The sequence below is a fragment of the Stenotrophomonas sp. STEN020 genome (assembly GCF_056760195.1).
In genome coordinates this window covers 1-115,343 of the sequence record NZ_JBRREI010000001.1, presented here as the reverse complement: position 1 = coordinate 115,343, position 115,343 = coordinate 1, and the positions used below count along the sequence as shown (strand labels likewise).

The 115,343-nt window shown below is 61.5% G+C and carries 90 protein-coding genes and 1 tRNA gene (1 of these 91 running past the window's edge); 73 read left to right on the top strand and 18 right to left on the bottom strand.

The genetic code is table 11. The annotated features are described in order from the left end of the window. The 13 genes from ACVOLZ_RS00455 to ACVOLZ_RS00395 form a co-directional block, all read left to right on the top strand. Positions 1–853, top strand: the 3' portion of a protein-coding gene (locus tag ACVOLZ_RS00455) for a putative bifunctional diguanylate cyclase/phosphodiesterase (RefSeq protein ID WP_481514654.1). The gene continues 1,271 nt to the left of window position 1, outside the view; only the last 853 of its 2,124 coding nucleotides appear in the window; its start codon lies off the left edge, out of view; its stop codon occupies positions 851–853. A 230-nt stretch (positions 854–1,083) separates the two neighbouring features. Further along, positions 1,084–2,214, top strand: coding sequence for a flagellar biosynthesis protein FlhB (gene flhB / locus ACVOLZ_RS00450; protein ID WP_481514653.1), 1,131 nt, complete (start codon positions 1,084–1,086; stop codon positions 2,212–2,214). Continuing rightward, the gene (gene flhA / locus ACVOLZ_RS00445; RefSeq protein ID WP_481514652.1) at positions 2,211–4,319 is read left to right on the top strand and encodes a flagellar biosynthesis protein FlhA; all 2,109 of its coding nucleotides are present in this window, start codon (positions 2,211–2,213) and stop codon (positions 4,317–4,319) included. The genes flhB and flhA overlap by 4 nt, the downstream gene beginning before the upstream one ends. A gap of 152 nt (positions 4,320–4,471) precedes the next feature. Then, positions 4,472–6,304, top strand: coding sequence for a flagellar biosynthesis GTPase FlhF (gene flhF, locus ACVOLZ_RS00440; protein WP_481514651.1), 1,833 nt, complete (start codon positions 4,472–4,474; stop codon positions 6,302–6,304). Then, on the top strand, positions 6,291–7,175 hold the full coding sequence (locus ACVOLZ_RS00435; RefSeq protein ID WP_282271271.1) for a MinD/ParA family ATP-binding protein: 885 nt from the start codon (positions 6,291–6,293) through the stop codon (positions 7,173–7,175). Before flhF ends, ACVOLZ_RS00435 begins: the two co-directional genes overlap by 14 nt. Then, positions 7,172–7,921, top strand: coding sequence for an RNA polymerase sigma factor FliA (locus ACVOLZ_RS00430; protein ID WP_481514650.1), 750 nt, complete (start codon positions 7,172–7,174; stop codon positions 7,919–7,921). Before ACVOLZ_RS00435 ends, ACVOLZ_RS00430 begins: the two co-directional genes overlap by 4 nt. A 13-nt stretch (positions 7,922–7,934) precedes the next feature. After that, positions 7,935–8,327 (top strand): chemotaxis response regulator CheY, encoded by a 393-nt coding sequence (gene cheY, locus ACVOLZ_RS00425; RefSeq protein WP_303749801.1) that lies wholly within the window; start codon positions 7,935–7,937, stop codon positions 8,325–8,327. Continuing rightward, positions 8,327–8,947 carry a protein phosphatase CheZ gene (locus ACVOLZ_RS00420; protein ID WP_481514649.1) on the top strand — a complete coding sequence of 207 codons (621 nt, stop codon included), beginning with the start codon at positions 8,327–8,329 and terminating at the stop codon, positions 8,945–8,947. The genes cheY and ACVOLZ_RS00420 overlap by 1 nt, the downstream gene beginning before the upstream one ends. A gap of 3 nt (positions 8,948–8,950) precedes the next feature. Then, positions 8,951–10,813 carry a chemotaxis protein CheA gene (locus tag ACVOLZ_RS00415; RefSeq protein WP_481514648.1) on the top strand — a complete coding sequence of 621 codons (1,863 nt, stop codon included), beginning with the start codon at positions 8,951–8,953 and terminating at the stop codon, positions 10,811–10,813. A 231-nt stretch (positions 10,814–11,044) separates the two neighbouring features. After that, entirely contained in the window at positions 11,045–11,785 is a 741-nt protein-coding gene (locus tag ACVOLZ_RS00410; RefSeq protein ID WP_057628677.1) for a flagellar motor protein, read from the top strand. A gap of 3 nt (positions 11,786–11,788) precedes the next feature. Next, a complete protein-coding gene (gene motD, locus ACVOLZ_RS00405) occupies positions 11,789–12,736 on the top strand; it encodes a flagellar motor protein MotD (RefSeq protein ID WP_481514647.1) in 948 nt (315 codons plus the stop codon). Continuing rightward, positions 12,736–13,518, top strand: coding sequence for a ParA family protein (locus tag ACVOLZ_RS00400; protein ID WP_481514646.1), 783 nt, complete (start codon positions 12,736–12,738; stop codon positions 13,516–13,518). Before motD ends, ACVOLZ_RS00400 begins: the two co-directional genes overlap by 1 nt. Beyond that, on the top strand, positions 13,515–14,504 hold the full coding sequence (locus ACVOLZ_RS00395; protein ID WP_481514645.1) for a chemotaxis protein CheW: 990 nt from the start codon (positions 13,515–13,517) through the stop codon (positions 14,502–14,504). Before ACVOLZ_RS00400 ends, ACVOLZ_RS00395 begins: the two co-directional genes overlap by 4 nt. 339 nt (positions 14,505–14,843) lie before the next feature. Here ACVOLZ_RS00395 and ACVOLZ_RS00390 read toward each other — a convergent pair whose 3' ends face one another. Both ACVOLZ_RS00390 and ACVOLZ_RS00385 read right to left on the bottom strand, forming a co-directional pair. Further along, entirely contained in the window at positions 14,844–15,158 is a 315-nt protein-coding gene (locus tag ACVOLZ_RS00390) for a hypothetical protein (protein WP_481514644.1), read from the bottom strand. Next, on the bottom strand, positions 15,148–15,636 hold the full coding sequence (locus ACVOLZ_RS00385; protein WP_481514643.1) for a helix-turn-helix domain-containing protein: 489 nt from the start codon (positions 15,634–15,636) through the stop codon (positions 15,148–15,150). Before ACVOLZ_RS00385 ends, ACVOLZ_RS00390 begins: the two co-directional genes overlap by 11 nt. A gap of 213 nt (positions 15,637–15,849) precedes the next feature. On the opposite strand from ACVOLZ_RS00385, the gene ACVOLZ_RS00380 reads away from it, so the two are divergent. The 12 genes from ACVOLZ_RS00380 to ACVOLZ_RS00325 all read left to right on the top strand — a co-directional run bounded on the left by ACVOLZ_RS00380 (position 15,850) and on the right by ACVOLZ_RS00325 (position 23,318). Beyond that, the gene (locus ACVOLZ_RS00380; RefSeq protein ID WP_481514642.1) at positions 15,850–16,197 is read left to right on the top strand and encodes a helix-turn-helix domain-containing protein; all 348 of its coding nucleotides are present in this window, start codon (positions 15,850–15,852) and stop codon (positions 16,195–16,197) included. Positions 16,198–16,495: 298 nt separating this feature from the next. Continuing rightward, positions 16,496–16,882, top strand: coding sequence for a hypothetical protein (locus tag ACVOLZ_RS00375; protein WP_481514641.1), 387 nt, complete (start codon positions 16,496–16,498; stop codon positions 16,880–16,882). Next, positions 16,882–18,897, top strand: coding sequence for a transposase domain-containing protein (locus ACVOLZ_RS00370; protein ID WP_481514640.1), 2,016 nt, complete (start codon positions 16,882–16,884; stop codon positions 18,895–18,897). Before ACVOLZ_RS00375 ends, ACVOLZ_RS00370 begins: the two co-directional genes overlap by 1 nt. A gap of 47 nt (positions 18,898–18,944) precedes the next feature. Then, on the top strand, positions 18,945–19,925 hold the full coding sequence (locus ACVOLZ_RS00365) for an AAA family ATPase (RefSeq protein ID WP_481514639.1): 981 nt from the start codon (positions 18,945–18,947) through the stop codon (positions 19,923–19,925). Continuing rightward, positions 19,922–20,350: a hypothetical protein gene (locus ACVOLZ_RS00360; protein WP_481514638.1), complete on the top strand. Its 429-nt coding sequence runs from the start codon at positions 19,922–19,924 to the stop codon at positions 20,348–20,350. Before ACVOLZ_RS00365 ends, ACVOLZ_RS00360 begins: the two co-directional genes overlap by 4 nt. Next, positions 20,347–20,631 carry a hypothetical protein gene (locus ACVOLZ_RS00355; protein ID WP_481514637.1) on the top strand — a complete coding sequence of 95 codons (285 nt, stop codon included), beginning with the start codon at positions 20,347–20,349 and terminating at the stop codon, positions 20,629–20,631. Before ACVOLZ_RS00360 ends, ACVOLZ_RS00355 begins: the two co-directional genes overlap by 4 nt. Beyond that, positions 20,621–20,779: a hypothetical protein gene (locus tag ACVOLZ_RS00350; protein WP_481514636.1), complete on the top strand. Its 159-nt coding sequence runs from the start codon at positions 20,621–20,623 to the stop codon at positions 20,777–20,779. The genes ACVOLZ_RS00355 and ACVOLZ_RS00350 overlap by 11 nt, the downstream gene beginning before the upstream one ends. After that, positions 20,772–21,383 (top strand): DUF3164 family protein, encoded by a 612-nt coding sequence (locus tag ACVOLZ_RS00345; protein WP_481514635.1) that lies wholly within the window; start codon positions 20,772–20,774, stop codon positions 21,381–21,383. Before ACVOLZ_RS00350 ends, ACVOLZ_RS00345 begins: the two co-directional genes overlap by 8 nt. A gap of 2 nt (positions 21,384–21,385) precedes the next feature. Next, positions 21,386–21,721, top strand: coding sequence for a hypothetical protein (locus ACVOLZ_RS00340; RefSeq protein WP_481514634.1), 336 nt, complete (start codon positions 21,386–21,388; stop codon positions 21,719–21,721). Then, on the top strand, positions 21,718–21,978 hold the full coding sequence (locus ACVOLZ_RS00335; protein WP_481514633.1) for a hypothetical protein: 261 nt from the start codon (positions 21,718–21,720) through the stop codon (positions 21,976–21,978). The genes ACVOLZ_RS00340 and ACVOLZ_RS00335 overlap by 4 nt, the downstream gene beginning before the upstream one ends. A 2-nt stretch (positions 21,979–21,980) precedes the next feature. Next, positions 21,981–22,889 carry a recombination-associated protein RdgC gene (locus ACVOLZ_RS00330; protein ID WP_481514632.1) on the top strand — a complete coding sequence of 303 codons (909 nt, stop codon included), beginning with the start codon at positions 21,981–21,983 and terminating at the stop codon, positions 22,887–22,889. Next, positions 22,890–23,318 carry a gp16 family protein gene (locus ACVOLZ_RS00325; protein ID WP_481514631.1) on the top strand — a complete coding sequence of 143 codons (429 nt, stop codon included), beginning with the start codon at positions 22,890–22,892 and terminating at the stop codon, positions 23,316–23,318. A 1-nt stretch (position 23,319) separates the two neighbouring features. On the opposite strand, the gene ACVOLZ_RS00320 is transcribed toward ACVOLZ_RS00325, so the two are convergent. Next, positions 23,320–24,087: a hypothetical protein gene (locus tag ACVOLZ_RS00320; protein ID WP_481514630.1), complete on the bottom strand. Its 768-nt coding sequence runs from the start codon at positions 24,085–24,087 to the stop codon at positions 23,320–23,322. A gap of 53 nt (positions 24,088–24,140) precedes the next feature. Between ACVOLZ_RS00320 and ACVOLZ_RS00315 the strand changes: the two genes are divergently transcribed. From ACVOLZ_RS00315 to ACVOLZ_RS00260, 12 genes are all read left to right on the top strand, one after another. Beyond that, positions 24,141–24,740 (top strand): hypothetical protein, encoded by a 600-nt coding sequence (locus ACVOLZ_RS00315; RefSeq protein ID WP_481514629.1) that lies wholly within the window; start codon positions 24,141–24,143, stop codon positions 24,738–24,740. Next, positions 24,733–25,158, top strand: coding sequence for a Mor transcription activator family protein (locus ACVOLZ_RS00310; RefSeq protein WP_481514628.1), 426 nt, complete (start codon positions 24,733–24,735; stop codon positions 25,156–25,158). The genes ACVOLZ_RS00315 and ACVOLZ_RS00310 overlap by 8 nt, the downstream gene beginning before the upstream one ends. After that, a complete protein-coding gene (locus tag ACVOLZ_RS00305) occupies positions 25,155–25,466 on the top strand; it encodes a hypothetical protein (protein WP_481514627.1) in 312 nt (103 codons plus the stop codon). Before ACVOLZ_RS00310 ends, ACVOLZ_RS00305 begins: the two co-directional genes overlap by 4 nt. Before the next feature lie 203 nt (positions 25,467–25,669). Next, complete coding sequence (locus tag ACVOLZ_RS00300) at positions 25,670–25,996, top strand: hypothetical protein (RefSeq protein ID WP_481514626.1); 327 nt, start codon at positions 25,670–25,672, stop codon at positions 25,994–25,996. Beyond that, on the top strand, positions 25,993–26,748 hold the full coding sequence (locus tag ACVOLZ_RS00295; RefSeq protein ID WP_481514625.1) for a transglycosylase SLT domain-containing protein: 756 nt from the start codon (positions 25,993–25,995) through the stop codon (positions 26,746–26,748). The genes ACVOLZ_RS00300 and ACVOLZ_RS00295 overlap by 4 nt, the downstream gene beginning before the upstream one ends. Continuing rightward, positions 26,739–27,404 carry a hypothetical protein gene (locus ACVOLZ_RS00290; protein WP_481514624.1) on the top strand — a complete coding sequence of 222 codons (666 nt, stop codon included), beginning with the start codon at positions 26,739–26,741 and terminating at the stop codon, positions 27,402–27,404. The genes ACVOLZ_RS00295 and ACVOLZ_RS00290 overlap by 10 nt, the downstream gene beginning before the upstream one ends. A gap of 15 nt (positions 27,405–27,419) precedes the next feature. Then, positions 27,420–27,686: a hypothetical protein gene (locus ACVOLZ_RS00285; RefSeq protein WP_481514623.1), complete on the top strand. Its 267-nt coding sequence runs from the start codon at positions 27,420–27,422 to the stop codon at positions 27,684–27,686. Continuing rightward, positions 27,683–27,994: a VpaChn25_0724 family phage protein gene (locus ACVOLZ_RS00280; RefSeq protein ID WP_481514622.1), complete on the top strand. Its 312-nt coding sequence runs from the start codon at positions 27,683–27,685 to the stop codon at positions 27,992–27,994. The genes ACVOLZ_RS00285 and ACVOLZ_RS00280 overlap by 4 nt, the downstream gene beginning before the upstream one ends. 4 nt (positions 27,995–27,998) lie before the next feature. Further along, positions 27,999–28,553: a phage protein Gp27 family protein gene (locus ACVOLZ_RS00275; protein WP_481514621.1), complete on the top strand. Its 555-nt coding sequence runs from the start codon at positions 27,999–28,001 to the stop codon at positions 28,551–28,553. Beyond that, positions 28,553–30,202, top strand: a complete 1,650-nt coding sequence (locus ACVOLZ_RS00270; protein WP_481514620.1) for a hypothetical protein — start codon at positions 28,553–28,555, stop codon at positions 30,200–30,202. Before ACVOLZ_RS00275 ends, ACVOLZ_RS00270 begins: the two co-directional genes overlap by 1 nt. Beyond that, on the top strand, positions 30,202–31,779 hold the full coding sequence (locus tag ACVOLZ_RS00265) for a DUF935 domain-containing protein (protein ID WP_481514619.1): 1,578 nt from the start codon (positions 30,202–30,204) through the stop codon (positions 31,777–31,779). Before ACVOLZ_RS00270 ends, ACVOLZ_RS00265 begins: the two co-directional genes overlap by 1 nt. Beyond that, a complete protein-coding gene (locus ACVOLZ_RS00260; protein WP_481514618.1) occupies positions 31,754–32,974 on the top strand; it encodes a phage head morphogenesis protein in 1,221 nt (406 codons plus the stop codon). The genes ACVOLZ_RS00265 and ACVOLZ_RS00260 overlap by 26 nt, the downstream gene beginning before the upstream one ends. A 38-nt stretch (positions 32,975–33,012) precedes the next feature. Here ACVOLZ_RS00260 and ACVOLZ_RS00255 read toward each other — a convergent pair. Then, positions 33,013–33,096, bottom strand: a tRNA-Thr gene (locus ACVOLZ_RS00255). Between the two features lie 16 nt (positions 33,097–33,112). On the opposite strand from ACVOLZ_RS00255, the gene ACVOLZ_RS00250 reads away from it, so the two are divergent. The 31 genes from ACVOLZ_RS00250 (at position 33,113) to ACVOLZ_RS00100 (ending at position 72,146) form a co-directional block, all read left to right on the top strand. Continuing rightward, positions 33,113–33,652 carry a phage virion morphogenesis protein gene (locus ACVOLZ_RS00250; RefSeq protein WP_481514617.1) on the top strand — a complete coding sequence of 180 codons (540 nt, stop codon included), beginning with the start codon at positions 33,113–33,115 and terminating at the stop codon, positions 33,650–33,652. A gap of 298 nt (positions 33,653–33,950) precedes the next feature. Beyond that, entirely contained in the window at positions 33,951–34,958 is a 1,008-nt protein-coding gene (locus ACVOLZ_RS00245; RefSeq protein ID WP_481514616.1) for a phage protease, read from the top strand. A gap of 41 nt (positions 34,959–34,999) precedes the next feature. Then, positions 35,000–35,911 carry a Mu-like prophage major head subunit gpT family protein gene (locus tag ACVOLZ_RS00240; RefSeq protein WP_481514615.1) on the top strand — a complete coding sequence of 304 codons (912 nt, stop codon included), beginning with the start codon at positions 35,000–35,002 and terminating at the stop codon, positions 35,909–35,911. A 65-nt stretch (positions 35,912–35,976) separates the two neighbouring features. Then, the gene (locus tag ACVOLZ_RS00235; protein ID WP_481514614.1) at positions 35,977–36,570 is read left to right on the top strand and encodes a hypothetical protein; all 594 of its coding nucleotides are present in this window, start codon (positions 35,977–35,979) and stop codon (positions 36,568–36,570) included. Positions 36,571–36,572: 2 nt separating this feature from the next. After that, positions 36,573–37,088, top strand: a complete 516-nt coding sequence (locus tag ACVOLZ_RS00230; RefSeq protein WP_481514613.1) for a phage protein Gp36 family protein — start codon at positions 36,573–36,575, stop codon at positions 37,086–37,088. Continuing rightward, the gene (locus tag ACVOLZ_RS00225; protein ID WP_481514612.1) at positions 37,085–37,537 is read left to right on the top strand and encodes a phage tail terminator protein; all 453 of its coding nucleotides are present in this window, start codon (positions 37,085–37,087) and stop codon (positions 37,535–37,537) included. The genes ACVOLZ_RS00230 and ACVOLZ_RS00225 overlap by 4 nt, the downstream gene beginning before the upstream one ends. After that, complete coding sequence (locus ACVOLZ_RS00220; RefSeq protein WP_481514611.1) at positions 37,534–37,725, top strand: hypothetical protein; 192 nt, start codon at positions 37,534–37,536, stop codon at positions 37,723–37,725. The genes ACVOLZ_RS00225 and ACVOLZ_RS00220 overlap by 4 nt, the downstream gene beginning before the upstream one ends. 11 nt (positions 37,726–37,736) lie before the next feature. Next, positions 37,737–38,711: a phage tail tube protein gene (locus ACVOLZ_RS00215; protein WP_481514610.1), complete on the top strand. Its 975-nt coding sequence runs from the start codon at positions 37,737–37,739 to the stop codon at positions 38,709–38,711. Between the two features lie 149 nt (positions 38,712–38,860). Beyond that, on the top strand, positions 38,861–39,220 hold the full coding sequence (locus ACVOLZ_RS00210; protein WP_481514609.1) for a hypothetical protein: 360 nt from the start codon (positions 38,861–38,863) through the stop codon (positions 39,218–39,220). Positions 39,221–39,306: 86 nt separating this feature from the next. After that, positions 39,307–39,582 (top strand): DUF1799 domain-containing protein, encoded by a 276-nt coding sequence (locus ACVOLZ_RS00205; RefSeq protein WP_481514608.1) that lies wholly within the window; start codon positions 39,307–39,309, stop codon positions 39,580–39,582. Continuing rightward, complete coding sequence (locus ACVOLZ_RS00200; protein ID WP_481514607.1) at positions 39,579–44,600, top strand: tape measure protein; 5,022 nt, start codon at positions 39,579–39,581, stop codon at positions 44,598–44,600. Before ACVOLZ_RS00205 ends, ACVOLZ_RS00200 begins: the two co-directional genes overlap by 4 nt. Next, positions 44,597–46,099 carry a fibronectin type III domain-containing protein gene (locus ACVOLZ_RS00195; RefSeq protein WP_481514606.1) on the top strand — a complete coding sequence of 501 codons (1,503 nt, stop codon included), beginning with the start codon at positions 44,597–44,599 and terminating at the stop codon, positions 46,097–46,099. The genes ACVOLZ_RS00200 and ACVOLZ_RS00195 overlap by 4 nt, the downstream gene beginning before the upstream one ends. Positions 46,100–46,343: 244 nt before the next feature. Further along, positions 46,344–47,144 (top strand): hypothetical protein, encoded by an 801-nt coding sequence (locus ACVOLZ_RS00190; protein ID WP_481514605.1) that lies wholly within the window; start codon positions 46,344–46,346, stop codon positions 47,142–47,144. A gap of 5 nt (positions 47,145–47,149) precedes the next feature. Then, on the top strand, positions 47,150–47,500 hold the full coding sequence (locus tag ACVOLZ_RS00185; protein ID WP_481514604.1) for a hypothetical protein: 351 nt from the start codon (positions 47,150–47,152) through the stop codon (positions 47,498–47,500). Beyond that, entirely contained in the window at positions 47,497–49,473 is a 1,977-nt protein-coding gene (locus tag ACVOLZ_RS00180; protein ID WP_481514603.1) for a hypothetical protein, read from the top strand. The genes ACVOLZ_RS00185 and ACVOLZ_RS00180 overlap by 4 nt, the downstream gene beginning before the upstream one ends. A 1-nt stretch (position 49,474) precedes the next feature. Next, on the top strand, positions 49,475–50,272 hold the full coding sequence (locus tag ACVOLZ_RS00175; protein WP_481514602.1) for a hypothetical protein: 798 nt from the start codon (positions 49,475–49,477) through the stop codon (positions 50,270–50,272). Positions 50,273–50,415: 143 nt separating this feature from the next. Next, the gene (locus ACVOLZ_RS00170) at positions 50,416–51,201 is read left to right on the top strand and encodes a DNA adenine methylase (protein WP_282265902.1); all 786 of its coding nucleotides are present in this window, start codon (positions 50,416–50,418) and stop codon (positions 51,199–51,201) included. Between the two features lie 345 nt (positions 51,202–51,546). Then, complete coding sequence (locus ACVOLZ_RS00165; protein ID WP_481514601.1) at positions 51,547–51,855, top strand: STAS domain-containing protein; 309 nt, start codon at positions 51,547–51,549, stop codon at positions 51,853–51,855. Further along, positions 51,852–52,217, top strand: a complete 366-nt coding sequence (locus ACVOLZ_RS00160) for a response regulator (protein WP_038688521.1) — start codon at positions 51,852–51,854, stop codon at positions 52,215–52,217. Before ACVOLZ_RS00165 ends, ACVOLZ_RS00160 begins: the two co-directional genes overlap by 4 nt. Positions 52,218–52,253: 36 nt before the next feature. Continuing rightward, positions 52,254–54,215: a chemotaxis protein CheA gene (locus ACVOLZ_RS00155; protein ID WP_481514600.1), complete on the top strand. Its 1,962-nt coding sequence runs from the start codon at positions 52,254–52,256 to the stop codon at positions 54,213–54,215. Positions 54,216–54,513: 298 nt separating this feature from the next. Continuing rightward, positions 54,514–56,766: a methyl-accepting chemotaxis protein gene (locus ACVOLZ_RS00150; protein WP_481514599.1), complete on the top strand. Its 2,253-nt coding sequence runs from the start codon at positions 54,514–54,516 to the stop codon at positions 56,764–56,766. A 133-nt stretch (positions 56,767–56,899) separates the two neighbouring features. Next, positions 56,900–59,533, top strand: a complete 2,634-nt coding sequence (locus tag ACVOLZ_RS00145; RefSeq protein WP_481514598.1) for a methyl-accepting chemotaxis protein — start codon at positions 56,900–56,902, stop codon at positions 59,531–59,533. Positions 59,534–59,942: 409 nt separating this feature from the next. Then, the gene (locus tag ACVOLZ_RS00140; RefSeq protein ID WP_481514597.1) at positions 59,943–62,174 is read left to right on the top strand and encodes a methyl-accepting chemotaxis protein; all 2,232 of its coding nucleotides are present in this window, start codon (positions 59,943–59,945) and stop codon (positions 62,172–62,174) included. A gap of 397 nt (positions 62,175–62,571) precedes the next feature. Next, positions 62,572–63,339 carry a flagellar brake protein gene (locus ACVOLZ_RS00135; RefSeq protein ID WP_481514596.1) on the top strand — a complete coding sequence of 256 codons (768 nt, stop codon included), beginning with the start codon at positions 62,572–62,574 and terminating at the stop codon, positions 63,337–63,339. A 326-nt stretch (positions 63,340–63,665) separates the two neighbouring features. Next, positions 63,666–64,157 carry a chemotaxis protein CheW gene (locus ACVOLZ_RS00130; RefSeq protein ID WP_481514595.1) on the top strand — a complete coding sequence of 164 codons (492 nt, stop codon included), beginning with the start codon at positions 63,666–63,668 and terminating at the stop codon, positions 64,155–64,157. Between the two features lie 124 nt (positions 64,158–64,281). Next, entirely contained in the window at positions 64,282–64,665 is a 384-nt protein-coding gene (locus tag ACVOLZ_RS00125; protein WP_481514594.1) for a hypothetical protein, read from the top strand. Between the two features lie 83 nt (positions 64,666–64,748). Continuing rightward, complete coding sequence (locus ACVOLZ_RS00120) at positions 64,749–67,121, top strand: methyl-accepting chemotaxis protein (RefSeq protein WP_481514593.1); 2,373 nt, start codon at positions 64,749–64,751, stop codon at positions 67,119–67,121. A 358-nt stretch (positions 67,122–67,479) separates the two neighbouring features. Next, a complete protein-coding gene (locus tag ACVOLZ_RS00115) occupies positions 67,480–69,639 on the top strand; it encodes a methyl-accepting chemotaxis protein (protein WP_481514592.1) in 2,160 nt (719 codons plus the stop codon). A 13-nt stretch (positions 69,640–69,652) separates the two neighbouring features. Continuing rightward, positions 69,653–70,498 (top strand): CheR family methyltransferase, encoded by an 846-nt coding sequence (locus tag ACVOLZ_RS00110; RefSeq protein ID WP_481514591.1) that lies wholly within the window; start codon positions 69,653–69,655, stop codon positions 70,496–70,498. Further along, positions 70,495–71,094, top strand: coding sequence for a chemoreceptor glutamine deamidase CheD (gene cheD, locus ACVOLZ_RS00105; protein ID WP_481514590.1), 600 nt, complete (start codon positions 70,495–70,497; stop codon positions 71,092–71,094). The genes ACVOLZ_RS00110 and cheD overlap by 4 nt, the downstream gene beginning before the upstream one ends. After that, positions 71,091–72,146 carry a protein-glutamate methylesterase/protein-glutamine glutaminase gene (locus ACVOLZ_RS00100; protein WP_481514589.1) on the top strand — a complete coding sequence of 352 codons (1,056 nt, stop codon included), beginning with the start codon at positions 71,091–71,093 and terminating at the stop codon, positions 72,144–72,146. The genes cheD and ACVOLZ_RS00100 overlap by 4 nt, the downstream gene beginning before the upstream one ends. 30 nt (positions 72,147–72,176) lie before the next feature. On the opposite strand, the gene ACVOLZ_RS00095 is transcribed toward ACVOLZ_RS00100, so the two are convergent. The 8 genes from ACVOLZ_RS00095 to ACVOLZ_RS00060 all read right to left on the bottom strand — a co-directional run bounded on the left by ACVOLZ_RS00095 (position 72,177) and on the right by ACVOLZ_RS00060 (position 98,409). Next, positions 72,177–75,653: a transporter substrate-binding domain-containing protein gene (locus ACVOLZ_RS00095; protein WP_481514588.1), complete on the bottom strand. Its 3,477-nt coding sequence runs from the start codon at positions 75,651–75,653 to the stop codon at positions 72,177–72,179. Positions 75,654–75,856: 203 nt separating this feature from the next. Beyond that, positions 75,857–76,543, bottom strand: coding sequence for a response regulator (locus ACVOLZ_RS00090; protein WP_481514587.1), 687 nt, complete (start codon positions 76,541–76,543; stop codon positions 75,857–75,859). 164 nt (positions 76,544–76,707) lie between these two features. Then, a complete protein-coding gene (locus ACVOLZ_RS00085; RefSeq protein WP_481514586.1) occupies positions 76,708–77,775 on the bottom strand; it encodes an OmpA family protein in 1,068 nt (355 codons plus the stop codon). Continuing rightward, positions 77,726–78,634 carry an OmpA family protein gene (locus ACVOLZ_RS00080; RefSeq protein ID WP_481514585.1) on the bottom strand — a complete coding sequence of 303 codons (909 nt, stop codon included), beginning with the start codon at positions 78,632–78,634 and terminating at the stop codon, positions 77,726–77,728. Before ACVOLZ_RS00080 ends, ACVOLZ_RS00085 begins: the two co-directional genes overlap by 50 nt. 314 nt (positions 78,635–78,948) lie before the next feature. Beyond that, entirely contained in the window at positions 78,949–80,649 is a 1,701-nt protein-coding gene (locus ACVOLZ_RS00075; RefSeq protein ID WP_481514584.1) for a TolC family protein, read from the bottom strand. 725 nt (positions 80,650–81,374) lie between these two features. Further along, positions 81,375–86,168 (bottom strand): Ig-like domain-containing protein, encoded by a 4,794-nt coding sequence (locus tag ACVOLZ_RS00070; RefSeq protein WP_481514583.1) that lies wholly within the window; start codon positions 86,166–86,168, stop codon positions 81,375–81,377. 548 nt (positions 86,169–86,716) lie between these two features. Further along, positions 86,717–92,497, bottom strand: coding sequence for an Ig-like domain-containing protein (locus ACVOLZ_RS00065; RefSeq protein ID WP_481514582.1), 5,781 nt, complete (start codon positions 92,495–92,497; stop codon positions 86,717–86,719). 1,076 nt (positions 92,498–93,573) lie between these two features. After that, complete coding sequence (locus ACVOLZ_RS00060; protein ID WP_481514581.1) at positions 93,574–98,409, bottom strand: Ig-like domain-containing protein; 4,836 nt, start codon at positions 98,407–98,409, stop codon at positions 93,574–93,576. On the opposite strand from ACVOLZ_RS00060, the gene ACVOLZ_RS00055 reads away from it, so the two are divergent. The 3 genes from ACVOLZ_RS00055 to ACVOLZ_RS00045 all read left to right on the top strand — a co-directional run bounded on the left by ACVOLZ_RS00055 (position 98,389) and on the right by ACVOLZ_RS00045 (position 102,950). After that, a complete protein-coding gene (locus ACVOLZ_RS00055) occupies positions 98,389–98,736 on the top strand; it encodes a hypothetical protein (RefSeq protein ID WP_481514580.1) in 348 nt (115 codons plus the stop codon). The genes ACVOLZ_RS00060 and ACVOLZ_RS00055 overlap by 21 nt on opposite strands. Positions 98,737–99,327: 591 nt before the next feature. Beyond that, positions 99,328–101,709, top strand: a complete 2,382-nt coding sequence (locus ACVOLZ_RS00050) for a type I secretion system permease/ATPase (RefSeq protein WP_481514579.1) — start codon at positions 99,328–99,330, stop codon at positions 101,707–101,709. Next, complete coding sequence (locus ACVOLZ_RS00045) at positions 101,709–102,950, top strand: HlyD family type I secretion periplasmic adaptor subunit (RefSeq protein WP_481514578.1); 1,242 nt, start codon at positions 101,709–101,711, stop codon at positions 102,948–102,950. The genes ACVOLZ_RS00050 and ACVOLZ_RS00045 overlap by 1 nt, the downstream gene beginning before the upstream one ends. Before the next feature lie 440 nt (positions 102,951–103,390). On the opposite strand, the gene acnB is transcribed toward ACVOLZ_RS00045, so the two are convergent. From acnB to ACVOLZ_RS00030, 3 genes are read right to left on the bottom strand one after another with little or no spacing between them, the layout of a single operon-like run. Further along, on the bottom strand, positions 103,391–105,982 hold the full coding sequence (gene acnB / locus ACVOLZ_RS00040) for a bifunctional aconitate hydratase 2/2-methylisocitrate dehydratase (RefSeq protein ID WP_481514577.1): 2,592 nt from the start codon (positions 105,980–105,982) through the stop codon (positions 103,391–103,393). A 38-nt stretch (positions 105,983–106,020) separates the two neighbouring features. Further along, positions 106,021–106,419, bottom strand: a complete 399-nt coding sequence (locus ACVOLZ_RS00035; protein WP_481508759.1) for a type II toxin-antitoxin system VapC family toxin — start codon at positions 106,417–106,419, stop codon at positions 106,021–106,023. Next, positions 106,419–106,652 (bottom strand): AbrB/MazE/SpoVT family DNA-binding domain-containing protein, encoded by a 234-nt coding sequence (locus tag ACVOLZ_RS00030; protein ID WP_481514576.1) that lies wholly within the window; start codon positions 106,650–106,652, stop codon positions 106,419–106,421. Before ACVOLZ_RS00030 ends, ACVOLZ_RS00035 begins: the two co-directional genes overlap by 1 nt. 544 nt (positions 106,653–107,196) lie before the next feature. On the opposite strand from ACVOLZ_RS00030, the gene acnA reads away from it, so the two are divergent. Then, on the top strand, positions 107,197–109,959 hold the full coding sequence (gene acnA / locus ACVOLZ_RS00025) for an aconitate hydratase AcnA (RefSeq protein WP_481514575.1): 2,763 nt from the start codon (positions 107,197–107,199) through the stop codon (positions 109,957–109,959). 248 nt (positions 109,960–110,207) lie between these two features. On the opposite strand, the gene ACVOLZ_RS00020 is transcribed toward acnA, so the two are convergent. Continuing rightward, complete coding sequence (locus ACVOLZ_RS00020) at positions 110,208–110,546, bottom strand: hypothetical protein (RefSeq protein ID WP_481514574.1); 339 nt, start codon at positions 110,544–110,546, stop codon at positions 110,208–110,210. Between the two features lie 213 nt (positions 110,547–110,759). Between ACVOLZ_RS00020 and ACVOLZ_RS00015 the strand changes: the two genes are divergently transcribed. Next, positions 110,760–112,442, top strand: a complete 1,683-nt coding sequence (locus ACVOLZ_RS00015; RefSeq protein WP_481514573.1) for a long-chain fatty acid--CoA ligase — start codon at positions 110,760–110,762, stop codon at positions 112,440–112,442. Positions 112,443–112,625: 183 nt separating this feature from the next. On the opposite strand, the gene ACVOLZ_RS00010 is transcribed toward ACVOLZ_RS00015, so the two are convergent. Both ACVOLZ_RS00010 and ACVOLZ_RS00005 read right to left on the bottom strand, forming a co-directional pair. Further along, positions 112,626–113,246, bottom strand: coding sequence for a single stranded DNA-binding domain-containing protein (locus ACVOLZ_RS00010; RefSeq protein ID WP_481514572.1), 621 nt, complete (start codon positions 113,244–113,246; stop codon positions 112,626–112,628). A 311-nt stretch (positions 113,247–113,557) separates the two neighbouring features. Further along, positions 113,558–115,081 (bottom strand): calcineurin-like phosphoesterase C-terminal domain-containing protein, encoded by a 1,524-nt coding sequence (locus ACVOLZ_RS00005; protein WP_481514571.1) that lies wholly within the window; start codon positions 115,079–115,081, stop codon positions 113,558–113,560. Between the last annotated feature and the right edge of the window lie 262 nt (positions 115,082–115,343).

Genomic DNA, 115,343 nt, shown 5'->3' with positions numbered 1-115,343 from the left:
GTTCGCCGACTGGATGAACGACAACGTCGAGCAGGACCGGCGCCTGCTGGAAGACCTGCGCAAGGCCTTGGGCACGCCGCAGCTGTCGCTGCATTACCAACCGCGGGTGCACGCCGACAGCGGCCGCATCAGCGGTGCCGAGGCGCTGATCCGCTGGCGCCATCCCGAGCACGGTTATGTACCGGCCGAGCGCATCATCCGGCTTACCGAGCAGAGCGGCCTGATGGACGTGATCGGCAACTGGGTATTGGACGAAGCCTGCCGACAAATGCGTTGCTGGCAGGATGCCGGCAATAGCGAGTGGCGGGTTGCGGTCAACCTGTCGGGTCGCCAGCTTGGCTCGCCCAAACTGATTGAGGATGTACGTAACGCGTTGGAACGCAACGATCTTGAACCCTCACGACTGATACTGGAGATCAGCGAAGGCGCAGTGATGCGTGACACCGACAACGCCATTTCAGTACTGCGCAGCGTCGCTGCACTGGGCGTTGGCATATCGATTGACGATTTCGGCATCGGCGTGTCCAGCCTGCTGCACCTGAAGCGCCTGCCCGCCACCGAGATCAAGATCGACCGCGCCTTTGTGCTGGCGCTGGAGGAAAGCGACGAGGACGTGGTGATCGTCTCGGCCATCGTCGCGCTTGGTCACGCGCTCAACATGGAGATCGTCGCTGAAGGCATCGAGACCCAGGGACAACGCTCCTACGTGGAGCGGCTGGGTTGCGACCATCTGCAGGGCTACCTGCTGGGCCGCCCGGTCAGCGCGGAAAACTTCATGCGTCTGCATGGCGGCGACGCCCAGCATGCAGCACTGGAAGCACGACTGGCCTCGTTCCAGCCCAGCCCGGAGTAACGCCGTAGTGCCGAGCCATGCTCGGCAGAGGCATTACCGATAAACCCAAACCTGTAGTGCCGAGCCATGCTCGGCAGAAGCTTTACCGGGAAAGCCCCTGCCGAGCATGGCTCGGCACTACCTTTGGATTGCTTGTAATACCCTTGCCGAGCATGGCTCGGCACTACCAAAACCCCGTTCTGGAATGATTTTTGCACGGCCATGGAAGAACCCTTCTTCCATGCCGAGCAATGTCCGAGAACGAACAGGCCGGGGAAAAAACCGAACTCCCCACCGAAAAACGCCTGCGCGAAGCCCGCGAGCAAGGCAATATTCCGCGCTCACGCGAGCTGGCGACCGCCGCGGTGTTCGTCGCCGCGGTATTGGCGCTGTACGCCATGGGCGGCTCGATGGGCAGTTCAGCCAAGCAATGGATGAAGGCCGCGCTGTCGCCAGAGGTCGGCCTGTTGGATACCCCCAACGCTTTGTTCGGCCACGCCGGTTGGATGCTGCTCAAGCTGATGCTGGCCTTCAGCCCCTTGCTGCTGATTTGCCTGGCCGCCGGCATGATCGCGCCGGTGATGATGGGCGGGCTTGGTTTTTCCAGCAAGGCGATGACCCCGGATCTGAAGCGGATGAACCCGCTGACCGGGATCAAGCGTTTGGTCGGTCCCGAGGCCTTGGCCGAACTGGTCAAGTCGATGCTGCGCGTGGCCTTCGTCGGCACCGCCGCCGGCCTGTGCATCTGGCACGGCGCCGATGCCCTGCGCGGCCTGCTGCATCTGCCGCTGGAAGCCGCCATCGGTCGCGGACTGGCTTTCACCCTCAAATTGCTGCTGGCCACGGCCGGAGCCATGGCCCTGCTCGCTGCCATCGATGCGCCGTACCAGAAATGGAACTGGCTGCGGAAGCTGAAGATGACCCGCGAAGAGCTGCGCCGCGAGATGAAGGAAAGCGAGGGCAGCCCTGAGGTCAAGGGCCGCATCCGGCAGATGCAGATGCAGCTGTCACAACGCCGGATGATGGAAGCAGTGCCCACCGCCGACGTGGTGCTGGTCAACCCGACCCACTACGCAGTCGCCCTCAAGTACGAAAGTGGGCGCATGAACGCCCCCACCGTGGTCGCCCGCGGCGTCGATGAACTGGCCCTGCGCATCCGCCAGGTAGCCGACGGCAACAAGGTCGCCATCGTCTCGTCGCCGCCTTTGGCACGGGCCTTGTATCGGGAAAGCCAACTCGGCAAGGAAATCCCCGTGAGACTGTATTCGGCTGTCGCCCTGGTCCTGTCCTACGTCTACCAGCTGCGCCAATGGCGCACCGGTCCAATGCCGCAGATGGCATCCATCGATATTGATGAGTTCGGCAAGGGAGCAACCCGATGAGCAGCCAGACCTCAGGCCTGTCCGCCCGCCGCGTACTGGACATGTTGCGTCATGGGCTGGGCGCGCCACTGATCGTGCTGGCCTTGCTGGCAATGGTGGTCGTGCCCTTGGCCGCACCAGTGCTGGATGCCCTGTTCACCCTCAACATCGCCATCTCCATGCTGGTGCTGCTGGCCGTGGTGTACGTGAAGCGGCCGCTGGACTTCACGATCTTCCCGATCGTGCTGCTGGTCACCACCATGCTGCGGTTGGCACTGAACGTGGCCTCCACCCGCGTGATCCTGCTCAATGGCCAGGACGGCCATGAGGCCGCCGGCAAGGTGATTGCCGCGTTCGGTGAATTCGTCATCGGCGGCAACTACGCGGTCGGCATCGTGGTGTTCGCGATCCTGACCATCATCAACTTCGTGGTCATCACCAAGGGTGCCGGGCGCGTGTCGGAAGTGACCGCGCGCTTCATCCTGGACGCCATGCCCGGCAAGCAGATGGCCATCGACGCCGACCTCAATGCCGGTTTGCTGACGCGTGAGGAAGCCAAGCTGCGCCGCGAGGAAGTCCGCGAGGAAGCTGACTTCTACGGCGCAATGGACGGTGCCAGCAAGTTCATCCGTGGCGACGCCATTGCCGGCATCCTGATTCTCTTCATCAACATGCTCGGCGGCTTGGCTGTGGGCGTGCTGCAGCACGACATGGCCTTCGGCGACGCCGCGGCCACTTACACGCTGTTGTCGATCGGTGACGGCCTGGTGGCACAGCTGCCTGCTCTGCTGGTCTCCAGCGCCGTGGCCATGCTGGTCACCCGCGCCTCGCGCTCGCAGGACATGAGCGAAGCGATGATGGGCCAGGTGTTCGGCCAGTACCGCGCGCTGGCCATCACCGCCGGCATCATCGGTCTGGTCGGTCTGGTACCAGGCATGCCGAACCTGGCCTTCCTCAGCCTGGCCGCGATCCTTGGCTTCATCGCCTGGAAACTGTGGAAGCGCGAGACCAGCGCTGCCGCCAAGACCTCCGCCAACGACACCAGCGCCAACGAAGGTGGCTTGAACGCCCTCGGCCAGCCGCAACCCGCCCCCACCGCTGAATTGACCTGGGACGAGTTGCGCCCGGTCGATCCGCTGGGCCTGGAAGTCGGCTACCGGCTGATTCCGCTGGTCGACAAGGCCCAGGGCGGCGAGTTGATGACACGCATCAAGGGCGTGCGCCGCAAGCTCACCCAGGACCTGGGCTTCCTGATCCCACCGGTGCATATCCGCGACAACCTGGAACTGCCGGCCACGCACTATCGCCTGCTGATCCACGGGGTGCCGGTCAGCACCGCCGACATCCATCCGGATCGCGAACTGGCGTTGGACCCGGGTAGCGCCATGGGCACGCTGGAAGGCATTGCCGGCAAAGATCCGGCGTTCGGCCTGGACGCCACCTGGATCCAACCGCATCAGCGCGCCCATGCCGAGTCACTGGGTTACACCGTGGTCGATCCCGCCACCGTGGTCGCCACCCATCTGTCGCACCTGATCCGCGAGCACGCACCGGAACTGCTCGGCCATGAAGAAGTCCAGCAGCTGCTGGCGACCCTGGCCAAGAGCGCACCCAAGCTGGCCGAAGACCTCTCGCCCAAGGCGCTGCCGCTGTCCACCGTGGCCCGCGTGCTGCAGAACCTGCTGATCGAGCGCATTCCGATCCGCCAGCTGCGCAAGATCGCCGAAGCGCTGGTCGAAGCCGCACCGGTCACCCAGGACCCCGCCGCGCTTACGGCCTCGGTACGCGGAGCGCTGGGCCGCTTCATCGTGCAGGAAATCGCCGGCTCCTCGCCGGAGCTGCCGGTGTTCACCCTCAACCCGCAATTGGAACGCGTCTTGCAGGAGTCAACACAAGGCAATGGCGCCGCACTGGAACCTGGTCTCGCCGAACGCCTCCATCAAAGCCTTGCCGACTGCGTCGGCAAGCAGGAGGCCCGCAACGAGCCAGCTGTAGTGCTGGTACCGGCCCCGGTCCGCGCCGCGCTGGCGCGCCTGGTCCGCCACAGCGTTCCCTCGCTGTCGGTCCTGGCCTACAGCGAAGTGCCGGAAGACAAACGCCTGAAGCTGGTCGGCACGATCAGCTGAGGCAGCCCGAAAACCGACACCGTCAGCAATGCCGGTGACGGAAACCAGACACCTGCTGCACCGCACCCATTCCGCAAGAAGGAGCCCGCCACGCCATGTTCGACATCGCCAACGCCACTCCTTCGCCGCAGCCTCACTCCCGGTACCAAAGCATGAAGATCAAACGTTTCGTCGCCGCTGACATGCGCACCGCCATGAACCTCGTGCGCAAGGAACACGGCCCCGATGCCGTGATCCTGTCCAACCGCCGGATCGAGGAAGGTGTGGAGATCGTGGCGGCCGCGCACTACGACGAGACCGCAGTTAAGCAGGCGCTGGAAGCCAGCCGCCCGGCACCGCCGGCCCCGGCCAAGCCGCGCAGCGCCGCCGAAGCCATCATGGCCGCGATGACCCGCCGCAAGGCACCGGAACCAGAACCAGTCACCGCCACCACCTCGGCCGTCGCCGCCCTGGCACGTTCGGCGGTTGGCGCCACCGGTCGCTCCATCGACAACAGCATCGAGCTGGCACCGGGCAGCCGCTTCGCCGGCCTGCTCAAGTCCGCCGAAGTCGAACCGGTTGCTCCGCGCGCACCGGTCTCGCAGACGTTCTTCGCCACCCAGCCGGCCAGTGCCGACGAACTGCCGGTGGTGCCGGCTTTCCGTCCGGCCGGCAGCGCCGCTGCGGTCGCTCCGCTGGCCGCCGCACCCGCGGTCACCCAGCAGGCCAGCTTTGCCGACGCCATCGCCGCCGTCACCATCGAGCCGCCTGCTCCGATCGCGCGTGCACGCTTTGTCATCGATCCGCCGATGCCGGAGCCGGAGCTGCTGCAGCCGACCATTGCCGCAGCCATCCCCGCGATTCCTGTCGCACCGGTGTTCAACCCTGTTCCGGTCGCCGTGGCACCCGTCGCAGTCGCGCCCGCAATCGAGGCAATCGCAGCCCCGGTCGCTGCGGTAGCAGCCATCGCCGCCGTCGCTAGCCCGCAGCCAGCGGAAGCGCCGGTCACCCGCGCTGTTGAAACCACCGAAACTGCGGCCGTTGCGGCCAGCTCCCCGGTGAGCGCAGTGACCAGCGCCCCGGTGATCATCGCCCGCGACGACGAACAGCTCAGCCAGCTGCGTCAGGAAGTAGCCGGCATGCGTCATCTGATCGAGCGCGAGATGAACCGCTTCACCGATGAACGCCTGCGCGGCAGCGCGGTGCGCGCCAATGCGCTGGACCTGATGGACGAATACGGCTTCGACGCTGGCCTGGCCCGCGACGTCGCCACCCAGATTCCGGCCGACATCGACCCCAGCCGCGCCCGCGGTCTGATGCTGGGGCTGATTTCCAAGAAGCTGCCGATCGCCCCCGTCGACCCGATGGAAACCGGCGGCGTGATCGCTCTGGTCGGCCCCACCGGTGCTGGCAAGACCACCACCATCGCCAAGCTGGCCTCGCGCTTCGCCGAAGCCCACGCCGCCCGCGACGTGGCCCTGGTCACCACCGATACCCAGCGCATCGGCGCCCGCGAGCAGCTGTACGGCTTCGGCCGCCAGCTCGGCATCGCCGTGCACGAGGCCAATAGCGGCACCGACCTCAACCAGCTGCTGCAGAAGCTGGCCGACTACAAGCTGGTGCTGATCGACACCGCCGGTCTGGGCCAGCGCGACCGCGCCCTCACCGCCCAGCTGCAGTGGCTGCGCGCCGCCGGCCAGATCCGCACCCTGCTGGTGCTGCCGGCCAATACCGCCTTCCAGGACATGGACGAAGTGGTGCGCCGCTTCAGCGCCGCCAACCCGCAGGGCGTGGTGCTGACAAAGCTGGACGAGACCGGCCGCTTCGGTTCGGCCCTGTCGGTGGCAGTCGATCACCGACTGCCGATCACCTGGGTGACCGACGGCCAGGACGTTCCGGAAGACCTTTATCGGGCCTCTGCCGCAAATCTCGTACTTCGCCTTGAAGATTTGCGCCGCGCGGCCGATATGCCCTGCAACACGGAGTTGAACAATGCAGTCGCGTGAGTACGCCAAGCTGACCAACACCTTCCCACTGTCGGCAACCCGGCACGAACCAGCCGGCCCGGTACGCACCATCGCGGTCACTGGCGGCAAGGGCGGTGTAGGTAAAACCAATGTCTCGGCCAACCTGGCCGTGGCACTGGCAGGCATGGGCAAACGTACCCTGCTGCTCGATGCCGACCTGGGCCTGGCCAATATCGACGTGGTGCTGGGCCTGCAGCCCAAGCACACCCTGGCCGACCTGGTCGCCGGGCGCGCCACGCTGGAAGAAGTGATCATCGAAGGCCCGAACGGCGTGCTGGTCGTGCCCGCCGCCTCCGGCCGCCGGCACATGGCCGAGCTGCAGCCGGCAGAGCACGTCGGCCTGGTCAACGTGTTCTCCGAGCTCGAGCGCGAGCTCGATGTGATGATCATCGACACCGCTGCCGGCATCACCGACAGCGTGCTGACCTTCTGCCAGGCCGCCCAGGACACCGTGGTGGTGGTCTGCGACGAGCCGGCCTCGATCACCGACGCCTACGCGCTGATCAAGGTGCTCTCGCGCGAGCGCGGCGTGGACCGCATCCAGGTCGTCGCCAACATGGTCCGCGACCCGAACGAAGGCCGCGCCCTGTACGAAAAGCTGGTGCGGGTCTGCGAGAAGTTCCTGATCGATGTCTCGCTGAACTACCTGGGCTGCGTGCCGCAGGACGACTGGCTGCGCCTTTCGGTGCAGCGCCAGCAGCCGGTGGTCAAGCTCTATCCTTCCGCGCCAGCCTCGCTGGCGATCAACGAAATCGCCCGTCGCACCGCGCGCTGGCAAGCCCCAACCGCCCCGCGCGGCGGCGTTGAGTTCTTCCTGGAACGCATCATCCAGCAGAAGGTGAAGGCATGAACAATGCAGCCGCTCAATACCGTGAAGTCCAGCGCAGCGCGGCCAATGACTGCATCGCCCGCCACGCCGATCTGGTCCGCCGCATCGCCCACCATCTGGCCGCGCGCTTGCCCGCAAGCGTCGAGGTCGATGATCTGATCCAGGCCGGCATGATGGGGCTTATCGAGGCCTCGCGCAGCTATGACGCCGAACAGGGCGCCTCGTTCGAAACCTATGCATCGATCCGCATCCGCGGCTCGATGATCGACGAAATCCGTCGCGGCGACTGGGTACCGCGCTCGGTACACCGCCGCGCCCGCGATGCCGCCGCCACCATCCGTCGCCTCGAACAAAGCACCGGCCGTTCGGCCAGCGCCAGCGAAGTGGCCGAAGCGATGGAGCTGCCGCTGCCCGAATACATGCGCCTGGTCGAAGACGCTTCACGTGGCCAGGTACTTAGCCTGGAATCGCGGATCGAAGACCAGGGCGAGCTGGACACCCCGACCACCGGCGGCCCCAACCCGCAGCAGGTGCTGGAGCGCAGCCAGTTCGGCGCCGAGCTGGGCAAGGCCATCGGCCAACTGCCCGAGCGCGAGCAGCTTGTGCTGTCGCTGTACTACGAGCAGGAATTGAACCTGAAAGAAATTGGCGCGGTATTGGGCGTAAGCGAATCCCGCGTCTGTCAGATCCACGGCCAGGCCACACTGCGTCTGCGTGGCCGACTGAAGATTTTCGAGGCGGCTGACGCCGGCCTCGAAGAACCATGAAGAGGAAAGCCTTTTGAACAAGAACATGCGCATCCTGATTGTTGACGACTTCTCGACGATGCGCCGCATCGTCAAGAACCTGCTCGGCGATCTGGGCTTCACCAACACCGCCGAAGCCGAGGACGGGCATGCCGCGCTGTCACTGCTGCAGAGCCAGCCGTTCGATTTCGTCGTCACCGACTGGAACATGCCGGTGATGACCGGTATCGAGCTGCTCAAGGCGATCCGCAACGACGCCAAGCTCAAGACCCTGCCCGTTCTGATGGTCACCGCCGAAGCCAAGCGCGAGCAGATCATCGAGGCCGCGCAGAGCGGCGTGAACGGCTACATCATCAAGCCGTTCACCGCGCAGACGCTGGAAGAGAAACTCGGCAAGATTTTCGAACGCCTGGCAGCGAGCGCCTGATGAACCAGCTCGGCGAAGCATTGAGCGACAAATCGGCCCTGGTGCAGCGCCTGCAGGACGCACTGGCAGCATTGGAAAGTGGCGACGAAGCTGGTTGGCGCCGGGAAATCGACGCGCTGGCCGCCTTGCGCGCACAGCCGATGATGTCCGGCCTGGGCCGGCTTGCCCGCGAACTGGGCCAGGCACTGGGCGAACTGCCCAGCGTACCCAGCGAAGCTGGCGAGCTGGATGATGCCTGCGCGCGCCTTGACCATGTGGTACAGATGACCGAGCAGGCCACCCATCGCACGCTCGATCTGGCCGAGGAATGCCGCGCGCTGACCGAACGCCTGCGTGCGGACGGGCTGAATGCCGAACAGGGTGAAATCCTTGAACGCATTCGCCACAACCTCACCGAAGTCGCCCTGACCCAGAGCTACCAGGACCTGACCGGGCAGATCATCCGCCGCGTAGTCGGCATCGTCCGTCGGGTGCATGAAGGTTTCGGTGCGCTTGGTCTGCCGCCGCCGGAAGAAGAAGCACGCAACCAGGGCTTGGCTGGGCCGGCCGTCAATGGCCTGGACCGCCATGCCGTGTCGCAGGTGGACGCAGACGATCTGCTCTCGGACCTGGGGCTGTAAGTCATGAGTGCTTTTGCCGACGACATCGCCGCCGACTTCATCCTCGAAGCGCAGGAGATCCTGGATCGCCTCGGCGAACAGCTGGTGACGCTGGAACAGGCACCGCAAGACAGCGAGCAGCTGAACGCCGTATTCCGCGGCTTCCACACCCTCAAAGGCGGTGCCGGTTTTCTGGCGATCCACCCAATGGTGGAACTGTGCCACGCCGCAGAGGAAACCCTCGGCATGGCCCGCGCCGGCAAAGCCGACCTGCTGGCGCACCATTTCGACGCCGCCCAGCAATCGCTGGACTGGCTGCAGGCCATGCTCGACGCAGTGTCATCAGGCACCGAACCGGAGCACGCACCTGCTGCGCTGATCGCACAGTTCGATGTTGGCGCCGCACCAGTGGTCGCAGTCGTGCAAGCGGTCGCTGCACCTGCGGCTGACAGCGACCTGATCAGCGAAGACGAGTTCGAAGCCCTGCTCAACGAACTGCACGGCAGCGGCACCCCCGGTGCCCAGCCGATCGCTGCGGCAAAGCCCGGCGACGACCTGATCGACGAAGACGAATTCGAAGCACTGCTGGACAAGCTGCACGGCGGCGCCGCACCTGGCGCTGTCGCCGTGCAGGCCGTTCCTGCTGCGCCCAAGCCCAAGCCGGCCCCAGCACCCGTCGCACCCGCGCGCCCTGCCGCAGGCGCAGCCAAACCAGCTGCCGCAAAAGCCGCCGAGCCCGAGCACACCGTGCGCGTGGACACCAAGCGACTGGATGCCATCGTCAATCTGATCGGCGAACTGGTACTGGCCCGTAACCGGCTCAAAACTTTGCGCATGCGCCTCAAGGACGAAGAACTTGACCGCGCAGTCTCCACCCTGGATATCGCCACCGCACGCCTGCAATCAGCGGTGATGCGTACCCGCATGCAGCCCGTCGGCAAGGTGTTCTCGCGCTTCCCGAAGGTTGCCCGCGATGTTGCCCGCTCACTGCAGAAGGAAGTCGACCTGGAGTTGATCGGCGCCGATACCGAACTGGACCGCAACCTGGTCGAAGCACTGGCGGATCCGCTGGTGCATCTGGTCCGCAACGCCATCGACCATGGCGTCGAATCGCCAGACCTGCGCGAAGCCCAAGGCAAACCGCGGATGGGCCGCGTACGCCTGTCCGCACAGCAAGAAGGCGACTACGTCAGCATCGAAGTGCAGGACGACGGCGCCGGCATCGACCCGGAGCGCCTGCGTGCCAAGGCCCGCGACAAGGGTTTGCTCGATCCGGAAGCGGCCGCCCGCCTGACCAGCGAGGAGTGCCTGCACCTGGTGTTCCTGCCCGGTTTTTCGACCAAGCAGGAAGTCACCGACATCTCCGGCCGTGGCGTCGGCATGGACGTGGTGCAGTCACGCATCCGCGAACTCAGTGGCCAGATCCAGATCCAATCCGAACTGGGCCGTGGCAGCCGCTTCCTGATCCGCGTACCACTGACCCTGGCGATCCTGCCGACTCTGCTGGTACAGGCCGGCGAAGACGTCTACGCCCTGCCCTTGGCACGGGTGATGGAAGTGCTGCACGCACCGGCCACCTCGCTGGGCTGGTTTGACGGCCGGGCCGTGCTGGATCGCAAGTCGCACACCTTGGCCTTGCTTGATCTGCGCCAATGGCTGGGAGTTACCCCGGCGCCATCGACCTTGTTGACCATCGTCGTGCTGCAGATGGGCGAAGCCCGTTTCGGCCTGGTGGTGGACCAGGTTCGTGGCCGCGAGGAAGTGGTGATCAAGCCGCTACCGCGTGCCCTGCGCGGCCTGAACGGCTATGCCGGCGCCACTTTGATTGGTGATGGACGTATGGCACTGATTCTGGATGTGGATGGGTTGCGTGGAGGCCACGACTAAAGCCAGCAACCGCGCGAAACCTTCCGCACTCGCGATCCCGACCATCCCCTCTCCCGCCTGCGGGAGAGGGTGCCCTGCGAAGTCAGGGCGGGTGAGGGGAGCTTTTTGCTTTTAGCTCTTAAAGCAAAAGCGCCCTCACCCCAACCCCTCTCCCGCGCGCGGGAGAGGGGCTAAAAGAAGCAACGCCGCTCGCCGATTCAAGACCGCTACAACGAGGCCGATATACGCACCATGGACCGACTCAGCATCATTGGACTATTCCTCGCCCTCGCCTCCCTGGTGGGTGGCAGCATCCTCAAAGGCGCTGGCCTGTCCTCGCTGTGGTCACCTGCTGCCTTCGTAATCGTCATTGTCGGCACCCTGGCGGCAATCCTGCTGCACACTTCGCCGGCCGTGTTCAAACACGCGTTCAAGATCGTGCGCTGGGTAATTCGCCCGCCGGCCAGCGACCGCCGCGCGCTGGTCCAGCAGATCGTCGACTGGAGCAATATCGCCCGCCGCCAAGGCCTGCTCGGCCTTGAGCCACAGGTTGAAATGCAGGACGACCCGTTCATCCGCAAAGGCCTGCAGCTGGTGGTCGACGGCGTCGAGCCGGACACCATCCGCCACATGCTGGAAATCGAACTCGGCAGCCAGGAGCAACAGGACCTGGCCGCGACCAAGGTGTTCGAGGGCATGGGCATCTATGCCCCCACCTTGGGCATCATCGGCGCCGTGCTCGGCCTGATCGCGGTGATGAAAAACCTTGCCGACCCGAGCAAGCTCGGCCACGGCATCGCCGCTGCATTCACCGCCACCATCTACGGCATCGCCTCGGCCAACCTGCTGTTCCTGCCGGTGTCGGCCAAGCTCAAGGGCGTGATCGCCAGCAGCTGCCGCGAGCGCGAAATGATCATCGAAGGCTTGATCGCCATTGCCCAGGGCGAGAACCCGCGCAATATCGAAAACAGCCTGGCCGGCTTCGTGAACTGAACCATGGCCCGTCGCAAGCACCACGAAGAGCACGCCAACCATGAAGCATGGGCCATTCCCTATGCCGACCTGATGACGCTGCTGCTCGCCTTCTTCGTGGTCATGTACGCGATCTCCTCCTTGAACGAAGGCAAGTACCGGGTCATGGCCGATGCCTTGACCACGGCATTTGGCGGCGCCCCGCGCACCATCAGCCAGGTGCAGGTGGGTAACAAGCAGTTGCAGGGCGGCGGATATGACTCGCCCTCGGTGATCAGTGCGCCGAGCATGACCGGCGGCGCGCTGGCAGACCCAACCCAGTTGCCATCGATGGCATCACATATGCGCATGCCGGTCTCGGCACACAATCAGGAACAGCTGCAGCGCGCCGAGCGCCAGCTCAACCAGATTGCTGATCGCCTCAGCCAAACGCTGGCTCCGCTGGTCAAGCAGGGCGTCATCACCGTGCGCCGCACCGAGCTGTGGATCGAGGTCGAGATCAACAGCGACATTCTGTTCACCACTGGTTCGGCAGCGCTGGACGCCAGCGCTCGCACCACGCTCGGCACACTGGCCGATGTATTGCTGGACGCACCCAACGGCGTGCGCGTGGAAGGCCATACCGACAACCTGCCGATCGCTACCGCGCAGTTCCCGTCCAACTGGGAACTGTCGGCGGCGCGCGCAGCCAGCGTGGTGCACCTGTTCGCCGATCATGGCGTGCAGCCACAGCGCCTGGCGATGGTGGGTTACGGCCAGTTCCGTCCACGCGAAAGCAACGATGCGCCCGAAGGGCGCAACCGCAACCGGCGGGTGATGGTGATCATCCTCGCCGACTCGGCAGCGGCAGCCGATCTGCCTGCTTCCGGTAACACCACAGCCAGTACCAGCGACGACGACGGCAACGGCGGCACCTCTGCCGCAGGCGTCATTCGCAGCGCGGTACCGGCGGTCATAGAAGGAGTCCAATGATGCGCATCTGGGCCATAGCCAATCAAAAAGGCGGCGTCGGCAAAACCACCACCACGTTGTCGCTGGGTCGCGGCCTGGCCGCTCGCGGGCACAAGGTGCTGCTGATCGACCTGGACCCCCATTCCTCCTTGACCCGCGCCTTCGGCGTACCGGTTGAGCCGGTACCACAGGGCGTGCAGGAGCTGTTCGCCGCCCCACCGCATGAGATCGCCGCGCTGGCCCGCCACAGCGATATTCCCGGGCTGGATTACCTGTGCGCCCAAGCCTCGCTGGCAACCCTGGAACGGCGCAGTGCCAACCAGCCCGGTCTGGGCCTTGCCCTGCAGCATGCCCTGGCTCGCCACGGCGAACAGCACGACTACATCCTGCTCGACTGCGCGCCGACACTCGGCCTGCTGATGATCAATGCATTGGCTGCGGCCGACCGCCTTATCATCCCAACCCAGGCCGAACCGCTGGCCCTGCACGGTTTGGACGGCATGGTCCGCACCGGCGAAATGGTCGAGCGCTCGCGCAAACGCGCGCTACCGATCTCGGTGCTACCGACCCTGTTCGACCGCCGCACCCGCGCCGGCAACGAGACCTTGAAACTGATGCAGGAACGTCACGGTGAACGCGTCTGGGAAGACGCGATTCCAGTGGACACCCGCATCTGCAATCCCGCCGCACTGACTGTGCCGGTGCTTGGCGACGATTATCCGGGGCGCGGCATGGCCGCTTACCGTCACGCGCTGGATTGGCTGCTGCTCAGCGAGGCCGCGCAGCTGGAGCGCGCCGCATGAGCAACGACGTACTCGACGACTACCTTGGCGAGCTGCTGCTGGAAGCGGTACCCACACCGGTGGTCGCAGCACCTGCTGCACCTGCCGCGCCTGCCAGACCGCCTGCCATCGAAGTGCCGGGCGACAGCGCCGAACTTGAAGCGGTGTTCGAAGCCGCGCTGGCCGAGGCACAGGCCAAGCCCGCGGCCGCCCCTACTCCTGTTCCGGCCGCCATTGCGCCCGGCGACACCGCCGCCTTGCAGGCCGCGTTCGACGACGCGATGGCAGCCACCAGTGCCGCCAATGCCGGCCGCCCACCAACCTGGGATGATCTGCCGGACGAAGTGATCTACGAGACCGGTCCAGCCGAAAGTCGCAAGCTCGCCCATAGCGACAGCGCCAATCTTCAGGCTGCGTTTGAAACTGCGGCAGGTTTGCCGGCGAGCCCGGTTGCACCACCGCGCAGCACGTCGAATGTACGCACCCTGCCTGAGCCGCCAGCAGACGCGCGCCCCAGCACCTGGCAGGAACTGCAGGCGCAGGCACGGCGTCCGGCCGACGGCCCGCAGCAGCGCCGTGCCGCCGAGCGAAGCTCGCGCTGGCTGCGCCTGCGCTGCGGCCAACAGACCTACGCACTGGAGCTATTGAAGGTGCAGGAAGTAGTCCTGCCGGTACCGCTGCTGGCGCTACGCGGCACCGGCCCGGCAATGCTCGGCATCATGAACCTGCGTGGCCAGGTCGTCCCGGTGATGGACCTGTGCCGCCATCTCGACGTGCACAGCGCACCGGAAGACTCGCAGACCCGCATCGTCGTACTGGAAGAGAACGGCGAAACCCTGGGCCTGCGCGTATCGGCGGTGGAAGACGTCGCCAACCTCAACGATTCGCAGATCGAGCCGCCGGACACCGCGCGCATCTGCCAGATATCCAACGAACTGTTCCGTGGCATCGCCCGCGTCGGCCAACAGCCGATGATCCTGCTGGACGCCGGCCGCCTGCTGCGCTGAGCGAAGCCTTGCTTCCTCCCTTTTTGCGGAACAAAGGAGAGGATGCAAAGGTAGTGCCGAGCCATGCTCGGCAGAGGCTTTACCGGTGAGTCCCCAGCCGAGCATGGCTCGGCTCTACCCTGTGGGCAGTCATCTAGATTGATAAGAGAGACAAAGCGGGAAAAACGGGACGAAATGGGATGAAATGGCCCGTCCTCCCAAGGGTTTGACAGTTTTCGCGCTCCGCCCTGGTCATCATCGGTGGTTTGAGAAATAACCACCATTCCCGCATTTATCGACAGCCAAAATGCAAAACGGCCACCCAAGCGGATGGCCGTTCAATGGCCGTTTTAAGCCCCTTTACCTGGCGGGTAAATCGTCCGGAAGGTCGCAGGCCACCATCGCGTTCTCGACCAGGCTCTGCAGGTGCTCGGCCAAGACCTCCAGCTGCGCCGTTTCCAAATGGCGCAGTGACGGTACGTGAGCCCGATCCAGGGCCACTTCTACCGCCGCCCACCAACCGTATCGCATCGAAATACGGCTGATCTCTCGCAGGGCGCGCGCCCTAACACCTTGATTCAAAGGCCTGCACAGCACTTCGCCACCACCGTTACTCGCGTCGCGCGATGCATCAGGCACCGCCTCGCTCATCAGCAACGCCAATTTAGCGACCAACTGCCGCTGTCCCCCTGTTGGCATCTATAGCCCCTCCTTCTGCTAAACCCACGGCACGCCGGGCAAATGGGATTACATCGGCTTCCGGCAGGCCGCTTCCCAGCAGCTCGTAGACAAGCATCGCCGCCTCGGCCCTCTTGGGCGTTGGCAGGAGTGCGTTTTTAGCCGCCAAGGCGTCTTCAACGAGCTGCAGCGCGAGAGTAAGGCGCTCCTGATTCAGATTGTGAGACTGGGGCGCATCGCCCCCGGAGCCCTTGTGCTGCAAGGCTCCCAGCTGTTCAGGGCCTTCGCCCATGAGCACCCAGTTGAGGTTCCAGCCACGCCCATGCAGAGCCGACAGGGTGCGCAGGTCGGGCTCACGCTTGTCTTGTTCGTAGTTCTGATAGGTCCGCAACGGTACGCCGAGGGCTTCGGCAAACTGCCGCTGGGACTCTGATGCACGTATGTGCGTTATTCGCTGCCCAATGGACGTGGTCATGCGCGTCGCACTTCAGCGGAAGAAAGCGCGACATGAAGTGCGACAACCGCCATGCACGTCGCACTTCCGCTAACCAATTGATTTATATCCACTTAATGCGCTCCGCATGTTTGTGCGTCGATTCTCGGAAGTGCGACGCACGAAATAGCTTGACGCACGTACAAACGTGCGTAGTATCTGCGCTGTAGACACCGCCAACGGAACCCATCCAACGTGACGGCAAAACAGCCCACAAAAAAAACCAGTCAAGACGACTGGCACCCTGCCGAGGTAGGGGCTCAACTGCGCATGAAGGGCATCTCCTTGCGCCAGTTGAGCCTGCTCAACGGCTATAGAAATTCGAACAGCCTGGCCAAAGCCCTGCATAAGCCGTATCCCACGGCTGAAGCCATCATTGCCGAAGCGCTGGGCATCAGCGCTATGGAAATCTGGCCCAGCCGATACGACTCGGACGGCAAACCCAACCGGGGTAAGCCTGGCCAACCTGCCCTTATTCCTGCTGGGTTAAAGCCTAGCAGGCTGCGCGCAGCTCGCAATCCACAAACGGCGGTGGCTCGATGAACACCGCCGATATCTACAGCCTGGCCCAGGTAAATGGGCGGGGATCAGCCGGCAGTGCCCCAGTGACGGGCCAGTGCCCCGCGTCCATGCGCGCGAAAACCCCGGCAACGCAGCAGCTGGTCCACCGCCTTGCGGCCAGTGGCAGGTCCCGACGGACACCTGTCACTGGAACCTCCGCCAGCGGGCTGCGCGCGGCAGTTGGTGGGGGTGTCGGATGAGTCGCCGTGTGCGCCCCGACGCCCTCACCGGGGACCTGTTCGCCCAAATTCCGCAGCCCTGGCGTACGGACGCAGGGGCGATGGATTTCCGTACACAGGTGGCCACCCTCACCGGCCACCTGCTGACTGGCGCTCAAGGTCACGACCCCAAGCAGGACCGTTTCTATGTGGCCGGTCAGGTTTCGCGCCTGGTGGGTAAAGAAGTGTCCAAAAGCATGTTGGACGGCTATACGGCCGAGTCGCGCGACAAGTTCAACCTGCCGTTCTATCTGGTTGCGCCGCTGGAAAGCGTTTGCGGCAGTACGTTGCTGACCGATTGGCTGGCAGGCGTTCGCGGCGGGCGATTCCTGCCCGGCGTTGAAGCCATTGATGCCGAAATCGGTCGCCGCAAACGCGAAGCGGCCGATGCCCTGGCCGAAATCAAACAGCTGGAGCGTATCCAGCGCATGCACCGGAGCCACCGCTAATGGCTGATGGATGCCGCACACCTGAAGCCTTCGACCTGTCGCTGATCGCCACAGCCTTGAACGTCGCAAAGCGTTCGGTTGAAAGGCGCGCCAGCAAGGAGAACTGGTCCTTCTCCACACGCACCGGGCGAGGTGGTGAAAAGCGCTATTACCCCCTCGCCAGCCTGCCGACAGAGGTTCAAGCCGCCATCCTGTTGCGAACCGCTCCAGCTGCCCCGGCAGCGCCCAGAAAGAGCACCGGGAAGGTCCAAGGTGCCGATCAGATCGCCAGTGCCTGGAAGCGCTGGGAAGCTGCAACCGAACTGCTGCAGGCCCGCGCCAATCGCATGGCTGCGGCACTGGACGCCGTCGCCAAGCTGGTCGACCAAGGTCAGCCACTGATGGTTGCGCGCCAGGACGTAGCTGCTGCTCTGCAGCGCGACAACGTTCCCGGCAGCAGCGTCGCCAGCCTCTCCCGCTGGGCGGCGGCCACAGCAGGCGCCCCCCGTTCCGACTGGGCTGCATTGCTCCTGCCCGGCTACGCCGGCAGCAACAACGTGGCTGAGTGCGATCCGCAGGCCTGGGATTGGTACAAGGGCCACTACCTGACCCGCGCCAAGCCCACGCACGCGAACACCTACCAACAAACAAAGGACATGGCCGCCGCACAGGGCTGGGCGCTGCCCAGCGCCCGGACCATGGAGCGCCGCTTCAATGCCGAGGTGAGCCGCGTGAAGCAGATCGTGCTGCGCGAAGGCACCGTGGCCGCTGCGCGCCTGCTGCCGACCCAGCCGCGCGACGCTCTGGCATTCGCCGTTGGCGAAGCGGTCAATGGCGATGGCCTGAAGTTCGACCGGTTGTGGGTGAAGTTTGAAGACGGCGAAATCATCAACACGGCCACCGCGTGGGTTTGGCAGGACATTCACAGCCGCAAGCTGGTTGCCTGGCGCTTGGCGAAGACCGAGAACACCGACGTCTTTCGCCTAGCTACCTACGACCTGACGGGCGTTTGTGCGCCAACGCACGTATGGATGGACAACACCCGCGTTGCCGCCAACAAGCTGATGACAGCCGGTGCCAAGGGCCGACATCGTTTCAAGTCTGATCCAGAAGACGGCCTGGGTCTGCTGCTCATGCTGGGCATGGAGCCGCACTTCACCAATCCGGACAAGCAAAGCGGCAATCCCGGTGCAAAGCCCATCGAACGCGCCTTCGGCGTGGGCGGTCTGCATGAACTCGTGGCAACAAACCCGCGCATCGTCGCTGCAGGAGGCTTCAGTAAAGCCACCGCTATCGACGTGGCACTGCTGCGCGAGGTGATCGCCGAAGAGGTTGCACGCTTCAATGCGAAGACGATGCGACGGACGCAGGCCTGCCGCAACGTGCTGAGCTTCGACCAGGCTTGGGAAGCTGGAATGCAGCAACGCCCGCCGCGCGTGCTTGCCGATGTGCAGCGCCGCCTGCTGTTGATGGCCCGCGAAGTAATCCGGGCAGATCACAACAGCGGGGAGCTGCGAATCGAAGCCGGTCGCGGCCCCTGGGGCAAGAACGCTTACTGGTGCGAGCACCTGCCCCAGTACGCAGGCCGGAAAGTTGCCGTGCACTACGACCCGGACAACCTGCATGCCGGCGTCCACGTGTACAGCCTGGACGGTCGCTACCTGTTCGCAGCTGACCACATTCCGCGTGCCGCCTTCGGCGACACGCAGAGTGGCCGCGAGTGGAGCAAGTTCCGGCGCCGCCGTGCAAAGGCCAACAAGGAAGCCGCAGACAACGAAGTCCGTATGGATGCCTTGGAACGCGCAGCGCTGTACCAGGCGGCGAAATCAACACCGCCATCTGAACCGGCCGCAGCCCCTGACTCAACCGTGGTGCAAGGCCACTTCCAGCGCACGCCAGATCCGCAGCGGGATGCACTGCAACGCACCGGCACGGATGACAACCGTCTCCAAAGCAGCCTGTCGAGCTTCCTTGAAGCCCAGCAGGCCAGACAGCTGAAGGAAAGCGGCTGGGAGCCGCCAGAAATCGACCCATGAACCAAACCACCGCCGCCAATACACCGATTCAAAGGGGAAGCACCACCATGCTCGACAACACCGCCGCCAACACCGCAACCCTTCCCACCGCCGCCGAGGCCGAAGCCGCCATTGATGTGCGCGCCCTGGTCCGCTCGCTGATCGAGAGTGACAAACGTCTCTCCCAAGCGAAGGTTGCTACTGAGACGGGAATCAGCAGCACGACGTTGAGCCAGTATCTCAACGCAAGCTATGGCGGGGACAACGCCGCTATCGAATCGAAGCTGCTGCGATGGGCTGAGACGACGCAAGCCGCCCGCGCCCAAGCCGCTGCCATGCCCACTGCCCCCAGCTTTGTCGAAACGCCCACCAGCGCCCGCGTCATCAGTGCGCTGCGTTACGCCCAGATTGCCGGCGACATGGCAGTCATCTACGGCAGCGCAGGGGTGGGCAAATCCGAGTCCATCAAGCGCTACAAACTGACCGCGCCGAACGTTTTCCACGCAACGATGACGCGCGCCAGCGCCAACGTAGTTACCGCGCTGGAAGTCATCGCCGATGCGCTGGGCCTGTCCGTCTCCGGTGGCGCGAACAAGCTGCACAAAGCGATCTGCAAGAAGCTGGCCAACACAGGGGGCCTTCTCGTCATCGATGAGGCCCAGCACTTGGCCGAAGCCGCCCTGGATCAGGTGCGCGGCATCCACGACGAAACCGGTATCGGCGTGGCTTTCGTCGGTAACGAGCAGGTTTACACGCGCATGACTGGCGGCAACCGCGCTGCCTATCTGGACCGCCTGTTCTCGCGGATCGGCAAGAAGGTCCGACTGACGAGATCGACCCAGGAAGACGTTGCAGCTCTCATCGACGGTTGGGCAGTCCGCGATGCGAAGACGCGCGCCTTGCTCCTGGATATCGCAAGCAAGCCGGGAGCCCTGCGCGGCATTACTAAGGTCCTGCGTCTGGCGAGCATGTTCGCAGCAGCCGAGCAGCGCCCGCTGAGCCATGACGATGTGCGCGCGGCATGGCGTGAACTGGGGGGCGTGGAATGAGCGTCCAACTGATCACCGCCGACATGCTCACCGCCGCCCGCGTTATCAGCAATCTGGCAACGGCGTCTGTGCAGCAGAAGTGCATAGCCGTTGAGGCAATTGCTGCCAAAGGCACTCCCGTTGACGAGCTGACTGTCAGGGAATTGATGGATATCGCCATGCGCTCGGCCCCGCCTCGCAATGGCACCGCCTCAATGGTTGCCACCACTACCGCCCCGCAGCGGGCCCGGATCGCCCGGTTGTTGGAAGAGGCCGGGATCGATGCTGCAACCGTCCATGACGGTTTGTCGGAAATCCTGGAACACGCTCGGGTGCGTTTGCCGCGAGGCATACGCCTTGAGCAAGCCCTGCGCGGTATCAGCCACGCGGCCGGCGCTCGCCTGATTCAGGCAATCCGCGCCATCACAGCAAAGGAACTGGAATGAATCAGTCACCCAACCCAGCACTGGACCCGTTCAAGAGCCACTTGGGCGAGTTGGCCATCGCCATGTATCACCTTGGCCTGAGCGCCTGCACGCCGCGTCAGATGGTCATTACCGAACGCAGGGCGACCATCGTCATTGAACGGCCGGACGGTGCTTCTTTCATCCAGGGCGCCATGCGTCGCCGGCAAACCACCGATGGCGTGACCAGGACGGTGTTCACCACCCCGTTTCACGGCTGCCTTCTGGAATGGGAAGTGGAGAGCGAAGCCAATGCGGGATAGCCCGGCCGACCTGGACGACGAGGAGCTACCGCCCTTCCTGGGCGGCCGACTCGCCCAGTCCCTGCAGCATCACTTCGAAGAATTCTTCGGCCCTGGCTACATCCGCAAGCCCGCGCCGAGCCAACACAAGGAAACCCCAAATGAATGACACGGTGCCGGAAGGCTATCGAAAGGACCCGCAGGGTCGATTGGTGTCGGAAGAATTGATTCTTCCCATCGATCAAGAACGCGACCGCCTTGTGATGGAGATCGTAAACAAGGCAATCGGCTTGCATCGCCTCTTGGCTGACTTCAAGAAGGGAACCTTCGGCGATATCGACGCCTTCGTTGATCTGAGCATGGAACAGTACCGCGCCCGAGTCGGCGGCATTAAGGGCAATGTGACCCTGCGCTCATTCGATGGCGAGTACCAGGTTATCAGGGCGATTCAGGAGGCCATCCGCTTTGATGAACGTCTCCAAGCGGCCAAGAGCCTCATCGACGAATGCCTGACGGAATGGGTAGAGGGCGCTAGGGATGAGCTGAAGGCCATCATCAACGATGCCTTCGCCGTCGATAAGGCCGGCAACATCCGTACTGCCCAAGTCCTGGGTTTGCGCCGGCTGGCAATCACTGATGAGCGCTGGCAACGGGCTATGCAGGCAATTGGCGAAGCCGTGCAGGTCATCGGCTCCAAGAGCTATGTGCGCATCTACAAGCGCGATGCTGACGGCAAGTACCAAGCCATCCCCCTCGACCTCGCGGCGGTCTGACCATGAAAAAAACCCTGATGATCGCAGCAGCAAGCGCCGCCGAGGTTGCGCAGATCCTGTTCGCTGATTCCCTGGTTACCCAGGCAATGGAGATCGCGGACGCCACCGTGCGCGCCGATATCGAGATTTACGCGAAGGAGGTCCACATCGAGGACGCGACCTATTACGACACCTCCACCACTGCCCAGGAGGACAGCCAGCAAGGCTTCGACGCGATCCAGCGCGCCCTGCGCTACATCGACAAACGCGGTGACGCCCTGCCTTTCGTCATGAAGCGTCACATCGGCTGCAAGACGCTGGTTTGGTTCGAGGGCAAGGCTTCGGGGGCGCTGGCATGAGCTGCAGATGCTACGACGAAGTGAACGGCAAGCTGGGCGAGCACAACACGAAGATCGCCAGCTACTTCAGTCTGGACGACAACCGCATTGGCCGGCCTTGGCCAGTTGAAACGCGGCAGGTCGAGACCGGAAGGGGTAAGCCAAAGGCAGTGGGCCTGTTCGCCAGCTATTGCCCCATCTGCGGCGCATCGCTGCGGACCCAGAAGTGCCAGGGCGAAGCCGTCAATGCCGGCGTTGACAAAGAGAGGACCGAATAACCATGTTCCCCAGAAACCTAACCTTCTTCCGCTTCTCGACGGCCATCGACTTCTCTGAGGTGGACAAGCTCCTGCCGCAGGTGGCGTTGAAACCAGTGGGACCGCTTGAAATGTCCTCGCGTGGCTTCGTGTCTCCGTTTGGCCGTGAAGAGAAACATCAGCTCTCCCACATGGTCAGCCGGGTGCTCTGGCTGACTGTCGGTGGCCAGGACAAGATTCTTCCGGCGACCGTCATCAACGAAACCCTGGCTGCTCGCCTGGAAGCGCTGGAACAGAACGAGGGGCGCAAGCCAGGCGGACGTGAGCGCAAGCGCCTGAAGGATGACGTGCTGCATGAACTGCTGCCGCGCGCCTTCGTCAAACTGTCCCGTACCGACGCCTACGTGGATCTGCAGCACGGCTATATCGCCGTGGATACGTCCAGCCGCAAGACTGGCGAGAACGTCATGAGCGACATTCGGGGCATGCTCGGGAGCTTCCCTGCCACACCACTCAACGCTGAGATGGCACCGCGTAGCATCCTCACCGCTTGGCTTGCAGGCGAGCCGATGCCGAACGGCCTAAGCCTGGGCGAAGCCTGCGAGCTGAAAGACCCCGCCGAGGGTGGTGCGGTACTGCGCGCCAAGCATCAGGAGCTTGGTGCAGAAGAGATCGCCAACCACCTGGACGCCGGCAAACAGGTAGCCCAGCTCGCCCTGGTGTTTGAAGATAACCTGTCATTCGTGCTGGGTGACGATCTGATCGTAAGGCAGTTGAAGTTCCTTGACGGCGCTCTGGATCAGCTGCCGGACATCGACGAGGGAGGCCGCCGCGCCGAGCTTGATGCCCGCTTCGCTCTGACTGGTGGCGAAATCCGCCGCCTGTTTGTTCTGCTGGAGCGGGCCTTCAAGCTGTGCAAGGCGGTGGATTGAATGAAAATCCGTAAGAACGCTCGTAGCGCCCAACTGGCCAAGATACACATTGCAGCTCAGCAGCTTGGGATGGATGAAGAAACCCGACGTGCTCTGTACCGCAATACCACCGGTAAGGACTCCGCCGCAAAGATGACTGACAGCGAGCGTGACAAGATTATTGCCGCGCTGATCACCAAGGGCTTTGCTGGCAAGAAAAAAGCTAGCGGTAAGGCGTCATTTCCTGGGCGTCCGTCTGGTACAGACGAGATCCCCATGATGCGTAAAGTGGAAGCTCTATTGGCAAACGCAGGCCGCGAATGGGAGTACGCCCGTTCCATAGCACAACGAATGTTCAAGATAGAGCGCCTTGAGTGGCTAAGTCACGACCAGCTGCACAAGCTAGTCGCGGCCTTGCAGATCGATTCCAATAGGAAAAGCGATGTCTAGATTACTCCTGCATCGGAGGAATCCCCTCAGCCCAGCTTGTATCCGCCCAATCCTCATCTTTAGGATCTGCCACTTTCACCTGCAGTGCCCGGAGAGCCTTTATGGCCATTTCCTGACAGTTCTTGCAACGTCGGGCGACATCAGTCTGCAGGCCTCTAATGGCCTCGGCGGTGGGCTCCTTGCCGAGAGCTGCAATATGAAGAGGCACGGTGGCGTTGTAGCTTCGCATCGCGGCAATCGCAGAAGAGACAGTAACTCCTGCTTCCGACTCAAGTTGCACAGTTCTGTCAGCCTGCGTAGCCAGAAGATTTATCGAGTTCAACGTAAGTGCAACAGCTATAGCCTCTTTGTCCTTCCAATCGACCTTCGTTTCCTGCCCGGTTTTGGCAGCGAACCAAAGCTGACTACCTGTATTCTGGGAGTCATAGCAAACTCCCAGCAGGTCGCCAATCAGCCAAGTTCGCGCGATCTGAATATTTCGCAGCCGTTCCTTGTCAAATTGACCTGCTGCCTTGCGCTCCATTCGGATGGAAAGAGCGCACGTAACAATGATCGTGACAATTACACCGAAGGCTTGAATCCAACTGGCTTGCCCTGCTGCGTCCAATCCCATGAACCAGTTGATCGGGTGCAAATAGTCCCCTGGGTAAACCAAGTAGCGGTAAACACTATCCACTATGGCGAGGCAAAGTACCGCATAACCAAGCCACCGGAGCTGCTTGCTCCTGAAGAATCTCCAAACGATCTCTCGTATCCCTTTCAGCGACATCAGACTCCCCTTGTAGGTTTGAGTTTCTCTGGTAATGCTAGGGGGCCATTCTAATGCGTGCGACCTGCCCCGAATGCGGTGCACAGGCGCATATCAGCGCAATGTTCGTCGAGGAAGACGGTAAGCGTCTGGCGTTGATCGCCGCAGACCTTGGTCCCGAGCTGGGCCGGGCGTTGCTTGGCTATCTAGGGCTGTTCAAGCCAGCCAAGCATTCCCTGCGCCTGGCGCGGGCGGTAAAGCTCGCTCAAGAGGTTGTAGAGCTGGTTAATGTCGGCAGTGTTTCTAAGGATGACCGTGGCAGTGTGCGCCGGCCGGCTTCGGCAGCACACTGGGCCGCCGGCATTGAGACGATGCTGACCCAGCGCAGCAGCCTGTCACTACCTCTGGAATCGCATGGCTACTTACGCGCGGTGGTGTTTGGCCTTGCGGAAAAGGCTGATGCGTTCCAGGAGCGTCGGCGCGAAACCGATGCAAAAGCAGGACGGCACCTCAGCCAACCAACCGGCATCGCGCCGTCGCCACACCAAGAATCAAAGCTCGACACGCAGTTGGCCTACATCGACCACATGGAGCGTATGGGGCAGCTGACCCCCGAGGAAGTGACGAGCCAGCGCCAGGACGCATTCACGAAGTTTGGAGGTTCCAATGGTTGACCAACAGGAGCTAATGCCCGGCCTGCCCATCGACGCCAAGGGTCTGATAGGCGCGGATCTTGATGATTTCCCGAAGGAGCGGTGGCCGCGCGAGCTAGTACGGGCCATTGAGGTGGTGGAGAAGGTCTATATCGACGCGGGATATGCCAACGATGTTGCTTTTGAACTAGCTCGCGCCGCCATGCTGGCGTTGGCTGAGTTCGGTGGTGGACGGCAGTGGTACTTGCCGCGTGGTGATCATCTGCTTACGGCTCTTCGGGATGCTCATATTTACCGTCGCGCGAGTCGGGGTAATATCCCCGTGCTGGCGTCAGAGTTCCGACTCACGGAGCGCCACGTTTGGCGGATCATCCGGCAGCAGTACCAACTGCACCGGAACAAGATCCAACTACAGCTTTTCGATGAGGAACAGGGATGAGCCGGATTTTTGTTTTCTGCGTTGTATTGGCCTTGGCGGGCTGCGCACAGTCGCCCGAACAGAAGGCCCAAGCGCTTTGCCGAACAGCGCTTCTAGCAGCAGTGAAGAATCCAACTAGCGCGAAGATTCCGCTTGGCAACGTTGTTCCGGCCAGCTACCTCCCTGCTGGTGAGGATTTTTCAGTCAACTGGGGACGTGGCAAAGGGTTGCTCCTTCAGAATGACTTCGGTGCGATGATCGACTCGGAAGCTGTTTGTGTCGTCACGAAGGGCGAGGTCACCGGCCTTGCATTCGGCAGCATCAAGTAGCATGACGATTCGAAGCTATCGCCCTGGTTCGAAATTAAGATAATCCTCCTAGCCCCGCCCAGAGCGGGGCTTTTTCGTTACTGACGCCCGTCAGTCCCAAACGAATCGCGCGCGCGCGCAAAGTCCCTCATGCAGGCACGGCGGCCTGCTTTGCCGGCAGCAACAGAATCCCCCTGTTGCTGCCGGCCTCTATCGAGGGACTTATGAACGAACCGCTGCTCAACAGGGCATCACGCCTTTTCCAACCAGTGACCAGCCTGCTCGACCGTATCGGTCATGCCTGGGTGTGGTTGCTGCTCTCCCTGGTGCTGTTGGCAATCGTGGTTGCTATCAACCCGGTCAAGCTCGGCCCGTACGTGTGGTTCATGTCGAAGTTGCTCGGCGGCGCTGCCGTTGGTTACTTCGTGGACCTTGGCGCTTTCCGGGGCGCTGATCCGCGTTACCAGGAAGGTATCGAACGCGGCATGTCGCAGACGCGGCGAGCCACGATCATCGCAGCCTGCATCATTGGCGCGGGGCTGATCGGATGAACGGCCCCTCATCCTTCAAAGGCATCGGGCAGCTCTGGACCAGCTTCTGGACCCAGTTCGGGCGCGACCCGCGCGAAGCCAGTGCAGCCATCCTGGTGCTGGTGATTCTCTTCGCTGGCTTGGTATGGGGCTTGTTCAACAACCCAGCCCTGGCAGCGGAACCTGCAAAGCCTGCGCAACGCGTTGCCATTCCCGAGGCAAGCGCCCTGTACCGCCATCGCGTCGAGCAAGTTGCCGCAGACGTGTGGGGCGTCAATGGTTCGGCCGCCAGGTTGGCAGCGCAGCTGCATCAGGAAAGCGCCTGGAAGCCACGCGCCGTTTCGCCTGGTGTTGGCGCTCAGGGCTTGGCGCAGTTCATGCCAGACACGGCGCGTTGGATTGCCCAGGTGTTCCCCAAGCAGTTGGGTGACTTCGATCCCTGGGACCCAATGCAGTCGATCCACGCAGCTGCGCTGTACGACAAATGGTTGCTGGACCGTGTGCAGCCCATTGGCTGGACGCGGCTCAGCGAATGCAGCCGCTGGAACTTCGCCATGCGTGGCTACAACGGCGGCGAGACCTGGTTGATGCGGGAACGCGGGCTGACGGTGGCCGGCCGAGGTGATGCCAACGATTGGCGTAGCGTCGAGCGCTTTCGCAGTCGTGGACCAGCTGCGCACCACGAAAACATCAACTATCCGCGCCGCATCCTTCTGACGCTGGAACCTGCCTACATCGCGGCGGGCTGGCCGGGGACTGCCGTATGCAACTGACCAGCCGCGACTTCCTTGCCGTTGCACTCAAGCCGGTGCTGATCACCGTGGCCGCTGCGCTGGTCGTGGGTTTGGCGCTTGGCGGGTTCTTTGCCTGGAAGGTCACTTCCAACAGCCACGCCGCCCAGGAAAACCGCTCTCTGCGAGTGGATGCCCAGGCTTGGGCGGATATCGCCAAACAACAGCGCCAAGCAAGCGTTGACCAGGCTATCGCCTTCGACACAGCGGTGAAGAAACTCAATGAAATCTCACAGGGGCGGGAAGATGACAAGAAAGCAATCGAGACACTCGGGCAAACGCTACGGGCCGACCTTGCCAAGCTGGCGGCGGCGCGCCCTGATCTGCTTGATATCGATCTTGGCGATGACTTCCTGCGCCACTGGAACAAAGCCATTGCAGAGCCCGCTGCCGGCACCGCCGCCCCCGGATCTGCCGGCAAATCTGAAACAGCAGTGCCCAGCCGTCCCACCAGCGACCAGCGCCAACCCGCTGGCGCTGCTGGCGCAACACGACATGGAAGCGCTGATGTACCAGGACTGCCGCAGCGCCAACGGCCGCTTGATTCAAGCTGCGACGCAATGGCACGAAACGGCGTGGCGCTGGTACTGCCAAACAGTGATTGGAGCGAACCTTTCCGCAGCCGGTTGCTCGGGTAAATAGGTCCAGGACAGATGCGCATAGAAGATCTGGTTATCCCGCTGCTGATCGTTTGCGTCCTGCTGGTGTGCGTGCTGGCAGTCCTGCAGCTCACGTCTTGGCTGATGCACAACAGCGTCGCCAATCGCGTCACCGCTCTGGAAGCGCGCAGCACCAACAACGTCACCCATACCGACACGAAGGAAATCTACGAGCGCCTGTCGAGCCTAGAAGCGCACGCGGGGGCTCAGGCGATTTCCCTCAAGGCTATCGAAAATTTCCTGTTGGAGAAAAAATCATGAGCAAGAAGACTTTCCAGGACCACCACCGCGAGGGCATGCGACTGGTTCTACTGCGCCTTTTGTCCGAGCAGACCGGCCGCCAGGCAAACAGTTCAACGCTGCATGCCGGTCTGCAGTACCTGCACATCATCGCCGAGCGCCACGAAGTCATCGAAGAGCTGCGTTACCTGCAAACCCACCAGCTGATTGAGCTGGAGCAGATTCCCGGAATGAAGGGAGAGCTCTACGGCGCCAAGTTGCGCAGTCGGGGCTTAGACGTTGTCCAGGGCAACCTGGTGATCGACGGCATTCAGGAGTCCTCACGGTAACGCCATGACTGAGCCGAAGCGCCGCCGTAAGGGGAAGGTCCACCGTGCGCCCTACAGGGCGCGCTTCGAAGAGCTGCTGCGCGAGGATTGCTACACGCTCGATGAAATGGTGGCCATCATCCGTGCAGAGTTCCCTGACGCTGAAGTAAGCCGTAGCGGTCTGCATCGCTATGACTCTTCTATCCGCGACTTCACGGAAAAGATGCACGAACTGGAAGCCTCGGCCAAGGTCATTGCTGAGCGCTACGGGTCCAATGCCGGGGATGACACCAGCACCATGCTGGCCAATGCCATGGTGCTGCTGACCACCGACACCGTCCTGAAGCTCAACTCCAACCCGAACGCCAAGCTTGGCGACGTGAAGGTGGCAGCACAGATCACCAAGAACGCGCTGGAGTCCAAGCGCGTCAGCCTCGATGTGCGGAAGAAGATCGAAGCCGCTGCCCGCGAAAAACTCCTGCAGGAGCAGTCCGCAAAGCTGGACAAGCTGGTCAAGTCAAAAGGCCTGTCTGAAGAAACCGCTGCCGATATGCGCAAGAAGATCTTGGGGATTAGCTGATGGTCCTGGCCCCCACTACCGACAAGCGTCCTGCCAGCACGGTGCCGAAGCGCTCCGCGCTGGCCAAGGCTGTTGCACAGGGCGAGTCTCTCGACCTGGAACAGGAGCTGCCAGCCTCCTTTGTTGAAGAGGTCAACTCGGAGCTGGACGCGGTTCTGCTGAAGTACCAGCGGGATTGGTGCGCTGACAACAGCGAACTGAAGATCGCCGAGAAGAGCCGCCGCGTAGGCCTCACATGGGCCGAGGCGTCGGACAACGTGCTGACGGCTGCCATGTCCCGCCAAGCGGGCGGCATGAACGTCTATTACATCGGCTACAACATGGATATGGCTATCGAGTACATCGAAGCCTGTGCCATGTGGGCGCGTGTGTTCAACCAAGCGGCCGAGGCCATCGAGGAAGGCGAAGAGGTCTTCAACGATGGTAACGACGAACGGTCTATCAAGACCTATACCATCCGTTTCGCATCCGGCCACCGAATTGTCGCGCTGTCCTCGCGCCCGGCCAACTTGCGCGGCAAGCAAGGCGTGGTCGTCATCGATGAGGCCGCCTTCCATGGCGCTCTTGATGAACTGCTGAAGGCCGCGCTGGCGTTGCTAATCTGGGGAGGCAAGGTGCGAATCATCAGCACGCACGATGGTGATCAGAACCCGTTCAACGAGCTGATCAACATGGTTCGGGCGGGAAAGCGCAAAGGCACCATTCACCGCATCACCTTCAAGGATGCGGTGGAACAAGGTCTGTTCGGACGCGTGTGCATGCGCAAGGGCGTTCCCTGGAACGAAGAAGCGCAGGCCAAGTGGATCGCGGACGTGTACGCCTTCTATGGCGACGCCGCCGAAGAGGAATTGGACGTTGTCCCGTCGCAGGGTTCCGGTGCGTGGCTTTCCACCAGCCTGATTGAAGCGCGCATGTACGATGCCCCGGTGCTGCGTTACACCGCAGCGCAGGGCTTTGAGCAGCTGCCTGACGAGCAACGCTATCGCGTCATCAAGGAATGGTTGGATGAGAAGGTGGGGCCGCTGCTGAAGCTGTTGGCACCTGGCTTTGACTGTTACTTCGGCCAAGATTTTGCCCGAACCGGCGACCTTACCGTAATGGTTCCCGGCCAAGTGGAGCAGAACCTACGCAGGCGCATCCCATTCGTCGTTGAGCTGCGGAACATGCCGCACAAGCAGCAGTTCCAGATTGCCGAGTACATCATTGACGGGTTTCCCCGCTTTATGAAGGCAGCGGTTGATGCTCGCGGCAATGGCCACGCGGTATCCGAGTTCCTTGCCCAAAAATATGGCTATAACCGCGTGGACTTGGTGATGCTTACCGAGGGCTGGTATCGCGAGCAGATGCCCCCCATGAAGGCGGCATTCGAAGACGACACCATGGCCGTGCCGCGTGACAAGGATGTTCTGCAGGATCTGCGGTCCATCAAGGTCATCAAGGGCGTTGCCCGCATTCCCGACAAGAAGACCACGGGCGGTGATGGCACCAAACGCCATGGCGATGCCGGCATTGCCATCGCCCTGATGCATTACGCGTCCCGCCAGGACGTTGAAATCATCGCCTATCGGCGCGTACTGCCACACGCAAAAGACATGAAGCGCGACATCAAACGCGGCGCCGGCTGGCGCAGCAAACAGGGGATTTGGTAATGGCAGTAAGACATTCGAAGATCGTTGACGAGAACGGCGACCCTATCCAGATCGAGATTCTTGACCGCGAGATCAGTGCGGGTGGCGTGACGGGCGTCCGCCAACCTTGGCATGCCGGTGTGGCTGCTGGGCTGGGCCCGGAACGCCTGGCCTCGATCCTGCAGGCTGCGGCCGAAGGCGACAACCATGCCTACCTGACGCTGGCTGAAGAAATGGAAGAGCGTGATGCGCACTTCGGCAGCGTGCTGGGCACGGTGAAGCTTGCCCTGTCCGGGTTGGAACCCAACGTCGAGGCCTTCAGCGATGATGCCGACGACGTGAAGGTCGCCGACGCCGTCCGCGCCATTGTGGCTGGCCCGCGCTTCAGCAATACCGTGTTCGACCTTGCCGATGGATTGAGCAAGGGCTATGCGGTGGTGGAAATCATGTGGGATCGCAGCAAGACGCCCTGGGTTCCGAAGGATTTCAAATACCGCGATCCTCGGTTCTTCCGCTGGGACCGGGAGACAGGCGAAGAGCTGCGGTTGTTGGACGAAGCCGACCCGGTCAATGGCATTCCGTTGCCGCCGTACAAGTTCATCGTGTTCCGCCCGAAGCTGCGGAGCGGCTTGGGCGTGCGCAGCGGCCTGGCGCGCCTGGTTGCCGTGGCCTATATGTGCAAGGCCTGGACCTGGAAGGACTGGATGGCCTTTGCCGACGTGTTCGGCCTGCCGATGCGCGTGGGCACCTACGGTCCTGGTGCGAAGGAAGAGGACATTGACCAGCTGATGCGCGCGGTTGCCAACCTCGGCAGCGATGCAGCGGCGGTGATCCACGAGAGCACCAAAATCATCTTCGAAGCTGCTGCCAATACTGCCGGCGCCGCCGACTTCTTCGAAAAGCTGGCCACCTTCTGGGACAAGCAGGTTTCCAAGGCGGTGCTGGGTCAGACGATGACCACTGACGACGGTGCCAGCCTGTCGCAGGCCGAGGTCCACGAAGGTGTGCATACGCTGCGCCTGCGTGCCTTCGCCAAGGCGTTGGCCATTGAGGTCGAATCCAGCGTGGTGGTTCCATTCGTGGACCTGAACTACGGCCACGGTCGCTATCCGAAGGTCACCTATCCGGTGCCCGATCCGGAAGATCTGAAGCTGTTGCTGGAAGCACTGGATAAGCTGGTGCCGATGGGCTTGGAGGTCGAGCAATCGGTAATCCGCGACAAGTTCCGCATTCCCGACCCTGACAAGGGCAAGGACGTGAAGCTGCTGCGCCCGCCGATGCAGAGCGCGCCTGCAGAGATTCCGGTAGAGCCCAAGTCCCGTGCCCAGGCAGAAAACCGCCAGCAGCCAACTGCATCCAATCGCGTGGACCAACTCGGCGCTTTACTGGCACCGCAAGCAGATCGCGTGGTAGCCGGCTGGATTGGCCAGGTGGAGGCGCTGGTCGATGGTGCCGGCTCACTGGAAGAAGTGCGCGACGGCCTGCTGGGGTTGTTCCCGGACATGGACGGTGACCGTTTCGGCGCGCTGATGCAGCAAGCACTGACGGCGGCAGGCGTGGCTGGAATCTCTGATGCCCTGGACGACGCCAATGCCTGAGCTGCGCGGCAACTTCAAGTCCTTCCCGGCGGCGGTCGAGTACTTCCGCCGCAAGGTCAACATTCCCACCGCACGTTGGAATGACCTGCAGCAGACCGACCATGCCAATGGCTTTATGGTCGCTGGCGTCACCAAGGTGGCGGTGCTCGATGACATTCGCCAGGCCGTCGATGCGGCGTTGGATAAAGGCGAGACCTTGGAGGACTTTCGCGGGCGCTTCCGCGACACCATCCGCCGCTTCGGCTGGCCAGGCGGCAAAGGCGGTGACGATGAGGCCGGCTTCAACTGGCGTACGTCGGTCATCTATAACGCCAACCTGCGCACTGCCTATCAGGCCGGCCGGTGGGAGTCGTTGGAGACGTTTCCGCTGCTGCGCTACAAGCACAATTCAACGGTGCATGTGCGGGCACACCACAAGGCATGGGACGGCATCATTCTTCCTACGAACGATCCCTGGTGGGACACGCATTACACCCCGAACGGCTTCGGCTGCAATTGCACGGTGTTCGGCGTATCCCACGCGAAGATGAAAGCGATGGGTTGGACGGTCAGCGACCGCCCTGCAGCAGTCGAGGGAGATCCGCCCGCCGAATGGGCGTATCACGTCGGCAAATCTGCCCGTTCCCTGGGCGGGGCCGAAGGCTTTGGACGCAAGGTCATGGACCTGCCACCTGACTGGCGCAAGGTTGTCCTGGACGATGCGGCCGCGCGCAACGTGTCTTGGTTCAAGCCGGACTGGGATACCGTCCTGGATGCTGCCCTGCAGGTCCGGTCATCGGGCCGCGCTTCGCCTGCAGGCTGGATTGCTGACGATGTGCTGCAGGAGCTGGCCAAGCCGGTCGAGCGCCGTGCAAGTACTCATGCCGGCATCACCCCACAGTCGGCACTGATCGCCGTTACCGATCGGCAGCTGTCGCACGCGCTGCGCGATGCTGCCGATGCCGATCGCTCGCTACTGGCCGAAGGCCTGCGCACGCTGCCGAGCTGGGTCAGCAAGCCACCCGCCGCCTGGCGGCAGCTGTCACCCAGCAATCTGGCGGTGGGCTATGAACTGGAAGACGGGCGGTTCTTTGTGGCCTACGTGCGCATGGAGAGCTTTCCCAGCCGCACACCTGAAAAGGTCCTGGCCAACTGGCTGGTAACGGCCGAGATCCGCACCGCCGAGCAGTTGCGCGATTACGCACGCCTGAAATGAAGAAGGGGTGGGCAATATGCCCACCCCTTCGGATATCAAGGACGGCGACGGGATTCGAACCCGCATCACCAGGTGCCAACCAGGCCACCCTCCCACTGCCAACAGCTGTGGTCCCACCGTCCACGCGCGAACCATACCATGACTGAATTCTTCACCCTCACTGTTGACGACACCCAGGTACAGCGTTGGTTTGGGGAACTGCTCAAGCGCTCCCAGGACCAGACCGGCCTGATGGCGGACGTTCGGGAATACCTGATCGAGGACACCCAGGGCAGATTCACCACCGGCATCGGGCCAGATGGCATTGCCTGGGCACCGCTGGCTGACGGCAGCGGGCGCACGCCTCTTCTGCAGTCCGGCCGGATGCGCAGTGGTATCAATGGCGAGTCTGGCCCGGACTGGGTGGAAATCTACTCCGATGCCAAGCAGGCCCGTTGGCACCAGGAGGGAACCAAGCCGTACGAGATCCGCGCCAAACCCGGCAAGGCGCTCTACTGGCCAGGCCTGGGCACCCGCCCAGGCAAAGGCGGGGCCGAGGTCCCGGCCTTCGTCCACAAGGTCAACCATCCCGGCCTCCCGGCGCGGCCGTTCATGGGCATCAGCGCGGAGAACGACCAGGCAATTGGTGACCTGGCCATCGCCTGGCTGGAGCTGGGTGATTCAGGCCAGACGGGATGACCTTCTAAAACCGCCTCTACGGGCCGTAGAGCCCCCCTGAGCGCACCCACCGTGCCAATGCAGGGGGGCGCTGGCGGCCAAGGGCGATTTAAACGGGGTTCGAACGCTATCCCAGCCCGGTGCCAGTCCCCACTCTGGACATGCAGCCCCAGACCGGGCAATTTGCTCTCCGTCACCGATAGGGTGGCCACCGCCGATACCCTTTCCAGGGCGAGCAGCCAGGCTTGGAAAATCGGCCCTTCTTTTACTGACGCCCGTCAGTCCCACGCATCGCCCGGTAGCAGCCAATCTGGCCGGCATGCGAAACCGCCTTGCTCTCAACATCGACCTTTCCGGCTACGACTCCGCCCCCGAGTTCGTGGAGCTGATCGCCGCCCCTGATCCGGCCACCCAGCGCATCGTCGGCCGCGATGGGCGCGCCTGGCTGTTCGACGCTGCTGGCCAGGCCGCCGTCCAGGACAACTTCCGTGCCGGTGCAGTCGATCTGCCCATCGACTGGGAGCACTCCACCCAGCACCTGGCTCCCAAGGGCGAGCCGGCTCCGGCCGCCGCCTGGATCGACGCCATCGAGGTCCGCGAAGGCGGTGCCCTCTGGGGGCACGTGAACTGGACCGAACGCGGTGCTGAGCAGGTCACCAGCAAGGCCTACCGCTACCTGTCCCCTGTTTTCGACTACGTGCCGGAGACCGGCCGCATCGTCCAGTTCGTCTCTGCTGGCTTGACCAACAAGCCGAACCTGTTCCTGACCGCACTCAACCAAGAGGAAACACTTATGCCGCGTTCTGCATTGCTCACGGCCGCCATCGTGGCGGCCCTGAGCCTGAAGGAAGACGCCACCGATGACGCCGTGGCCACCGCACTGAATGCCCTGAAGAAGGACAAGGACGACACCGCCACGGCGCTGAACGCCCAGCAGGCCCCCAGCTTGGAGCGTTTCGTTCCGCGCGGCGACTTTGACGCCGCAGTGGCCCGTGCCACCAATGCCGAAACGGCTCTGAAGACCCGCGACAAGGCCGACCACGACAGTGCCGTGGATACCGCGATCAATGCCGCGCTGGCGGCCGGCAAGATCACCCCCGCTGGCGAGGGTTACTACCGCGCAACCTGCAGCGACGCCGCAGGCCTGGAGCGCTTCAAGGCATTCGTAGGCACTGCCCCGGCCGTAGGCGGTGAAACCGGCCTGGATGGCAAACCGGTTCCGGCAGGTGCCACCGCGACCGCCCTGAACGCCGAACAGCGCGAAGCCTGCAGCCTGTTGGGCATTTCCGAAGCTGATTTCCTGAAGACGCTGCAGGCCTCGGCCTAAACCCGGCGCATCGCCCCATCACCATATAAAGGGTCTACCCAATGGCACTCGTTACCTCTCCGCTGATCCAGGCGTTGTTCACGGGCTTCAAAAAGCTCTTCCAGGACGCCAAGGATGAAGCGCCCACCCACTGGCAGAAGATTGCCACCGAGGTGCCCAGCAGCACCAAGAGCAACACCTACGGCTGGCTGGGCGACTTCCCGCAGTTCCGCGAATGGATCGGCGATCGCGTCCTCAAAGCCATCAAGGAATTTGGCTATTCCATCGTCAACAAGGACTGGGAAACTAGCGTCAGCGTCAAGAAGACTGACATTGAAGACGACGAACTCGGCATCTACACGCCGTTGTTCAAGGAAGCCGGCCGCGCTGCCAAGATCCAGCCGGACATCCTGGTATTCAAGGCACTGAAGAACGGCACCAGTCAGCTGTGCTACGACGGCCAGAACTTCTTCGACACCGACCACCCGGTCTACCCCAACAGTGACGGCACGGGCGCAGCAGCCACCGTCTCCAACTCGGAAGTGGACCTGGTCGCACGCCCGGACAACCCGACCTGGTACTTGCTCTGCACCAACCGGGCCATCAAACCGATCATCTTCCAGAACCGCAAGAACCCGGTGCTGACCGCGATGACGGCACTGAATGATGAAGTGGTTTTCACCAGCAACGTTTTCCGCTTCGGCGTTGATAGCCGCAACAACGTTGGCTACGGCTTCTGGCAGATGGCATATGCCAGTAACCAACCGCTGACCAAGGAAAACTTTGCCAAGGCCAAGGCCGCGCTGGAATCGTTCACTGCTGACGGTGGCAACCCGCTTGGCATCGAAGCCACGCTGCTGGTGGTTCCGCCGCTGCTGGAAAGCGCCGGCCGCAAGCTGGTCATCAAGGACGAGAACGGCGGCAACGAATGGGCTGGCAGCGTCGAACTGCTGAAGACGCCCTGGCTGGCCTGATCGCCACCTCAACCTGACCCATCTGATATGGCCCGCACTAGGCGGGCCATATCAAAGGAGCATGTATGTCGGAGCAAAACGCTCTGTGGATCGTCGCCAAGCGTGAGCCCTATTTCCGCTGTGGCTTTGCGATGAAGAAGACCGGCCTGGGCATCGCCCTGGCTGCACTGACGAATGACCAGGTCAGCCGTTTCAAGGCCGACCCCAACCTGACCGTTTCCGAAGTGACCTTTGATGAAGCCGAACTGGCCAATTCCGAGGTAGCCAAGGCGGAAGCGGCTCATTCCCAAGCCTTGGAAGAGGCACGCGACCAGGTCAATGCGGCCAATGCTGCTGCGGCTGAGAATGCCGAGAAGACCACGGCCGACGCTGTCGCCGCCATCTATGCCGAAGCGAAGGTTGCCGCCGATGCGGCCGCTGCAGCTGCCCAGCTCGCGCTGGACGATGCCGTTGCCAAAGCGCGGGCCATCGTTGCTGACGACGCGGCACTCGCTGCCAAGAAGGTACAGGACGAGCTGGCCGATGCTGTCGCAGCCGTCTATGCCGAAGCTGAGCAAGCCGCAGCAGCTGCTGAGGCGGAAGCAAACAAGGCCAAGGAACAGGCCGTTGCCGATGCCAAGGCCGATGCTGCCAAGGGCGGTAAGAAGGGCGGCAAGTAAGCATGTACATCACGGCCAAACAACTTGCTGACGGCTCCGGCAATCTGCGGGAACTGGCCGAGCTGTACACGGTGGACGAAGCGCTCCTGGGCGTGGTCATCGCACAGGGCGCTACGGATACCTGGGAACCATCCCAGGTATCCGATGCAATCGAGGCGCTGGCCAGCATCGAGCGCTTCGCTGTGCAGGCCACCGCCGAGGTGGACGCGCGCCTTGTCCAACGCGGTTACACCGTGCCGATGGACCCGGCCCAGTTCGGCATTCTGACTGTCTGGGCGCGGGCCATCGCGCGCTATCACCTGCATCCGCAGCGCGACAACACCACGCAAGAATCAGGGCGCATTGAACGCGACTACCGCAGTGCCCTCAATGCCCTGGAGCTGGTGGCCACAGGCAAGCTCACGCTGGGTGCCAATGACCCGCTCGCACCCGCACCGGTCACCGATGAGGACGGTGGCGCAACCCGCATCAGCAGCAGGCGGCGCATGTTCGACCGGCGCACGTTGAGGGGCCTATGAGCTTCCTCGGCCCGTTTCCCGTTGATGACGCAATCGCGCGCCTGCAGAAGCACGCCAAGAGCCTGAAGATTGTTTCAGGTGCGGCAGGCCTGCGTGCCGCCCTAGATAGCCATCCCAACAACGACCCAGCGGCCTACGTTCTGAGTGAAGAGCGCGGTGGCAAGGTCAAGTTCAGTGGCCCACCCATGCAACAGCCAGTGGCCGTCAGCCTGCAGGTGGTTCTTTTCGTCAAAAGCTCTGCCAACGAAAAGGCAGGTGCAGGCGCTGAAGCGTTGATGCGAACCGTCAAGAAGGACGTGCGCCATGCGCTGCTAGGTTGGGTTGCCGGCCCGGCCTTCAGTGAGCTGACTTTCCAGGGCGAACGTCCCGAGCCCTACAAAGCCGGCTGGTACGCAGTCCAGGTGATCTTTGTCTGTGAATACACCATGTCCCACAAGGCCCCCGAATGAACAAGCCTCTCACCCCGACCCACCACGGCGCTTGGCGCGTGATCGACGGCCGTTTGGTCGATGAATCCAAGATGGCACCCGATGCGGTGCCGGCACAGACCGAGCCCACTGCCGTTGCAACAGATGGCGGCAACAGCTCGCCTGCCCCCAAGAGCCGCAAGGCATCCAATCTCCCATCGGCTGAATAAAGGAACCTGCAATGGCCCAGCCCTCCCTGGAACAATTCAAGAAGCGCGGCGTGGTCGCCAAGATCGAGGCCATTGTCGGCACCGATGCAGGCCCGACCGCCCTCGCCAACGGCGTCACCTTGCTCAACGGCAGCTCGGGCACCGAGGTGGACAAGATCGAACGCCCCATCGACCGCCCGTTCTTCGGCGGCACTCCCTTTGCCGTAGGCAACGAGCGAGGCTTTATCGAAGGCGAATTCGAACTGTATCCGCCGCTGACGCCAGGTGCCCTGGCAACCAGTAGCGCCGATTGCGAAATCCTGCTGCTGCCGGCAGGCATGACTTCGGTAAAAGACGAAGTAGCCAAGACCACGCGCTACAACCCAATTTCCGAAGGCATCAAGTCCAGCACCGCGTATTTCTTCCATGCCGGTACGCAGAAGAAGATCCTGGGCGCTCGCCACAACCTCACCGGCCTGTCCATCACCATCGGTGATCGGTTCAAGGGCAACGTGCGTATCCAGGGCGATTGCAAGGACGTGTCCGAAGCCGCTCTGCCGTCCATCACGCTGCCGGATACCGTTCCCACCCCCGCGCGCGCCGAAAACACGGAAACCAACATTGCCGTCAATGGCGGCGCCAAACTGTTGGTGTGGGCCAAGTCGCTGTCAGTGGATATCGGCAACACGCAGGCGACGAAGGAGTACACCAGTCACAAAGAGAACGGCATCACTGACCGCTCTCCCACCTTCACCCTGCGCATTGCCAAGACCGCCCTGGCGGACTTCGATCCGTGGACCACGCGCCGCAATGCCGCCATCTTCGAACCCAGCCTGCGCCTGAAGGAAGCAGATGGCCGTTACAGTGAGCTTGGCATCCGTGGTCAGATCGAAACCATCAACGAGGTGGACATCGACGGCGACTATGGCTGGGAGATTTCCGGCCCATGCGTGCCCAGCTCTGCAGGTGGTGACGAGCTGTATATCGAGTTCGGCCAGACACCGTAAGCAGCCACGTTTCATCCAGTAGTCAAAGAGCCCCGCCCAGTGCGGGGCTTTTTTGTTGCAGCACTGACGCGCGTCAGTCCCACGGATCGCGCGCGCGCGACGAACATGGACACGTACCAACCAATCCCTTCCCAGAAAAGGAAACACCCATGCTCAAGCTGCGTAGAACCAACCTCATCACATTGCCGGTCAAGCTGAAGCTGCCGACCGACAACCCGAACAGCTTCAACGAAGGCACGATCACCGTACAGATGCTCGTCAAGAGCAAGGATGAGCTGGCCGAGTACCGCGAAAGCGACATGCTCGATGCCGACTACATCGAGGCGCTGCTGAAGAAGGTCGAGGGCCTGGGCGATGAAGACGGCGCACCGATCAACGATGAAGCTGCCATCAACGAGGTCAAGAACGGCCAGTGGTCCGGCTTTTTGGTGCCGGCCATCCTGCAGGCCTACTTCGAAGCCATGGGCGATTCGCGCGTAAAAAACTCCAAGCCGTCGCGCGCTCGCTAACCACTGGGAAGGGCTCCCGTGTTGGTGGTGGGGAACTGGACGACCTGGAACGTCTCCCAGACCCCACCGCCACCACGGCGAGTTTTTTGCGCGACGGCGGTGCGCCGCCAGGCGAAGAAGCCCAATCCGATCACGAAGCCGAGGTACTGGAAGAGAACTGGCTTTCTGTCCAGGTGTTCCAACGCTGCAAACCTGACTGGATCGGCGCAATGAAGCCCGTCTATGCCGGCATCGCTGCAACGGAAATGGAGTCCGTATGCCGCCTCCTGGGAATACCAACAGAGTCCTGGCCCGAGGTCAGCGAAGGCGTCCGTGTGATGACTGATGCCGTTGCCAAAGAGTTCAAAGAGCGCTCCCGATGACCGACAAGACTGTCACCCTACGACTTGCCACCGATGCCAAGGGCGTTGCCCCTGGCGTCGCTCAGGCTAAAGGCCAGATTGATTCCCTGGGCGTCAATGGCAAGCGTGCGGGACAGTCGGTGGCAGACGGCATGCGCAAGGCCGATGACCAGGTGCAGCGGCTTGGACGTTCTTCCAATGTCGCCAGCACTATGATTGCGCGCCTGTTCGCGGGTGCGGCCGGTGTCCAGGCGCTACGCACCGCGACGGCACTGGCCGACGAGTACACCAACATCACCGGCCGGCTCAAGCTCGCAGCCAACAGCCAGGCCGAGTTCGCCAAGTCCCAAACTGAAACCTTTGCGATTTCCCAGCGCACATCGACGGCGCTGGAATCGACGGTGGCGCTGTATACCCGCCTGTCGAAGGCGACACAGGAATATGGTGTTAGCCAGGCACGCAACCTGGCGATCACCGAGACAATCAATAAGACGTTCGCTATCTCCGGTGCTTCGGCCGACGCTCAGAAGAACGCCATCACCCAGCTGACCCAGGCGCTTGCCGGCGGTGTCCTGCGCGCCGAGGAATTCAACAGCATCATCGAGAACTCCCCGCGCCTGGCCCAAGCGCTGGCCGATGGCATGGGAATCAGCATGGGGCAGCTGCGCACCCATGTGAACGATGGACAGGTGACTGTAGAGCGCATGGTGCAGGCAATGGAGAGCCAGGCGGCAGCTGTCGGCCGCGAGTTCGAACAGATGCCGCTGACGGTGGAACGGGCACTGGTGCAATTGCGCAACAGCATCACGCTCTTTGTCGGCGAAGCCTCGACCGAGTTTGGCGCAACCAGTGCACTCGCCCAGGGCATTTCCTTCCTGGCTGACAACCTGGCCGCCCTGGACAAGGTCGTGAGCGTGGTCGCCATCGCGTTCGGCAGCCGGCTGGTCGCCGGCCTGGTCAGTGCCACGGCGGCGAAGATCGCCAGCGTTGTGGCCACCCGGCAAGCGGCGCTAGCCGAAGTCGAAGCTGCTCGGCAGGCCGAAGCCGCTGCCGTCGCCCGCCTCTCTGCAGCTCGCGCAGGCCTGGGCGCTGCGGGCTCCCTGGTCATCGCGGAACAGCAGGTGGCCGCCGCCACTGCACGCACTACTGCTGCCACACAGGCGGCATCTGTGGCCGCCACCGCCAAGGCCGCATCGATGCGAGTTCTGAATGGTGCAATGGCCGCTTTCGGTGGCCCGGTGGGGCTGGCCGTCACTGCGCTTTCGTTGTTCGTCGCCTGGGCAATGAACAGCTCTGCCAAGGCCAAAGAACTGGCCGAATCCGTCCGCGTCGGTTTCCAACCGGCTATCGACAAGTTGGAACAGTTCAGCCAGGCAACGGCAAATGCTGACTTCGCTGGACTGGACGAACAGCGCGATCAGATGCAGAAGACCGCCGAGCAGGTCCAGGCCCTTTCTGACAAGTACCAGGAATTGCGTGACGCCCGTATGCGGGCAGTCGCCCAGGACTTTCCAACGGACGGCTACGACCGGCAACTGGAAGAAACCACCCGTGCCATCGAGCAGGCCCGCATCAAGCAAGATGCCCTGACCGCTGGTTACGAACGCGCGATTGATATCAGCACCGACCTCATCCTGCAGAAGGCGGGCATTTCAAATGCCACAGACGACGAACGCCGCAAGCTGGAAGAGCTGGTAAGCGAACAGGTCAAACAGCGCACCTCGCTGGAGGTTGCAAAGCCGCAGTTTGTTAGCTTCATTGCGAGCATCCGCGATGTAACGACCGCCAACACTCTGAATGCTGCCAGCTTCAAGGACGTGGGCGCTGCAGCTGCTGACGCTGGCAACCAGGTTGCCGCCGCATCGCAAAAAGTAGCCGCTGGTTTGAATCAGCAGGTCAACCAGTTGCAGCTGCAGATGATTGAAGCCACCCAGGGCAAGGCTGCGGCCTTGCGCGCCGGCTTCATCAAGCAGCTTGCCGATGCGGGCATTGACCCGACAAGCGCCGACGCGCAGGCCCTGCGTGCGCTAAACGAGCAGAAGATCGCAGCCACTCTGGCCAATGATCGCCTGGCCAAGTCGGCGGCTGCTGCAACCCGCGCGCAGTCACAACAGACGAAGGCCATCGACCAGGCCAAAGAATCCCAAGCGCGGTACACGGCCGAAGCTGCACTGGCCGCCGCCGAGCAGCAGGGGCCGCTGGCGCTCGCCCAGGAGCAGAACAAGCAGCGCATCGCCGAGCTGGACAAGGCGCTGAAGGCTCACAACATCACCCAGGCGTCTTATACGACGCTGGTTGAAGCTTCCAAGGTTGCGTTGACCAAGCGGCAGGCCGAGCTGGACCGCGATATTGGCGCGCCGCAGGCGCTGCTCGATGCGATGACCGGAGAGCTGACCATTCTCCGGCAGACGGGCATCCAGCGTGAGATCAGCCGACGCCAGCTGCAGGCCGAGCAGGACATGCGCCGCGAGCTGGCCACCGCGATTGAAGCGGCAGGCAGCAAAGAACAGTTGGCCACCAAGATGGGGGCCAAGAGTTACCGCGAGTATGAGGCGGCCATGCTGTCGGCCGCAGATGCCAGCGCCGCCATGTCGGTGGCCATCGAGCAGTCTGCACGCGATGCAGAAGACTGGGCAGCTGTGTGGGGCGATGCCGTCAGCAGCGTTGCCGACGCATTTACCGACTTCGTCATGTCTGGCTTGAAGGACTTCAGTGGCCTGGCGCGCGATCTGAAGAGCATTTCCAAGCAGTTGGTTGGCGACCTGGTGCGGACGTTCCTGCAGCAGAAGATCGTCATTCCGATTCAGACGCAGATCACCAGTGCCGCCAGTGGTGGCAACTGGCTGCAGCAACTTGCGGGCCTGGTCACGGGCGGGCGCGGACTGACCGGCACGGGCGCTATGGCTGCACAGAGCAGCTGGGGCGCAGGCATCGCTGCCGGCGCAGGCGCGTCCATGGGCTTTGGCAACAACATCGATTCCTTGATGCAGATGGCGGGAGCTGGATCTGGCTTGGGCGGCGGCACTGGCGGTTCGTTGCTGGGTGGCCTCGGGGGCAATGCCGGCATGCTCTACAAGGTGGCCAATTGGATCAGCGGCGGGAAGCTATCCGGTCTGATGACCGGTGCGAAGGCCGGCGCGTCCAAAATGCTCGGCAGTGCCGGCGGCATGTGGGGAAGCGCCGCGCTCGGTGCGCTGTACGGCTGGCAGCAAGGCGGCGACACCGTGGGCAAGGGGCTGGGCGCAGCTGCCTATGGCACGGCCGGCTACGCAGCTGCAGCGGCAGGTAGCGCGGCACTGGCCGGTGGCAGCGCGCTGGCTGCGATCCCGGTTGCCGGCTGGGTTGCCCTGGCGGCGATCGCCGTGGACAAGATCAGCGGCGGCAAGCTGTTCGGCAGCAAGTACAAGACGAAGGAAACGGGCCAGACCATCGACATCGGCGCGGATGGTGGCAGCGTGTCTGCGTATGCTTACCAGGAAGGCCAGAAGAGCCTGTTTCGCGGGAAGAAGCGCAGGACCGTCGATATAGAGGCCAGCGAAGAATCCAAGGAAGCCGCCCAGGCGCTCTACAAGATGATCGCGCAGACCGCGCGCAACGCATCCGATGCGTTGGGCCTGGCCTCCGTCGAGATCATCCAGGGCAGCTTCAAGGCTGTTTATGACGCGAAGGGGAACCTTAAAAGCGAGCTGTCCACGGTGCTGGGCCGCACATTCAACGAATCCTTCGAGGACTTCCAGCAGCGCCTGCAGGCCGAGAACATCATCGCCCAGGTTGGCCAGCTCGATGACACCGCCAGCACCATTGCCGAGCGGTGGCGCAGTAGCGCCGCCAAACTTAATGATGGTGCCCAGTTCCTGCTGGCCGCCGCTGCGGATTTCAACGACGGTGCCGGCTTGCTGACGGTGGGCGGCCTCACGCGCCTGACGGACCTTATCGAGAAGCTGCAGACGGCCGACGAAACGCTGACCCAGGCATATCAGCGAGTCATGTCCAATGCGTCCAGCTATGGCGAAACCGCCGCAACTGCATATCAAGAGGTGGCCACCGCCGGCTTCAGTTCCTTTGCCAAGAGCCTGATGCAGGTCCGGCAGGAAGAGACCGAGCGTATCCGTACCCTGCAGGCGCAGGCCAAGGCGCTGGGCGGGCTGTCAGCCCGTGAGGAAGACCTGGCCAAGGTGCGCGAGTCCGCGCAGCTGAAGACCGACGCCCTGGTGACTGCTCTGCAGGGCGAGCTGGTCGACCTGGCATTGAACCGCCTGAACGATCAGATCGAGCAGTTGGGCGGCGCAACCGAGGGAACGGCCAGCAAGATTGAGGCATTCATCAACTCGCTGCGTATGAGCGACACCCTGTCCCCGGACACCGACGCCCAGCGCCGCGTTACCGCCAATGATCTGATGAGCGCCGCCGCCTTGGCCGGTGACGTTGACGCCTTCACCCAGTACGCGCAGCAGTTCCTTGAAGTAAGCCGTTCGCTCAACGCCAGCGCTGCCGGCTACCAGGCCGACTATGACCGCGTCATGCAGATGGCCAAGCAGTTCGGGGGCGAAGGCAACGCCGCGAGCCTGGAGCAGCTGTATGCCCAGCGCTCGGCCCTTCAGGCGCAGCAGGAGGCCGCCGCGCGCTTGGAACGGGCGCAGCGTATCGCCCAGGGCGTCAGTGACCTTGCCGGCGTCAACGGTGCCGACCCGCTGGACATTCTGCGCAGCGTCACGGGCATGACGGGCAAGGACCTGGCGGCAGACCTTGGATTGAGCGAGGGCCAGCTGGATGACTACCTGGCCCAGCAGCAAACCGATATCGGCGACCTGGTGGACGTGATGTATGAGCTGCCCAAGCTGATCGCTACCGAAATGATCAACGCCTTGGCAGACAAGACCCTGGGCACGCCATCGGGCGGCCAGGCACCAGCCACGTCTGGCCCGTCGCGGACCACAACCGGCGAAGACAAGCTGCTGGACACCTTGGGAGAGTTGAACAGAACGTTGGCGCGCCAGCAGGTGCTCGATGAACTCAAGTTGCATGAGGAGAAGAAGTGAGCCGCCGCGTTCTGCTGATCGACATTGGTGCCGAAGGTCTACCGGCGATTACGCCAGTTGAGCGGGTTCCCGCCAGTTGGGTGCCGGCAGTCTATGTCGCGCCGCCGCCCGCCGTGCCCGCTGCACTGACTGCCGAATCGGTTGCCGATGGCGTCCTGCTGACCTGGACGCACCCAGGCGGCCGGGGCATCACCTACCGCATCGAACGCGCGCCGGACGTTGCCGGCCTGCCAGGCCAGTGGCAGCAGATCGGGACCGCAGAAGAACGGCACTACACCGCCACACTGACCGATGTCTTTGGCTTCTGGTTTCGCGTGCGTGCGGTTCGCAACGGCAAGTATTCCGACTACACGGCTGCGGTGTTCCAGTATCCCTATGCAACGAATCCGCCGGTTCAAGAGCTTCTGATCAGCAACAACACGATCACGATCGATTGCCGGTATCAGCGGTTTACGTTGTTGCTTGACTCAGATGTCTTTTACGTCAGCTACATCAACGTACCGCAAGAGAAGACCATCATCATCGAGGTCACCCAGTCCGGTGGTGATCATGTCCTGCAGTTCCCTGGTTGGGTCCAGAGCGTAACGGGCGCGCCTTACAAGGCATCGACCGTCGCGGGTGCTACCGATGTGATCGGCCAGATTACGGCTGACAAGGGCGTCAGCTGGCGCATGACGTTCGTACAGCCGGAAGGCGGCGGCTCGGCTTACGCGCTGACGGTGACGCCGAATCCCGCGTATGGCCAGGTGATCTACGATGGCACCGCACCGGTTGCGCCGTCGATGCAGATCCGCGCCGAGCCGGTCAACGGTGTTGAACCGATCATCTGCGACTGGATTCGCATTGATAGCTTCGGCGGTGCTGATTTCGATATCAGCGACACGTCGTCACTGGAGCCGGTGTTTTCTGTTCCGGAAGGAACCAGTGACTACACCTCAACGCAAATATGGCGTGTCTCTATCAAGGACGACATCAACCGCGTTGTGCAGCAGCTGGTGACGATCCGCCTGCAGCGGGTTGTCGCATTGGTCAATCTGTCCGAAGGCCTGCTGAACGCAAACTTCGACCAGGGCGATACCGGGTGGGACCTGGGCGAAAGCATCTTCATTGGTACGCGCTACACCTATTCGGGCGCCTATGCCGCCGCGCTGGCTACAGGCTTCTGGGGCACCAGCGAACTCATCAACCAGTTCAAAGCCAACATGGCACCGAATACAAAGGTGCGGGCCACCTGCATTTGCCACCAGGGTGCCAGTGACGTGGGCAGGACTTCGGGCTTTGTGCGGGTGAAGTTCTACAACGCTGCCAACCAGCAAGTGGGCGGAAACTGGGACGGCAATGTGGTGAACGATGGTCGCGGCGGTGCTTGGCATCCATCGACCGTTACGGCCGTGGCCCCTCCAGGCACCGCCTACGCGCGCCTTGCTGGCGTCATGACGCGCACAGGTCAGAACTACGAAACGAACCTGGACGATTTCACCTGGGCGGTGGTGTCGTGATTTCCAACTCGGTCAATGCCTACTTCGCGCTGTTGTTTGGCGTGGCAGGTGGCGGCCAAGCGGGCGAATGTCTCCCGTACTCAAAGCCGCCGCACCTTACAGCTGACCTAACCCTTTCTTCCCCGACTCAACGCATGCCGAACTTGGCAGCAGATGATCACCTTTGCGAGAAGCTTGTATGACGACGCACACGATAGTGCACCCGTTAGCTGGCCTGCTAACCAACGACGCCGAACTGGGGCGGATGATTACCGAATACCGCTCGATTCTTGCGGGTTGTGGTTTGGTGCGAACAGCTGATACAGGTCAGGTCGATCCAAGTACCGTCATTAGAGGATCGGCGTCACTTACGGCTGCCGGCTTCGACATATGGCGATTTGATGATGCGCTGCAGGCGGAAGCGCCTATTTACTTGAAAATCGAGTACGGGACAGGCAACGGTTCCGCCACGTACTTCAATGTCTGGGTGACGTTGGGACAGGGTTCGGATGGCGCGGGCAACCTGACCGGCGTCAGGAGCAGCAGGATTGGGAGTTACGGATACCCGCTCACCAATACCGGGATGTCTTCGTACTCCTGCCACACTGAGGGTTTCTTAGGTGTCATGCATCGAGTGAATGGCACCAACACCACTAGCTATGTTGGTGGCGGCAGCTTTGTAGTTTGTCGCAGCTGTGATGCCAACGGCTACCCGACCACAGCGGGCGCTTACATACTTATGAGCGACAGCAGTTCCATCGCTCAAGCCATTCGCTTTACTGACGGCGCGGCCGTTATCAATGCCTCTCCAAGCTTGGCGGTTGCCCAGTTCCCATTGGGTGTTATGCAGAGCGTTTCGGGAGAGATTCCATTTCTTCCAATGTGGCTGCCTCTGCCTCAGTTGACGCCAATATTTGGACTGGCTGCGTTCCCAAACGTCTTAATTCCAAACCTCGATTTCATCGATATATCGATGGTTGGAAGCCGTAGCCGTCGGTACATTGCCGTGCAAGGGGGACTTTCCACGCGGGCGTACAGCATTGGCTTGGCGATGATCTGGGAGTAGCGGATATGATTTCTGGAATAGTTCAACCAGCAGAACAGTTTCGACAACCGCCACCTCGCGGCGTGTGGGGGATGCATTTCCCAATCCCATATCGCAAGCGGCAAACGTGGCCAGGCTGGGCCAGCGGTGGCAAGGGCGTCATTCAAGGCACCATCAAGATCGGAACTGCTTTTGCGTTCAACTGCCGCGCGGTGCTGTTGTCTGAGGCTACAGGTGCGCGCCTGGATGACGTTGAAATAACGAATGGTGTCTATCTCTTCCAGCGACTGGCACCAGGCACCTACATCGTTCTTATTGTCGATATGAGCGGACAGCTCCGCGCGAAGGCCATCCATACGGTTGTACCTGCACCATGAATACTTTTGCCCGCTTCGCTGCGTCTCCCATCGGCGTTGGCCTGCTTGTCGAGGACGGCGGCCTTTCGCTTGCCACCAGCGGCCCGACCAGCCTCCAACATGCGGCGCGTAGCGACGTGGCCCAGTCTGTTGGCACCCATGGGTGTGAAGTGGTGCTGTGGGGAGAGGATGACGCCCAGGCAACCTTGGGCGTGGTCATTGCGACCGCGTCGGTGGACGCCGAGGTTGGCAATGCCGGCGGCGTAGGCTGGCGGTTGCACACCGGGCAGGTGGTGGTGAATGGCGGTGTAGTGGCCAGCGGCCTGCCGTTGGTGAAGAAGGGCGAGATTGCCGGCGTCCGGGTTTCACTCTCTGGCAGCCGGACGATTGAGTTTTACCGTGGCGCTGTACTGGTACACAGCCGTGCGCTGCCTCTTGCTGGCTCTCTCCACTTTGCGATGTCGCTGGCCAGCACCGAGGCCGGCGGCCTGCGTTGCATCGTCAATGCCGGACAATGGCAGGGTGCAAGCAATGCCGTGCTGCAGGGCGGCTGGGAAGTGCCTGGTGCTTCCATCACACCGCTGTGGCTCGGTGCGGAACACTACATGAGCGCGACCACCGACACCCCGGCCAATCAGCCGTTTGTCGGCTGTGTTGCGGACAATGGACTGGATGCGGTGGCCAGCGTCAGCTTCTGGCCCTGGGACAGTGGTAGCCGTGCCGGCATTGGCACGCTGCGCATCGATGACGCAGACGGCTTGCTTGATGCTGCAGCGCTCGGTGATATGCGTGACGCCCCTGTGCGATTGAGGCTGGCCACCCAAGGCGCAACCTTGGCCGACGCGGCACCGATCAGCCGTTACGTGTTGGAGCGCATCGACATTGAGGGCGACGGCAGAAAGAGCATCGTGCTGCGTGATCCGCATGACGATCTGGACAACGCGCTGCATCAGGCGGTTTTCTTGCCAAGCATCAACGATCAGATTGCATGGCAACCGCAGCCTGTTGTCATCGGCGCTGTTCGCTCCGTGCCTACCATTCCAGTCAATAGCGATGGGAGCGTGCGGTGGGTTTCCGATGCTGCTGTAGCGTCGGTTGCGCGTGTGCTTGACCGTGGTGCCGAGATCATCGCGGGCGACGGTTACGCCCTGGTAGCGGGTGGGCAGCAGTTGGCTTTTGATGCTCAGCCGGTTGGCCCTGTGATTGCGGACGTTTCCAGCATCGGGCCGGCCATGCAGCCAGCAACGCTGCAGCAGTCTCTGCGCGACGTGTTCCGGCGCGTGCGCAAGAGCGCTTGGGCGGCGGATGATGCGGCGGCTATCGACAGCGCCACCGGTTACGCGGGCATCGGCTATTACGCAGGCGAAGGCGCAACAGCTCGCCAAGCGCTCGCGGAGATCCTGCCCAGCTACTGCGTGGATTGGTGGCCGGATGGTGACGGCGTGCTACGCCTGGCGCGGCTCATTGACCCGGACAGCGTTCCGGAGGTGGACCTGGCATTCAATCTGGATTGGCGCGTGCTGGCCGGCGACCTGATCGTGAAGCCCGACCTGGCACCGGGACTGAGCCGACGCATGGCTTATCAGCCGAATGCAACGCAGCTGGCCAGCGGCGACATGATTTCCGACTTGGAGCAGCTTCCGCCTTCAGAGCGCCAGCAGTTGGCCGGTGCATATCGTGGGCAGGTCTACGCAGGTGGGCCGCTTGCGCCTCGCTACAACCGCGCCGAGGCAGCTGCGCCGATCCTGTCCCGCTTCGATAAGCGTGAGGACGCGCAGGCCGAGCTGGACCGGGTGATTGCGCTGTATGCGGTTCCTCGCCACTTCTATACCGGGCTGCTCGCATGCCAGCCCGAGCTGGCATTCAAGCCGGGGCAGATTGGCCGTATCTCATACCCACGCTATGGGCTGGCTGCAGGACGGAACGTCATCGTGACCAGCGTCATCACAAACCCGGTTTCTGGCCGGCACAACGTCCGCTTCTGGGGAGCTTGAAATGCTTATTGGATTCGGCCAGCCGGCCGGCATTGTTCCCAGCGTCTCCGGCGCTGCCGGCATGAACCTGGCGGCCCTGATCGATGGTGCGCCGGCCAGCGTTGCCCGCATCAGCGGCGGAGCTGGCTCCGCTTCTCTTCGCCTGGATTGGGCTACTGCGACGAAGATCCGGGTGGTGGCGGCTTTGGGCCTCACATGCCCGGCCGGGACACTCCTGACGCTGACCGGCAAGCGTGCTGGGGACGCGGGCTACGCACACGCCCTGGGCGGCAATGCGGCGAGCCAGGCGGCTGTCCAGTTGGTCGATGGCAGCCGTGCTGCTTGGTTCGTCCTGCCTGCAGACAACGCACCGCTGGTGGGCCTGCAGCTGCAGGTGGCCACCGGGGGCTTCGACGTGGGCGAGCTGGTAGCCATGCAGGCGGTAGAGTTGAATGCAGAGCCGTCGTGGAACGTGGAGCGGGTGGACCCCAGCGAGTCTGCGCGCACGCTCGGCGGCGGTTTGAACACCGTTCAAAGGCGGTCCTACCGGCGTTTGAAGGTGGCATTGACCCCGTCACACCTGACCGAGGTTTGGGGTGCGGGCCTGGCCGGCGGACTGGATTGGGATGGCCTGGTCATGCACTCGGCCGGGGATCGTCGGGTTGCGGCGCTGGTGCGTTGGGGGCAGGAAGAAGCCATCAACGTGGCCGAGTTGCATCGCTTGGCCGTCTTCGGCAGAGGCGCTGCAGGTCCGATTGGCCATTTGGGTGGCAATTACTACAACACCGGTTGGACTTTTGAAGAGGTGCCACCGGTCTGAAACAGGGCGCCAGGCCGGCAGCTGCTACTGCCGGCCCAGCGCCTCAAACACAGGTGACTCACCACCTGGCTATCGACCGAGACCCTGCCCCCTCGCGAGGGCAAGCAGTCTCGGACACATGAATCGCAAAGGCTGAGAACTGAATGAAAACGCTGTTTCCCTGGCCGGGTGGGAAGACCCGGTTGCTGCAGCACCTGCTGCCGCTGCTCTCTGAAAACCCGCACACCACCTATGTCGAAGCCTTCGCTGGCGGCGCGGCACTGCTATTTGCCCGTGACCCCGCCAAGGTTGAAGTGATCAATGACATGCAAGGCGAGCTGGTGCGCCTCTATCGTGTTGTGGCCAACCACCTTGACGAGTTCGTGAGGCAGTTTCGCTGGGCGCTTACCAGCCGCGAGATGTTCCGCTGGGCCCAACTGGAAGACGTGGAAACCCTCACAGATATCCAACGGGCGGCCCGCTTCTTCTACCTGCAGCGCATGGCGTTCGGGGGGAAGGCCACAAACCAGACCTTTGGGGTGTCCGCCAAGACGCCAAAAACGTTCAACCTGCTTCGCCTGGAGGAAGACCTAAGCGCTGCCCATCTACGGTTGCACCAGGTCGTGGTGGAGTCGCTCCCGTGGGAGAAATGCGTCGAGAAGTACGACCACGAAGGGGCGCTCTTCTTCTTTGACCCTCCCTATTGGCAGACCGCAGGGTATGGCCGGGCCTTCCCGCTGGAGCAGTACGACCGCCTGGCCGAGGTGATGGCTGGCCTCCAGGGGCGGGCAATCCTGACTATCAACGATCACCCGGCCATGCGGGAGCGCTTCGACCGGTTCCCAGGCAGGACGGTAGGGATTGAGTACACCGTGGGCGGTAAGCGTGCGCCCCGGAAGGAGCGCATTTACACCACCTGGGTGGCGGAGAAGCCCAAGCGGCGGGCTTAGGGCAGGAGGGGCGGTTAGAACCGCCCCTTTAAAAGGGCTTCGAACGCCGTTGGATGGGTCAAAATGGCAGCCATCAATTTAGCTGACGGCATTTCGCAATTTGGGTGCCGCCCTACACTCTACCCAATCAAAAGCCCCCCCTCCCCAGCCCTCCCCTCCGCCTTCGGCGCAAGGGAGGGAGCAGAGCTCACCCCTCCCCAACCCTCCCCTTCGCTGCGCGAAAGGGAGGGGGCAAAGCTACAAAACCGTGCGCCCGTTAACACTATTTTCTGCAGCGCATCGCGGCGCTAAAGATCACAGGCGTATCGCCGCTATCTCTCCCAGTAACGTTTGTTCGGAGCAACGATGAGCACTGTGGCCCTCGCCCAGGATCTCGGCATCGAGTCCACCAGCGACTTGAAGCAACAACTGGCAACCCACCTGCCGCAAGCGGGCGAGTTGCGCGTGGATGCCAGCCAGGTGGGCCGCGTGCACACCGCCGCAATGCAAGTGCTGTGCGCCTTTGTGCTGGCCCGCCAGCAAGCAGGCAACGGCACCGTCTTTGACAACGCTACCGATACCTTCCGCGACGCCGCGCGCCTGCTCGGTGTCCTCCGGACCCTCGGTCTGGAAGCAACCCCTGACACAACGAAATCTGTGGAGAACGCTGCATGAGCGCACGAATCTTGGTGGTGGACGACTCGGCGTCAATGCGCCAGATGGTCTCTTTCGCCCTCACCTCGGCCGGCTTCTCGGTTGAAGAAGCCGAGGACGGCGCCGTCGCCCTGGGCCGGGCCAAGGGCCAGCGTTTCAACGCCGTGGTCACCGACGTCAATATGCCGAACATGGACGGCATCTCGCTGATCCGCGAGCTGCGCCAGCTGCCGGACTACAAGTTCACGCCGATGCTGATGCTGACCACGGAGTCGGCCGCCGACAAGAAATCCGAAGGCAAGGCCGCCGGTGCCACCGGTTGGCTGGTCAAGCCGTTCAATCCAGAACAGCTGGTTGCCACCGTACAGAAAGTCCTGGGCTGATCAGCCCACCTGCCCCACCGATCGGATACCGCGCCAATGAGCATGGACCTGCAACGTTTCCACGCCACCTTCTTCGAAGAAAGCCGCGAAGGGCTGGATGCAATGGAGGCCGGCCTGTTGGCACTGGAAGACGGCCAACACGACCCCGAAGTCATCAACTCGGTGTTCCGCGCCGCCCCCTCCATCAAGGGCGGCGCCGGCACCTTTGGCTTTGATGCCATCGCTGCACTCACCCACGTGCTGGAAACCCTGCTCGATGAACTGCGTGCCGGCAAGCGCGCACTCGAGAGCAACGCGGTCGACGCGATGCTGGGCTCGGTTGACGTGCTGCGTGCCTTGTTGCGTGAAGTCGAGCATGGTCAGCCTGCCGACCCGGCTGCGGTGAAGGCGATAACCGATCGTCTACAGGCCGTGCTGGCCGGTGACGCACCGGTCGCCGTTGCTACTGTGAAACTGGAAGAAACCCCGGACGCCTGGCAGATTGGCTTTGCCCCGGCGCCATCGCTGTTCATGAGCGGCAACGACCCGCTGCGCATCATCCGCGAGCTGGAAACCCTGGGCTCCCTGCACGTCGAGCCGCGCATGGCGCGCCTGCCCAGCTTCGACCAGCTCGATCCACTGGAAGCCTACCTGGCCTGGGATCTGGGTCTGGTCGGCAAAGTGCCGCGCAGCCGCATCGAAGACACCTTCGCCTGGGTGGTCGATGACTGCGAACTGGATATCCGTCCGGCCGCACCACCCAGCCTTGCAGTGGAGCCGCCGGTCGCTGCCGTTGCCAACATCGCCGAGGCCGCCGTCAAGGCGCCCGCCAGCGGCCAGCAGCACGAAGCCGAAAGCTCGATTCGGGTCAGCGTCGACAAGGTCGATGCACTGATCAACCTGGTCGGCGAACTGGTCATCACCCAGGCCATGCTCAAGCAGGTTTCCGGTGGCCTGGATCCCGCCCACGCCGAACAGTTGCTGGCCGGCCTGGATCTGCTCGAACGCAACACCCGCGACCTGCAGGAAGCCGTCATCGGTGTGCGCATGCTCCCCGTCGATGCCGTGTTCCGCCGCTTCCCACGTCTGGTTCGCGACCTGTCCGGCCGTCTCGGCAAACAGGTGCGCCTGCGCACCATCGGCGAAGGCACCGAACTGGACAAGGGTCTGATCGAAAAGATCGCCGATCCTTTGGTGCACCTGGTCCGCAACTCCATCGATCATGGCCTGGAAATGCCGGACGTGCGTCGCGAAGCCGGCAAAGACGAGACCGGCACGATCACGCTGGCTGCGTCGCATCAGGGCGGCCACATTGTTATTGAAGTCAGCGACGACGGCCGTGGCCTGAACCGCGACAAGATCCTGGCCAAGGCGCTGGAACGCGGCTTGAGCGTGCCGGACAACCCCACTGACGCCCAAGTCTGGGACCTGATCTTCCAGCCAGGCTTCTCCACCGCAGATGCGGTCACCGACCTCTCCGGTCGTGGCGTGGGCATGGATGTGGTCCGTCGCAACATCCAGGCACTGGGTGGCGAAGTACAGCTGGAAAGCCGTACCGGCGCCGGTACCCGCGTACTGATCCGGCTACCGCTGACGCTGGCCATCCTCGATGGCATGACCGTCTCGGTTGCCGGCGAAACCCTGATTCTGCCGCTGGCCTACGTGCTCGAAGCACTGCAGCCGCAGCCGGACGACATCCGCAGCATGGCAGGCGAAGGCCGCGTGCTGCGCGTCCGGGGTGAGTATCTGCCAATCCTGTCGTTGGGCCAGTACTACGGCTATCCCCACAACCCGCAGGCCGAACCGCTGGTGGTCGTGGTCGAAGGCGATGGCCAGAAGATCGCACTGGAAGTGGATGAGCTGATCGGCCAGCAACAGGTCGTGGTCAAGAACATCGAAAACAACTACCGCCGTATCAGCGGCGTCTCCGGCGCCACCATCCTCGGCGACGGCCGGGTTGCGTTGATCGTCGATATTGGTGGCTTGGTGCGTTCATTGCGTACCCAGCAAGCTGCCTGACCGCCACGTAACAAGCATCTGACGCCGCACTCCCGGCAATTGGGTGTGCGGCGTTTTGCTGTGCGCGCAGTCATGCAGGAAGCCGCGCTGGCCATTGAACGGCCTCCCGCTACGGATGACTGAATCACAGCCACGGAATGCCTTCAAGAACACCGCAGGCGTGCCGATACCGCATCGCAATGCAATCAGGTTTGTCAACCAACCTGGGTCGCCGTCGCGGCCAGCAGCACGCACGACATTCCCCAGGAGCGCCGGACCTGTGGATCGCCCCCTAAGTCTGTCTATGGAGATGTCTGCAATGAAGTGGTTCCAGAACCTGTCGATCACCCGAAAGCTGGTGCTTGCATTCTGCAGCACCGGCCTGCTCACTTTGCTGCTCGCGCTGTTCGCGGTGTGGCGCATGAACGTGGCCGACACCCAGATCGAACAGGTCAACAATAATTGGATGCCCGCGGTTCAGCAGCTCGGCGAGATGCGCGCCCAGCTCGGCGAGTTCCGCACCTTCGAGCAGGCCCAGCTTGGCTACCAAGGCGACGCCGCGCAGCTGGCCGACTACGACAAGCGCATGGCTGACACCCGCAAGCTGATTGAAGCTGCGGAGAAGGCCTACGACGACATCGAAGCCGGTTACAGCACCGATGAGCTGGCCCTGTACAACAAGATGAAAGAGCTGCGGGCCGGCTACTTCGAAGCCCACGAGCGCATCGCTGCCGCCATCGCTGCCGATGATTTCGTCACCGCCAGCAGCATTTCCAGCGACGATTCACGCAAGCTGCGTCGTGCCCTGTTCGACCAGCTCAAGCAGTTGTCACAGTACAACCAGGATCAGCTCAGCAAGCAGACCGCGGAGTCCCAGCAGGCACACGACCGCTCGGTCGCTGCAATCCTGATCGGCCTTGCCCTGGCGCTGCTGCTGGCCGGCGCACTGGGTTTGGCAATCATCCGCGCCATCACGGTGCCGCTGGCCGACGCAGTCCGGGTTGCCGACGATGTCGCCGCCGGCAAGCTAGACCGCCGCATCGATACCTCACGTCGCGATGAAGTCGGCATGCTGCTGCAGTCGATGCAGCGCATGCAGTCGCAGCTGCAATCGGTGATCGGCGCACAGCGCCAGATGGCCCAGCAGCATGATGCCGGCACCATCAGCTATCGCATGGACGAGGCCGCTTTCCCCGGCGACTACGGGGTGATGGTCAAGGAAAGCAATGCATTGGTGAACTCACATATCCAGATGTTGTTGTCGGCACTGGATGTCATCAAGCGCTATTCCAACGGTGATCTTTCGGTCGACATCGAACGTCTGCCGGGCGAGAAGGCGGTCATCACCGAGACCGTTGATGCGGTCAAGGCCAGCCTGGCCGCGATCAACAGCGAGATCAAACGTCTGGCCGGTGCTGCTGCACAGGGCGATTTCACGGTACGCGGTGATGTCAACGCCTACCAGCATGATTTCCGCGACATGGTCAGCAGCCTCAACCAGCTGATGGAAACCACCGACGGCAACCTGTCCGAACTGTCGCAGCTCTTGCAGGCTATCGCCCGCGGCGACTTGACCGCAAAGATGCAGGGCGACTTCCACGGCGTGTTTGCCGATATGCGTGACGATGCCAACGCTACCGTCGAGCAGCTCACCAACATCATCGGCCGCATCCAGCACGCCGCCTCCAGCATCAACCTGGCCGCGACCGAAATCGCCACCGGTAACAGCGATCTGTCGCGTCGTACCGAGCAGCAGGCCGCCAACCTGGAAGAAACCGCTGCCTCGATGGAGGAACTGACCTCCACCGTGCGCCAGAACGCCGAGCACGCCCGTCAGGCCAACCAGCTTGCCATCGGCGCGCATGGCGTCGCCAGCCAGGGCGGCAACGTCGTTGGTCAGGTGGTCACCACCATGAGCGCGATTGAAGCCTCATCGAAGAAGATCGGCGACATCATCAGCGTCATCGACGGCATCGCCTTCCAGACCAATATCCTGGCGCTGAACGCTGCAGTGGAAGCTGCGCGTGCCGGCGAACAGGGCCGCGGTTTTGCCGTGGTCGCATCGGAAGTACGCACCCTCGCCCAACGCTCCGCCGCTGCCGCCAAGGAAATCAAGGGCCTGATTGACGACTCGGTCGGCAAGGTCGGCGAAGGCTCGGCACTGGTACAGCAGGCCGGCACCACCATGGACGAGATCGTCACCTCGGTGCAGCGCGTGACCGACATCATGGCTGAGATCTCGGCCGCCTCGCAGGAACAGAGCGCCGGCATCGACCAGGTCAACCAGACCGTGATGCAAATGGACGAGACCACCCAGCAGAACGCCGCGCTGGTGGAAGAAGCTACTGCCGCCGCGCGCTCCATGGAAGACCAGGCCAACCAGCTGAGCGAGGCCGTTGCAGTGTTCCGCACCGACGCCGTACAGGCAGTTGCCGCCCAGCCGCAGCAGACCAAGGCTGCGTTTGCTCCCGCAGCGCCCGCCCCTGCGCGTCGCCTGCGTGCAGTAACCCCGGTGCAGCGCGGCAGCGCCGCAGTACGCATCGACAACGACGGCGATTGGCAGGAATTCTGATCGCCAGCTGTCCACGAACAAACGACGCCCCTGAATAGGGGCGTCTTCTATTCAGTGCAACAAAGCGCTCCAGCTCCGCCTGCAGATGCCGATGTACTGACAAACCCCTTACCTACCAGGCCAGCAGTAACCCATGTCTTTGCCCACTAATTTCCTCACCCGCAGTATTGCGATGCGCTTGATGCTGGGAACGGCATTGGTCGCGACCTTCGCATTCGGCCTCACCGCGCTGTTCATCTATCTGCGCAGCAGCGATGCACTGCTGTCGGCCTCGCGGGTAAGTCTTGAGAACATCGCCCAGCTCGAAGCCCAGCGCATCTCCACCGAATTGGGCCATGGCTTCGAAGCCAACGACACCTTGTCACGCAGCTTTTTGGCCATGCGCCAACAGGGCGGCTTCAGCCGGCTGAGCGCTGCGCAGGTGCTGCACTCCCAAGCACTGAACAATCCGCAGTGGGTGGGCGTCGGCACCTTGTGGGAGCCGCAGGCGTTCGATGGCGAAGATGCCACCCATATCGACGCCGAAGGGCATGACGCCAGCGGCCGCTTCATGAGCTATTGGGCCTGGCAGGACGGCGCACCGGTGCAGGAACCGCTGCGCGGCTACGACGTACCTGGTGACGGCGACTGGTACCTGCAGCCGGCCGCCAACAAGAAGCCCTCCGTGCTGGAGCCCTATAGCTACGAGATCGGCGGCAAGAAGATTCTGATGACGACGCTGGCAACACCGATCGTGCAGGACGGTCAGTTCCTGGGTGTGGTCACCGTGGATTTCGCCCTGCAGTCACTGCAGGATCGTCTATCGAAGATGCGCCCGATGCAGGAAGGCTATGTACGCCTGCTATCACCGGTCGGCACCATTATCGCCGACCGCGACCCGGCCAAGGTCGGCAGCAAGGCCGACGACGCGGACACCCGCGCGGTGCTGGCCAATACCGCCAGCGGCAAGATCAGCTTCGAGCAGCACCACGACGATGCACTCGACCAGGACATGGTGGAAACCTATGTGCCGCTGAAGATAGGCAACGCCGAACAGACCTTCGCCTTCGGCGTGGTGGTTCCACGCGCCCTGCTGATGCAGCAGGCACGTGCCCTGCTGTGGACGATTGTGCTGGTTGGTATTGCTGCCGCCCTGCTGTTGTGTGGCGCGCTGTTCTTACTGCTGCGGAAATATGTTTTCAAGCCGTTGAACGAAGCAGTCAGACTGTCCGACAACATCGCCGCCGGCAAGCTCGACAACGCAGTCAGCGTACAGCGCGATGATGAACTCGGCGCCCTGCTCAGCTCCATGCAGCGCATGCAATCGCAGCTGCAATCGGTGATCGGCGCACAGCGCCAGATGGCCCAGCAGCATGATGCCGGCACCATCAGCTATCGCATGGACGAGGCCGCATTCCCCGGCGACTACGGGGTCATGGTCAAGGAAAGCAACGCTTTGGTGAACTCACACATCCAGACGCTGCTGTCGGCACTGGATGTCATCAAGCGCTATTCCAACGGCGACCTGTCCGTCGACATCGAACGCCTGCCCGGCGAGAAGGCGGTCATCACCGAGACCGTTGATGCGGTCAAGGCCAGCCTGGCCGCGATCAACAGCGAGATCAAACGTCTGGCCGGTGCTGCCGCCCAAGGTGACTTCTCGGTGCGCGGCGATGCCAACGCCTACCAGCACGACTTCCGCGACATGGTGGCCAGCCTCAACCAGCTGATGGAGACCACCGACGGCAATCTGTCCGAGCTCTCCAAACTGCTGCAGGCCATCGCCCGCGGCGACTTGACCGCGAAGATGCAGGGCGACTTCCACGGCGTATTCGCCGATATGCGCGACGATGCCAACGCCACCGTCGAGCAGCTCACCAGCATCATCAGCCGCATCCAGCACGCCGCATCCAGCATCAACCTGGCCGCGACCGAAATCGCCACCGGCAACAGCGATCTGTCGCGTCGTACCGAGCAGCAGGCCGCCAACCTGGAAGAAACCGCGGCCTCGATGGAGGAACTGACTTCCACCGTGCGCCAGAACGCCGAGCACGCCCGTCAGGCCAACCAGCTTGCCATCGGCGCGCATGGCGTCGCCAGCCAGGGCGGCAACGTCGTTGGTCAGGTGGTCACCACCATGAGCGCGATTGAAGCCTCGTCGAAGAAGATCGGCGACATCATCAGCGTGATCGACGGCATCGCCTTCCAGACCAATATCCTGGCGCTCAATGCTGCCGTCGAAGCTGCACGTGCCGGCGAACAGGGCCGCGGCTTCGCGGTGGTCGCCTCGGAAGTACGCACCCTCGCCCAGCGTTCGGCCGCTGCCGCCAAGGAAATCAAGGGTCTGATCGACGACTCGGTCGGCAAGGTCGGTGAAGGCTCGGCACTGGTACAGCAAGCCGGCACCACCATGGACGAGATCGTCACCTCGGTGCAGCGCGTGACCGACATCATGGCCGAGATCTCGGCGGCCTCGCAGGAACAGAGCGCCGGCATCGACCAGGTCAACCAGACCGTCATGCAGATGGACGAAACCACCCAGCAGAACGCCGCGCTGGTGGAGGAAGCCACCGCCGCCGCCCGCTCCATGGAAGACCAGGCCAACCAGCTGACCGAGGCCGTGGCGGTATTCCGCATCGCCGCTGACACCACCAGCAAGCCCGCAGCCAAGGCACCGGCTACTGGCGTCACACAGAGACCGCAACAGCGTCTGCGCCCGATCGTCAACAGCGCCCGCGGCGGACAGGCAGTGCGGAAAATGGATGATGGAGACTGGCAGGAGTTCTGATCCAACCAAGCCCATTGAAAGCCCCCGGCACCCAGTGCCGGGGGCTTTTTTTCTTTCCGTCAGTGCGCCTGACGGGAAATTGGGCTGAGACCACAAGCTGCGGCTGATCGTAAGAGATCTGCTGAAATAATGTGAAATAGTGAATGGGCGCACATTCCACATTTCGGCGCCGTCACCGAATTTTCATGATGTCTTTGAACAGCTAAGTGACGTGATTTCCGCGTGAACAATTGCGCTGAATTCTTCAGAATTCCAGACAGATAGAACCCTACAGCACACTCAGATAACGCCGTTATCGGCTATGACAACGCCCGCATAGGCTTGCGGCGTAGACACAACGCTGTGCGAAAGACGGTTGGAAAGCGACCTGCGCAGCGCCCATATCTGCAGTCGATCCGGAGAGTCAGAGATGGAGTTCTTTCGCAACCTCAGCATCGCCAGAAAACTCGCAGTTGCTTTCACCCTGACCACGCTGACCACCCTCGCCATGGGCGGCTTTGCCGTACAGCGCCTGCACCAGGCCACCGCCCAGCTCGACCAGGTCAGCAGCCGCTACATGCCGGCCGTGCAGTATCTGGAGCGGATGCGCGCGGACCTGGCCGAGATCCGCATCGCCGAGTTGTCCCAGCTTTCCCATCTGAACGAGCCAGCCTTCGTTGCCGAGTACAACCAACGCATCATCGAACAACGACAGAAACTGGCCGAGCACCGCAAGCAATACGAAGCACTGCCCGCCGAAAGCACCCAGCAGAGTCTGTACGCCGAACTGGGCAAGACCCTGGAAGCCTACTTCAGTGCGCATGCCTTGATGGAGAAAGCGATCAACGAAGGTCAATTCGAACTGGCCCAGACCATATCCAACGATCAATCACGCGTCAGCCGCCGCGACCTGTTTGACGCGGTAGAGAAACTCAGCGGTCACGTTGCCTCGGTACTGGACAAGGAAGTCACAGCAGCCAAGGCTGCGCAGACACGCAGCACTACGGCCATCATCGTCTGCATGCTGCTGCTCGGCATGTTGTCCGTCGCCCTGGGCGTAGTGATCGTGCGCGCCATCGTGCGACCGGTGAACGATGCACTACGCGCCGCGGACGATGTCGCCAATGGTCGCTTGGACAGCAACATCGACGGCAGCCGCAAGGACGAAGTCGGTGCCCTGCTTGCATCGATGCAGCGCGTGCAGAACCAATTGAAGGCCGTTATCGGCGCGCAGATCGAGATGGCGCGTGAACACGACCAAGGGACGATCAGCTTCCGCATCGACGAATCCCGCTTCCCCGGCGAGTACGGACGCATGGTGCGCGAAGTCAACACACTGGTTGCGCAGCACATCGGCGTCAAGATGAGGGTAGTCGAGGTGATGCGCCACTACGCCCGTGGCGATCTTTCGGTTGACATGGATCGTCTGCCTGGCGAGAAAGCCGCCATCACCCAGGCCATGGACAGCACCAAAGCCAGTCTTTCGACGATCAACAACGAGATCAAGCGCCTGGCCCATGCCGCCGCGGCCGGCGACTTCAGCCAACGTGGCAATGCAGACCAGTTCGAACACGACTTCCGCGATATGGTCGGTGGCGTCAACTCGCTGATGGAAACCACGGAGGACAACCTTGGACACCTTTCGCAACTGCTGAAGGCGGTTGCCCAGGGCGATTTGACCCAGCGTATGGAAGGCGATTTCCGAGGGGTTTTTGCCCGCATGCGTGACGATGGCAACGCCACCATGGATCAGCTGACCAGCATCGTCTCGCGCATCCAGGCAGCCAGCGGCAGTATCAGCCTTTCGGCCAGCGAAATCGCCACCGGCAACGATGATCTCTCGCGCCGCACCGAGCAGCAGGCGGCCAACCTGGAAGAAACCGCTGCGTCCATGGAGGAACTCACCTCCACCGTACGCCAAAACGCAGAGCATGCGCGCCAGGCCGATCAGCTCGCGCGCGGTGCCGCCGAGGTCGCTGCACAGGGTGGCAGCGTGGTTGGGCAGGTGGTGACTACCATGAGCGCGATCGAAGCCTCATCGAAGAAGATCGCTGACATCATCAGCGTGATCGATGGCATCGCCTTCCAGACCAACATCCTCGCCCTCAATGCAGCGGTGGAAGCAGCGCGTGCGGGCGACCAGGGTCGCGGCTTTGCGGTGGTTGCCTCTGAAGTGCGCACGCTGGCGCAGCGTTCGGCGGCAGCGGCCAAGGAGATCAAGGGATTGATCGACAACTCGGTCGACAAGGTCGCCGAGGGCTCACAACTGGTGCGCAACGCCGGCAACACAATGGACGAGATCGTTGCCTCGGTGCAGCGCGTCACCACCATCATGGCCGATATTTCCTCTGCTTCACAGGAACAGTCCACCGGCATCGACCAGGTCAACCAGACCGTCATGCAGATGGACGAAAGCACCCAGCAGAATGCGGCGCTGGTCGAAGAAGCCACCGCCGCAGCACGCTCGATGGAGGATCAGGCACATCAGCTCACCGATGCAGTGGCACAGTTCCGTCTGGCTGGCTCGGTAAGTGCCTCGTTGGCCAAGGTCGCTGCCAGCCCAGGCGCAGCGCCGCCGCGTGGCCGTCCGGCATTGCGGGCCATCCCCAAACCGGCCAGCCGCGCACCGGTTGCCAGCACGGATGACTGGCAGGAGTTCTAGGCGATGTTGGCGGCGGCAGGCAGGAACTCTCCGTCCTGCCCGCTGCCGCCCAGGGCAAAAGCGCCCTCGCTGCACCCGCGCTGGTGCCCAACTGTCGTGCGGGCTGCCTATGAACCGATGCCAGGCCTCTGGCATCGGTTTTTTCTCATCCTCAACCTGAACCTCGCATCCGAGCCAAGCGCGGTCGGGAGAACAGAGCCCCAACACTGCGATGACTGCTACGTTGCTGGCACCCCACGATCAAGGAAAGTGCTGCGATGCTGTGTCGGCACATCCGCCGCGGACTGCGGAGGCTCGTAACAGTCCAGCTAAAGATGTTAAAAAGGCGGCCGTTATCACAGTTTGTGGCACTGCCTTCAGCGCTGCACCGATCATCGACCCAACCGTAACCGTGTCCATGCCCGACCAAGAATCGCCCGCACCGACGCCCAACCCGCACGCCGGCAACCTGTATGCCGACGACCGCTACATGGTGCGCAACCCGCATCAGGTGCGGCACCTGTTGCAGGCCATGATCGATCAGCGCTCAATGATCAATGTGCACCCGGACGGGCGTGATCAGGCCTTTCCTTCGGCGGTGTTGGACGTGGATACGCACGGTTTGGTGCTCGACGCCAGCCCGGTACCCTCGATCAACCGCACGGTCGAAACCGCCGGCACCCTGCTCTGCTTTGGGCAGGTCGACAAGGTCACAGTGCGCTTCCAGCTGGAAGGCCAGCGCCGCATTGACCACGACGGCCATGTTGCTTTTGAAGTACCGCTGCCGGAGGAGGTCTATCACCTGCAGCGGCGCGAGTTCTACCGCCTGGAGACCCCCGTCGGCGACTCGCCTTACTGCGTACTCCCAGACCCGGACGGCGGTGAGGCCACTCGCTGGCGGGTACTGGACATCAGCGCTGGCGGCATCGCACTGCTGCTCCCGCCAGATCAGAACCTGCTCAAGCTGCAGAGCCGCTATAACTGCGTGCTGGAGATCCCAGAAAGCGCGCCGATCCCAACCCCACTGGTGGTCTGCAACCTGCGCCAACAGAAACAACCCAACGGCACCGAGATGACCCGCATCGGGCTGCGTTTCGACGATCTGCCGCGCGGCGCGGACAACAGCATCCAGCGCTATATCTTCCGCATTGACCGTTTGCGCAAGGCACGTAGCAACGGCGATTGAGGTGGACGCCCGGCGGGCTTGGGGCGCTGGCCGGCGCTATTGAGCCGTCATTCCTGCGCAGGCGGGGTTCTCAACCGAAGCCAACACCGAACCGACCCGGTCCAGCCCCTATCACTACCTGCAACCGAGCGGCCAGACCAGCGCCACTTTTCGCCCCGAAATGACAAAAAAATGGCGCCTTGAAACATGATCGTTCGCACATTTCGAACCAGGCGCCTTTCGCTCCGGAGCTTTCCCCAGCGGACCTCCTAAAGTCCCCCGCCGCAACGCCGATACCGGTGCATCAGCCGCACCACACCGGCAGCCCGCCAGGACCAGGATCCGCCATGAATGACTCCCGCAGCACGTCCGCCGACACCACCGGCGGCGAGTACCTCAGCTTCACCCTCGGCAATGAGCACTACGGTGTGGATATCCTCAAAGTGCAGGAAATCCGCGGCTATGATGCCGTCACCCGCGTCCCCGACGCGCCGGATTACATCAAGGGCGTCATCAACCTGCGCGGCACCATCGTGCCGGTCATCGACCTGCGCCTGAAGCTGCGCCTGGATGAAGCCCGCTATGACGCCTTCACCGTGATGATCGTGCTCAACGTCGAAGACCGCGTTGTCGGCATCGTGGTGGACAGCGTGTCCGACGTGATCCCGCTCAACGCCGAGCAGATCCGCCCGACTCCGGAGTTCGGCGCCGCCGTCGATACCCGCTTCATTTCCGGTATCGGCACCCAGGACGATCGCATGCTGATCCTGCTGGATATCGAGACCCTGCTCGACACCGCCGACCTCGGCCAGCCGAGCGCTGCCGAAGAAGCTGCCTGAACGGCCGTTTCGCAAAGCCGATCACAGTTTCGCGCATGCAACTCAAGCGCGGCTTTTGCAGGCCGATAGCCATTGCATGCCTGTCCTCCCCGACCGGCCCTACTTTCCCATCCCGGAGTTTCCGATGTACAAGCATGTACTTCCGCTGTTTGCCGCCACCGTACTGGCAACCGTCGCGTTCGACGCCGTTGCCGATGCCGAGATGATCCCGCCGGAAACCGCTGCGCGTTTCGCCGGCAAGGACGGCATGGTCTGCGGCAAGGTCGAGAAAGCCCGCTACGCTGAAGGCTCCGAAGGCCAGCCGACCTTCCTGCACATGGGCGGCGTGTTCCCGCGTCACACCTTCTCCGCACGCATCGCCGGCAGCAACCGCAGCAAGTTCGGTTTCCCGCTGGAAACCCTGGAAGGCAAGACCGTCTGCGTGATCGGCAAGATCCAGCGCGACGCATCTCGCGCCGAAATCGAAGTGGCATCGCCGGCCAACCTGAAGCTGGCAAACATCAAGTAACCCGCCTTTCGTCACGCCGGCACTGCCGGCGTGCCACCCCGCACCCGTGACATGGCGGGGCCTGTTACCGGAGATCGCGCAAGATGCTGTGGATCAACTCGCTGAAACTGAAGCCGAAGCTGATGCTTACTTTCGGCGTCGTGCTGTTTGTCATGTTGTTGCAGGGCGTCGTCGCCTATCGCGGCCTGCACTCGCTGAACAATGTCACTACCGACCTTGCTGAGAAACGCACGCCCAGCCTGCGCGCAACCGGCGAGCTGAGCGGCATGGTCAGCGAATACCGCAACGCCTCCTACCAGAGCCTTGTGCGCGCCAGCGATGACGTCAAAGCCGATGCGAAGACACGTGCAGCGCAACTGCGCATGCAGATAGACACCACCATCGCTGCCTATCCGAAGCTGATCGACAATCCCGAACAGAAGAAGCTGTTCGACAAATTTGTTGCCGACTGGGGCAAGACCGTAGCTTCCTATGACGCGGTCACCGAGATGCTGGCGCTGGATCTGCCGGATGACGCCATCGACACCTTCGTTGGCGAAACCCGCAACCTGCATCGCAACGCCTATGCAGCACTGCAAGCTCTTGCTGCAAATGACAATACCCGCGCCCAGGCAGCCGCCAAGCAAGCCGCCGAAACCTATCGTGCATCGGCCCTGCTTATCATCATCGCTGTCCTGGTTGGCGGCGCTGCAGGTCTGGCACTGATCTGGTTATTCGCCGGTTCGCTGGTGAAAGCAATGCGCGGCGCCGTTGACGTAGCCACCGAAGTGGCAAGCGGCAAGCTGGATGGCTCCATCGACGTCTCACGCGCCGATGAAGTAGGTGATCTGCTACGTGCCATGCAGCGCATGCAACGTGACCTGCGCGAACGCATCGAACGCGATCAGGTCATCGCCAACGAAAATCTGCGTATCCGCACCGCCCTGGACTATTCGTCCACCGGCGTCTACCTGACCAACAACGACCTCAACATCGTCTACGCAAATCGCGCCCTGCTCGATACGCTGGACCAGTACAGCGAGCAGATCAGCAGCGCGCTGAGCCACTTCGATACCACCAAGCCGCTGGTCGGTCAGCCGGTGACCGCACTTGAGCAGCGCGGCGAAGTCGACAGCAAGGTTCTCGAAGCACTGGACAGGAATGGCGTATTCAAGCGCGAGCTGCGCTTCGGAGAAGCCGAGTTCGCGCAGACCATTTCGGTAATCCGTGACGAGAACAATGTCCCCGTCGGTCACGTAGTTGAATGGCGCGACCGCAGCACCGAAGCCCAGGTCGAGAAAGAAGTTGCGCGCATCATCGAGGCTGCCGCTGCTGGCGACCTCAGCGGCCGCATTGGCACGGCGGACAAGGATGGCTTCTTCCTGCAGCTGGCCAGCCAGATCAACGGCCTGCTCGACGCCAACGCCAGCAGCCTGGAGCAGATATCCAACCTGTTGTCCGGCCTGTCCCGCGGCGACCTGACCGTGCGCATGCATGGCGAGTACCAGGGCGTTTTCGCCTCCATGCGTGACGATGCCAATGCCACCGCCGAGCAACTGACCGGCATTGTAGGCCGCATCAAGCAGTCGTCGGTGTCGATCAACTCGGCCGCTACCGAAATTGCCGCAGGCAACAACGATCTGTCGCGCCGCACCGAACAGCAGGCTGCCAATCTGGAGGAAACCGCCGCTTCGATGGAGGAACTGACCTCCACCGTGCGCCAGAACGCAGAATCAGCACGCCAGGCCAACCAGCTCGCCATCGGCGCCGCCTCGGTGGCCTCGCAGGGCGGTGACGTGGTCAGCCAGGTGGTCACCACCATGACCCAGATCGAGCAGTCCTCGCGCAAGATCGCCGAGATCATCTCGGTGATCGACGGCATCGCCTTCCAGACCAATATCCTGGCCTTGAATGCAGCAGTGGAAGCCGCACGTGCTGGCGAACAGGGCCGCGGCTTTGCCGTGGTTGCATCGGAAGTTCGTACCCTGGCACAGCGTTCGGCTGGTGCGGCCAAGGAGATCAAGGGCCTGATCGACGACTCCGTCGGCAAGGTCGCCGATGGTTCGGCACTGGTCCGCAAGGCCGGTACCACCATGGGCGAGATCGTCGCCTCGGTGCAACGCGTGACCGACATCATGGCCGAGATTTCCGCTGCCTCGCAGGAACAGTCCGCCGGCATCGAGCAGGTCAACCAGACCATCGTGCAGATGGACGAAACCACCCAGCAGAATGCCGCACTGGTGGAAGAAGCCACCGCCTCCGCCCGCTCGATGGAGGAGCAGGCGGCGCAGCTGGCAAACGTCGTGTCGGTGTTCCAATTGGAAGATGGCGCCATCGAGACCAGCAGTCCCAAGTCCTCGCGTGAACCGGCACCCCGCCCTGCAAGCCAGGCTCCGGCACCCGCACCGCGTCGTCGTACCGCAGCGGCACGGACCGCGGTAGCCGAGCTGGCCGACTCGGACTGGCAGGAGTTCTAAGCGATATCGTCAACAGTCTGGCTAAACCCTGTCCAGCCAGGCCATTGCGCAACCCGGAATCCGATGCCAGACCTCTGGCATCGGATTTTTTTTCCCTTGTGGGAGCGGCGTAAGTCGCGAAGCTCCAGCACCAACAGCTGACACAGCTAGCGACCATTCCAGCATTGCCAGCTTCGCGGCTGACACCGTTCCCACAACCGCGGCATGCAGCAATCCGCATCAGCACCACAGCCAGGTGAACAGCTCCATGTCACGTATCAGTCCGACCCCTTCAAACCACTCAACTCATGCCCTTTTCGGCCGATAACCCGGTAACCCCTCACGCAGCGCCAATACCGCAAGGTTGGCGGCAGATTCGATGAATATCGCTTCGCTCTGGAACAACTACATTTCCAACATCTCCGTCAGGCGCAAGCTGAACCTGTTGACGGCTTTGATCGTCATTGGAGTTATCGCTCTGTCGGTCATAGCGGCGCGCATGCAGTACCTGGACCTGTACGAAACCCGCAAGGCCGCGCTGCGTGCCCAAGTGGAAATGAGCTACGGCGTTCTCGATCATTACGCCAAGGAAGCTGCAGCCGGCGCGATGCCATTGGAAGACGCGCAGAAGTACGCGATGGCCGCGTTGGAAAAAATGCGCTCCGACGGTGACGTCAACTACTTCAACATCTACAGCAACAAGTACGTGCTGTTGATGCATCCGTTCCGTGCTGACCTGGTCGGCAAGGATATGAAGGATTTCCGCGACCAGGACGGCGTACGCCTGTACTACGACCAGGTTGAAGCCGCACGCCAGGGCGGCGGCTATGTCGCCTACAGCTGGGCCAAGCCCGGCGAGGAAGGCGTGGTAGGCAAGCTCACCTATGCAGGCATGTACAAGCCATGGAACTGGGTGGTTTCCAGCGGCATGTACATGGACGATCTGCAGGCCCAGGCCCTGAAGTTTACCGCGGTGATGACGGTGGCCGGCGGCGTGCTGGTACTGCTGGTTCTGGCGTTGAGCTGGATCATCGGCAACCGCATCGTGCTGCCGTTGCGCAACGCAACCGCCGTGGCCACCGCTATTGCCAATGGCCGCATGGACAACCGCATCGCCGCGCCCAGCAAGGATGAAACCGGCCAGCTGCTGAGCAGCATGGCGCACATGCAGGACCAGCTGCGCGCCGTGATTGGCGCGCAAGCCGAAATGGCGCGCCAGCATGACGCCGGCATGATCCGCTATCGCATCGACGCCAGCGTCTTCCCCGGCGACTACGGGGTGATGGTGGAAGAAACCAACGTATTGGTCAGCAACCACATCGACGTCAAAATGCAGGTGATCGCCTTGGCACAGCGCTACGCCGTTGGCGACCTCAGCCAGGACATGCCGCTGCTGCCGGGCGACAAGCGCGTCATCACCGACACGATGGCCGCAATCAAGAACAACCTCGCCGCCATCAATAGCGAGATCAAGCGCCTGGGCAGCGCAGCAGCTGCCGGCGACTTCAGCCAGCGCGGCGATGAAGACCGCTTCGAGTACGACTTCCATGCAATGGTGCGCTCGCTGAACAACATGATGCAGGTCAGCGACGACAACCTCAGCGAGGTATCGCGTCTACTGCAGGCGCTTGCCGATGGCGACCTCACCGTCAAACTGAGCGGCGACGCACAGGGTGTCTTCGCCAGCATGCGTGAAGATGCCAACAGCACCGTCACCCAGCTTGCAGGCATTGTTTCAGGCATCCAGCAGTCGGCTGACAGCATCAATCTGGCCGCGGGTGAGATTGCCACCGGCAACGCTGATCTCTCGCGCCGCACCGAAATGCAGGCCGCCAACCTTGAAGAAACCGCCGCATCGATGGAGGAGCTGACCTCAACCGTCCGCCAGAACGCGGAGTCCGCCCGCCAGGCCAACCAGCTCGCCATTGGTGCTGCTGGCGTGGCCTCGCGCGGCGGTCTCGTGGTCGAAGAAGTCGTCACCACCATGGGTCAGATCCAGCAGTCCTCACGCCGCATCGCCGACATCATCAGCGTGATCGATGGAATCGCCTTCCAGACCAACATCCTGGCGCTGAACGCCGCAGTGGAAGCAGCGCGAGCCGGTGAACAAGGCCGCGGCTTTGCGGTAGTTGCCGCTGAAGTACGTACCCTTGCCCAACGCTCGGCCGGTGCAGCCAAGGAAATCAAATCGCTGATCGAGGACTCGGTCGAGCGCGTGGACGAGGGCTCGCAGTTGGTGCAGCAGGCCGGCTCCACCATGGGCGAAATCGTTACCGCGGTGCAACGCGTCACCGACATCATGGCCGAGATTTCTGCAGCTTCGCAGGAGCAGTCGGCCGGCATCGAGCAGGTCAACCAGACCGTCATGCAGATGGACGAGACCACCCAGCAGAACGCCGCCCTCGTTGAGGAAGCAACCGCCGCTGCCCGGGCAATGGAAGAACAGGCCGGCCTGCTGGACCAGGCGGTGGCGGTATTCCAACTGAGCGCGCAGCCTGCAGCGGCAGCCCGTCCACAAGCACTCGCCCTGGCCAGCTGAGCAGACTGCCACCATGATCGATCTGGACAGCAACCAGCGGGACTTCGAGTTCAACGACCGCGACTTCCGTCGCGTCTGCGAACTCATCCATGCCCGTGCCGGCATCGCGCTGGCGCCGGCCAAGCGCGACATGGTCTATGGCCGCCTGTCGCGGCGGCTGCGCAACCTTGGCCTGCACTCGTTCAAGGATTACCTGGACCAGCTTGAACAACACGGCGGCGAGGAATGGCAGGCCTTCACCAATGCCCTGACCACCAACCTCACCTCGTTCTTCCGCGAGCCGCACCACTTCGACAAACTGCGCGAGGAGCTGCAGGCACGCGCCGCCAAGGGTCCATTGAAGCTATGGTCGTGCGCAGCATCCACCGGTGAGGAGCCCTACTCCATGGCCATCACCGCTTGCGAGGCCTTCTCGTCAATGACCCCGCCGGTCCGCATCATCGCCACCGACGTCGACACCCAGGTGCTGGCCACCGCCAGCCAGGGTGTCTACGCGATGGACCGTATCGCCGGTTTGGACCCGGCCATGAAGCGCCGCTATTTCCAACGTGGCAGTGGTCCAAATGAGGGCAAGTGCCGGGTAGTCCCTGCCCTGCGCGCCCTGATCGAGTTCCGCCCGCTCAATCTTCTGGCCAACCGCTATGACGTGGGCGGCCCCTTCGATGCGCTGTTTTGCCGCAACGTAATGATCTACTTCGACAAGCCAACCCAGCGCGGCATCCTTTCGCGCCTCGTGCAGCACATGGACAATGACAGCCTGCTCTACACCGGTCATTCCGAGAACTATCTGCACGCAGCCGATCTGATCCAGCCGTGCGGCCGCACCTTGTACCGCCGCAGCAGCAGGAACGGCGCATGAAGAACCCGCAGCACTACCCCGATGAGGTGATGCGTTACCGAGACACCCGGTTCCAGACGATTGCCGCCAAGCTGCTACCAACCCAATACCTGGTGGTAGACGACGATACCGCGCTAACCACAATCCTTGGCTCCTGCGTGGCGGCCTGCATCCGCGATCCCATTCTCGGCATCGGCGGTATGAATCATTTCCTGCTGCCTGAAGGCAATATCGGCGACGGCGCGCCTGCACGTTATGGCAGCTACGCCATGGAACTGTTGATCAATGACCTGCTCAAGCGCGGCGCCCACCGCAAGCGGCTGGAAGCCAAGGTGTTTGGCGGCGCCAACGTGCTCAAAGGCTTCACCAGCAATCCGGTGGGCACCCGTAACGCCGAGTTTGTGCGCCAGTACCTGCGTGCCGAGCACATTCCGATTATTGCTGAAGATCTATGCGGCATTCATCCGCGCAAGATCTGGTTCTTCCCGATAACCGGCCGCGTCGTGGTACAGCGTTTGCCGCATGCACATGATGCTGAAGTGGTTGCCACCGAAACTGCCGTCCGCGCCCGTCTTTCGCACACCCCGGTCAGTGGTGGCGTGGAGTTGTTCGAATGATGTTGCAGGCACCCTGCCGGGTTCTGATCGTCGACGATTCGGCCCTGGTACGCCAGGTATTGACCGAGATCCTCGCCGCCGACCCGGCCATTGAAGTCGTCGGCACCGCTGCGGACCCGCTGCTGGCTAGGGAGAAGATCAAACGGCTCAACCCGGACGTGTTGACGCTGGACGTTGAAATGCCGCGCATGGACGGCTTGGCCTTCCTCGAAAACCTGATGCGCCTGCACCCGATGCCCGTGGTGATGGTGTCGTCGCTGACCGAACGCGGCGCCGATACCACGCTGCAGGCGCTGGCGCTGGGTGCGGTAGACTTCGTCGCCAAACCCAAACTCGACGTCGCCCGCGGTCTGGACGCGTACGCGGAAGAAATCCGCTGCAAAGTAAAGATGGCCGCCCGCTCGCGGGTGCGCGCCATCGCCGGCGGTCCACGTCGGCCGCTGCAGCGCCCGGCCAGCGTCAGCAGCCTCGGCTTCCGCACCACCGACCGCCTGATCGCCATCGGCGCTTCGGCCGGCGGCACCGAAGCGCTGCGCGTGGTGCTGGAAGCAATGCCTGCCGATGCACCTGCCGTTGTCATGACCCAGCACCTGCCAGCCAGCTTCAGTGCGGCCTTTGCCGAGCGTCTGGACCGACACTCGGCGATGTCTGTACGCGAGGCCAGCGACGGTGAAGCCATTCTACCCGGTCACGCCTACCTGCCCGCTGGCGGCCAGCATCTGCGGGTCATACGCGACGGCGCCCGTTGGCGTTGCCGGGTAGACGACGGCGTGCCGGTCAACCTGCATAAACCAGCGGTCGATGTGCTGTTCCGCTCTGTCGCGCAAAACGCCGGCGCCAATGCAGTTGGAGTGATCCTGACCGGCATGGGCGAAGACGGAGCACGCGGCCTGCTGGAGATGAAACAGGCCGGCGCGACCACATTGGCCCAGGACGAAGCAAGTTCGGTCGTATGGGGCATGCCAGGTAGCGCGGTGCGTTTGGGCGCGGCCGATGAGGTGCTGCCGCTGGACAGAATCGCCGAACGGATACTTGGCATCGCCCGTGGCTGATACCACGGTCTGATCGGCGATACCTGCCGATCAGGTCTCCGCTTGGCACCTACACATGGCAGCCAGCACCGCGATGATCTCGGGCAGCTCGCGCGCAATGAACTGTGCGTTTACTGTGACCTCGCCGAGCTCTACCTCAGGCTGTTCGCAAAGGAACTCAATTCGGTCGCAGATATCCATCAGATGCGTAACCTGCAACAGACGCACGCCACCGTTGATGCGATGGACAAGATTGGACATCCCCCTCGGTTCGAATCTTGGCAGCAAAGCCAGCAATTCGGCCAAGTCGCGCAAGAAACTCTTGTGCGCCTCAGCAACCAGACTGCGTGTCATCGCAGCGTCACCTCCGGTCAACTCATGTAGTGTCGCGGCAACGTCCTGGATCTGTTGCTGACGCGGCGCTGCTGCCACGGTATCGGCAGCCTCACCCAGCGCCACCAGCATGCTGGAAAGCGCACTGAGGCTGACTGGCTTGAAAAGACAATCATTCATGCCCGAGGCTATGCATTTGGCCCGCTCCTCCGGCTGCGCGTTGGCGGTGAAGCCGATGATCACGCAAGGCGGCAAGCCAGAAGCTTTTTCATGCCGGCGAATGGCCCTTGCCATCTCATGGCCATTCATCACCGGCATGTTGCAGTCGGTCACGACAACATCGACGCGCTCCTCAAGCCAACAATCCAGGCCTTCACGCCCATCGGATGCGCTGCGGACACGCTGCCCGAGAAATACCAACTGCTGGGTCAGCAGGGTGCGATTGGCAGAGTGGTCATCAACCACCAGAACCTTCAAGCTTGGATGCTTGGCATCCACAATCTGCACAACTTCGGCCGCCCCCGGAATCGCAGGCAGCACCTCCAGCGGCAGATTCAGCACCACCGAGGTTCCTTCACCGAGCCTACTTCGGATGGAGATGTCTCCCCCCATCAGCTCACACAGGAACTTGCATATCGGCAAGCCCAGGCCGGTACCCCCGCGTGTGCTGTGGCCGTGATCGGCCTGCGCGAAGGGATCAAACAGGCGCGCGATATCAGCATCGGCGATGCCTATGCCGGTATCGGCAACTTCCAGCTGCAGACGAAGCTGCGCTCTCGCCACTGAAACAGTACTGACCCGTATCGTAACCTGCCCGCGATCAGTGAACTTGATGGCATTGCCAACCAGATTGGACAGCACTTGCTTGAAGCGCATCGGGTCGATGGACACGTCACGATCCACGCTGGGGTCCAGCTCCACAACAAGATGCAAGGCCTTCTGCCGGGCCAGTCCATTGAACACCCGCGCAACCGACTCGGTCATCTCGCGTAGATTGGCGCGCTTCGGGCTCAGGCTGACGTGGCCAGACTCGATGCGCACCACGTCCAGAATGTCACCGATCAACTCCAGCAGACCATGCGCCGAATCATATGCAACCGCAATGGCCGCCCTATCGAGACGCCCTTGATCGGCGTGCTTCTGCGCAAGCTCGAGCATGCCGATGATGGCGCTCATGGGTGTGCGTATCTCATGGCTCATGGTCGCCAGAAACGTGGTCTTGGCCCGGCTCGACTGATCAGCGGCATCGAGCGCACGGCGCAACTCTTCCATCAGATGCAGACGATCACTCACATCGATCCAACCGCAAACCACGCCCTTGGCTTGCCCTTGCGAGTCGAAGTAGGGGTAGATCCAGTGGTAGATGCTCAGCACCCGACCTGGCAGGTGCAGAGTGCGATCCACCTCCAGCGGCTTGCCGTTGGCCATCACCCACAGATAGTCGTCGTGGAAACTCTGTGCTTCGAACGGATCCAGCTTCGCACCTTCCATCGATGTCTTGCCGAGCACCTTGTTCTCGGTGACCGCCAGCATGTCGAGATAGTTGCTGTTGCAGGTCACCAGACGCCCTTGCTGGTCACGAACATAGATGGGGTGTGGCGTTCCGTTTATCAACGAACGCATGAAGTTCAACTGCTCACCAAGCGCGTCCTCAGCCAACTGACGACGGCGGTATTGCGAGCGGATGTGCACATTCCATAGCAGCGACACCAGGATCAGCAGCAATGTCCCCGCGGTAATCTTGTAGATAAGTGCACGGAAGTCGGTCCACGTTGCTGGCGAGGCGTCCGGACGCGGCCGCCAACGGTTCTGGAAGATATCTACTTCATCTGGGGGAATTTGCAGCATCGCTTTGTCGATGATGCTGGCAAGCTCGGGCATGCCCTTGCGCGTAGCGATGGCCAACCACGCAGGCGTGTCCTCTACTACGTCTGACACACGCAACTTTTCGTCATGCAGGACGGATGTGTAGTAGAGCGCCATTGGCAGGAATGCAATCGTCGCGTCCGCCTTGCCGTCTTTCACCAGCTCCATTGCCGCCGCCAGCGTATCGGTCTCGATGAACTTAAAGTCCGATGCGGGCAACAACATTTCCGTCAACGCATGATGAGCCGGCAACGCGATACGCTTGCCGCGGAGATCGCTCAATGACAACGGACTACCGGCTTCTTCACGCGTAACTATTCCGAATGATGTCTGCACGAACGGCCGCGAGAAGGTAAACCGCTGTGCACGCGAATGGGTCAGTACCAACATGGTCACATCTGCTGTTCCAGTCTCCAGTGCAGCCATCTGTTGATCGAGCCGGGATACCCGTACCGGTTCGAATTCCAAGCCGGTACGCTGCGCGATAGCGCGCATGATGTCAGCACTCAATCCGCTGAAACGCCCATCGGTATCAAAGTAGGAAAGTGGCGCCGTGTCATTGCTTGCGACGAAACGCACCACCGGATTCTCGCTGATCCAGCGTTGCTCTTCAGGCGTCAGTTCTATCCGTGCCGATGGTACGATCCCGCCACCGCCAGACCAACGCTTCAGAATCTCACTCCCGTGGGTCTGTTGAAGCTGCTCCAGCGCAAGATTGATGACGCGTTCCAAGGTCAGCGCATCCTCGTGCACCGCGAACGCAAAGCCGCCGGTATCGGTGCGCGGAACCGCCATCGTCCGAACGTAGTTGAAGTAACTCAGATTGACCAGATAGTTGCTTGAAACCGCATCCCCCAGGTACAGATCCGCACTACCAAATGCAAGCGAGGCGAGCGCTTGTTCGCGCGAACGGTAAGTGGAGATGATCGCATCCGGATACAGATCGCGGATCTGGACTTGTGGCAGATAGTCCTGGGCTACCGCGATACGCATACCAGCCAACGCCGGCGGCATACGCCTACGCTCTGCTTTGCGCACGTACAGCACCGGCGTATCTTCAACATAGCGCTGCGTCAAACGCACGGCATGCTGTGCGAGTTCGTAGTTGTTGGCGCTGCCAACCATGTCGACCGCGCCAATCTCCAATGCACGCAAGGCAGCTACTCGGTCCGGGTAGCGAACAACCCGCAACTTCACGCCAAGCACTTCACCGATCGCCCCAAACGCATCGGCAGTGATTCCCTCATAGCAGTCGTTGCCAGAGAACACTTCAAGCGGCATGAAGCTTGGCGGGGCAACACCCATCACCAGCGTACCTTTGGAGCGCACCCAATCGCGATCTCCTTTACCCAGCTCAAGCGCAATGTTTGGAATGCTGCTGCGTGCCAACAAAGTCACCTCCCTGACCGTCTCAGCGGCAGCCAAAGCGGAACCCGCCAACAGCAATAGAAGAACAGCGAGGGCCGGTGCCGCACGGATGAAGCGGCGCCTCAACATGATGTGCGGCATGGTTGCGATACTCAGAAATTCAATCAGCCGGTGGCGAGGCTATGCTGAAGCTTGAACAGCTCTGCATCAGTGCGGACGCCAAGCTTTCGGAACGCGGATTGTTTCTGGCCGCTGATGGTCTTCATGCTGCGCATGAACTTGCGTGATATCTGCGAAACCGACATCCCGTCCAGACAGCAGCGCAGCACCTCACGCTCCTTGGGCGAGAGCGAAGGATCATTCAGTAGGCGCTGCGCGCCCTTTACATCGGGAGATGGGCGTCCCGCAGGCAGCGGCTGTCGTCCCAGACGGTAGGCCAGCCCTGGCGATACATAAGTCTCGCCCGAGGCCACCTTGCGAATTGCCTCAACCAGCAGTTCGGCGCTCTCTGACTTCCCGAAGAAGCCATTAGCGCCAGCACTGAGCGAGAGATTGACGACGGACGGCGTCTCCGCCGAGGACGAAATAAGTATGCAAAGCGTAGGGAATCGACGACGAATCAAACCGATCAGATGCAAACCGTCCAACTCACTTGCACCCAGTGCATAGTCAAGCACCAGCAGATCTGCTGGAGTATCACCCAATGAAGCAAGCAGATCCCTGCTGTTCGAGTAAACGCCAACAACCTTCATATCTGCTTCGCGTGACAAGCGCAGCTCCAACGCCATCTGTATTAAGTAGTGGTCATCCAAAACCGCAACGCGGAGTGGCGCCATCACTGACCATTTCACTGAATCAACTCCTCTACACCGCAAATCCCAGCAACACCAAGCAGGCTCCAGACAGCATGCTGGTTAGTGCTCCCCATCAACCCAGACAACGAACCAGAACGATCAGTCTGGTCATCCAAAATGAATGCAGCCCTTGATCCAACGATCGGAATCACTTCCTTTATTCAAGGCGCCGCTGCCTGGCGCACTTCCACGCGCAGCACAATCCTGCGATTTGGCGCATAGCAGACACGCTGCTGCTCAGCACTACCGTAGCAACCGTGCTTCACCAGCGCACGGCTACCCGCGCTGGTTGAATCCGCCATCGACTGCGGAACACCGTGGCTGATCAACGCACTGCGAACGATGTCAGCCCAACGCTGGCCCAGCAGCTGATTGTCGGCCGAGGAACCCATCGGATCGGTATGTCCCTCCACTTCCACACGAATTATCTGCGCGCCTTCATGCTGCAGGTCTGCAAGCAGCGATTGAATGTGGTCGCTGCCAGACGCACTTATTCCGTTCAGGCCATTGAGCATCGAATCAGCTGAAAGAACGTACTCACGGAGAACCGACATTGGTGCATCCAGATAGCCGTAGTGACGGCAATGCTCAGCCATGGAGGCGCGCGACAGCAGATGGGTCTGCTGCCACTTTCCAATCAGTTCTGTGGAAGCTATTGCCCTGGGTACCGGCAACGGGTGATTGCCGCCCTTCTCGCGAACCTTGAGGTAGTAGGTCGCACCGCCTTTCAACGTCGCTGCGTACAACTCTTCATTCTTTCCTGCATAGATTGGAGCGTCATCAAGGTAGGAACCCAACATGTGTCGACCAGGCACCAAACAAAAGGCGGTATAGCTGCCTGGGTTCAGCGCGGTGATGAACTCCCCGTCCAGATAGACATTCGCGACTGCGGCGCCGTTGGCATCTACGGAGCGATAGTAAACAACCTGAGCCTGGTCTTGCCCTACTGCCCCCACCTCTGAGTAAAGCCGGTCAGATGTGCGATCACGTTTCGCCGCTGCGGGACCTGCCGCAAGTACCACACTTGCGGCAGTGAGCAGGACCAGCACGGCCATACCTTTCATACGATCAACTACCATCCGAACATCACTCCGTAGTGCCCGCTCACGCCAACTGATGCGACGCGGCATATAGTCAATATTGAGCGGCAACTCAACGCCGCCGTTCAGTACCAGCGCCCTACTCGCGATGCGCGTATGCCTGAATGACGACGCGGCGGTTCGGCGCATTGCAGACAATCAAACGCGCACGATCACCCCGACAGTTGTCGACTAACAGCTCGCGATAACCTTTGGAATGAACTGATATATCGCCTACGAACAAACCGCTCTCAGCCAGCATTTTCTGCACGGTCTGCGCGCGTATCATCCCCAACGTCTCATTGGCTTCCTCGCTACCGATTGGATCGGTGTGGCCCACCACATCGATCCGATCAATCCCCACACCGTCCTTCTTCAGCTGATTTGCAATTGCGGCCACGGCGCCACGGCCATCGGCGCGGACATCGGCGTAGCCGGCCTTTCCGAACGCAAACAACACATCGCCGGACAGGGTGTATTCCTGACGCTTCACTGTCACCGCATAGTTGCAATCCATCACAGCAGACGCGCGCGACAGGACGTGAACCTGACGCCGGCTGCCAGCAAGTTCATGCTCCGCGTCCGAACGCGTGACCGCCGTCGGCAACAACGCACCGTCCTCGTCTACCTTCAGGAAGTAGGTCATACCGCCTACCAGCGTTGTTCGCGGCTGCGCCTTCTTGCCTTCATAGTGCGGCGCATCGTCCAGTACAGCATTCAGGCCGTGTGCACCCGGGGTGATACAGAACACAGTAAATGCGCCTGGCAGGAGGCTGGTATGAAACTCGTTGTCGATATATACGTTGGTTGCGGTGGCCTGCTCGCCAGCTGCTCCAGCATGGTAGTAGATCACCTGGCTTTGATTGGCTGCCACTGCTGGTACCGACTGGTAGTAATCGCCAAAAGCAGACGCGGGGATTTCCGCATGCGCAGCTGCAGATACAAGAAAGCAAGCCGTCGCCCCAGCAACGGCCGATACAGCTCGTTTCATCGTTCCATTCAAAGACATACCATATTCCTCACTATCGATTTTCCGGCCCGCCACTCTGCGGAAAGGCGAACGATTCGCTTCTCCGGTGAAGGGGCTACCATTTCCAAACTCACTGTTAAAACCGGCAGTTCAGTGGCGAACGTCGAAATTCTCCGACGAGCCATGAGCGGCCGCCTCGTTGCTACCAGTATGTTTGTCGCTAGAGACTCCATACATAGGGAAAGTCTCAAAATTCAGCTCGCCGTAGCATGAGACGCGAGGTAACGGCAAACAGTCCCACGTTGGCATCCCAAGTTGCCATTCACCTACACATTGCGTACCAAACCAGGCACTTACCTGTCAGCGCCAAGCCAGCTCAGCAGCGTCCCTGCGCTTGCGTACTGCCTGACTATTGCTTGGTATCCATCAAATCGGCTCGAAACTTCACCAATCTGGTTGTTGTAGTGTTCGCTTTCCGAAGACAGGACATCGAGCAACGTACGCCGTCCGAGGTGATACCACTGCTCGTAGAACGCTGCTCGAATCTTGTCCGATTCCAAAGACAGCCCACGATAGAGATCGGCGCGATCGGCCAGCGAACGAGCATCCTGGTTTGTCGCGCGAATACGGTATTCCAGATCCTGTACCTGTTGCTCGGCAGCCATCCAACCTGCCTGTGCGCGCTGCCGCGCTGCTTGTTCCGATGCGCGGCCTGATCCACCGCGGAACGCGGACCAGGACAGCGTCACACCGGTCTGCCATGCAGACTCGCGCCCGTAGATGTCATCGCCGGTATTTTTGCTCACCACCCAGTTGACCTGCGGCAGAAGTGCTGACCGCACCGCATCGGCCTGCATATCTGACGAGCGTGCTGAAGCTCTGGCCTGCAACACGGTCGGATGATGCAGCGATGCGGCCAGCAGCCAAGTCATTTCAGGCAGTCGAATATCCCAGTACTGCGAACTCGGCAGGCTTGGCAGTGCACGGTCACCTACCATCCTGCGCAGGTTGATTTCGATGTCACGCGATTTGGAATCTGCTGCGCTACGCGATGCTTCGGCTTGCAGCAATCGTGCCCTGGCCTGGGTAAGCTCACTCACTCGGCCGGGGTCGACAGCAGCGATACCTTCAAGCATTTTTACCAGCTCCGCCATGCGGTCAACATAGCGCTGACTGGTTGCCACAACGATGCGCTGCTTGGCGAGCTCAACCAGATTTGAGGTTACATCGTATGCCGAAGACTCCAACTGCGCCTGCACCGCTGAATCCGCGGCGTCAGCAAGGTAGATGCGACTTTCGATGGTCTTGCGAACCCGCCCCCAGTCGAACAGTGTGGTGGTTATACCCAAGCTCAGTGACGGATCGCCGGTACCCGAGGCGGCGTTGGGGCCCAACTCACGGGAAATCCCGCGAGCGCTGATATCCAACTGCGGATAGCGCTGACCTCTTGCTTCAGAGATATCAGCCCTGGAGGCAGCATGTTGCGCAAACGCGCCGGCTACCGCCGGGCTGCGCGCCCTTGCAGCATCAACCATGCTCAGGAACATGCTGCGCAGCTCAGCCTCGGGTACCTCGCCCTTCCTTGCACCTGGCGCACCCTGCGCGACGGCGCCAGGCGCGGGCAGCAAGGCACTCAATAGTACGATCGGCGCAACCAATGCCTCAGCCGCAGGAGTAGCCTCGCTGGCAACATCCGGCATATCTACCAGTAGGAGTGGAAGGCGCTCGAACACAAGTACATCGTCCAACAGCCCATCGGACACTGGAATCGCGAGGCTTTCGCGAACCGACCGCACTACAACGGAAGGTGAATTGGCCTTCGACGCTCCGGCACCGATCTCGCCCAACTGCGAAGCAAAACGTCGCGCATCGGCAGCAACGTCACTTGCACGGCTAGCGGGGGCGACCTGCTCGAATTGAAGAAGCTCATCCTCACCCCTTGCGCTCACACTCATCGCCGCCATGCAGGCCAAAGCGATGACTGCCCAGGTAGCAACGGGCCTCTGTGCTGCGCCCCTCCTACCGGAAGCCAAGCGCTTATCGAAACTGCTCATCCACTACCTCAAAAGTATTCGTATCCAGACCAAGGAAGGTCGTGTGCGCGGGGAATAGCTGCCGTGGCTGGTATATGTACGCCGAACGCGCAACGCTGCTCCAATCGCAATTTCCCACTCCGGCCGCTAACCAACGTTTGCGTCAATACCGCGTCGCCTAAGAAGCTGCCAAACGCGTTGCAGCTTCGTGATGGGAAACACAGGAAGCCGCTCCTCACGGATACGCGGAACACATCCATGGGGCTTAAGATTTATGAACGCATCCCCATAAACTCCGAAGTCGCACTTGCAACCCGTCAACAACATTACTGAATTCACTGGCATGTGACTTTCGCGCTTACATTCCACATTCTTTTTGCATCCAGAATCGACTCAAGCGCAGCGCGTCTTACGAACTTGCCAGAACATAGCTTCATGGCGAAAGAACCCATTGATCAGCAAGACGACTGCAATCTTCCAATCCACGCATGGGCACATGGAAGATGCCTGAATGGCAGGGAACACAGTGATGGCAGTACCGAAATCATCCGCAGTATTTATCTCCGAGCGTTACCACTTGCTGGATCCAACCAGTAAAAGAGTGGCTCAATACGAACCTCAAAACGAGATACCGAGCAGCCACAATTCACTGGTAGGGACTCCCTTTCGTGATGCGCGAGAGTGTCTGACGAACGCATTGGAAGGACCCGGAGCGCCTTTCTAGCACCCTCCGGGCCCTTCTTCCGTCAAACGACCATATGCTGTTCGTGCAAGTAGGCCATCTCACTTGCGACTACGTGGGACCAGTCGCTATCGATCGCCTGATTGCTGCTGACCATCCAGCTTTCCTGCGCAACTGCTTCGATGGAGGACTGCTGGTGGACAGCCTGCACTGGATAGATCGCTGTATCGCGCGGCACAGTGCCCTGGCTGAAGAATTCAATCCCCGCTTCGACCAGCAGATCCTGCGCGGGACCTAGCACCGCAGCACTGCCATCGTTGGGCGCGGACCTGATCGCCATCGCAACAACAACCACCCACTGTTCCGAGGCGTCGCTTACGTTGCCCGCCACATCGAAGGATTGGAATGCAAAGCGATGCTCGCCATACGCCAGGCGTTCAGCGGTGTACGTCCATCCGCCATACTCATCGACTGTTGCGAAGCCCACTTCCTCGCCACCGTTGAAAACGATGATGGTTGAATTCGGCTCCGCCCTGCCAACAAAGGTTGGAGTCCGGTCATCGGTGGTCTGCCCGTTTTCAAGGTCACCCATCCATGCACCAGCGTTGTCCTTTACTGCATCGATGATCGGGCGATCGGGAGCGACGGTATCGACGCGAACAGCATAGGTGTTGCTGACCGCACTCTCAGCACCACCTGAACTCACAGCGATTGCAGAGAACCCGTGCAATCCTTCCGACAGCGCGATTTCCGGAGTGAAGCTCCAACGTCCGTTGTCACCTACCACGATGCTCCCGAGCACAGTTTCGCCGGATCTGATCTCAATCAGCTCTCCCGCCTTCCCGGTTCCGTTGATGGTCGGATTCGCATCATCCGTAGTGCCACCATTCTGCAGAATGCCGGTGTACTCACCCACGTCATCCCTGATGTTGGTGATCTTCGGCACCGTCGGAAGCGACGTATCGACGAAAAATCCAAAGGTATCGGAGGACGCACTCAGGTTGCCAGCCGCGTCCAGCGCTGCAACGCTCAGCACGTGGGCGCCATCGGCCAAGGCTACGGACAACGCAAGTGTCCAATTGCCATCAGCATTTGCCACAGCACGGCCCAGTTCGGTCCCGCCGTCCATGATGATCACGGTGCAGCCCGGCTCTGCCTTGCCACTGATGGCCGGATGGGCATCGTCTGTAATTCCACCTGCAGCAATACTACCTGTGCGGGCACCCTGATCGTCATATACCAGGTCGATCACCGGCGTGTCCGGCGCCATCGTGTCGATCACGATGAGGAACCTGTCCGAGGGCTCGCTGACGTTACCCGCCTTGTCTTCGGACTTGACGGTGAACTCGTGCGCACCATTGAGCAGCGGCGGATTCGGTGTGTAGTTCCAATCGCCATCTTTGCTGGCGATGACGCTACCGAGCAGACTGCCCTGGTCGTAGATGTGCACCGTGCTACCCGCCTCGGCCTTGCCGGAGAGGTTCGGCGTGGTGTCGTCCGTACTCTGGCCGTGGTGCAGTGGGCCCTGGAGTACACCTACATCGTCACGTACCTGCTCGATCGTCGGCTTCATAGGCGCAGTCAGGTCGATGCTGAAATCGAAGACTTCGCTCTTGGCGCTCTCGCCATTGGTCACCGTGGTCACGGTTGCTGACAGGCTATGCGGGCCTTCGCTCAAACCAGCGATAGGGGTGAAGCTCCACTTGCCATCGCTGCCAGCCAGAACCTGTCCCAGCAGGGTGCTGCCTTCGTAGATCTTCACGGTACCGCCAGCGGTGGCGACGCCGTGCAGCGTCGGTGTGGCGTCATCGGTGACACCGCTAGTGCCGATCTCTCCCCTGATTGGTCCGGCATCGTCGGTGGCACCATCGATGCTGACGACTATGGAGTTTGTGTTGACTTCGAAACCGATCGCCGGCGATCTGGGACCAACATTGCCGGCCTTGTCCACCACTTCGTAGCTCAAGCTGTGCTGCCCATCAACAAGCACCGTGGAAGGCGTGAAACTCCAGTCGCCACTTGCGTTGGTTAGCACACGCCCTATTACCACCCCTCCGTCATAGATGACTACGGTCGCGTTGGCCTCGGCCTTGCCCACAAATGTCGGCGTGTTGTCGTCGGTAACCGTTCCGTTGCTGATCTGGCCGGTGATCTGGCCGAAGTCATCCCACAGCGTTGCATCCGCCGCAACCGGCTGCACCGGCGGCGTTGTATCCACAATGATCGGGTACGGTCCGGTGGGATCACTGATGTTCCCCACGACGCTGGTGGCCTTCGCAGTGATGTTGCGCAGCCCGTCGACCAGGTCAGCCGTTGGCGTATAGCTCCATTCGCCGTTTGCGGCAACAAGGGTACTGCCCGCCAACTCGCCGTCAATGTAAATCGATACCTTCGCACCTGCTTGCGCAGTACCGTTTATTGTCGGGCGGGCGTCGTCGGTGACGTCGTTCTTCTGCAACACACCGGTTAACGAACCGACATCATCAACCACCGAGGTGATTGCCGGCGCAGCGGGCCGCTCCGGGCTTCCCAGCGCCAGGTCGAAGGTGTTGGATCGCTCACTGGCATTGCCGGCGGCATCGACCGCTTCGGCAGTCAGCTTGTGCTGGCCCAGCCCCATCGGCAAGAACGGTTCAAACGACCACTTGCCTTCGGCGTCGGCCATGACATGCCCGATCTCCAGACCATGATCCCTGATGACCACTTTGGCAAAAGCCTCGGCGCTGCCGCTGATTGTTGGCTTGGAATCGTCAGTCCAGTCACCCGAGTTGAGAGGTCCCGTCTGGCTGCCCTGATCGTCGTACACCAGTGAGATCACCGGCGGTGCTGGTGGGACCGTGTCGATGGTGATGGCAAATCCATCCGACTGCGCGCTGGTGCTGCCTGCATTGTCCTGCGCGGTAACACTGAACAGATAGCCACCGTCCAACAGCGGTGGACTCGGAGTGAAACTCCATTTTCCTGCAGCATCGGCGATGGTACTGCCCAGTAGATTGCCGCTGTCATAGACACGGATGGTGGTGCCGGCCTCAGCCTTGCCGGACAATGTCGGCGTGGTGTCGTCCGTGCTCTGCCCTTGGCTCAGCGCACTCTGCAACGCGCCCCTGTCGTCATACACCTGTTCGATCGTCGGCTTGTCCGGTGCAGTGGTGTCGACAGCGAAGTCAAACGTCGCACTGCGATCGCTCTCACCCTTCGCCTCGGTAGTCACGGTGGCGGCAAGGCTGTGGGCACCTTCGCTCAAACCAACGGCTGGGGTGAACTCCCACTTTCCGTCCACACCAGCAATTGCCTGACCCAGCAGTACCGTGCCTTCATAGATCTTGACAGTGCCACCGGCAGTGGCCGTACCAAACAAGCGCGGCTGCGTGTCATCGGTCACCCCGCCACTCATGAAGGTCCCCTTCACAACGCCGACATCGTCCTCGGCAGCGTATATTTCGACCAGTTCAGGACGTGTATCGATCAGGAACTCAGTCGTTGAGGACTTCTCGCTGGTATTGCCGGCACGATCAACCACGACATAGTCAAGGATATGCAAGCCATCCTCAAATCCCGCACTGGGGGTATAGCTCCACTTGCCATCATCAGCAACCGGGGCACGGCCAACTTCCACGCCTTTGTCGTAGATGATCACGGTCGCGTTCGGTTCCGCGCTGCCATCAATTACTGGCCGATTGTCATCGGTGATGCTGCCATTGCCTATCTGCCCCTGGATACGCCCCTCATCATCCTTCATGCCGAGGATGACGGGAGTATCCGGTGCAATTTTGTCGACAAAAATTACGTATGGGGCGGACACGTCGCTGAAATCGTCGACCCCATATTCATACATCACGGAGATCACGTGGCGGCCGTCGGCCATTGGCAGACGCGGCACGAATGACCACGCCCCATCTGCACCGGCTACGGCAATACCGATAAGTTCCGCACCCTTGTAGACATGGACCAACACACCGCTTTCGGCCTTGCCGACGATCCTCGGGCTGCCGTCATCGGTAAACCCGCCATTCGGGATATTTCCTTGAACCGCGCCCTTTGCGTCCAGAATGCTGTCAATGGCGGCTTCCCGCGATCGGCCAGAAGCGATAGCCGCACCCTCGTCCCGCGTTTCTGCAACATCGCTGCTACTACCTGCGGATGTATCTTCGCCTCGACGCCCATCACCAACCACAAAGACGTCCATTGACGTGTCGTCGTTGCTCTGCGCCGCATCATGCGCGAATTTGATATCCGCCAGGGGATTGGCTTCTAGTACCTCTGCTGCAGCTATTCCGGCTGCGATATCGACCGGCGCAACGCCAGCAGGCTCCACTACCGGAACCACGGATGCTGCGACCATCGACTGCACTGACTCAAACCCAGCAACAGACGACAGCGCAGATTCATCTGCCGCGAACAATGAGGAGCTCAGCACGGCAGTACCCGGAGTCGACGCCAGTTGCAGCAACGACCCACTTGCATCTGCCGCCGCGGACACTTCCGTGGCTTCACCGGCAACCACCGTGTAGGGCTGGTACTTCCCGTCGGTGCACAAGCCGAACAACTGCGCATGATTGACAAAGAAATCTTCGATGATCAACACATCCCGTACGGAACCGTCCGACTCTTCGGCCAGCAGCAGGTTCTTCCCCGAGCGCTTGATGATCATGCCGTCGGCCGCACCTCGGCCATCGGCGGCAGCCAGAACATAGCGGCCGCCAGCTACGGCCTGGATACCAGGTGCAATACTCGCGTCCGCCCCTTGCAGAACAAGGGTCTGCGCAACGTAACCGCCATTCAGCACAGATAAGAAAGCAGCCATTTTATAATCCACCTTTGTAGTTGATTTGTTTAGCGAAACTGCGTCTGAGTACATTTCAAAGCACGTAGATTCGATCGGGCATCTAATGATTTCTTGCATACGTCCCCGCACGCCCAAAGCCGTGCCAGGTGCTTGCCACCTGGAAACACGCGCATCCACCCCGGTTCTCTAGCGTTTTAATGAGGCCGCGCGATGCAGGGCGCGGAGGGCATAAATCGAATCACATTATGTTTTCCGAACAGTGCGCAACATGTAGGGGAACCCTATAGTTCATGCGGCGAGAACTCCCATTGCGACAGAGTTGGTGTCGGCACGAGAAGAAACTGCAAACGGACGCACTGAATCGCACATCGCAGATGAGCGCATCTGCATCCAACCGTGACGTAGCGAAGCGGGGAACTTGGCGTTGGATACAATCTTGAACCCAGGCAATAGAGCGCGGCTTTCGGGTATCAACCTAACCGAATACGCCCCCCACTCCGAGAGTGGCAAGCTTCAGCAGCCATGAGCACGAGCCCCGTGTATCCATTCTCCCCGACCTTTCAACCCAGCTAGCCGAGGAGCCCGAATAGGGCTCCTCGAAACCCTGATCAATCATTCAATCACTGATCCAGCACATTGGCGTCTTCAATCAAACTGCGGGCCAAGCGGTCGGCCCCACCGTGCATATCACCTGCATTTGCTGTCCAGCTGTCCTGCTGGGTTTCCTGATCGGATAGGCCCAATGCAGCAATCGACCAGACTTCTGCGGCGTCAGCACTGCTGGCTCCTGCAATGAACATATCCGCCCCGCCATCCACCAGCAGCTCGTTCACGGAAAGCAAAGCTTCCGCACTGCCGCCGTTGCCCGTCGAACGGCCTGCTGCCGCAACCACCACAGTCCAGGCCTCCGATGTATCACTCAGGTTTCCCGCAACATCGAAAGCAACGAAGGTGAAACGGTGCTCGCCATATGCGAGTGGCTCAGCTGCGTACTTCCAGCTTCCATTCTCATCAACCGACGCGAAGCCCACTTCCTCACCATGATTGAAGACGATGATGGTCGAGCTTGCCTCCGCCTTGCCAGAGAACGTAGGTGTCCGGTCGTCGGTGGTCTGGCCGTTCTCAAGATTTCCGGTCCACACGCCGGCATTGTCATGAACGGTTTCGATGATGGGCGCGTCAGGAGACACCGTATCAACCCGAATCTGATAGCTGTTGCTGCTTTCACTTTCAGCACCACCTGCGCTCACCGCGACAGCTGTAAACACCCGCACACCATCTGCCACTGGCGTTGTGGGAGTGAAGCTCCAACGGTTGTTGTCAGCAACCACTACGGTGCCAAGCACACTCCCATCCATGCGTATCTCGATGGTTTCCCCGGCTTTTCCATTGCCACTGATCGTTGGCATGGAGTCATCGGTTGTTCCACCATTGAGCAGGATGCCCGTGTATTCACCAACGTCGTCGCGTATGTTGGTGATTTTTGGCGTGGTGGGAATCGCGTCATCTACTGAGAATATGAACACATTGGAAGACGAGCTGCTGTTGCCCGCTGCGTCAATGGCTTCAGCACTCAACCTGTGTTCCCCAGCTGCCAGTGCTTCAGCCGGCTCGAAAACCCACTTGCCGTCTGCATCGGCAACCACACGACCGATCTCTGTTCCACGATCCTTGATGACAACAATGCTGTTCGCTTCGGCCTTTCCGCTGACGGTCGGAATGGCGTCATCAGTCGTCTCGCCCTGGCCCAGGTTGCCGGTCTTGGAGCCCATGTCGTCATACACCGCCTCGATGACCGGCGCATCCGGTGGGAGCGTGTCGACAATAATCCCAAACACAGGCGACGCGTCGCTCTCGTTGCCGGCCTTGTCCTGCGCCGTTACGGCGAATTCATGCGCGCCATTGAGCAACGGCGGACTCGGGGTAAAACTCCAGTCACCATTGGGATCGGCCACAACGCTGCCCAACAGACCGCCCTTGTCGTAGATGTTTACCGTGGTTCCCGCATCGGCCTTGCCCGACAAAGTCGGCGTAGCGTCATCCGTATGCTGCCCTTGGCCCAACGCGCCCTGCGAGACACCGACATCGTCGTTGATCTCTTCAATCACCGGGAGGCTCGGCGGGGTCAGGTCAACGGTCAACTCAAACGAACCAACGCGCTCGCTCTCACCGTTCGCAACGGTCGTAACCGTCGCTGTCAGACTGTGCGCACCTTCACTCAGCGGCACGACCGGAGTGATGCTCCACCCGCCCCCGGCATCGACCACAGCCTCACCGAGCAGCACGCTGCCTTCGTAGACCTTGACCGTACCGCCAATGGTGCCCTTGCCATGCAGGGTTGGGGTGACGTCGTCAGTGACGCCGTTCTTGCCGATTTCGCCGGTAACACTGCCGGCATTGTCGATTGCACCATCGATACTGACTTTCACGCCGGTCGTGTCGACCACGAACTTGATCGGATCGGACTCACGACTCACATTGCCGGCCTGATCCACCACTTCGTAGCTGAGACTATGGTTGCCATCGCCCAGACCCGGTGAGGGAGTGAAGCTCCAGTCGCCATTGGCATCGCTGGAAACCCGGCCAATCTCCTTGCCGTTGTCATAGATGATCACCGCCCCATTTGGCTCACCTTTGCCCTCAAAGGTCGGGGTGGCGTCATCGGTCACGGTCCCATTGACGATCGGGCCAGTTACGCTGCCTGCGTCATCAAGCAATACCGCATCGTCCATGCCCGGCTTGTCTGCGGGCTTGGTGTCTACGTTGATTGGATACTTTCCAGTCTCCGGACTGGCATTGCCCACGCCATTGGTAGCCTTGGCGGTGATGCTGTGCAGGCCGTCAGGAAGGTCGATGGAGGGGGTGTAGCTCCACTCGCCGTTCGCTGCAACCTCGGCGGTTCCAGACAGCACGCCGTCAATGTAGACCGACACAGTCGTTCCAGCCTGGGCGGTACCGTTGATGGTTGGACGCGCGTCATCGGTAACAGCATTCTTCTGGATGTTTCCGATGATGCTTCCGACGTCGTCAACCACCGAAGTGATCGCAGGTACCGCAGGGGGCACATCGGTGACCACCTCCAGCTCAAAGCGATCGGACGGCGACGAGGTATTGCCTGCTTTGTCCAGCGCCTCAACGGTAAACTCATGCTTACCTATGGACAACGGTCTGGCCGGCTCAAAGCTCCACCTGCCATCGCTGCCCACCGGCGCACGTCCTATCTCCACGCGCCCGTCCTTGATGATGACCGTGGTGTTGGCCTCAGCGCTGCCGCTGAACAAAGGCTTGCTGTCATCGGTAGCGGCACCGGATGACAGGTTGCCGGTCACAGCACCCTGGTCGTCATACACGGACAGGATCAGCGGCTTGTCGGGGACAACGGTGTCGACGTTGATGCTGAAAACTTCCGACGGCTCGCTCGCATTTCCCGCCTTGTCCACGGCGACTACATCGAACGCATGCGTACCGTTGCTCAGCGGAGTGGTCGGGGTGAAGCTCCAGTTGCCATTTCCATCAGCTACTGCAATTCCCAGCAGGCTACCGTTGCCATGGATGCGCACTGTGCTGCCCGGCTCAGCCTTACCAGCGAGCGTCGGGGTGGTGTCGTCGGTATCCTGGCCATTGACAAGCTTGCCTTGGATGCTTCCCACGTCATCGCTGATGCTGTCGATGCTTGGTTTGTTCGGCGCGCTCAGATCGATAACGAAATCAAACGGGCCAACGTGTGCACTCTCACCATCGACGTCGGTGGTGATCGTTGCGGTCAAACTGTGCGGGCCTTCATTCATTGGAACTGACGGGGTCAGGCTCCACCGCCCATCAGCGCCGACCACAGCCTCACCCAGCAATGCGCCGCCTTCGTAAACCTTGACCGTGCCACCAATGCCGCCCTTTCCGTGCAGGGTCGGGCTGGTGTCGTCGGTCACGCCGTTCTCGGCAATTTCGCCGGTTACTTCGCCGGCATTGTCAGTTGCACCGTCAATACTGACCAGCACGCCTTCGGTGTTGACAACGAAAGTGATCGCATCCGACTCCGGGCTTATGTTGCCTGCTTGATCCACCACTTTATAGCTGAAGCTGTAGTCGCCATCGTCGAGCGCAGGCGCTGGAGTGAAGGCCCAGTCACCATTGATGTCACTCGACACTTCCCCGATCCGCTCACCGTCGTTGTAGATGATCACTCTGCCATTCGGCTCGCCCCTGCCTTTGAAGGTCGGGGTAGTGTCATCGGTCACCATACCATTGGTGATCTCACCGACGACTGCACCCTCGTCGTCCAGTAGCAGCGCGTCACCGATGCCTGGCTTGTCCGGGGCCTTGGTATCCACGTTGATCGGATACTTTCCGGTCTCCGGACTGATGTTGCCTAGGGCATTGGTAGCCATAGCGGTAATGTTGTGCGGGCCATCAGCGAGATTGTCTGCAGGTGTGTAACTCCACTCGCCGTTGGCCGCGACCATGACCGTGCCGGACAATACACCGTCGACATAGACCGACACCGTCACGCCTGCCTGCGCGGTACCGTTGATGGTTGGCCGTGCATCATCGGTAACGCCGTTCTTCTGGATGTGACCGGTAATACTACCGACGTCATCGATCAACGAAGTGATCGCCGGGGCTGCAGGTGCCCCCGGGTTTACCAGCACCAGGTCGAAGCGATCCGAAGGCGCGCTGGACGTGCCAGCCTCGTTCATAGCTACAGCAGTCAATTTGTACGTACCCTGCGCCAATGGCAGCGACGGCTCGAACGTCCACCGGCCGTCGATACCCACCGGCGTACGACCAATCTCGACGCCGTCGTTCCTGATGATGACGGTAGTGTTTGGCTCAGCGCTACCCTTGATGGTCGGCTTGGCATCATCCGTTACGTCACCCGAGCTGAGCGAGCCGGTCTGGTCGCCGTGATCGTCGTATACCGTCTCGATGACCGGCCTGTTCGGTAGCTGACTGTCTACGTTGACTACGTACTCATCCGACGGCTCGGAACTGTTGCCGGCTGGGTCAGTGATCACAACTTCAAAGACGTGCTCACCTTCGCCCAGTGCCTCTTCTGGAGTAAAGGTCCAGGTACCGTTGTCGCCCACCTGCACTTCGCCAATGATCCCGCCATTGTCGATGATGGTGACGGTGTCGCCGGCGTCGCCCTTGCCCGACAGGGTTGGCTGGGTATCGTCGGTAACACCACCGTTGCCGACAGGACCGGTGACAGCGCCTTGATCGTCAACAATGCTCTCGATACCCGGCTTGGCTGGTGGTGTGGTGTCAACGATCACAATGTACTCATCCGACGACTCGGAGCTGTTGCCAGCCGGATCAGTAACGACAATCTCGAAAGCATGCTCGCCTTCGCTCAGCGGCGCGTCCGGGGTGAAGGTCCAGGTGCCGTCTTCGCCAACCGCCACTTCACCAATGACGTTGCCCTTGTCGATGATGGTGACGGTATCACCTGCGTCGCCCTTGCCCGACAGCGTTGGCTGTTGGTCGTCGGTAACGCCACCATTCTCCACCGGGCCGGTGACAGGCCCCTGATCATCAATGACGCTCTCCACCCCCGGCTTGGCCGGTGCGGTGGTGTCGATGATGATCACGATCTCTTCGGAAGGATCCGAGCTGTTACCTGACGGATCTTTGACCACGATCTCCAGCAAATGTTCGCCATCGCCCAGATCTGCATCCGGGGTGAAGGTCCAGTTGCCATCGCCATCAACGATGACTTCGCCAATGACCTTGCCGTTATCAATCACGACGACCGTGTCACCAGGCTCCTGGCCCGAGCCCCCCAGCGTAGGACGGTTATCGTCCGTCACATCACCTGGATTGATGCTGCCCTTCAGTGGACCCTTGTCATCGACTATCGAACCAATGCCCTTGTTCTCTGGCGCGGCGGTGTCTTTTGGCTTGCTGCCTCCCTCATTGTGGTGCTCGACTATCGCACCGCCAGCCAGCCCAGCAACCCCGGCCAACACCCACGGCAACAAGCCAGCGCCTGCGAAGACCAAGCCGTCGCCGAAGCCAGCAAGCTGTGGGGAGCCCAACGCCAACGGCGAAGACATACCCTCCATCAGGAATGCGGCTGCACTGTCGGTGTCGCCATCGGCGGCGATGTACTCGTGGTACAGACCATCCTCACCCAGGCCAACCAGTTGACTGTCAGAGTCAACGAAGTTCTCGATGATCAGCTCCGGCTGATCCGGGTCGGAGCCCTCAAGTGCTACATGCAGATTTTCACCTACACGCTTGACGGTAATATTCTCCGGGCCCACACCAGCGTCGTTCTCTGCGAGCAGGTACTTTCCACCTTTGACCGCCTTGACGCGAACAGACTTGCCACCCTTGGCTTCGGCCAGCGACTTATTCAGAACAATGGCTTTATCGTTGACTACGGAAACACTGACGTTCATCGCTGAATCACCTGAATGATCATGACTTGATTGGCGGAGCCGTTATTACAGGCGCCATATACTTTGAATCGACCACCCTGGATCAGATTCATCAATGGCAAGATTATTATCCTCGCAGTTCCGCCATTAAATAGGACAGGTCTCAAACCGGCTCGACGCATGCAAAAATACACAGATAAATAAACGTCAACTTTCAAATATGAAACACGAATAATCGACAGCAAAGCTTATGAATTACGCCAATCACAGCGGACGCAACTTGCGCAAAGATCGTTCAGAACCATCACAGGCGAGCACTGAAATCGCACCCCGTCGGCACCTACACTTCTAGCAAATTCAAATATTTAAATCCCCCTACCAACAGCAACACCTGAGCGCGCTCGAACCCTCACCGGAATATGGCGATAGCTATTATTGATATCCCAGCTAGCTCACATATTCTTGGCCGCGACCCGGCGCAACCGCAGCAGCGCCCGACATCACTAGTCTCATATTTGATACCCACACAAAAAAAGTAGTTACCCCAGCTCAGACCACACATCCCATAAGGAGCGAGATACCCTGCACTTTACCAGGGAGCTCAAAGCATCGACGGTTTCATATTTGATAACTACAACGACATTCCGTATTCCCCCAAACCTGATTGGCACGACATTCCCGCCAGAAACCCTGGGTAGGTCGTGCAGCGACCGTTCGGCTCGTAGCCAGGGCAAGCGCAGTCACCCGGGACTGTTCTCGGATATTTTGAAAGTCAGCAAGATCTTCGCTCCCGGTTGCACTACGGCTTGCCACGGCCACAGCGAAGCATCCTGCTGATCAGGACAATCGATGCAGGCACTATTGGCTGTAGAAAGCGATCCGGTCACCGTCACTTCCATATGGATCCACTGCACGGGCAACGCCTATCCCTTCCTTGCCCTGCCTGACGGGAGGCTAGCCAACAATGCTGGCAACTGGGTGGTCGAACTCGTGTGTTGTTGCCGCCAACGACTCCCCGTACCGCCTCAGCGGGCAATGCAGCCCGCCTGGACAGCGCAGCAGAAGGCAACGGCGATTGGCGCCGCTGCCTTGTTCCATCAATAAGCTTCCAGTCTATAGTCCTGCGTATCCAGCCCGAAGCCATGCGCATGATTGAGGTCAACAGCGTTCAACATGCTGTCACCTCTGCCATGCGCCAGGGTTGGCCAAGGGAAGAACTCATCGTCGGCTGACGCCAGGACTTCCGATAGCGCACCTAGCGCGGGTTCAACCGAGAATTCGGCAACCCCCACCATCACGGAGTTCGTCACCGCCACGTTCACACCTTGCTGGACCAGCAATTCCGCTGCCAAGGAGGAGTGCTGAAAGGAATCGTAGGTCACTCCTTCGATCACCACAGCGGTCTTCTTCACCCAGTCGCCGTGATCGATATTTCCGGTGAGCAGATCGCCAAGATTGACCCTGTCACCCGCATTGCCCTTGACCATCATCTGGACGCGAGCCGCGTCGCCAGCATGAAAGATATTCGTGCCGCCATTGCGCAGCACGTCCGACAGATTCAGCGTCAGCGTATTGTTTCCGGTACCCGTGAGATCAATGACTTCCATCGAACTGATCTTGCTACCCGCTGCGGTCAGGTCCAGCACATGATTGGCACCAACGATCTTCAGCGTGTCGGTTCCCCCGCCACCGTGAATGGCTGCGGCAGCCTGTCCAAAGTAGGTGTGTGCGTACTGCGAGATCGAAACAACGTCATTCGCCGCAGAACCATGGAATGTCTCCGCAAGTACATCGATCAGGTTTTGGTCACGCTTGTCCTCCGCATGCGTCACCACGTATTGACTGAATGAATCCAAGGTCACGCTCGAGCTCATTGCGGTTACTGTGAACGATCCGATGTCCATCAGGCCGCTCTTGGTCCAAGTGAAGCTTGCCGTATGTCGCGCTGTGCCATCACCAAAGACGGTCTGCTGGTGAAGGAGATTTCCGCTCACGTCGAACACACGAATCTGCGCGCCCAGTGCATTTTCGGCACCACTCAGACGCAGCGCTATCTGGTCCGCCGGCTTGTTCAGTGTGAACGTTGCGTTTGCCTGCAGGGGATCGCTCAAGGTCAAACCTGCCAGACTATTGGTCGTAGCAACGGTCTTGGCCAAGCTACCAGTTGTCGTCACGATGAAGCCGTTTCCGGTGTAAACATGATCCACCGGCGCAAGCTGCAGCGCGTCGCTCAGCAGAGCCCGGGCATACGTTCCAACGACGCTGTACGGCGCCGACAGTGCGCCGATGGAACCATCCTGGCCGATGATCTGCGCGGTTACCGAGAAATTGTAGTTGTAGCTCGCCGTTGAGTGCGTAACCGACGCTGGCACATTGAGAATGACGAAGCCATTGCTGATGTTCAGCGTGGTCAGCACCTGGTCGTAGGTACTGGTTCCCCACTGGATATGCACATTGTCGCCAGCCTTGGCGCCGGTGGCAGCAAGCGACACTGTCATCTCAGAACCGTCCTGTGCCAAGGCGGACGTGTAGATGTTTGCTGCCTCTGGAATACTGGAGATGACTGGCGCTGCCGAAGGTTCGGCCAGCGTCACTTCCTGTGCCAGCACCTGGGTGCCATGTGTAACGCCATCGCTTACGCGTACCTGCATGCTCCAGCTGCTTGAATGGGCCGACATATCGATGAAGGTCCAGTGTTTGCCGTGCGTCACGGCGTCCGACCAGGTGTTTCCGCCATCCACTGACACCTGTACTTTCAGTCCGTTTGCCAGATGCTGCGACAGCGTTCCCGAGATCTCCCGCCCAGCGCTGCCGTCGGCCGTCAAAAAATCGCCCTGCAGGCCAGTGTCCTTGCCGAGCATGTCGATCTTCAGCAGGTTTCTGGTATCGGGCGGCTGCAGAACGATGTGCAAGTTGGCTGACTGGGAAACACCATGGGTGTCCAGTGCCAAATAGCCGAAGGTTTCTTCTTTTGCGCTTTCGCCGTAGTACGGCTGAACGAACTTCGACTTGTACGTGTAGTCGCCTGCCTGGTGAGCGGCGGACGCGTGCATATAGACCTGCAGCGTGCCGCTCTCCGTCGTGACGCTGAGCAGGCCGGTCGCTGGATCGTAGATTCCTTTCACATTGGCGGCGACATTTGTCATGACCAACGAGTTATTCGCCGCAATGCGGAACAAGCCTCCGTCGAAGGTGATCTGGTTCAGGTACTCATTGCCGTCACGGATCAATTTGACATCATTGTCCAAGAGGTTCCCAGAGACGCCATCGCCGATCACGGCACCTAGCAGGACATCCGGCAGCATTTCTGGCGAGGGTAGCTCGATGGCTTTCCCTCCGGTAGCCAACCAATGCAACGAGTATTCGTAGCCCTTATAGAAGGGCGTCACGCTGATCGGCGTGGATAAGATGGGTGTATCCAGAACTTCGTTGCCCGTTGGATTGAGCAGCATCGCCTGCCACTTGTCCGCTGTCGTCTGTGACAGACTGTTCACTCCATCCCCGAGGATGAACACCTGGCTCGGGCCACTATTGGCTAGATGCCCGGCTTTGATGCTGTTCGCTGCCGCCTGAATCGTCTGCTCGTAGCCCAGGTCACCATTGGCAGACAGCGAGTTGACTGCCGCAACGTACCTCGCGTAATCAGCATCTGCCTCGCTGCTGAAGGTGTACTTCATCGGCGCGTTGCTGGTCATGGTCAACAATGTCAACGTGACAGCCTGCGCCCCGGATGCCCCGAGGCACTCAGCCGCCAAAAGCTTCAGCGTCGTCTGAACCGACCGTATTGGCGCCCCCGCCATACTTCCCGAAGTGTCGATCACGATGGTCGCATTGAACTTCATCGCTCCCGCAGCGCCCAGCTCTCGCGGACGATCGTCACCATTCTGCGCAACGATGAAGTCGAATTGGTCCGATGGCGTGCTGATGTTGCCTGCTATGCCCATCGATTCTGCAGTGAGCCGGTGCGTACCCTCTGCCAGATCTAGCTGCGGCGTGAACATCCACAGGCCCTCTGCATCGGCCAACACGCGGCCGATCTCGATGCCGTGATCCTTGAGGATGACAGTACTGCCAGCTTCCGCCGTGCCGCTGATGTCTGGACGGTAGTCATCGGTTTCCTCGCCAATCGCCAGGTTGCCGGTCTTGCTACCGGCATCATCGTAGACGCGATCGATGGTCGGCGTTGCACCCGGAGCGGAAGCAATAACGATCTCAAACACTTCCGAGAACCCGCTCTGATTGCCAGCCGCGTCTTCGGCAGCCACCCTGAACCCATACTGGCCATCAGCAAGCCCCGTGTCCGGCGTGTAGGTCCATTTCCCGGTGGCATCAGCGAGCACGCTACCCAGCAGATTGCTGCGATCATAGATGTGTACTTTGCTACCGGCTTCGGCGGTGCCCAGCAGGGTCGGCTTGTTGTCATCGGTGATCGCGCCATTCTGCAACACGCCCTGCAGCAGGCCCACGTCGTCCAGCACCTGCTCGATGCTGGGCTTCTCAGGCGGGGTCACGTCCACGGTCAGTTTGAACGGCTTGCTAGGCTCGCTTTCACCCTTTGCAACCAAGGTCACCGTCGCGTGGAAGCTGTGCCTGCCTTCGTTCAGTGCAACAGCCGGCGTGAACTGCCAGGTTCCATCGACATCGGCGATTGACTGCCCTAGCAGCACGCTACCTTCGTAGATTTTGACAACGCCGCCGGCCGTGGCTGTTCCAAACAACGTTGGTGTACTGTCATCGGTTACGCCACCACTGAATACCTCGTCAATCACGCTACCTGCGTCATCCTCTGCGTAGTAGATGTTGATCTTCTCAGGACGCGCATCCACAACGAACTCGGACACTGCGGTGCGCTCACTGCCATTGCCGGCGCGGTCCACTGCGGCGTAGCTCAGAATGTGCAGCCCATCTGCCAATCCGGGCTCTGGCGTAAAGCTCCAGCTTCCGTCGGCACCGACCAGCGTGCGCCCAATCTCCTTGCCCTTGTCATAGACAATCACTGTGGCGTGAGCTTCGGCCGTACCATCGATGGTGGGACGATCATCGTCAGTGACCATGCCATCGGCGATGGCACCGGTGATCCGCCCCTGATCGTCCTGCATACCGGTAATGGTGGGTGCATCGGGAACAACTCGATCCACGACGATCACATACGGAACGGAGAAGTTGCTGACCTCGCCATCTGGGTATTCGTGGACGATGCTGAATGCATGGCGGCCATCGGAGAGTGGCAGCTTCGGCGTGAACGACCATTCGCCGTTTGCTCCGGCAGTGACCTGACCAATAAGCTCCACACCACGATAGATGTGTACCAGTACGCCGGTTTCGGCCTTGCCCACAATCTTTGGCCTGCCGTCATCCGTATGGCCACCACTTTCTACTACCCCCTGGATCGCTCCCTGACCATCCACAATGGCGTCGATGACAGGCGTATCGTCGACGGAGCGCTCCGCGGCGGCCAGGCCCATCAGTGGGCTCGGGTTCGCCAGCAACCCCTTGGATGGAACCTGCTCGGCATGTTCATCGTGCTTTTCGCCTGGAATGGAAGTCATGAGCCCTGGCGTGCCCTGGGCACCCACGTCATCAACTGCGGGCGACGGACCGACGGCTGCGACAGGCTCACGAAATGAAGCTGCAGCCATTTCATTCCCTGCTTCAGGATCGCGCGCAATTGGTGAAGGCTTGGGGTTGCTGCTGTTGCCGCTGCTTCCTGCGTTCCCCAAGGCAAAATCACCGACCGCTGCAACCACATCCGACAACACGCCGGTGAACGCGGAAACTCCACCTGCGACGTGCTCGAGGTCGGCCGATTGCAGCGTGGAGCTCACAGCGAGCAGCGAAATTTTGGAAGATGCACCGTCCCTCATCCCAGCGACAGTGGCAAAACCATTCTCGGTAGCTACCTGATAGTCCCAGTGCTCGCCATTGACACCCACGCCCAACAACCGGCACGCAAGGTCATAGAAATTCTCAACCACCACGGACGCAGGCGCTGCGCCGTCCATGGTCTGGCGCAGAACCAGGCTCGCGCCGACGCGCTTGGCACTGATGTCTCCCGCGCTGATACCACCTTCGACTTCCTCCAGCAGGTAGTGCCCCCCTCCACCGCACTGATGTGCGCAGTAGTGCCACTCTCTGCAGCTGCAAGCCGCTGCGAGCTGATCAAAGAGGCACCGTCAATCACCGATATCATCGCCGTCATTTTCATTCATCCGGTTTTTTTCGTATGTAAAAATTCACGAAGCCACGCTGGATACTGGTAACCAGTCCTGCGACCCGTGCATTTGCCTGCTGAATTGCTCGACCATCGGTTTCAATACAGAAACAAAAGCTAAACTGGCGTTCGATTCAAACTCGATCGACCTTTTGATTGCGCCTTGAAAGCAGCGGCGGAAAGCCGCCCAACGCTGCAACGAAAGTTGGCGCCCTCCGCAACGACAATAGGCTTGAGGATCAAGCACCCATATAGGGATAGTCCTGAAGATGGGAATCAGGACAGCGCGTCCAATGGCGCAGCTGCGGCCGCGATGCTGCCCGCCAACGTGCAGCCAACTTTTTGCACATCTCACTCTTCATGCAATTCCTACAAGCCGCGATCTGATTTTCCATGGACGAAGGCTGCAGCCGCGAGTAGAAACCGAGCACAGCACCGCGGCCATTTCTGCCACTGACGTCGACGCAGAAAACCGGACGCGCGGTAAGTACCAAACAAAGACTGAGCAATTGGGATCAATCCTATTCGCCAATACTCCGATCGACCCCAGACTTCTGCTCCTCCTCGGGAGCAGTTGGCATTCTGTACTCCCGGATTAGAAATCCACCTGCCTTTGCAGGCGGCTCCATCTGGATCTGCCATGACCATTCAAAGCGCACCGGCTGACGAAGCTGTAGCGATGACAAACGACCAGACCAGCATCGAGGACACATTGCTGCAAAGCGTTTCCTGGATGTGTGATCACTACGACATGAGCCGCAGCCCAGCCGCACTGGTTGCTGGCTTGCCGTGGAACGGCGCGCTGTCTCCTTCACTGGCATTGCAGGCACTTAGCAATGCCGGCCTTACCGGCGGCGTGGTGAAACGCGTTCTGGCACAGCTGCCCGCACAGGTAATGCCGATCATTCTGCTGCGCAAGCAGCAAGGCGGCTGCGTATTACTGGAACGCAGGGAAATCCGCGATGAGGAGAACAAGCGGCAGCACCGATACACGGTCATTCTGCCTGATGTGTCCTTAGAACCCGTTGATATGTCGCACGACGATCTTGATGCGATTTATTCCGGTCACGCCATTCTGGTCAAGCCCCGCGCCCATGTGGACAATCGTGCCGGCGACGCACTGCCCGAGGCCAAGGGCCACTGGCTGTTCAGCACCTTGTGGCGCTACCGTCGCTATTACCGCAGCGCGGCCATCGCCGCGGTGCTTGCCAATGTATTGGCGCTGGCAAGCATCTTCTTCACCATGAACGTCTACGACCGGGTGGTGCCCAACCAGGCGTTTGTCACGCTATGGTCACTGGGAATCGGCGTGATCATCGCCATGGTATTTGAAGCCATCATCCGCTTTGTGCGCGCCCACCTGTTGGATGCGGCTGCCAAGAAGGCCGATCTGGTGCTCGGCGCCATGCTGTTCCGCCAGGCGCTGTCGGTGAAGATGGAGCACAAGCCTGCATCGTCGGGCAGCTTCGCCAATCAGTTGCGGGAGTTCGAGTCGGTGCGCGACTTCGCCACCTCGGCGACGCTGGCGGCGATCTCCGACCTGCCCTTCGTGCTGATGTTCGTCGGCGTGATTTTTGCCATTGGCGGCCCACTGGGCTGGATCCCACTGATGATCCTGCCGCTGATCATCATCATTTCAATATGCATCCAGTGGCCGCTGGCAAGGGTCATGAAAGAAAACCTGCGCGAGTCGTCGCTCAAGCAAGGCGTGCTGATCGAATCCATTGAAGGCATGGAGACGCTCAAGTCCACTGGCGGCACCGCCAACATGCAGCGCCGCTGGCAGCACTTCAGTGCCCTGCAATCGGCGACCTCGATGAAATCGCGGCGCCTGTCCAGCATCGCCACTGGTACTGTCACCCTGCTGCAGCAACTGCAGACGGTGGTACTGGTCATCACCGGCGTCTATCTGATCACCGCAGGTACGCTCAGCATGGGTGCGTTGATTGGCACCGTGATGCTGGCTGGCCGCGCTACCGCTCCGCTGGGCCAGGTGATTGGCCTTGCAGTGCGCTTCCAGCAGGCCAAGGCCGCACTGGAATCGTTGAACAAGCTGATGGAAATGCCGCAGGACCGCGATCCGGCCCAGGACTATCTACCGGTGCCAAAGCTGAGCGGACAGATCGCACTGAAGAAAATCGGCTTTTCCTACCCCGCCCCGCCAATGCAGCCCAACCCGCCGGTGCTGAGCGATATCAATCTATCCATCGCCCCGGGTGAGCGCGTCGCCATCCTCGGCCGCATTGGCAGTGGCAAGTCGACCATACTGCGGGTGATGTCGCGCCTGTACTCGCCGACCGAAGGGCAGATGTTCACCGACGGTCTGGATGTCAACCAGATTGATCCGGCCGATTGGCGCAAGGCGGTTGGCTTCGTCAACCAGGAGGCACGCCTGTTCCATGGCACCTTGCGCGAAAACGTGATGCTGGGATGCCCGAATGCCAGCATTGAAGAGTTCGTGCGCGTACTGCGGCTCACTGGTCTGGACCAGTTTGCCGCCTCGCACCCGCGTGGCGTCAACCTGCCCATCGGCGAGAACGGCGACGGCGTGTCGGGCGGCCAACGTCAGCTGATCTCGCTTGCCCGCACCCTGCTCGCCCGTCCGCGCCTGCTGCTGATGGATGAGCCCACCAGCGCCATGGACGCACAGACCGAAGCCCAGTTCCTTGAGCATCTGCATCGCGCAACCAAGGGTCAGACGCTGGTGGTGGTTACCCATCGCCCTTCACTGCTCAATCTGGTGGAGCGGGTGATCGTGATGGACAACGGCCGCGTAGTCGCCGACGGCCCCAAGGCCAATGTGCTCACCGCATTGGGGGCAAATTCCAACGGCGAGGCGCGCGCGCACGCCGTCACAGCAACAACCGCCACCGCACCACCAAGTCCTGCAGCAGTCTCGGCTGCGGCAGTTGCAGTCGCGCCTGCACACGCAACTGCAAGCAACGCTGCGCCTGCACCAGGCATCCTGCCCGCGCCAGCGCGTGTGCGTCGTGGCAAACCGCAGCAACAGGAGGTGCAGTGATGTTCCCGCGGAAGAAAGCCAAGGAACAAACTTCATCGATCAGCACTGCTGATGCAGCTTTCATGGACGACGTCTCCGAATCACTGCTCGCCCAAACCACACCGGGCTCGCGCATCGTCACCTATATGGTGTTGCTGGTCATGCTGGTCGGCATCACCTGGGCACATTTCGCCCGCGTTGAGGAAATTACCAAGGGCGAAGCCAAGATCGTCTCAAAGAGCCGCGAGCAGATCATCCAGAGTCTGGAAGGCGGCATCCTCGCAGAGATGTCAGCACAAGAAGGCGACGTGGTCGAGCGTGGCCAGGTGCTGCTGAAGATCGACCCCACCCGTGCCAACGCCAGCTACCGCGAGGCCCTGAGCAAGGTCATCTCGCTCAAGGCCACCATCGCCCGTCTGCGCGCCGAGGCCTATGGCGAAGCACTGGTATTCGATGCGCAAGTGCGGGAGTTCGAAGACGAGGTCGCCAGCGAGACCCGCGCGTTCAACGCCCGCCGTCGCGCCTTGGAAGAAGGCGTCGCCTCGCTTGAGCAGAGCTATGCATTGTCGATGCGCGAAATCAACCTCGCCCAGCCGCTGGCGGCCAAAGGATTGCTGTCTGACGTGGAACTGCTGCGCATGCGTCGGCAGGCCAACGATATCCGTTCGCAGATCGTCGAGCGCCGCAACCGCTACCGCTCGGACGCCAACTCCGAGTTGGTAAAGCTGGAGATGGAACTTTCACAGACCAGCGAGAACCTGGTCGGCCGCGCCGACGTGGTTGAACGCACCACCATCACCGCGCCGGTGCGCGGCACGGTGAAGAACGTGCGGGTCAACACCGTTGGCGGCGTGATTCAACCCGGCGAGCACATTCTGGAAATAGTTCCACTGGAAGACCAACTGTTGGTGGAAGGCAAGATCCGCCCATCCGATGTCGCCTTCCTGCGGCCCGGCTTGCCGGCAACGGTGAAGATCACCGCCTATGACTACGGCATCTACGGTGGTCTGAACGGTACCGTCGAGCTGATCAGTCCAGACACTTTGAAAGACGAAGAGAAGGGCGCAGCCGGACGTCCGGACAGCACCTACTACCGCGTAACCGTACTTACCGACAAGAGCGTACTGGAAGCTGGCGGGAAGGAGCTGCCGATCATCCCCGGCATGATCGCCTCGGTTGAAATCCGTACCGGCGAGAAGACCGTGCTGGAGTATCTGCTCAAGCCGGTGTTGAAGACCCGCGAGGCATTTCGCGAGCGGTAGTCGTCGCAGGCAGATACCCGCTTGCGTGGTCCCGGCAAGCACAGTGCGACTGGGGCTCCCCAGGTACTTTCCGCCAAGAACGGTACCTCCTGGTCGCGCTGTGCTTCCCAGGGCCACGCAAGGTATTTACGTTTGTAGGAGCGGCGTAAGCCGCGAAACTGGGATCAACGAAAAGCTGCACGTTCCGCAATCTGAGAATGCTGGAGCTTCGCGGCTTACGTCGCTCCCACAAAAGCACAAGCAGCCCGGCATTTTGTAGGAGCGGCGTCAGCCGCGAAGCCAGGATCAACGAACAACCGTAGATCCTGCGATCTGACAGCGCATCGGCTTCGCGGCTTACGCCGCTCCCACAACAACAGCAGCTGCTGCATTTCACAGGCAACAAAAAAACCCCGGCTTGCGCCGGGGTTCTCGTTCAACCATTACTACTCAACTACAACTCAGGCGTTGACCGAATCGGCCACGTCCTTGTAATCGCTGATCTGGTCGAAGTTCATGTAGCGGTAGATCTCGGCGCCTGCCGAATCCAGCACGCCAACGTCGGCCATGTACTCTTCCTTGGTCGGGATGCGACCCAGACGCGAGCAGATTGCGGCCAGTTCGGCCGAACCCAGGTACACGTTGGTGTTGCGGCCCAGACGGTTCGGGAAGTTGCGGGTCGAGGTCGACATCGCGGTGGAGCCTTCGCGGATCTGCGCCTGGTTGCCCATGCACAGCGAGCAACCCGGCATTTCCATGCGTGCGCCAGCGGCGCCGAAGGTGCCGTACACGCCTTCCTTGGTCAGCTCGGAAGCGTCCATCTTGGTCGGCGGTGCAACCCACAGACGGGTCGGGATGTCGCGCTTGCCTTCCAGCAGCTTGGCAGCGGCACGGAAGTGACCGATGTTGGTCATGCACGAACCGATGAACACTTCGTCGATCTTGGCACCAGCCACTTCCGACAAGGTCTTCACGTCATCCGGGTCGTTCGGGCAGGCCACGATCGGCTCGTGGATGTCGGCCAGGTCGATCTCGATGACGGCAGCGTATTCGGCGTCGGCATCGCCCTGCAGCAGTTCCGGGTTGGCCAGCCAAGCTTCCATCTTCTCGATGCGGCGAGCCAGCGAACGGGCGTCCTGGTAACCCTCGGCAATCATCCACTTCAGCAGGGTGATGTTGCTGGTCAGGTACTCGATGATCGGCTCCTTGTTCAGGTGCACCGAGCAACCAGCGGCCGAACGCTCAGCCGAAGCATCAGACAGTTCGAACGCCTGCTCGACCTTCAGATCCGGCAGACCTTCGATTTCCAGGATGCGGCCGGAGAAGATGTTCTTCTTGCCAGCCTTGGCCACGGTCAGCAGACCGGACTTGATCGCGTACAGCGGGATCGCATTGACCAGGTCACGCAGGGTCACGCCCGGCTGCATCTTGCCCTTGAAGCGCACCAGCACCGACTCCGGCATGTCCAACGGCATGACGCCGGTGGCAGCGGCGAAGGCGACCAGGCCCGAACCGGCCGGGAACGAGATGCCGACCGGGAAACGGGTGTGCGAGTCACCACCGGTACCGACGGTGTCCGGCAGCAGCATGCGGTTGAGCCAGCTGTGGATCACGCCGTCGCCCGGACGCAGCGAGACGCCGCCACGGGTGGAGATGAACTCCGGCAGGGTGTGGTGGGTCTTGACGTCCACCGGCTTCGGGTAAGCCGCGGTGTGGCAGAACGACTGCATCACCAGGTCGGCCGAGAAGCCCAGGCAAGCCAGGTCCTTCAGCTCGTCACGGGTCATCGGACCGGTGGTGTCCTGCGAGCCCACCGAGGTCATCTTCGGTTCGCAGTAGGTGCCTGGGCGCATGCCCTTGCCTTCCGGCAGACCACAAGCGCGGCCAACCATCTTCTGTGCCAGCGAGTAGCCCTTACCGGTGTCGGCCGGCTGCACCGGCAGGCGGAACAGGTCGGTGACCGGCAGACCCAGCGCTTCACGCGCCTTGGCGGTCAGGCCACGACCGATGATCAGCGGAATGCGGCCACCGGCGCGCACTTCGTCGAACAGCACGTCGCTCTTGACCTGGAATTCGGCGATCACTTCACCGTTCTTCAGTGCCTTGCCGTCGTACGGACGCAGCTCGACGACATCGCCGTGCTCCATCTTCGACACGTCCAGCTCGATCGGCAGTGCGCCGGCGTCTTCCATGGTGTTGTAGAAGATCGGGGCGATCTTGGAACCCAGGCAGACGCCGCCGAAGCGCTTGTTCGGGATGAAGGGGATGTCTTCACCGGTGAACCACAGCACCGAGTTGGTAGCGGACTTGCGGCTGGAGCCGGTGCCAACCACGTCGCCGACGTAGGCAACCAGATGGCCCTTGTCCTTCAGCGACAGGATTTCCTGGATCGGGCCGCGCTTGCCGTCTTCTTCCGGCACGAACGGCGCGTCGGGACGCTTGTTCTTGAGCATCGCCAGCGCGTGCAGCGGGATGTCAGGACGGGTGGTGGCGTCCGGTGCCGGCGACAGGTCGTCGGTATTGGTTTCGCCCGGCACCTTGAACACGGTGATGGTCAGGCTCTGCGGCACTTCCGGCTTGCTGGTGAACCACTCAGCATCGGCCCAGCTCTGCAGCACGCCCTGTGCATTGGCGTTGCCGGCCTTGGCCTTTTCCTGCACGTCGTGGAATGCATCGAACACCAACAGGGTGTGCTTCAGGCCTTCAGCGGCGATGGCGCCCACTTCGGCGTCGTCCAACAGCTGGATCAGCGGCGCGACGTTGTAACCGCCGAGCATGGTGCCCAGCAGTTCGGTGGCGCGCGCACGGCTGATCAGTGCGTTCTTCTCGCTGCCGAAGGCGATGGCGGCCAGGTACGAGGCCTTGACCTTGGCGGCGTCATCGACACCAGCCGGCACGCGGTTGGTGATCAGGTCGACCAGGAACTCGGCTTCGCCAGCCGGCGGGTTCTTCAGCAGTTCAATGACGTCGGCCGTCTGCTGTGCAGTGAGCGGCAACGGCGGGATGCCAAGCGCGGCGCGCTCAGCTACGTGGTGGCGGTAGGCTTCCAACATGACAACTCCCGGGTAATACGGTTAAAAAAGATGGGCTCTCAGGCTTGCGGCACGATCAGCTTCAGGCCCTTGAAGTAGTCGCGATAAAACGTGTCGTTCCAGGTGATCAGGCCATCGCACTGCAGCAGTGCGTGGGCGCCCACCATGAAATCGTCGATACGGCGGTTGTCACCGCTGCGCTGGCGGTGGCGACGATGCATCTCGCCGGCACGCAGCGCGGATTTAGCTTCCAGCGGATTGAAATGGACACCCATTTCTTCCAGCGCGCCCTGCACCTCGGCGCCGCCGCGCAGCGATGCGCAGATCTCGGCCAGGGTGGTACCGCAGATGACCACCCGGCCGCCGACCAGCGCCTGCCGCAAGCAGGCTTCCACCGCGTCGGCGCGCGGGCCGTCGCTGAGCAGCTCGATCAGGACTGGAGAGTCAACGGCGATCATCATGCCTCGCCGGCCTCGTCACGGACGATACGCACGGCCTGTTCGGCCGACTCGAACCCGTCCAGGGCGAATTTGCCGCGGGCGCGGGAAATGGCATCGTCCACGCTCTTGCGCAGGATGATGCGGCTACCATCCAGCTCAACCTTGAGCTGGGTGCCCTTGGTCAGGCCCAGCGCGTCACGTACGGCCTTGGGCAAGGTGATCTGCCCGCGTTCAGCTACGGTGGCTTCCATGGGACCTCCAATGAAGTATGTACGAATTATACATACTTTGACCGACATACCCCAAGCACCCCCTTTAGAACCGACCCATGGTCGGCTCGGCTTTACCTGTAGTGCCGACCCATGGTCGGCTGAGGCTTTACCGGGAAGGCCCCTGCCGAGCATGGCTCGGCACTACAGCCCCCCTCCCTTTGGCGTAGCCAAGGGGAGGGCTGGGGAGGGATAGCTCCTTGCCGACCGACGCCGCAGTGGCTTCGCGGCGTACGCCGCTCCTACAAACCTGATTCCCTTGGTCGGCTGGGATCTGCTGGTAATGCTCCTGCCGAGCATGGCTCGGCACTACATGTGCAGCGCGCTGCGCACACTCTCGCGCCTCGGAACCGTTACATGCGCGCAACAAGCCGTTGCCTAAACTGGGGCCAGCAAGCATGAACCGATTGCAGGATGCTTCGTCCATACTCGGACTGGCATTCATAGACAGAGCCCTTGGCTCTGAAAAGCCCGCGCAGCGCCCCGGCGCCGCCGCAAGCCATCTGCACTAAGAGGAGTCAGCGGTATGAGCGATACATTCTCCACCCGTAGCCAACTGGAGGTTGGCGGCCAGCAGTACACCTACTGCAGCCTTCCCAAGCTCGGTCAGAAGTTCGACATCTCCCACCTTCCCTATTCGATGAAGATCCTGCTGGAGAACCTGCTCCGGCACGAGGACGGCGGCCAGACGGTCGGCCCCGACCACATCGAAGCCGTCGCCCGCTGGAACCCCAAGGCCGAGCCCGATACCGAAATCGCCTTCATGCCGGCGCGCGTGGTGCTGCAGGACTTCACCGGCGTGCCCTGCGTGGTCGACCTGGCCGCGATGCGCGACGCCGTCACCAAGCTGGGCGGCAAGGCCGAGCAGATCAACCCGCTGATTCCCTCCGAACTGGTCATCGACCACTCCGTGCAGGTTGACGTGTTCGGCCGCCCGGACGCACTGGACCTCAACGGCAAGATCGAATTCGAGCGCAACCAGGAACGCTACAGCTTCCTGCGCTGGGGCCAGAAAGCCTTTGAGAATTTCAAAGTCGTGCCGCCGAACACCGGCATCGTTCACCAGGTCAATCTGGAGAACCTCGCCCGCGTGGTGATGGAGCGGCAGATCGACGGTGCCAACTGGGCCTTCCCGGACACCGTGTTCGGCACGGACTCGCACACCACCATGATCAACGGCATCGGCGTGCTGGGCTGGGGCGTCGGTGGCATCGAGGCCGAGGCCGCGATGCTGGGCCAGCCTTCGTCGATGCTGATCCCGCAGGTGGTCGGCTTCAAGCTGACCGGCAAGCTACCCGAAGGCACCACCGCCACCGATCTGGTACTGACCGTCACCCAGATGCTGCGCAAGCTCGGCGTAGTCGGCAAGTTCGTCGAGTTCTATGGCGAGGGCCTGCAGCACCTGCCGCTGGCCGACCGCGCCACCATCGCCAACATGGCACCGGAATACGGCGCCACCTGCGGCATCTTCCCGATCGATGCGGAGTCGCTCAACTACCTGCGTCTATCTGGCCGCAGCGATGCGCAGATCAACCTGGTCGAAGCCTACGCAAAGGCGCAGGGCCTGTGGCACGACGCGAACAGCCCGCATGCGCAGTACAGCGCCACGCTTGAGCTGGACATGGCCGACGTCAAATCGTCGATGGCCGGCCCCAAGCGCCCGCAGGACCGCGTGCTGCTGGAAGACGTGCACAGCAACTTCAGCGAGGCACTGAAGGGCCTGACCAGCCACCGCGAGCAACGCAACGGCGATGTGTCCGACTTCATCAATGAAGGCGGTGGCGCCGCGGTTGGTAACGAGCAATTGGCCAAGGGCCATGCCGACGTCGTCATCAACGAGCAGTCGGTACGCCTGAAGGATGGCGCGGTGGTCATCGCCGCCATCACTTCGTGCACCAACACCTCCAACCCTGCGGTGATGTTGGGCGCCGGCCTGCTCGCGCGCAATGCAACGCGGGTCGGACTCAAGGCCAAGCCGTGGGTCAAGACCTCGCTTGGACCGGGCTCGCGTGTGGTCACCGACTATCTGGAAAAAGCCGGCGTCCTGCCGGACCTGGAGAAGCTGGGCTTCTTCGTGGTCGGCTATGGCTGCACCACCTGCATCGGCAACTCCGGCCCGCTGCCCACCGAAGTCAGCGCCGGCATTGCCGCCGGTGACCTGGTGGTGGCCTCGGTGCTGTCGGGCAACCGCAACTTCGAAGGCCGCGTGCACCCTGAAGTGAAAGCAAACTATCTGGCCTCGCCGCCACTTGTGGTCGCCTATGCGATCGCCGGCACCGTGCGCATCGACCTGAGCAAGGAGCCGCTGGGCAAGGGCAGCGATGGTCAGGACGTCTACCTGCGCGACATCTGGCCGAGCAACAAGGAAATCGGCGACACCATCGCCGCCACCGTCGGCCCGGAGATGTTCAAGCAGAACTACGCCGATGTGTTCAAGGGTGACACCCGCTGGGCGCAGATTGAGTCGCCGGAAGGCCAGGCCTACGAATGGAATGGCGACTCGACGTACATCAAGAACCCGCCTTACTTCGACGGCATGACCATGCAGGTCGGCAGCATCAGCGACGTACATGGCGCGCGGGTGATGGGCTTGTTTGGCGACTCCATCACCACCGACCATATCTCCCCGGCCGGCAACATCAAGAAGGACTCGCCGGCAGGCCGCTTCCTGCAGTCGCGTGGCGTGCAGCCAGCCGACTTCAACAGCTACGGCAGCCGTCGCGGCAATGACGACGTGATGGTGCGCGGCACCTTCGCCAACATCCGCATCAAGAACCTGATGTTCGGCGGCGAAGAAGGCGGCAACACGCTGTACTACGCCCCAGGCAGCAACACCGGCGAGAAGCTGGCGATCTATGACGCGGCGATGAAGTACAAGGCCGATGGCGTGCCGCTGGTGGTGCTGGCCGGCAAGGAATACGGCACCGGCTCATCGCGCGACTGGGCGGCCAAGGGCACCAATCTGCTGGGCGTCAAAGCGGTGATCGCCGAGAGCTTTGAGCGCATCCACCGCTCCAACCTCGTTGGCATGGGCGTACTGCCGCTGCAGTTCCATGACGGCGAGAACGCGCAGACGCTGGGTCTGGATGGCTCGGAAGTGTTTGATGTAACCGGATTGGAGGATGGCCAGGCCAAGATCGCCACGGTTTCTGCGACCAAGGCTGATGGCAGCACGAAGAGCTTCACCGCCAAGGTGTTGTTGCTGACACCGAAGGAAGTGGAGTACTTCCGCAATGGCGGCTTGCTGCAGTACGTGTTGCGGCAGTTGGCGGCCAAGAAGGCGGCCTGATCTGCATGGTTGATTGTTGAGTTGGAAGAACGCCCCTGACGGGGCGTTCTTTTTTTTAGGGCTGAAGTTCTGCAGCCAGAGCAAGAGCCCCCCTCCCCAGCCCTCCCCTTGGCTGCGCCAAAGGGAGGGGGCAAGAGCACTGCCTTGCTTGTCTCCCTCCCTTTGGCGCAGCCAAGGGGAGGGCTGGGGAGGGGTGCCTTTACGCTCTAAAGCTTCAAAGTCTTCAACCTCCTACCACGCCAACAAGGTCACCCCCCACCCACCGGCCCCCAATCCGCGCTGTACACCTGCCACTGTCCATCCTGCTCGCGCCAGCCAGTAACCACTTCCTGCATCTGCCCGCGCTCGGGCAGCAACCCATTACCGCCACCGGTCAGCAGCACAGTGAAGCGCACCGTCGCGGCCCCACCCTCGCCCATCTCCACCCGCAACGGCCCGGTCTGCACCCCCACCTTGGCATTGAGCAGCAACTGCCCACGCAACAGCCGCTCCATCCCTGCGCGATCCAAGCCCTCATTGCCCACGAAGTCCGCAGCCACCGCGTCCATGAAGCCACCGGGCTTACCCGCCTCCACACTTTCTTGCATTGCAGCAAAACTATCGCGCAGGCGCTGCTCGGGCGGTTCGCGGCCACAAGCACCCAACAAAAGCACAATCGCCGCACAAAGCATGCAATTGAAGACTGATCGCATCATCTATCCCTTCGCCTTTTCAATTCGGAACGGTATGCTGGCAACAATAACGCCGGTGCCCGATGATCGGGCCTGACCACTAGATCATTCCATTTCCTGGAGGGGAAGATGACGCAAGAACGTCCTTGGCTGCAGAGCTATCCGGCTGGTGTACCGGCTGAAATCGACGTCAACGAATTCCACTCCGTCGCCGATGTCTTCAATGCCTCGGTTGCCAAGTTCCGTGATCGCCCGGCGTATTCCAACTTCGGCAAGGTCCTGACCTATGGCGAAGCCGACGTTCTGGTCACCCAGTTTGCCGCCTACCTGCTGGGCGAGCTGCAGCTGAAGAAGGGCGATCGCGTTGCGATCATGATGCCCAACTGCCTGCAGTACCCGATCGCCATCTTCGGCATCCTGCGCGCTGGCTTGACCGTAGTGAACGTCAACCCGCTGTACACCGCACGCGAGCTCAAGCACCAGTTGGTCGATGCCGGTGTCTCCGTGCTGCTGGTCGTCGACAACTTCGGCGATACCGTGCAGCAGGTGATCGCCGATACGCCGGTCAAGCAGGTCATCACCACCGGCTTGGGCGACATGCTCGGCTTCCCCAAGGGCCCCATCGTCAACTTCGTGCTGAAGTACGTGAAAAAGATGGTGCCGGACTACGACCTGCCCAAGGCCATCCGCTTCAAGGATGCATTGAAGCTTGGCAAGCGCCACAGCATGCCGGTGGTCGAAGTGGATCACGACGATATCGCCTTCCTGCAGTACACAGGTGGCACCACCGGCGTCGCCAAGGGCGCGATGCTGACCCACCGCAACCTGATCGCCAACATGCAGCAGGCTTCGGCCTGGATAAGCGCCTCGGGCGTGAAGCCGGGCGAGGAAGTCATCATCACCGCGCTGCCGCTTTACCACATCTTCGCATTGACGGCGAACGGTCTGGTCTTCATGAAGCTGGGCGGTCTGAACTACCTGATCACCAATCCGCGTGACATGAAGGGCTTCATCAAGGAGCTGAAGAACAACCGCTTCACCGCCATCACCGGTGTCAACACGCTGTTCAACGGCCTGCTCAACACCGAGGGCTTCGATGAAGTCGACTTCTCCAATCTGAAGTTCGCACTCGGCGGCGGCATGGCCGTGCAGCGCGCTGTGGCCGAGAAGTGGAAGAAGGTCACCGGCGTCACCTTGGTGGAAGCCTACGGCCTGACCGAGACCTCACCGGCGGCTTGTATCAACCCGCTGGACCTGAAGGAATACAACGGCGCCATCGGCCTGCCGATTCCGTCCACCGAAGCCTGCGTCAAGACCGACGATGGGCAGATGGTACCGATGGGCGAAGTCGGCGAACTGTGCATCCGCGGCCCGCAGGTGATGAAGGGCTACTGGCACCGCCAGGACGAGACCGACAAGGTCATGGATGCCGACGGCTGGCTGCATACCGGCGACATGGCGCGCATGGACGAGAACGGCTTTTTCTACATCGTCGACCGCAAGAAGGACATGATTCTGGTGTCCGGTTTCAACGTCTACCCGAATGAAATCGAGGACGTGCTGGCGATGATGCCGGGCATTCTGGAAGTGGCTGCCGTTGGTGCCCCCAACGAGAAGTCGGGCGAAGTGGTGAAGGTGGTCATCGTCAAGAAGGACCCTAACCTCACCGAGGAGCAGGTGAAGGAATTCGCCCGCGCCAATCTGACCGGTTACAAGCATCCCCGCATCGTCGAGTTCCGCAAGGAACTGCCCAAGACCAACGTCGGCAAGATCCTGCGCCGCGAACTGCGCGACGCCAAGCCGGAAGCTTGATTCTTCCCGCTTGATATCCAAAAGCCTCCCCGGAAACGGGGAGGCTTTTTTGCACCGGCCTTCCGGGTCCGGAACGCGCGGTGCCAAAGATATTCCGCATGACCTGACTTGACTACGGGTTCAACCAGGACAGACTTCCGCGCCGTGCTGGCAACTGCCTCAACCAGCGCGGGAAGATGTCGCTTACAAACGCATACCTTCAATCGCCTCCTGGTTGCTGCTGTTGCTGGAAGCCGCCACGGGCACGATTGCAGTGGCGCGCTCGTCATCAGCAACAAGGGTCAGCGACATCGCCGCGATCGCGGTAACCGTTCCGGAGGTGTCGCCACGCGACACACGATTGCCAGTACTGCGCGGCTGATCAGCCACCTGCACCTGCGGCAACTCGACTACCGTTCCGCGAATAGCCACGCGGTCGCCAGTGCGCAGGCGCGAGCCCATGCGCATGGTGAATTCGGTCTCGGCAGGCATGTTGATCGAGGTGTTGTAGCCTTGATCCAGCACGAATAACCCGTCGGATGTGCCCGGGTTGCCATCACCTTCGTCCTGCAGGAACCACCCGATTGTTGCTGCGGCCCGATCAGCCTCGCCCAGGGTTTCCTTGACTTCCTGCCCGATGTCGTCGCTGTCGCCCATCAGGTTGCGCACCACGATGCCCTCGACAAGGACCTCGCTGCCCAGCACTGCACTGATGGCACCCTGCCCTTGCACCTGCCCGATCAACTGACGCGCCGGGTCCATCGGTTCGACGTTGGATTGGGCGCCTGGCAGCAGGAAGCCACAACCGCTCGTAGCCAATGCCATGCCAAGAATCGTGGGTTTGACTGCAGCTGTCTTCCAACGCATAGCGTCCGTGCACCCTGCTTTTGTAGGAGCGGCGTCAGCCGCGAAGCTCATAGATTGTCAGATTACAAAACACCTGGACCAGCCGCATTCCCTGCTTCGCGGCTGATGCCGCTCCCACAAACATCAACCCAAGCGCCAGCCGGAAAACTGCCCAAGCTTGTGGGAGCGGTGTCAGCCGCGAAGCTCGTACATCACCAGGTTGCCGAGATTCCTTGCCTGCAAGCATTGCCTGCTTCGCGGCTGACGCCGCTCCTACAACAGCCCTGCTGTCAGGGCTGTGCGGTTTGCAGCCGGTAGCTGGTCTGGCTGCGGTATTCGACGCCATTCAATGTAGTGCGCACTTCCACCGCATGCTCACCTTCACTGAGCTTGGTCGGCAATGCGGCACGCCACAGGTGGCTGGACGGCACTGCTTCCGGCGTACGATCGTAGCCACGCAGACTGTCCGCAAGATCATCCGCGATATTCTCCACCAACAAGCGCGGATCGGCCTGCCTGACCTGCTTCATCGGCTGCCACTCGCCCCCATCAACACGAAACTCCACTGGCAGGCCGTCGTAACCCATGAACACATTGGCGTAGATGCCCCAGGCCGGATATGCGCCCTGCCGCAGCACCTTCGGCGCATGCAAAGCGATCTGCTGATCCGCCGGCGCACGGGCTACGCGGTACTCGACGCTGTACTGGCCTTGTGGGCGCACATTGAGCAGACCGTAGCCGTTCGGCGTGCCGTCGGCCATGGTCGTATCGGGAATGCCCTGTGCATCCTTGGCCCCGGACCAGAACGCCCCGCAGGCCGCGCCTACGTTGTACTCGTGCAACGGCTTGGCACCGTTCCAACCCTGCTCAGCGCCCCAGAACACCTGGCTCTGGTTGTGGGTGTGGCCGCTGACAATCAGTGGGTGCTGCACCTGTTCCAGCAATTTGAACAGACGCGCACGGTCTTCGCCACGATAGACGTGATCGAACAGCGGGATATGGAAACCCAGCACCACCAACTTGTCTTTCGGGATGGTCGGCAAGTAAGCCTCAAGGAAGGCGAACTGATCCTCACGCAGGCCGCCGACATACGCCGGCTTCTGGCCGGGCTGGGCAATTATGTCGTCCATGCCGATGAAGACCATCGAGGCCTCTTCCCAAGCGTAGGTGTCCGGGCCGAGCTGGCGATGGAAACTGGCCAGCGAATCAGCGTCGCTGCTCGCACCCAGGTCCATGTCGTGATTCCCGGGGACATGCAGCCACGGCACGCCCAGTGAGGTGACCGCCTTGGTCAACGCTGGGTAAAGGCCGGGGTCGTCGTTGGTGATGTCGCCCAGGGTCATGCCCAGGCGTGCCTGATGCTTGCCGCGCAGCGGTTCGATGATGTCGCGCTCGAAGTAGCTTACGTCCAGGAGCGTGCTGGTCTGGCTGTCGGCAAACAGCAGGGCCTGGAAGCTGCTGGGTGCGTTCTTTTCGGGGCTCAGGGCAAACGGTCGGCACTGTGAGTCGCCCTCGCCTGCCTGTGGACGCCAGATGTCCGGCAGGCCGTCTATTCGTTTGGCAGCGCTGTAACCGGTTGGCTTGATGATGAAGATATTGGGCTGGCTGGAGGCTGGCAGCTGGTAGCGACCGTCCTTGCCAGTGCTGACTATGTGCTCGCCGTCGGAGACACGGATGCCTGCCAGCGGCTTCTCGCCTGCGTCCTGCTGGCCATTGCCGTTGCTGTCGAGGAATACCGCGCCGTCGACACAGGAGGCGCTGGCGGCAAATGGCGCGCAAGCCAGCAGCAGAGCGGTCAACAGAGATGGGCGCATGGAGTCCTCAACGACAATGGGCAGACGCCCATTATCGCCCCGGGATGCTGCAAAGGCGTTGCTGCAGGTGGCGAGCAGCATCGCTCTTGTAGGAGCGGCGTCAGCCGCCAAGCTGATACAGCGTCCGATTGCAGGGATGGCTAGCCGCGACGCATTGCCAGCTTCGCGGCTGCCGCCCCGCCTAAAAATGGGGGATAGGGAAACCCCCAGCCCGGCCTTGGGCGGCGCAAAAGGGAATCAACCGGCCGTTTAATCGGCCTTT

What these genes read in the sequence shown, in the direction of transcription:
- ACVOLZ_RS00115 (WP_481514592.1), top strand. Translation starts at nt 67,480, where the DNA reads ATGAATATCGCTTCGCTCTGGAACAACTACATTTCCAACATCTCCGTC.
- ACVOLZ_RS00010 (WP_481514572.1), bottom strand. Translation starts at nt 113,246, where the DNA reads ATGGCATTGGCTACGAGCGGTTGTGGCTTCCTGCTGCCAGGCGCCCAA.
- ACVOLZ_RS00320 (WP_481514630.1), bottom strand. Translation starts at nt 24,087, where the DNA reads ATGTCGCTGAAAGGGATACGAGAGATCGTTTGGAGATTCTTCAGGAGC.
- ACVOLZ_RS00180 (WP_481514603.1), top strand. Translation starts at nt 47,497, where the DNA reads ATGAATACTTTTGCCCGCTTCGCTGCGTCTCCCATCGGCGTTGGCCTG.
- ACVOLZ_RS00045 (WP_481514578.1), top strand. Translation starts at nt 101,709, where the DNA reads ATGTTCCCGCGGAAGAAAGCCAAGGAACAAACTTCATCGATCAGCACT.
- ACVOLZ_RS00285 (WP_481514623.1), top strand. Translation starts at nt 27,420, where the DNA reads ATGCGCATAGAAGATCTGGTTATCCCGCTGCTGATCGTTTGCGTCCTG.
- ACVOLZ_RS00200 (WP_481514607.1), top strand. Translation starts at nt 39,579, where the DNA reads ATGACCGACAAGACTGTCACCCTACGACTTGCCACCGATGCCAAGGGC.
- ACVOLZ_RS00190 (WP_481514605.1), top strand. Translation starts at nt 46,344, where the DNA reads ATGATTACCGAATACCGCTCGATTCTTGCGGGTTGTGGTTTGGTGCGA.
- acnA (WP_481514575.1), top strand. Translation starts at nt 107,197, where the DNA reads ATGAGCGATACATTCTCCACCCGTAGCCAACTGGAGGTTGGCGGCCAG.
- ACVOLZ_RS00365 (WP_481514639.1), top strand. Translation starts at nt 18,945, where the DNA reads ATGCTCGACAACACCGCCGCCAACACCGCAACCCTTCCCACCGCCGCC.
- ACVOLZ_RS00075 (WP_481514584.1), bottom strand. Translation starts at nt 80,649, where the DNA reads ATGAGCAGTTTCGATAAGCGCTTGGCTTCCGGTAGGAGGGGCGCAGCA.
- ACVOLZ_RS00005 (WP_481514571.1), bottom strand. Translation starts at nt 115,081, where the DNA reads ATGCGCCCATCTCTGTTGACCGCTCTGCTGCTGGCTTGCGCGCCATTT.
- ACVOLZ_RS00290 (WP_481514624.1), top strand. Translation starts at nt 26,739, where the DNA reads ATGCAACTGACCAGCCGCGACTTCCTTGCCGTTGCACTCAAGCCGGTG.
- ACVOLZ_RS00270 (WP_481514620.1), top strand. Translation starts at nt 28,553, where the DNA reads ATGGTCCTGGCCCCCACTACCGACAAGCGTCCTGCCAGCACGGTGCCG.
- ACVOLZ_RS00395 (WP_481514645.1), top strand. Translation starts at nt 13,515, where the DNA reads ATGAGCAACGACGTACTCGACGACTACCTTGGCGAGCTGCTGCTGGAA.
- flhB (WP_481514653.1), top strand. Translation starts at nt 1,084, where the DNA reads ATGTCCGAGAACGAACAGGCCGGGGAAAAAACCGAACTCCCCACCGAA.
- ACVOLZ_RS00030 (WP_481514576.1), bottom strand. Translation starts at nt 106,652, where the DNA reads ATGGAAGCCACCGTAGCTGAACGCGGGCAGATCACCTTGCCCAAGGCC.
- ACVOLZ_RS00080 (WP_481514585.1), bottom strand. Translation starts at nt 78,634, where the DNA reads ATGTCTTTGAATGGAACGATGAAACGAGCTGTATCGGCCGTTGCTGGG.
- ACVOLZ_RS00035 (WP_481508759.1), bottom strand. Translation starts at nt 106,419, where the DNA reads ATGATCGCCGTTGACTCTCCAGTCCTGATCGAGCTGCTCAGCGACGGC.
- ACVOLZ_RS00385 (WP_481514643.1), bottom strand. Translation starts at nt 15,636, where the DNA reads ATGACCACGTCCATTGGGCAGCGAATAACGCACATACGTGCATCAGAG.
- ACVOLZ_RS00410 (WP_057628677.1), top strand. Translation starts at nt 11,045, where the DNA reads ATGGACCGACTCAGCATCATTGGACTATTCCTCGCCCTCGCCTCCCTG.
- ACVOLZ_RS00160 (WP_038688521.1), top strand. Translation starts at nt 51,852, where the DNA reads ATGAGCGCACGAATCTTGGTGGTGGACGACTCGGCGTCAATGCGCCAG.
- ACVOLZ_RS00225 (WP_481514612.1), top strand. Translation starts at nt 37,085, where the DNA reads ATGAGCTTCCTCGGCCCGTTTCCCGTTGATGACGCAATCGCGCGCCTG.
- ACVOLZ_RS00170 (WP_282265902.1), top strand. Translation starts at nt 50,416, where the DNA reads ATGAAAACGCTGTTTCCCTGGCCGGGTGGGAAGACCCGGTTGCTGCAG.
- ACVOLZ_RS00300 (WP_481514626.1), top strand. Translation starts at nt 25,670, where the DNA reads ATGAACGAACCGCTGCTCAACAGGGCATCACGCCTTTTCCAACCAGTG.
- motD (WP_481514647.1), top strand. Translation starts at nt 11,789, where the DNA reads ATGGCCCGTCGCAAGCACCACGAAGAGCACGCCAACCATGAAGCATGG.
- ACVOLZ_RS00050 (WP_481514579.1), top strand. Translation starts at nt 99,328, where the DNA reads ATGACCATTCAAAGCGCACCGGCTGACGAAGCTGTAGCGATGACAAAC.
- ACVOLZ_RS00305 (WP_481514627.1), top strand. Translation starts at nt 25,155, where the DNA reads ATGAGCCGGATTTTTGTTTTCTGCGTTGTATTGGCCTTGGCGGGCTGC.
- ACVOLZ_RS00335 (WP_481514633.1), top strand. Translation starts at nt 21,718, where the DNA reads ATGAGCTGCAGATGCTACGACGAAGTGAACGGCAAGCTGGGCGAGCAC.
- flhA (WP_481514652.1), top strand. Translation starts at nt 2,211, where the DNA reads ATGAGCAGCCAGACCTCAGGCCTGTCCGCCCGCCGCGTACTGGACATG.
- ACVOLZ_RS00150 (WP_481514599.1), top strand. Translation starts at nt 54,514, where the DNA reads ATGAAGTGGTTCCAGAACCTGTCGATCACCCGAAAGCTGGTGCTTGCA.
- ACVOLZ_RS00330 (WP_481514632.1), top strand. Translation starts at nt 21,981, where the DNA reads ATGTTCCCCAGAAACCTAACCTTCTTCCGCTTCTCGACGGCCATCGAC.
- ACVOLZ_RS00340 (WP_481514634.1), top strand. Translation starts at nt 21,386, where the DNA reads ATGAAAAAAACCCTGATGATCGCAGCAGCAAGCGCCGCCGAGGTTGCG.
- ACVOLZ_RS00130 (WP_481514595.1), top strand. Translation starts at nt 63,666, where the DNA reads ATGAATGACTCCCGCAGCACGTCCGCCGACACCACCGGCGGCGAGTAC.
- ACVOLZ_RS00085 (WP_481514586.1), bottom strand. Translation starts at nt 77,775, where the DNA reads ATGCGCCGAACCGCCGCGTCGTCATTCAGGCATACGCGCATCGCGAGT.
- ACVOLZ_RS00220 (WP_481514611.1), top strand. Translation starts at nt 37,534, where the DNA reads ATGAACAAGCCTCTCACCCCGACCCACCACGGCGCTTGGCGCGTGATC.
- ACVOLZ_RS00120 (WP_481514593.1), top strand. Translation starts at nt 64,749, where the DNA reads ATGCTGTGGATCAACTCGCTGAAACTGAAGCCGAAGCTGATGCTTACT.
- ACVOLZ_RS00015 (WP_481514573.1), top strand. Translation starts at nt 110,760, where the DNA reads ATGACGCAAGAACGTCCTTGGCTGCAGAGCTATCCGGCTGGTGTACCG.
- ACVOLZ_RS00215 (WP_481514610.1), top strand. Translation starts at nt 37,737, where the DNA reads ATGGCCCAGCCCTCCCTGGAACAATTCAAGAAGCGCGGCGTGGTCGCC.
- ACVOLZ_RS00400 (WP_481514646.1), top strand. Translation starts at nt 12,736, where the DNA reads ATGCGCATCTGGGCCATAGCCAATCAAAAAGGCGGCGTCGGCAAAACC.
- ACVOLZ_RS00185 (WP_481514604.1), top strand. Translation starts at nt 47,150, where the DNA reads ATGATTTCTGGAATAGTTCAACCAGCAGAACAGTTTCGACAACCGCCA.
- ACVOLZ_RS00110 (WP_481514591.1), top strand. Translation starts at nt 69,653, where the DNA reads ATGATCGATCTGGACAGCAACCAGCGGGACTTCGAGTTCAACGACCGC.
- ACVOLZ_RS00210 (WP_481514609.1), top strand. Translation starts at nt 38,861, where the DNA reads ATGCTCAAGCTGCGTAGAACCAACCTCATCACATTGCCGGTCAAGCTG.
- ACVOLZ_RS00245 (WP_481514616.1), top strand. Translation starts at nt 33,951, where the DNA reads ATGCGAAACCGCCTTGCTCTCAACATCGACCTTTCCGGCTACGACTCC.
- ACVOLZ_RS00350 (WP_481514636.1), top strand. Translation starts at nt 20,621, where the DNA reads ATGCGGGATAGCCCGGCCGACCTGGACGACGAGGAGCTACCGCCCTTC.
- ACVOLZ_RS00370 (WP_481514640.1), top strand. Translation starts at nt 16,882, where the DNA reads ATGGCTGATGGATGCCGCACACCTGAAGCCTTCGACCTGTCGCTGATC.
- ACVOLZ_RS00420 (WP_481514649.1), top strand. Translation starts at nt 8,327, where the DNA reads ATGAACCAGCTCGGCGAAGCATTGAGCGACAAATCGGCCCTGGTGCAG.
- ACVOLZ_RS00135 (WP_481514596.1), top strand. Translation starts at nt 62,572, where the DNA reads ATGCCCGACCAAGAATCGCCCGCACCGACGCCCAACCCGCACGCCGGC.
- ACVOLZ_RS00315 (WP_481514629.1), top strand. Translation starts at nt 24,141, where the DNA reads ATGCGTGCGACCTGCCCCGAATGCGGTGCACAGGCGCATATCAGCGCA.
- ACVOLZ_RS00295 (WP_481514625.1), top strand. Translation starts at nt 25,993, where the DNA reads ATGAACGGCCCCTCATCCTTCAAAGGCATCGGGCAGCTCTGGACCAGC.
- ACVOLZ_RS00310 (WP_481514628.1), top strand. Translation starts at nt 24,733, where the DNA reads ATGGTTGACCAACAGGAGCTAATGCCCGGCCTGCCCATCGACGCCAAG.
- ACVOLZ_RS00360 (WP_481514638.1), top strand. Translation starts at nt 19,922, where the DNA reads ATGAGCGTCCAACTGATCACCGCCGACATGCTCACCGCCGCCCGCGTT.
- ACVOLZ_RS00140 (WP_481514597.1), top strand. Translation starts at nt 59,943, where the DNA reads ATGGAGTTCTTTCGCAACCTCAGCATCGCCAGAAAACTCGCAGTTGCT.
- ACVOLZ_RS00175 (WP_481514602.1), top strand. Translation starts at nt 49,475, where the DNA reads ATGCTTATTGGATTCGGCCAGCCGGCCGGCATTGTTCCCAGCGTCTCC.
- ACVOLZ_RS00345 (WP_481514635.1), top strand. Translation starts at nt 20,772, where the DNA reads ATGAATGACACGGTGCCGGAAGGCTATCGAAAGGACCCGCAGGGTCGA.
- ACVOLZ_RS00260 (WP_481514618.1), top strand. Translation starts at nt 31,754, where the DNA reads ATGCCCTGGACGACGCCAATGCCTGAGCTGCGCGGCAACTTCAAGTCC.
- ACVOLZ_RS00375 (WP_481514641.1), top strand. Translation starts at nt 16,496, where the DNA reads ATGGATTTCCGTACACAGGTGGCCACCCTCACCGGCCACCTGCTGACT.
- ACVOLZ_RS00100 (WP_481514589.1), top strand. Translation starts at nt 71,091, where the DNA reads ATGATGTTGCAGGCACCCTGCCGGGTTCTGATCGTCGACGATTCGGCC.
- flhF (WP_481514651.1), top strand. Translation starts at nt 4,472, where the DNA reads ATGAAGATCAAACGTTTCGTCGCCGCTGACATGCGCACCGCCATGAAC.
- ACVOLZ_RS00280 (WP_481514622.1), top strand. Translation starts at nt 27,683, where the DNA reads ATGAGCAAGAAGACTTTCCAGGACCACCACCGCGAGGGCATGCGACTG.
- ACVOLZ_RS00265 (WP_481514619.1), top strand. Translation starts at nt 30,202, where the DNA reads ATGGCAGTAAGACATTCGAAGATCGTTGACGAGAACGGCGACCCTATC.
- ACVOLZ_RS00125 (WP_481514594.1), top strand. Translation starts at nt 64,282, where the DNA reads ATGTACAAGCATGTACTTCCGCTGTTTGCCGCCACCGTACTGGCAACC.
- ACVOLZ_RS00020 (WP_481514574.1), bottom strand. Translation starts at nt 110,546, where the DNA reads ATGCAAGAAAGTGTGGAGGCGGGTAAGCCCGGTGGCTTCATGGACGCG.
- ACVOLZ_RS00070 (WP_481514583.1), bottom strand. Translation starts at nt 86,168, where the DNA reads ATGTACTCAGACGCAGTTTCGCTAAACAAATCAACTACAAAGGTGGAT.
- cheD (WP_481514590.1), top strand. Translation starts at nt 70,495, where the DNA reads ATGAAGAACCCGCAGCACTACCCCGATGAGGTGATGCGTTACCGAGAC.
- ACVOLZ_RS00275 (WP_481514621.1), top strand. Translation starts at nt 27,999, where the DNA reads ATGACTGAGCCGAAGCGCCGCCGTAAGGGGAAGGTCCACCGTGCGCCC.
- acnB (WP_481514577.1), bottom strand. Translation starts at nt 105,982, where the DNA reads ATGTTGGAAGCCTACCGCCACCACGTAGCTGAGCGCGCCGCGCTTGGC.
- ACVOLZ_RS00355 (WP_481514637.1), top strand. Translation starts at nt 20,347, where the DNA reads ATGAATCAGTCACCCAACCCAGCACTGGACCCGTTCAAGAGCCACTTG.
- ACVOLZ_RS00415 (WP_481514648.1), top strand. Translation starts at nt 8,951, where the DNA reads ATGAGTGCTTTTGCCGACGACATCGCCGCCGACTTCATCCTCGAAGCG.
- ACVOLZ_RS00065 (WP_481514582.1), bottom strand. Translation starts at nt 92,497, where the DNA reads ATGAACGTCAGTGTTTCCGTAGTCAACGATAAAGCCATTGTTCTGAAT.
- ACVOLZ_RS00240 (WP_481514615.1), top strand. Translation starts at nt 35,000, where the DNA reads ATGGCACTCGTTACCTCTCCGCTGATCCAGGCGTTGTTCACGGGCTTC.
- ACVOLZ_RS00435 (WP_282271271.1), top strand. Translation starts at nt 6,291, where the DNA reads ATGCAGTCGCGTGAGTACGCCAAGCTGACCAACACCTTCCCACTGTCG.
- ACVOLZ_RS00145 (WP_481514598.1), top strand. Translation starts at nt 56,900, where the DNA reads ATGTCTTTGCCCACTAATTTCCTCACCCGCAGTATTGCGATGCGCTTG.
- ACVOLZ_RS00155 (WP_481514600.1), top strand. Translation starts at nt 52,254, where the DNA reads ATGAGCATGGACCTGCAACGTTTCCACGCCACCTTCTTCGAAGAAAGC.
- ACVOLZ_RS00165 (WP_481514601.1), top strand. Translation starts at nt 51,547, where the DNA reads ATGAGCACTGTGGCCCTCGCCCAGGATCTCGGCATCGAGTCCACCAGC.
- ACVOLZ_RS00230 (WP_481514613.1), top strand. Translation starts at nt 36,573, where the DNA reads ATGTACATCACGGCCAAACAACTTGCTGACGGCTCCGGCAATCTGCGG.
- ACVOLZ_RS00430 (WP_481514650.1), top strand. Translation starts at nt 7,172, where the DNA reads ATGAACAATGCAGCCGCTCAATACCGTGAAGTCCAGCGCAGCGCGGCC.
- ACVOLZ_RS00325 (WP_481514631.1), top strand. Translation starts at nt 22,890, where the DNA reads ATGAAAATCCGTAAGAACGCTCGTAGCGCCCAACTGGCCAAGATACAC.
- ACVOLZ_RS00250 (WP_481514617.1), top strand. Translation starts at nt 33,113, where the DNA reads ATGACTGAATTCTTCACCCTCACTGTTGACGACACCCAGGTACAGCGT.
- ACVOLZ_RS00235 (WP_481514614.1), top strand. Translation starts at nt 35,977, where the DNA reads ATGTCGGAGCAAAACGCTCTGTGGATCGTCGCCAAGCGTGAGCCCTAT.